We start from the raw sequence: 113,037 nt of genomic DNA, 5'->3' as shown, positions 1-113,037 counted from the left end.
TGCTGGCGCAGGGCGTGCAGCAGGTGGGCGACCCCACCCAGTTCCACGCCGTGGCCAATGACGCCCGCGCCCCGATGGAGGATGGCGGCCTGGCCATGCGGCTGGATTGCGTGCCGTTCAGCCTGGTGGTGAACCGCGATGTGAAGCGCTTCTACGATGAGGGCGAGGATGTCTGGCCGAAGCGCTACGCCATCTGGGGCCGCCTGATAGCCCAGCAGCCCGACCAGATCGCGCTGGCCGTCACCGACAGCAAGGCGGTGATGAACTTTCTGCCCAGCGTCTATCCGCCCTACAAGGCCGACAGCATCGCGGAGATTGCCGCCCAGGCCGGCTTCGATGCCGGCAAGCTGGAAAAGGTGGTCGCCGATTTCAACGCCGCCGTCCGCCCCGGCACCTTCCAGCCCATGGTGCCGGATGATTGCCGGACGGAGGGCCTCGTCCCACCCAAAAGCCACTGGGCGCGGCGCATCGACACGCCGCCCTACTACGCCTACCCGCTGCGACCCGGCATCACCTTCACCTTCCTCGGCGTGAAGGTGAACGACAAGGCGCGGGTGCTGATGGCGGATGGCAAGCCCTCCGCCAACATGTTCGCCAGCGGCGAGATCATGTCCGGCAATATCCTGGGCCAGGGCTACCTGGCCGGCTTCGGTATGACCCTCGGCACCGTCTTCGGGCGGCTGGCCGGTGAGGAGGCGGCGCGCCATGTCCGCAACTGAAATGAGCAAGCTCGACCTGCTGTTGCAGGAAGCGACCGAGATCGAATCGGACGCCTACCAGGATGCCCGCCGCCAGATGGCAGTGTGCAATGCCTGCCGCTACTGCGAGGGCTATTGCGCCGTCTTCCCGGCCATGGCCGCGCGGCGGGAATTCGAGAAGGCGGACCTGACCCACCTCGCCAACCTTTGCCACAACTGCAAGGGCTGCTTCCACGCCTGCCAGTACGCGCCGCCGCATGCCTTCGGCATCAACATCCCGGCGACCTTCGCGACGGTGCGGCAGGAAAGCTACGCCGAATTCGCCTGGCCCACCGGCATGGGCAAGCTGTTCGACCGCAACGGCACGCTGCTGGTGGCGGCGACGACCATTTTCGTGACGTTGGCGCTGGTGCTGACGGTGGCGCTGCGCGATCCGGCGGTACTGTTCTCCGCCCAGACTGGCACCGGCGCCTTCTTCCGCATCATCCCGCTCTGGCTGATCAACCTGCTGGCCGGCGCCAGCTTCGGCTTCGCGGTGGTCGCAATGGCCATGGGCGCCTATCGCTACTGGCGCGGCACCGGCGGCATGGGCGGCAGCTTCCAGCCACAGCCGGCGGTGGATGCGGCGGTGGATGTGCTGACGCTGCGGAACCTCGGCGGCGGCGGGCATGGCTGCAATGATTTCGACGACAGCTTCGCCCAGCATCGGCGCTGGCTGCACCAGGCGATGTTCTTCGGCTTCATGCTGTGCTTCGCCGCCACCAGCACGGGTGCGGTGTACCACCACGTATTCGGCTGGCATTCGCCGCATGCCTTCCTGTCCCTGCCCGTCCAGCTCGGCACCTGGGGCGGCGTGCTGCTGTGCATCGGCACGGCAGGGCTGCTCTGGGTGAAGACCGTGACGGACCCGGCGCCGGTGGCGCGGAAGCTGATGGGGGGCGAGTATGCGCTGCTCGGCCTGCTGTTCCTGATCGGCTCCACCGGGCTGCTGCTGCTGGCCATCCGCCACACCGGCGCCATGGGCATCATGCTGGCGCTGCATTTCGGCCTGGTGCTCGCGCTGTTCGTGGTGCTGCCCTATTCGAAGATGGTGCACGGCATCTATCGCGGCATCGCCCTGCTGCGGAATGCGCGGGAGAAGCGGCCCGCCTGAGGGGACTGGTCCATGCGGCATTTCTACGGCTGGGCGACGCCCAATTCCCAGCGCGTCTCCATCATGCTGGAGGAATGCGGCCTGGAATACGGCGTGACCGGCGTGAACATCCGCGCCCGCCAGCAATTCGCGCCCGAGATCCTGGCGCTGAACCCCTACGGAAAAATCCCCATCCTGGTGGAGGATGGGCGCCCGATCTTCGAAAGCGGCTCCATCCTGCTGCATCTGGCGGAGCGCCACGGCCTGCTGCTGGGGGAGGATCGGGCCACCACCCTGTCCTGGCTGATGGTGGCGCTGACCTCGCTCGGCCCCTTTACCGGCCAGGCGCATCACTGGACTGAACTGGCGCCTGAGAAGCCGGAAGCCGCCCGCGCCCATACCACCGCTTTGGTGGACCGGGTCTATCGACTGCTGGATGCGCGGCTGGCGCAGGCGCCGTATCTGGCCGGCGCCACCTGCTCCATCGCCGATATCGCGGCCTATCCCTGGGTGGCGAAGCATGGCTGGGCGGGGCGGACGCTGGATGGGACGCCGAATCTGGCCGCCTGGTTCAGCCGGATGGGTGAGCGGCCAGCGGTGCAACGGGGGATGGCGGTGCCGGCGGGGGCGCGGCTGGAATAGGGGAAAGATTTCCCCGCGTGCCCCGTTCATCATTTCCCGCTATGCTGCGCCGCCAAAGTGGCGATCCAAGGATGCACCGGATGAACGCGCAGACCCCGCCCCCCGGGCGCGAGCTGATGGCCAGGGGTACTGAGGCCCTGACCCGCTTCGTGGAACAGGCCCATGCGATGGGTGAGGTTGCCCGCAAGCAGATGGCCGCCATGGCCCCGGCGCTGGCCCCACCCCAGGTGATGGATGGCGCCGGCCCCACCGGCTCCGCCTTCTTCGGCCGCTCGCCCTTCGCGCTGATGGCCGATGCCATGGCCTATGCAGTGGATGCCTCGCAGCGTTCCGTCCTGTTCTGGGACACGATGCGCCAGGCCGGCAACGACTTCACCGCGCATGAGAAGGCCGGCTGCCCGCCGGTGTTGATCTTCGAATGGGACATGGTGGTGGATGGCCGGCACCTGCCGCGCCGCTGCAACTACGCCCTGGTCCGCATCAAGCCGCCGGAGGGGGTGCGGGAGGCCGATCCGGCCATGCGCCCCTTCGTCATCATCGACCCGCGCGCTGGCCATGGCGCGGGCATCGGCGGCTTCAAATCGGACAGCCAGGTGGGCGTCGCGCTCCGCCGCGGCCATCCCGTCTATTTCGTGATCTTCTTCCGGGACCCGGAGCCGGGCCAGACCATCCTCGACATCACCGAGGCCGAGGCGATCTTCCTCCGCAAGATCCATGAGCTGCACCCGGAGGCGCAGCGCCCGGTGGTCATCGGCAATTGCCAGGGCGGCTGGGCGGTGATGATGCTCGGCGCGTCCGAACCTGAGCTGACCGGCCCGCTGGTGCTGAACGGCGCGCCGCTGTCCTACTGGGCCGGCGAGAAGGGCCGCAACCCGATGCGCTATACTGGCGGCCTCGCCGGCGGGTCCTGGCCCGCGGCGCTGCTGGCCGATCTCGGCAATGGCACCTTCGACGGCGCGAACCTGGTCTCCAACTTCGAGAGCCTGTCCCCCGGCAACACCAAGTTCCGAAAATACTACAACCTGTACGAGAAGGTGGACTCCGAGGCCGAGCGCTTCCTGGAGTTCGAGCGCTGGTGGGGCGGCTACTTCCTGATGACCCGCGACGAGATCCGCTGGATCGTCGAGAACCTGTTCATCGGCGACAAATTCGCCCGCGGCGAGATCTCCGCCGGCAAGGGCGCATCCTTCAACATGCGCTCGGTGAAATCGCCGATCGTGATCTTCGCCTCGGCCGGCGACAACATCACCCCGCCCGGCCAGGCGCTGCGCTGGATCGCGGACGTCTATCGCGACGAGCAGGAGATCAAGACCCTCGGCCAGACCATCATCTACCTGGTGCATGACGAGATCGGCCATCTCGGCATCTTCGTCTCCGGCAAGGTGGCGAACAAGGAACACACGGAAATCGCCAATACGCTCGACCTGATCGAGAGCGTGGCGCCCGGCCTTTACGAACTCCGCATCACCGGCACCGCCGGCAGCGGGCTGAACACCGGCTATCAGGTGGAGCTGGTGGAAAAGACCGTGGCCGATATCCGCGTGTTCTCCGCCGATGCGGAGAATGAGGCGTTTCCGGCCGTGGCGCGCATCTCCGCGCTGAACCAGATGATCTACGATCTGTTCGCCAGCCCCATCGTGCGCCAATTCGCCACCGAGGAATCGGCCGAGCTGCGCCGCCAGATGAACCCGATGCGGGCGCGCCGCTACCTGGTGAGCGACGCCAACCCGATGATGAAGCCGCTCGGCGCCATGGCCGACCTGGTGCGCGCGAACCGCCAGCCGGTGGCACCCGACAACCCCTTCGTCGCCATGGAACGCGCCTGGGCCGACAGCGTCGAGCGCAGCATCGATTCCTGGCGCGACTGGCGCGATTCCATGCAGGAAACCGCCTTCCACGCGGTCTACGGCACCCTGTCCGCGCTCAACGTCGCCTCCGAGCTACCCACCATCGATGTGCCGCCGGAACTGGCGGGCGAAACGCCGGATGTGCGCGCGGCGCTGGATCGGGTGGCGGAAGGTGGCTATGCGGAAGCGGTGGTGCGGATGATGATCCTGCTCGCCAAGGCCCGCGGCGGCGTGCGGCGCAACCGGCTGGCACGCTCCAACGCCCTGCTGACGACGGAGGAGCCCTTCGCGCAGCTCACCGCCTCCGCCCGCCAGGCGCTGATCCGGGAACAGACCGTGGTGGTGGAAATGGCGCCGGGCGAGGCCTTCGACACGCTGGTGAAGCTGCTGGCCACCGCCGAGGACCGCCGCCGCGCCCTGGCGACGGTGGCGGATGTGGCTGGGCCGGAGGAGGAGTTGGGCGAGCCGGCCCTGGCCATGCTGTCCCGGCTCCGGGGGCTGCTGCTACCGGCCTGATCGCGGCGATTCATTGCCCGGTGGATTCATCACTGGGCAATGGCAAGGTGGGATCATGTCCTCGCATCCGGTGCCCCCCCGCGCCGGATTCCAATGCCGCAAAAATTGCGGCGCCGAGGCAAGAGGGCCAACCCAATGCTGCTGAACCCCACCGGCCCAGGCCGGACTGCCCGCGCGCCCGATTTCGTGGCCGCATCCCTGCTCACCTCCGCCGAAGGTGCGGAAATCCACCTGGTCGCCCGCGATGGCCGCCTGTTGCGGCTGCCGACGGATGAGGCCAATGCCCGCCAGCTCATCATCGGCCTGTGGCAGGCCCTGGACCGGGAGCGGTAGGCGCGAGACGGCGCACGGAACAGCATTGCGCGGCGCCGCACGGCTTCTATCGTGCCCCCTTCGGGGAGCTAGCACATGGCGGAAACGCGCAAGGTTGCGATCGTGGGGGCGGGGCTGATCGGCCGCGCCTGGGCCATGATCTTCGCCCGGGCCGGCTGGCGCGCCGCGCTGCACGACCCCTCCCCCACCGCGTTGGAAGCCGCGCCGGGCCTGTGCCTGGCAGGTCTTCAGGAACTGGCCCGGCATGGGCTGTGCGATGACCCGGAGGCCGCCGCCGGCCGCATCAGCGTCGCCCACAGCCTGACGGAGGCGCTGGCCGGCGCCGAATTCGTACAGGAAAACGGGCCGGAGGATGCCGCGACCAAGCGCGCCATCTTCGCGGAACTGGATTTCCTGGCCGCGCCGGATTGCATCCTGGCGTCCTCCACCAGCGCCATTCCGGCCTCCGTCTTCACCGAGGGCCTGGCCGGCCGCGCCCGCTGCCTGGTGGCCCACCCGGTCAACCCGCCGCATCTGGTGCCGGTGGTGGAACTTTCGGGCGCGCCCTGGACCGCGCCGGAAACCATCGCGCGTGCGCGAAAAATCTTCACCGGCATCGGCCAGGCGCCGATCACGGTGAAGCGGGAGATCGAGGGTTTCGTGCTGAACCGCCTGCAGGGCGCCCTGCTGGCCGAGGCTTTTCGACTCGTGCAGGAAGGCTATGTCTCGCCGCAGGACCTGGACACGACGGTGGCGGAGGGACTCGGCCTGCGCTGGTCCTTCCTCGGCCCCTTCGCGACCATCGAGCTGAACGCCCCGGGCGGCATCCCCGATTACTGCGCGCGCTACGGCCCCTTCTATGGCCGAATCGCCGCGGCACCGCCGGGCTCGGAGGTCTTCGGTGCGGCCGGGATCGCAGGCATCATGGAGCAATGGGGCGAAACGCCCGACCGAGCGGAGATCGCCACCCGCAGCGCAAGGCGCGACGCACGGCTGGCCGCCCTGGCCGCCCACAAGAAGGAGGTTGGAGAGGCATGAGCCGGAAAGTCATCATCACCTGCGCCGTCACCGGCGCGATCCACACGCCGAGCATGTCGCCGCATCTGCCGATCACCGCGGAACAGATCGCCGATGCCGCGATCGGCGCGGCGGAGGCCGGCGCCGCCATCGTCCATCTGCACGCCCGCGATCCGGTGGATGGCCGCCCGGACCAGTCGCCGGAGGCCTTTGCGCCCTTCCTGCGCGTCATCAAGCAGCGCAGCGACTGCGTGATCAACATCACCACCGGCGGCGCGCCGACCATGACGATCGAGCAGCGGGTGAAGCCGGCGGCGAGCTTCGCGCCGGAGGTCGCGTCGCTGAACATGGGCTCGATGAATTTCGGCCTGTTCGGCATGCTGAACCGCTTCAAGGATTTCCAGCATGATTGGGAACAGCCCTACCTGGCCAACAAGGACATCCTGTTCCGCAATACATTTGGCGACATCGAGTACATCCTGAAGACATGCTCGGAGAACAACACGCGCTTCGAGTTCGAGTGCTACGACACCTCCCACCTCTACAATCTGAAATATTTTCTCGATCAGGGGCTGGTGAAGGCGCCGCTGTTCATCCAGACGGTGTTCGGCCTGCAGGGCGGCATCGGCGCGCATCCTGAGGACGTCATGCACATGAAGCGCACGGCGGACCGGCTGTTCGGTGACAGCTACCGCTGGTCCGTCCTCGGCGCCGGCCGCAACCAGTTGCCTATTGCCGCCATGGCCGCAGCGATGGGCGGCAACATTCGCGTGGGCCTGGAAGACAGCCTGTGGGGCGGCCCCGGCCGCCTGGCGCGCAGCAATGCCGAACAGGTCCGCAGCGCGCGGCAGATCATCGAGGGGCTGGGCCTGTCCGTCGCCACACCGGAGGAGGCGCGGGAGATGCTGTCGCTGAAGGGCGGCGACCGGGTGAATTTCTGAGGGATCAGCCGTGGATGTTCCCGTTGCGCGATGACCAGCGATAGGTGATCTCGCCATATTGCCGGCCGACGATCCGCAAGGGCAGCGTCGGCGCGTAGATCTCCATCGCATAGGCGGGGCGGTAGTCGCAGACCAGCTTCCCGGTGGCATCCGTGATGTACACCCAGGTCGCCGGCCCGACCCGCCAAGTGACGCCGCCATGGTTGGCGATGGTCATCGCCACGATGCCGCGCCCGGACATGCCGTAGTTGCGGACGGAGCGGATGAAGGGCCGGTAGCGCGCCGGCTCATTCGCCACGGCGGTCGCGATGATGCCGTCCTCATGATCCTCGACCAGCGCCTTCACTACGCCCGTCACCATGGTGGCGCCGGAGCCGATGGCGCCGCCGGCGAGCGAGACGATGGTCCCCAGCCCCCACAATTCCACATCGCCCGGCTGCGGCGCCCGCCCGGACAGGACCCAAACCGCCGGCTGCACCAGGGCGCCCGCCAGCCCGCCCGCCGCGCCTCGCAGGCCGAGCCGCCCCGCCTCCCCGGCGCCACGCTCGATGACGCGACTCAGCGTTTCGGAGGCGATGGTCTGCGCCACCTCCCGCCCGGTGTTCGATGAGTTGTTGATCAGGTCGGTGATGCCGTTCGATTCCGCCGGCGGGGTGAAATCCCCGGCGGCGGGCTGGGTGCTTCCGCTCATCGGCTGTCATTCCTGGCTGCCATGTGCGGCGCAGATTAACCGGGCGCGGCCCGCCGCCGCGTTTCGCTCTGCTTCACGCGGTTACGCGTGATGGCAGGCGACCAGCGCACCATCCTCCCGCGGCGTCAGCAGCGGGCGTTCGGCGCGGCAGATATCGGTGGCCTTCGGGCAGCGCGGGTGGAAGGCGCAGCCGGAGGGCGGCGACAGGGGGGATGGCAGCTCGCCGGCAATCGGCTTGAAATCCGCCGCCTCATCGCCCTGCAACCGCAGCTTCGGCACGCTGTCCAGCAGCCCCTGGGTGTAGGGGTGCCGCGGCGCGGCGTAGATGCGCGCGGCGACGCCACTTTCGACGATGCGGCCGAGATACATGATGGCGACGCGATCGCTCACATGCCGCACCACCGACAGATCATGCGAGATGAACACGCAGGTCAGGCCGAGGTCGCGCCGCAGGTCCAGGAACAGGTTCAGGATCTGCGCCTGGATCGACACATCCAGCGAGGCCACCGGCTCATCGCAGACCAGCATCTCGGGCTGCATCGCCAACGCGCGCGCTATAGCCACGCGCTGCCGCTGGCCGCCGGAGAACTGGTGCGGAAAGCGCGTGGCGAAGGCCGGGTCGAGGCCGACGCGCGCCAGCCATTCCGCCACCATCCGCGGCGCATCGGCGCGCGTGGTCAGCCCGTGGGTGATGGGGCCTTCGGCAATGGTCTCGCCGATTCGCATGCGCGGGTTCAGCGAGGCGAAGGGGTCCTGGAACACGGTCTGGATGCGCGTGGTGGCCTTGTGCCGCCCGACCATGGGCGCCACGCCGGAGACCAGCACGCGGCCGGTCGTCGGCGCCATGATACCGGCCAGCATGCGGCCGAGCGTCGATTTGCCACAGCCACTTTCGCCGACCAGGCCGAGCGTTTCACCGGCGGTGACGGAAAGCGACACGTCCGACACTGCCTGCACCGCACGCCGTTCCACCTGCGCGCCGAGCGCGCCGGCAATGCGGTCGCCCAGCGACAGGCGCGGATCGAAGCGCTTCGTCACGCCCTCGGCCACCAGAATCTGGTTCATGCCGCCATCCCCAGCGGATGATGGCAGCGCACCAGCCGGTCGCCGGTCATCACATCCGGCGGGTCCGTCGCACAGACCGCATCGGCACGCGGGCAGCGCGGCGCAAAGGGGCAGCCGGGCGGCAGGGCCAGCAGCGAAGGCGTGGTACCAGGAATCTGGTTCAGCTTCTCGCCCGGCTGCGCCGTGGCCGGCAGGCTATCCAGCAGCCCGCGCGTGTAGGGGTGGCGTGGCGTGCGCAGCACCTCCCCCACCTTGCCGGATTCCACGATGCGGCCGGCATACATCACCAGAATCCGGTCCGCGAGGGAGGACACGGTGGCGAGGTCGTGGCTGATCCAGACCAGCGCGGTGCCGGTCTCCTTCGCCAGCTTCTGCATCTCCGCCAGGATCTGCGCCTGGATCGAGACATCGAGCGCCGTGGTCGGTTCATCCGCGATGATGAGGTCCGGCCCGTGCAGCAGCGCGGTCGCGATCGCCACGCGCTGGCGCATGCCGCCGGAGAATTCATGCGGATAGGCATCCAGCCGCGCCGCCGCATCCGGGATGCCGACGCGTGTCAGCGTGCGGGTCGCCAGGTCCCGTGCCGCCGCCTCGCTCGCCCCGCCATGGGCACGCACGGCGAGCGCCATCTGCTGGCCGATGGTCAGCACGGGGTTCAGCGTGGCGGCCGGGTCCTGGAACACCATGGCGATGCGCTTGCCACGCAGTTTCCGCATTTCCGGCTGCTTGATCCCCACAAGCTCCTGCCCATCGAAGCGGATGGAGCCGGAAACGATGCGGCCGGGCGGATCGACCAGGCCGATCAGCGAAAACCCAGTGACGGATTTGCCCGAACCGCTCTCGCCAACCAGCCCCAGAATCTCGCCGCGTTGCAGGGTGAAGGACACGCCTTCCACTGCCTTCACCACGCCAGCGCGGGTGAAGAAATGCGTGCGGAGATCTCGCACTTCGAGGAGGCTCATTTCCGAAGCCTCGGGTTGAACTGGTCGCGGATCTGGTCGCCGACGATGTTGATGGCGACGATCAGCAGAATCAGCGCAATGCCCGGATAGACCGAGATCCAGCTCCGCCCGTTCATCATGTAGGGAAACCCATTGGCAATCAGCATGCCAAGCGAAGGCTCGGTCGGCGGCAGGCCGAGGCCGAGGAAGGATAGCGTGGCTTCCAGCGCAATCGCATTCGCCACCTGCACGGTGCCGACCACGATCAGCGGCGGTAGGCAGTTCGGCAGGATGTGGCGCAGCACCACGCGCCAGCTCGGCAGCGGCGTGGCGGAGGCCGCCTCGACATAATCCTTCTGCCGCTCGGCCGTCGCCGCGCCATAGGCCGTGCGCGCGAAATACGCATATTGCGCCGCCACCAGCGCGATGATGAGCTGCGTCTTCCCCTGCCCCAGCACCGCCACCAGCACCAGCGCCAGCAGGATCGCAGGGAAGGACAGTTGCAGGTCCACCACCCGCATCACCAGCGCCTCAACCCATCCACCCAGATGCGCCGAGACGATGCCAAGAGTAGCGCCGAGCGTCATTGCGACCGCGCCCGCCACCAGCCCCATCTGCAGGGAAATGCGAAGCCCGTAGAGAATGGCGGATAGCAGGTCCCGCCCCTGCGCATCCGTGCCGAGCCAATGCACATATTCGCCGGAGCCGACGAAGCCCGGGGGCCGCCGCGCATCCATGAGATCCAGGATCGCCAGGTCATAGGGGTTCTGCGGCGCAAAGATCGGCGCCGTCAGCGCCGCCAGCACCACCAGCACGACAACCGCCAGCGCGACGACGGCGACCCAGTTTTCCCGATACTCCCGCCAGAAGCTTTTCACAGGCGCATCCGATTCAGCTCTCCGGTGCTCGCCGGCCTTGCCGGCTGCGCCCTGCGACCATCGGATGCGATCACGCGCCGCGCCCCCCGCGCCGCAGCCGCGGATCAAGCAGCGCGTAGGACAAATCCACCACCAGGTTGATCACCACGAAGAAGAAGGCGACCAGCACGAGATAGGCCACCATCACCGGCCGATCGAGCGAGGTGATGGAATCGATGATCAGCTTGCCCACGCCAGGCCAGGAGAAGATCGTCTCCGTCACCACGGCAAACGCCATGGTCGAGGCAAATTCCAGCCCGAACACCGTTACCAGCGGAATCGAGATCAGCCGCAGTACGTGCTTCCGCAGGATGGTGAATTCCGAAAGCCCCGCGGCGCGGGCGAATTTCACCGTATCCGTCAGCATCGTCTCCCGCGTCCCGGCGCGCGCCAGGCGGATCATCATGGCCAGCTTGAACAGCGACAGGTTCAGCGCCGGCAGGATCAGGTAGCTCAGCCCCTCGGCGCTCAGGAAGGACCAGCCGATGCCGAACACCTCGACCAGCGGCCCGCGATCCCCCGCCGGCAGCCAGCCGAGATTGACCGCGAAGGTCAGAATCAGCAGCAGCCCGACCCAGAAGGTCGGCACCGAGAACCCCAGCACCGAAATCGCCATGATGGCCCGCGACGACACCGCATCCGGCCGGTACCCCGCATAGATGCCGAGCGGAATGCCGATGAAGGCGCCAATCAGCACCGAGGCCAAGGCGAGCTCCAGCGTCGCCGGAAGCCGTGCCAGCACCAGTCCGATGACTGGGATGTCGAACACGAAGGACCGCCCGAAATCCCCCGAGAGTAGCCGCCCGAGGAAGGCGAAATATTGTTGCCACAACGGCAGGTCCAGCCCGTAGCGGCGGATCGTATCCTCCCGGATATCCTGCGTCGCATCCGGGGAGATCAGCACGTCGATCGGGTTGCCGATGGCGTATACGCCAACGAAGACGAGCGCCGACATGGCCAGCATGACGCCGACCGATTGCAGGATTCGCTGGATGATGAAGCCGAGCATTGCAATGCAGTATCGGGGCATGGACAGCGGACGCAAGCCGTTCCTACCATCAGCCAGACAGGATGCTTCCCCGGGGGATATAAAAATGACCCAGACCTTCCGCCGCCTCGCCCTGGCGGCCACCACCAGCCTGCTGATGACGGGTGTCGCCGGCGCGCAGACCCTCAACCTCGGCGTCCGCGCCGGGCCGGAGGGGGTGGACCCGCATTTCACTGCCACCGGCACCCATGCCGAAGCGCTGAAGCATGTCTTCGACACGCTGGTGACCAGCGGCGACAATCTTCAGCTTGAACCCGGCATCGCCGAAAGCTGGCGGCCGATCGACAACACGACCTGGGAATTCAAGCTGCGCCGGGGCGTCACCTTCCATGACGGCAGCCCGATGACGGCGGAGGATGTGGTCGCCTCCATCCGCCGCATGCAGGTGCTGTCCGGCCCGAACCCGACTCGCATCTATGTCCGCAGCGTGAAGGACCTGCGGATCGTCGATCCGCACACGCTGCATGTCATCACGGACGGACCCGCGCCCACCCTGCCGAACGATTTCATCCGCGTCTTCATCACCTCCGCCCGCGCCACCGCCGGGCTGACGCCGGAGACCAGCAACGAGGCCTTCAACACCGGCCGCGCCGCGATCGGCACCGGCCCCTACCGCTTCGTCTCCTGGACCCCGCGTGAGCAATTCGTGGTGGAGCGCAACGATGCCTATTGGGGCGGCGCGCAGCCCTGGGCGCGGCATGTCCGCCGCGAAATCCCGAACGACGCCGCCCGCGTGGCGCAGCTTCGCACCGGCCAGGTGGACATGATCGTCCGCGTGCCGGCGGCCGATGTCTCGACGCTGGAGCGGGACCGCGCGCTGCGCGTGGTGAAGGCGGAGACCATCTATGTCTTCAACCTCCAGCTCGACTACCGCGAGACCACGCCGCAGGTCACCGCGCGCGATGGCTCCCGCCTCGCCGCCAACCCCTATCGCGACATCCGGGTGCGGGAAGCGATGGATTTGGCCATCGACCGCCGCGCGCTCGCCGAGATCGCCATGGAGGGGCTGGGCAGCCCGCAGGGCCAGATGGTCACGCCGGGCATCTTCGGCTTCAACCCAGCCATCGCGATCCCGACGCCGAACCTGGCCCGCGCCCGCACGCTGCTGGCCGAGGCCGGCTATCCCAACGGTTTTCGGATGGTGCTGAATTTCACCAACAACCGACTGCCGGGTGACAACGGCGTCGGCACAGCGCTGGCACAGATGTTTGCCCGCATCGGCATTGAAGTTCAGGCGGCCGGCCAGCCGGCGGCGGTGATCTTCCCCGCCCGTGCCCGCGGCGAGCTTTCGAACATCATGGCCGGCTGGGGCACGCTGACCGGCGAGGCGAACTACTACTATGCGTCCAACGCCCACACCAACAATCCGGCGCTGCGCCTCGGCGCCTTCAACTGGCATGGCTACTCCAACCCGGAGATGGACCGCCTGATCCAGGCCGCCTCGGTGGAGCTGGATGCGCAGAAGCGGGAGGCGCTGCTGCACCAGATCGGCGTGCTGTTCACGCAGGAACGGGTCGGCATGCCGCTGGCTGCCGTCGGCTCCGCCTGGGCGATGCGGCGGGACCGGGTGAACCTGCTCCGCGCGCGGTCGGATGAGGACACGCTGGCGATGGACATCGTGCCGACACGCTGATGTTCGTCCCCGAGCACAACTGGATGGATGTCGAGGCGCGGCTGCGCCTCGATGACCGCTGCGTGCTGCCGCTGGGCAGCACGGAACAGCACGCGCAGCTTTCACTGGCCACCGATGCCATATTGGCAGAACGTGTGTCTCGCGAAGCCGCCGCGCCGCTGGGCGTGCCGGTCTTTCCCGTGATGCCCTTCGGCCTCGCCCCCTATTTCGCCGCATTTCCCGGGAGCGTGTCGCTCCGCGTCGCCACGCTGCTGGCGGTGATGCGGGACCTGGTGGACAGCGCGCGGCGCGTCGGCTTCCGTCGCGTGCTGGTGGTCAACGGCCATGGCGGCAATGCCCCCGTCGCCGCGCTGCTGCAGGAGATGATGGCGGAGACCCCCGGCCTCAGCCTGAAATTCCACAACTGGTACAACACGCCACGGGTCTGGGCCGCGGCGCTGGCGGCCGATGCCTCCGCCAGCCACGGCAATTGGTTCGAGAACTACCCCTGGACCCGCCTGGCCCATGCGCCCGCCCCGGAGGGCCGCAAGCCAACCCCGGACCTCGCGCGGATGAAGGCCGGCGGACCGGCGCAGACGCGGGAAATCCTCGGCGATGGCGCCTTCGGTGGGCCGTGGCAGATCGACGACGCGACGATGCAGAACATTTGGGACATCGGCGTGGCCGAAACCCGTGAGGCGCTGGAGGGACCATGGCAGACCCGATAATCATCTGGGGCGCCGGCGCCATCGGCGGCACGCTCGGCGCCTTCTGGGCGCGCGCGGGCCATGACGTGCTGCTGGTGGATACGGTGGCGGAGCATGTCGCGGCCTGTCGCACCACGGGCCTGCACATCAGCGGCCCGGTTGCCGATTTTCGCCAAGTGATTCCGGCGGTGACGCCATCCGAACTCACCGGTACCTATTCCCGCATCGTCCTTGCGGTGAAGGCACAGGCCACGGCGGCCGCCATCCCGATGCTGGCGCCGCATCTTGCGCAAGGTGGCTTCGTCTTCTCCGCCCAGAACGGCCTGAACGAGATTGCCCTGTCGCGCGCCTTCGGCGCCGAGCGCGTGATGGGCTGCTTCGTCAATTTCGGCGCGGATTGGCACGGCCCGGGCGAGATCCTGTTCGGCAATCGCAGCGCGCTGGTGATCGGCGAACTCGACGGCGTAACCCGCCCGCGAACGGAGGCGATGTTCGCGCTGTGCCGGGACTTCGAGCCGGACGCGATCCTCACGCCCGACATCTGGTCCTACCTCTGGGGCAAGATGGCCTATGGCGCCATGCTGTTCGCCACCGCGCTGAACAATGACAGCATGAGCGTGAATTTCGGCGACCCCGCCCGCCTGCCCGCCTGGCTTGCCTTGGGCCGCGAAGTGGTCGCCACCGCCCTGGCGCATGGCGTCACGCCGCGCGGCTTCGGCGATTTTCGGCCCATGGCCTTCGCCCCGGATGCGTCGGATGCGGAAGCGCGGGTGGTGGTGGACTGGCTGCGGGATTTCACCAGCGTCGGCGCGAAAACCCATTCCGGCATCTGGCGGGACCTGGCCGTGCGCCGCCGCAAGACCGAAGCCGATGCGCAGATCGGCCTGGTGCCCGGCCTCGCCGCGGAAAAGGGCATCGCCGTGCCGGTGATGCAAAAACTCTGCGCCCTGATCGCGGATATCGAGACCGGCCAACGCGCCCAATCGCCCGAGACCTTCGCCGCCCTGCTGGCATGAGCGATCCGGTCCTCGACCATCTGCTGGCCGACAGCGCCGGTTTTGTCGCCCGCCTCGCCACCCTGGTCGCCTGCCCCTCCGTCTCCACCGATCCTGCCTATGCGCCGGGCATGGCGGAGGCGCGGGATTGGTGGCGCGCGCGGCTGGCTGCGCTCGGCTTCCAGGATGTGCGGGAGGTTGCGGCCGGTGGCCACGCCGCCGTCACCGCGCGCTGGCATGGCGCCAGGCCAGGTGCGCCGACGCTGCTGGTCTATGGCCATTACGACGTGCAGCCGCCGGACCCGCTGGCGGCCTGGACCTCGCCCCCCTTCCAACTCACTCCGCGCAATGGCCGGCTGTATGCGCGTGGCGTTTCCGACGACAAGGGGCCGTCTTTGCTGGCGATCGAGACGCTCGGCGCCTTCCTCGCGGTGGAGGGCCGCCTGCCCTGCAACGTCACCATCCTGCTGGAAGGCGAGGAGGAAGTCGGCTCCGCCACACTGACGAAAATCCTGGAACAGAATCGCGCGCTGTTCGCCGCCGATGCCGTGCTGTCCGCCGATGGCGCGCGCTGGCGGGCGGACCTGTCGACCATCACGGTGGCAACCCGCGGCGTGGCTGCGCTGGAGCTTTCGGTTCGCAGCGCGGGGAAGGACCTGCATTCCGGCCGGTATGGCGGCGTGGTGGCGAATGCGGCGCAGGCCATGGCGCAGCTTCTGGCCTCGCTGCGCGATGCGCGCGGGGAGATTGCGGTGGCGGGCTTCGCCGATGGCGCCACGCCACCCGATGCGGCGACGCGGGCGGAACTGGCCGAGATTCCCTTCGACGTGAAGGCGCATGACGCCTCGATCGGTGCACCGCCGAGCGGGCTGACCACGGCGCAATTCCTCGAACGCCTTTGGCTGCGCCCGACGCTGGAGGTGAACGGGATGTGGGGCGGCTATACCGGGCCGGGCGGCAAGACCGTGATCCCGAACCAGGCCTTCGCCAAGCTCTCAATGCGCCTGGTGCCGGGGCAGGACCCGGCCCGCGTGCTGGCGGCGGTTTCCACGCATCTGCGCGCCCATTGCCCGCGCGGCGTGGCGCTGGAGATCAACACGCATCGCGATGGCAGCCAGGCCACCGCCGTGCCGCCGGCGCATCCGCTGCTGCTGGCGGCGGAGGCGGCGCTGGAAGCCACCACCGGGACGAAGCCGCTGCGCGTGCGGATGGGCGCCACCCTGCCGCTGACGGATATCGTGCGGCGCGTGCTGGGCCTGCACACCGTCATGTTCTCCTTCGCCACGGCGGATGAGGATTTCCACGCGCCCGACGAGAACTGGCGCGAAAGCGCGATCCCGGAGGGGTTCGCGGCCTGGGTCGCGCTGCTGCGCCGCGTGGGTGCGCTGAAGCAGGCGGATTTCGCCGGCTGATCAGGCGGCGGCGGCGCCGAGCTTCCGCATCTTGGCCAGCCAGGCCTGCCGCCCCGCCGCGTCGCGCCCCGCCGCATTGCCGAGCAGCGTCCAGCGCACCGGCTTCAGCCCGACGAAGCGCAGCATGTTGCGCTCCAGCGCGTGCAAGGCGTGGGCGCGGAAGAAGACGCGGTAGAGAATCGCCGGCATGCCCATCGTCACCACCAGCCGCACCGACCGGCCGCGCAGCAGCCCGGCATTCAGCCCGCGCGCGCCGCGCGGAAAGGCGAAGCCCGGCCGCATCACCTGCTCGAAGAACGCCTTGAGCAAGGCGGGAATGTCGCCCAACCAGAGCGGCGTCAGGATGACGATATGCTCCGCCGCGGCGATGGCGGCCTGGGCGGCGGCGATATCGGGCGGTGCCTCCGCCTCCCACTCCGCCGCGGTCCGCAGCGGCGCGAAGCCAAGCCGCGCCACATCCAGCCGCGTTACCGCATGGCCGGCGGCCGCGGCCCCTGTGGCATAGGCATCGGCCAGGGCATGGATCAGCCGGGCCGGGTCGGGGTCCGGGTGCCCATCCAGGATCAGGATGCGGCGGCCGGACCCGCGGCTCATGGGCGGAGCGCCGTGATGGCGGCCTCGGCCAGGGCATCGGGCGTCGCCGCCACATTCAGCAGCACGGCGCCTTCATCCGGCGTCGGGGGTTCCAGCGTGGCGAATTGGCTGGCGATCAGGCTGGCCGGCATGAAATGCCCCTGCCGCGCCGCCTGCCGCGCCGCGACCAGTGCGAGGTCGCCTTGTAGGAACACCAGGCGCAGCCCGGGCGCTGCCGCCCGCAGCCGGTCGCGATAGGCGCGTTTCAGGGCGGAACAGGTGACCACGCAGCCAATCCCCTCATGCGCCGCCAGATGCGCGCCGATGGCATCCAGCCAGGGCGCGCGATCCGTGTCGTCCAGCGGCGCGCCACGGCTCATCTTGTCGACATTTGCGGGCGGATGAAAGGAATCCGCATCGTCGAAGCGCACCCCGAGCCGTTGCGCGATCAGCGGCCCGACCGTGGATTTGCCCGCGCCCGAGACCCCCATCACCAGGACCAGCAAGGTCATTTCGGCTCCAGATGCCCACCGAAGGCATTCCGCATGGCCGAGAGCGACCGATCCGCGAACGGCGCCTCCTGCCGCGACCGGAAGCGCGAATAGAGCGCGGCCGAGAGCACCGGCGCCGGCACCGCGCTTTCAATCGCGGCCTGCACCGCCCAGCGCCCCTCACCGCTGTCGCCGACCCGGCCGGAGTAGCTGGAAAGCTCCCCATCCGCCGCCAGCGCCTGCGCCGTTAGGTCCAGCAGCCAGGAGGCGACGACGGAGCCGCGGCGCCAGGCCTCGGTGATGTCGGGCACGTCGAGGTCGAGGCGCATTTCGGGCGCCACCGCCTCGCTGCCCTGCTGGCGCAGCAGTTCCAGCCCCTCCGCCATCGCCTGCATCATTCCGTATTCGACGGCGTTGTGGACCATCTTGGTGAAATGCCCGGCGCCGCTCGCGCCGCAATGGACGTAGCCCTGGGGCGGGCGCGGGTCGGCCTCCGTGCTGCGGCCCGGCGTGGGGGATGCCGCTTCCTCCCCCGGGGCGAGCGCCTTGAACACAGGGTCCAGCCGCGCGACGGGGGCCTCCGGCCCGCCGATCATCAGGCAATAGCCGCGGGCCAGGCCCCAGACGCCGCCGGAAGTGCCGATATCCAGCATGTCGATGCCCCGTTCGCGCAGCAGCGCGGCGCGGCGGATGGCGTCCTTCCACATGCCGTTGCCGCCATCGATGGCCACATCGCCAGGCGAAAGCAGCTCGCCGAGTTGCGCCACCGCGTCCTCCGTCGCCGCGCCGGCCGGCAGCATCACCCAGACGGCGCGCGGCGCGGCCAGGCGGCGCACCAAATCGGGCAGGTCCGTCGCGGCCTCTGCGCCTTCCGCGGCCAGCGCCGCCACCACGGCGGGGTCCCGGTCCCAGACCACGCAGCCGATGCCGGCCCGCATCAGCCGCCGCACCAGATTGCCGCCCATGCGGCCCAGCCCCACCATGCCAAGTTGCATCCGAACCCCTCCCCCCAGAATCCGGCGTAGAATGCGGGGCGCGGCAGTCCGGGACAAGCGATCAGCCGCGCGCCCGCAACGCCATCAAGACGCGTTCCGGCGTCGCGGGCAGGTCCAGCGCCTCCACCCCGATCGCGTCCTTCAGCGCATTTGCCACGCTGATCGCCAGCAGCAGCGGCGGCTCCCCCACCGCCTTGGAGCGGAAGATGGTCTCGGACCGCGCCGGCGCGCCCTCCAGCAGCCGCACATTGAAGATGGGCGGCACGTCGCGGGAGCCGGGGATCTTGTAGGTGGAAGGGCCCACCGTCCGCAGCCGGCCTTGCGAATCCCACCACAACTCCTCGCAGGTCAGCCAGCCCTGGCCCTGCACGAAGGCGCCCTCGATCTGGCCGCGATCCACCGCCGGGTTCAGGCTGCGGCCGCAATCCTGCACGATGTCGGTCCGCAGGCAGCGATGCTCGCCGGTCAGCGTGTCCACGATCACCTCGGAGACCGCAGCGCCGTAGGAGAAGTAGAAGAACGGATTGCCGCGCATGGTGGCGCGGTCCCAGTGGATGTCCGGCGTGCGGTAGAAGCCGGTGGAGGACAGCGAAACCCGCTCCAGGAAGCAGAGTTTTGCCAGTTCGCCGAAATCGAGAAACAGGTTGGCGCCGATGCTGCCGGCCCAAACCTTGTTGTCGGCGAAGACCACCTGTTCGGCCGTAATGCCGAAGCGCACAGCCGCAACTTCCGCCATACGGCCGCGAATGGTCTCCGCCGCGTTGTGCGCCGCCCAGCCATTCAGGTCGCTGCCGGTGCTGGCGGCGGTGGGGGCGGTGTTCGGCACCTCCGCCGTGCTGGTCGCGGTGATGGCGATGCGGTCGAGATCGACGCCGAACACATCGCAGACCACCTGCGCCACCTTCACGAAAAGCCCCTGCCCCATCTCCGTCCCGCCATGGTTCAGCCGGATTGAGCCATCCGCATAGACATGCACCAGCGCGCCGGCCTGGTTCATGTGCATCACGCCGAAGGAAATGCCGAAGGCCAGCACCATCGAACCCAGGCCACGCCGTAGCGTCGGATGGGTGGCGTTGAAGGCGGCAATCTCCCCGCGCCGCCGGTCCCATTCGCTGTCGCGTCGAGCCTCCGCCCAGACGCGGGCAATCAGGTCGCCCTCCACCTTCTGGCCATAGGGCGTCTCATCGCCCTTGCCCGGTGCGCCGAGGAAATTGCGGGCGCGCACCTCCTCCGGCGGCAGGCCGCAGGCGGCGGCGATGCGGTGCACCACATCCTCCATCAGCAGCGCGCCCTGCGGCCCGCCGAAGCCGCGGAAGGCGGTGTGGGAGACGGTATTCGTCTTCACCGCACAGCCGGTGATCGCCACATCCGCCACGTCGCAGCAATTCAGCGCATGGGTGATGGCGCGGAACACCACGCCGCCGGACATGTCCATGGACCATCCACCATCCGCCGCCAGCAGCGCCTGCAGCCCCAGCACGCGCCCCTGGTCATCGAACCCCGCGGTCCAGCGATACAGGAAGGGGTGGCGCTTGCCGGTGGCGATCATATCCGCCCGCCGCGACAGCCGCAGTTTCACGGGCCGCCCGGTGTGGCGCGCGGCCAGAGCGGCGGCGGCGGCCACCCAGCTCGCATTGCTCTCCTTGCCACCAAAGCCGCCGCCCATGCGCCGGCAGGTGACGGTCACGCCATTGCTGGCGCCGCCGAGCACACGGGCCACCACATGCTGCGCCTCGGACGGATGCTGTGTGGAGCACAACACGGCGATCTCGCCATCCTCGCCTGGCGTGGCAATGGCGATCTGGCCTTCGAGGTAGAAATGCTCCTGCCCGCCGGCACGAAACTCCGCCTCCATCCGGCGCGGCGCGGCGGCGATGGCGCGGGCCGCGTCGCCACGCGCCATGGTCTGCGGCGGCACCACATGCTGGTCCAGTTCCAGCGCGCGCTCGATGCTCAGCACCGGCTCCAGCTTCGTGATCTCGGCCAGCACCGCGGCGGCGGCGCGCAGGGCCTCGTCGCGCGTGGTGGCGACGACGAGGGCCAGCGGCTGGCCGGCAAATTCCACCAGGGCATCGGCGAACAACGGCTCCCCCGAACCGACCGCGGCGATGTCGTTGGCGCCCGGAATGTCGCGCGGGCCGAGCACCGCCACCACGCCCGGCATCGCGCGCGCGGCATCGGTGTGCAGCGCGACCAGCGTGCCATGCGCGACCTCCGACAGCACCAGCGCGGCATGCAGCGTGCCCGCGGCCTCCGCCGCATCATCGGCGAAGCGGGCCTCGCCGGTGGTGTGCTTCAGCGCGCTGTCGTGCCGCAGCGCGGCGCCCATGCCCTTCATGCTGTGTAGCTCGCCACATCGAGCGCGGCGCCGGGCTGCGACACCCGGTAATGCAGCCGCCGCAGCAACCCCTGCGCCACCATCAGCCGGTAGGCCGCCGTACCGCGCCAGTCGGATAGTGGTGCGATATCTTCCGCCAGCGCCTCGGCCGCCGCCGCCAGCGCGCCCGCATCCAGCAGCCGTCCGTGCAGCGCCGCTTCCGCGCGTGGCGCGCGGGCCGCCATCGGGCCGACGCCGCCGAAGGCGAGCCAGGCTTCCGCTACCACCGCCCCCTGCATCCGCAGCCGGAAGGCGGCGCCCACCGTTGCGATATCCTGGTCGTGCCGCTTGCTGACTTTCTCACAGACGAAAATGTCGGACGGCGCCGGGCGCGGCAGGGTGACGGAGATCACCACCTCATCCGCCGCCAGGTCGTTCCGCCGGTAGCCCTTCAGGAACGCCGCCACCGGCAGCACCCGCTGGCCGCGCAGCGAGGCCAGCGTCACCGTCGCACCCAATGCCAGCAGCGGCGGCAGCGCATCGCCTATCGGGGATGCCGTCCCGAGATTGCCCCCGAGCGTGCCGAGGCCCCGGATCTGGCGCGAGCCCAGCCGTGCGAGCAACCCGGCGAAGGGCGCAAATCCCGGCTCCTGCCGAAACAGCGCCAGCAGCCGAGTGTAGGACACGGCCGCACCGGCCTCGATGGCATCGGGCGTCGCCCGCAAGCTGTGCAATTCCGGCACGCCGAGCAGGCAGATGACCTCCGCTGGCCGCTCCCGATGGTCTGACACGCGCAGGCCGAGATCGGTGCCGCCAGCCAGCAGCCAGGCCGCCGGGTGTGCCGCGCGCAGCGCCAGCAGCGCCTCCCGCGTCACCGGCCGATGGAACACCTGGCCCGGCGCCTCGAAGCACGCAGCCTCCGGCGCCGGCAAGGCCGGGGCGGCGGCCGCATCGTCGGCAAGTGCCGAAAAGACATCGAGGATCGGGCGGTAGCCGGTGCAGCGGCACAAATTGCCGGCCAGCGCCTCATGCACCTCCCCACCCTCCCGCGCATGCGCCCAGGCGGTCATGACGATCCCCGGCGTGCAGAAGCCGCATTGTGTGCCGTCGCTTTCCGCCGTGGCGCGCTGGATCGGGTGCGGCCCGCCATCCGGCCCGCGCAGCCCCTCCACCGTGCGGATTGCCTGGCCATGCAGCTGGCCAAGCAGGGTCAGGCAGGCATTGACCGGCGTGCGCGCGCCATCTGCCCCTTCGAGCACCACGGTGCAGGCGCCGCAGTCGCCCTCCGCGCAGCCTTCCTTGGTGCCGGGCAGCGCCGCCGGCCCGCGCAGCCAGTCCAGCAGCGTTGTGGTGGGGGAGGTGCCGGGCGGCAGGCTCACCTGCCGCCCGTTCAGTTGGAAACCCATGGCCGTGGCGATCATGGCACGATCCTAGGCAAGAACCGGGCCCCTCTTCTACCCGCCGTCGGGCGGTGCCTCCCCCAGCAGCCGGGCGGCGACGGTCACCAGCCCACGCAGCGGCACGGGCAGCCAGTCCGGGCGATTGGCCAATTCGTAGCTCACCTCGTAGGCAGCCTTCTCCACCAGGAACAGATCGAGCGCCGCGGCAGCGCCCGGCGGCACCCGCCCCGCCTCCGCCGCCCACGCCGCGTTGTAGGCGGCGAGGAAGGCTGCCTCCGCCGCCACACGCCAGCGCGCAATCAGCATGGTGCGGCGCGGCGTCGGCGCTGCGGTGGCGGTGGCGGAGTCCTCCGTCGCGGCGGCCACCGCGGCGGCGTAGTCCATGCTGTGGAGCAGACCCGCCACATCGCGCAGCGGGCTGAACTTGGCCCGCTTGGCCTCAAGCGTCCGCGCCCGCTTTCCTTCGAAATCCAGGATCACCGCATCGCCGGGCGCAACCAGCACCTGGCCGAGGTGGAAATCGCCATGGATGCGCGTGGCGGCCAGATGTGCCGGGTCCGGCTTGTTGGCACGCAGCGCGGCCAGCAGCGCATCCCGTCGCCGTAGCAGCCATTCCGCCAGCGCCGCCGATTCCCCAGCCAGCCCCGGCTGAGCGATGTTCTCGAAGGCGCGGACCAGCATGGTCTCGGTCTGCCCGACCCATTCATCGATCATCGCGGCGTCGGCGGGCTCTGCGGCGAAATCCGGGTCCGGCGATGGCTGGGCGAGAACCAGATGCAGTTGCGCCAGGCGCCTGCCAATCGCCTCCGCCAGGGGCAGGTAGCCGGCCAGCGGATCCTCCGGCTCGGCCTCGGTCAGCGCGGCGTCGTCCACGCTGCGGGCCAGCCAATCCAGCGTCCAGCCCCAGGCATCGCCCTGGTTGTCGCTGAAGGCCTTGAGCCCCATCAGCGTGTGCGGCACGCCGTCCGCATCCACGCGCACCACCTCCCCCAGCAGCGCCGGTGTTCCCGGGTAGCCGGCAGTGGTGAGGTGGCGGGCCATCTCGCCATCCGGATGGCGGCCGGACAGCACGCGGCGGAACAGCTTGAGGACCACCGCTTCCCCGATGATGACCGTGGTGTTGGCTTGCGCGACGCCCAGGCGCCGCACATCCGGCGCATCGGGCAGCGCCATGTCGCGCAGCGCGGCGGTTGCCGTGAAGTGCAGCCTTCCCTGCGGCGTATCCAGGGTGGCGCCCTTGCGGCAGGCCGCCAGCACGGCGCGGACGAACCCATCCACCGCCATGCCATCCGTCAGTAGCCCTACGCGCGCCCCCTGGCGCAGCCGCGCCATGGCGAGCTGGCCGGCCGCCAGGCCTTCCTCCTCCACCGGCACGCGGGCCAGCGGCAGCGACCAGCGCGTGCCGTCCGGCGTCTCGATCTCGGCCAGGATCATCAGCGGGTCGGTGTGGAGCGGAACGGCATAGGCGAAGCGCGGATGCGCGGCGGAATCGTGGTCTTCCAGATCGAACCAGCGGCGGCGGCGCAGCCATTCGGGCAGCACCTCCCGCTCCAGCACACGACGTGCCTCATCCAGCAGCGCTTGCGCGCTACCGGCCCGCATGTCGGCCGGTGCCACCAGGGTGCGAAGCTCCGGCAGCGGCTTCGGCGCCGGGCTGTGCCAGGGCGGAAGCTGCGCGCCCTCGGCCAGCAGGAACCACATGAAGGCATAGGGCGGCAGGGTCATCGGATAGGCGCCGGACCCAACCGGCGGGAAGGGTGTGCCGCCCAGCATTTCCACCGGCACACGCCCCTGCAGGCCGGACAGATCCAGCTCCACCGCCTGCGCGGCGCGGGACAGGTTGAACACGCACAGCACCACATCGCCTTCATGCTCGCGCAGATAGGCCAGCACCTTGCGATTGCCCGGAAACAGCAGCCGCATCGTGCCGCGCCCGAAGGCCCGGCTGCGACGGCGCGCCGCCAGCATGCGGCGCGTCCAGTTCAGCAGGCTGTGGGCGTCTCGCGCCTGAGCTTCCACGTTGAGGCTCTGGTAGCCATAAATCGGGTCCTGGATGACCGGCAGCACCAACGCCGCGGGATCGGCGCGGGAGAAGCCGCCATTTCGGTCCGGCGACCACTGCATGGGCGTGCGCACGCCGTCCCGGTCGTGCAGGGCGACGTTGTCCCCCATGCCGATCTCGTCGCCGTAGTAGATCACGGGCGAACCGGGCATCGAAAGCAGCAGCCCGTTCATCAGCTCGATCCGCCGACGGTCATTCTCCATCAGCGGCGACAGGCGCCGGCGGATGCCGAGGTTGATGCGGGTGCGGCGATCCGCGGCATAGACCGACCACAGCGCGTCGCGCTCCGAATCCGTCACCATGGCGAGCGTCAGCTCATCATGGTTCCGCAGGAACACGGCCCATTGGCAGCCCTCCGGAATCTTCGGCGTCTGGCGCAGTATGTCGGTGATCGGGAAGCGGTCTTCCTGGGCAACCGACATGTACATCCGCGGCATCAGCGGGAAGTGGAAGCACATGTGGCATTCGTCGCCGTCGCCGAAATATTCCTGCACATCCTCAGGCCACTGGTTGGCCTCCGCCAGCAGCATGCGGTCCGCATAGCGTTCGTCCAGCGCGGCGCGCATGCGCTTCAGGATGGCGTGGGTCTCGGGCAGGCCCTCGTTGCTGGTCCCGTCGCGTTCCACCAGGTAGGGCACGGCGTCCAGCCGCAGGCCATCCACCCCCATGTCCAGCCAAAAGCGCATGACGCGCAGCACGGCCTCAAGCACGCGGGGGTTGTCGAAGTTCAGATCCGGCTGGTGGCTGTAGAAGCGGTGCCAGTAGTGGGATTTGGCCACCGGGTCCCAGGTCCAGTTCGACTTCTCGGTATCCAAGAAGATGATGGGGGTCCCGTCGTAACGGTTCGGGTCATCCGACCAGACGTAGAAGTCGCGTTGCCAGGACCCGGGCGGGGCGTGGCGGGCGCGCTGGAACCAGGGATGTGCGTCGCTGGTGTGGTTGACCACCAGCTCCGTGATCACCTTCAGCCCGCGATTGTGGGCTTCCCGCACCAGGCGCCGGAAATCCGCCAGCTTGCCGTAATCGGCATGCACATCGGTGTATTCCGCGATGTCGTAGCCATCGTCGCGGCGCGGGGATGGGTAGAAGGGCAACAGCCAGACCGCATCCGCGCCGAGGCCGGCCACATGGTCCAGCCGCGCGATCAGTCCGGCAAAATCGCCGATGCCGTCCTCATTGCCATCCATGAAGGATTTCGGATGGAGCTGGTAGATGACGGAATCCCGCCACCACTGGGCACCCCGCTTCGCCGGCTGCCGTACCGCCGGCTCCATCGGCAGGCCAGTGACATGACCACCTTCGGCGTGATCCCCCGTGGCCTGAGCTTTCGCGCCGCTGCGTCCGTCTGCCATGCTGGCCCCTTGGTCCTGCGAGGGAAACGCAAGGCAAGCCGCGCTGTTCCGCCCCTGGCGTCGATCCGGCCCGGCGCCCCCGCTGAACATCCGTCGGGCCGCATTTGGCCGCCATACCCCCCTGCGCTTGGGCAGGTCCGCCTGCTGTGTGCGCCGATGCGTGCGCTACGGGCAAGCCGGGAGCGCCGAAATCCGACGACAGGATGCACCAGGGATGTCAGCCGGCCGGATGTTTTGTCGCGCCTTGTCGCCGGAAATAGACAAGCGAACAGCGCATGCCGGCCCGGCCGCTTTTCTCCCATACGTCTCAGGAATGAGGAAAGCCGATGAAGACGTAGCCAACCTGTCGGATCGTGATGATGCAGCGCTCGCCCATGTCGGGGGCCAGTTTCTGGCGCAGATGCAGCACCGCATTGTCCACCGCCCGGTCGCCCGGCCGCCAGGCGCGGCGGAACACCTGCTGGGTCAGCGCCTCCCGCGTCTGCACCTCGCCGGGCATGGCGGCCAGGGCGGCGAGCAGGTCGAACTCCGCCCCCGTCAGCTCCAGCAGGCTGCCATCCGGCCGCATCAGCCGGCGCTCCACCGCCTGCAGCCGCCAGCGATCCCGCCGCGGCGGCGTCGCGGCAGCCAGCTTGCCGGGGCGGCGGATGCGGGCGCGCAGCCGGGCCACCAATTCGCGGCCAGAAACAGGCTTCACCAGGAAATCATCGGCGCCGAGTTCCAGTCCCAGCACGCGGTCCGTCTCCTCCCGGTTGCCGGTGACGATCAGGATGGGCGCATCGGTCCGTGCCCGCAGTTCCGGCAGATGCGGCAGGGTGTCCACCGGTCCCAGGCGCTGGTCCAGGATGATGGCGTCCAGCCGCTGCGTCTCGACGATGGCGAGCGCGGCGGCGAAGGAATTGGCCACCACGGTCCGCAGGCCGTAGCGCGCGAGATAGGCCGCCATCTCATCGGTCAGCTCACGCTCATCATCCGCCAGCAGCACCAGCGGCAACGGCGCCTGGCCCGGCAGGCTGGCCTCCTCGTCCCGCGCATCCCGCTCAGGCGCAGCCCCCGGGCGGGCGGCAATCGTCGGCGACGTCATGCTTTGTCTCCCGGATCGGGGCCTGTCTTCGCAAATGGAGACGTTCCCCGACACCCCGGTGTAGCTGAGGACGCGCGGCGACGTCGAGCGTCCGTCTCAGCAATAGAGAGATTTCTTACCACTAAACGCGACAACACGGCGACGCGTTAACCTTCCATTCATTCCTCCGCCTTCACGGGGCGGTCCGGTCCACCGGCCTCCGTCCCACCTGCAAGACGGAGCCGCGACCCATGAACATGCCGATCGGCCTTGGCAGCGCCCACACCCACCCGGCCAAGGGGCACCGCCTCGACCGCCGCCACCAGAGCTTCGCCGACCCGGCCAGCCGCTTCGGCGTGCTGGTGGTGGATGACGAGACCGCGGTGCTGGAGGAACTGGCCGCCATGCTCGGCAGGCGCGGCCTGAACGTGCTGGCCGCGGGTTCCGCCGAGGCGGCGCTCAACGTCCTGCGCGGCCGGCGGGACATCGCCACCCTGGTCAGCGACATCCGCATGCCGGTGATGGACGGCCTGGCGCTCGCCGAGGCGGCGCTGCGCGGCAGGGCGGAGGCGGAGGCGCTGGAGGTCGTGCTGATCACCGGCTACGCCTCCGCCGCCCAGGGCATCGCCGCGTCCCGGCTCGGCGCCTTCGGGGTGCTGCAGAAGCCGATGCGTGGCGCCGATCTCGCGCAGATGGTGCAGGATGCGCTGGCCCGCGCCACGCTGCGCCGCGGCGCTGCGGTGGCTTCGGGCGCCGCTTCCGGCGTGGCTTCGGTCGCAACCGCCGGCGCGGCGCCGGCTGCGTCCTGGCCCCCCGTCCGCCCGACCGGCGCGCTGTTCACCCCGGTCGCCTGGCGCCCCACCGCGCTGGGTGGCCTGCCGCAGATCGCCGCGACCGGGGCCGCAGCCACCGGCCATGCGCGCAGCCCCGCCCGGACACCGCCCGCGGAGCCACCGCTGGATCCCGCCCGCGCGGCGGAGCCGCCGCTGAATCCAACCCGGGCGGCGGAGGCCCTGCTGCAAACCCTGGCGCAGCGCCTGGATGCGGCCGGCAATGGCCTGGAGACCATCGCCCGGGATCTGCGCGGCCCGCTCGGGGACCTGCTGCGCGCCGCGCCGCGGATCGAAGCCGTGGCCGGGGAGCCGCGCCGGCTGCTCGCCCTGCTGGATGATCTGATGGACATCGCGGCGCTGGAGGCCGGCACCGCCACGCCGCAGCCGGCACCGATCTCCGCCCATGGGTTGCTCGGCGCCGTGGCGGTCCGGCTGTCGGCCCTCGGGCTGCGTTGCGGCCGGCGCATCATCCTCCAGCCGGATGCCGACCCCGCCTTCCAGCTCGATACCACCCGCCTGGTGCGCGCAATGGCGCTCCTTGCCTGGACGATCGTCGGCGCGCGGCCAAGCGCCGGGGCGGCGGATCTGTCGATCGATGCCGGTGCGGGCCAGGCCCGGCTCGACCTGGTGATCCGCCCGGCCGATCCCGGGCAGCCCGCCACCGATGCCGGCCGGATGCCGATACCGCAATCACCGGCGGAGTGCCGCCTGCCGGTCGCCATCGCCCGGCGCCTCGTGGCGCTGCAGGGCGGGCGGCTGGATGTCTGGACCCTGCCCGAGGGCGGGCTGCGTGCCCGGCTGCTGATCCGCAGCAGCTGAGCCCCGCCCGCCCGTCACGCCACCTCGCCTCATGCACGCCACCCGGCCTGGTTCCGCACGGAACCCGGACCGGCCAGCCGCAGCCTTGACTGGAGACCAACCGATGCTCGCCGAATCGCAGATGCTGCAGGACGCCGCCGAAACCCATGACGCGCGGCTGAAGCTGACGCCGCTGGCCCGCCGCACCCTGCTGGCCGCCGCCACCGCCGCGCTGGTGCTGACCCCCGCCTGCGGCGAATCCTGGGCGCCCAACCCGGTGATCACCACGCGGGACGACCCGGCCGCCCAGTGGCGCGCCTTCCGCGATCGCTTCATGACACCGGAAGGCCGCGTGGTGGACAACGGCAATGGCGGCATCTCCCACAGCGAGGGCCAGGGCTACGCCATGCTGTTCGCCGAGGCCTTCGAGGACCGGCCAGCCTTCGAGCGCGCTTATCACTGGGCCCGCACCCATCTGCGCCGTGCCGACGGCCTGTATGCCTGGCGCTACCGGCCGCAGGCGCCGAACCCGGTGGAGGATGCCAACAACGCCACCGATGGCGACCTCTACATCGCCTGGGCGCTGCTGCGCGCCGCCGATCGCTGGCTTGAGCCGGCCTGGCGCCGGGATGGGCAGCGCATGGCGCAGACCATCCTGCAGAAGCTGGTGCTGGAGGTGGACGGCCGCACCGTGCTGCTGCCCGGCGCCTTCGGCTTCGTGCACGCCGACCGCGTGGTGGTGAACCCGTCCTACTACGCCTTCCCGGCCCTGGCCGCGCTGGGCCGCGCGGTGCCGGACCGGGCCTGGGGCCGGCTGATGGATGACGGGCTGCAGATGATGCGCGGCATGCGCTACGGCCGGTGGAGCCTGCCGGCGGATTGGGTGGAGCTGGGCCGCGGCCGCGCCGCCGGTGCCATGCAGCCGGCGCAGGGTTGGCCGGCGCGCTTTTCCTTCGACGCGGTGCGGGTGCCCCTGCATCTGGCCTGGGCCGGGCTGACAACGGAGCCATGTCTGCGCGCCGCGACCCAGTTCTGGAACGACCCGTGGATGGCCAACCGCCCGGCCTGGGCGGACCTCCGCAACGGCCAGCTCGCCCCCTATGCCGCGCCGTCGGGGATCGAGGCGGTGGCCGATGTCACCACCGCGAGCGGCCTGAACCGCGCCATCACCCGGCCGCTGCCCGGCGTGGACAGCGCGCGGGACTACTACTCCGCCGCGCTGTCCCTGCTGTCCCGCCTGGCATTGCGGGAGAATCCGCGGATGGTGCTCACGGCCCACGCCAACGGCGCGGCGTGAAGGCGCGGCGTGAGGATCAGTAGATGTCCGGCTCCGGCGTCGCGGCCCCCGCCTCCAGGAAGCGCAGGTCGCAGCCCTCATCCGCCTGGGTCACCTGGTCCAGGTACATGGAGGTCCAGCCGCGCGCGTAGCGGCGGGTGGGCGCCACCCAGGCGGCCTGGCGGCGCGCCATCTCGGCTTCGTCCACCAGCAGGTCCAGCCTGCGGTTCGGCACGTCGAGGCGGATCAGATCCCCATCCTGCACCAGGGCGAGCGGCCCGCCGACATGGCTTTCGGGCGCCACATGCAGCACGCAGGTGCCGTAGCTGGTGCCGGACATGCGGGCATCGGACAGCCGCACCATGTCCCGCACCCCCTGCTTCAGCAGTTTCTGGGGGATCGGCATCATGCCCCATTCCGGCATGCCGGGGCCGCCCTGCGGGCCACCCGACTTCATCACCAGCACGCTGTCCGCCGTGACATCGAGGTCCGGGTCGTCCAGCCGCTTCTTCAAATCGGCATAGTTCTCGAAGACCACCGCCGGGCCGGTATGGCTCAGCAGCCGCGGATCGGCCGCGCTGGTCTTGATGACCGCGCCGCGCGGCGCGAGCGAGCCCTTCAGCACCGCCAGGCCACCTTCGGCCTGCAAGGGGCGATCCAGCGGGCGGATGATGTCCTCGTTGAACACATCGGCATCGGCGATGTCCTCCCCCAGCGTGGCGCCGGAGACGGTCTTGGCCGAAAGGTCCAGATGCGGGCTGAGGCGGTTCAGGAAGGCGCGCGACCCGCCGGCAAAGAAGAAATCCGCCATGAGGTACGTGTCGCCATTCGGCCGCAGATTGGCGATCAGCGGCACGCGGCGGCTGATCGCGTCGAAGCGCTCGAGGTCCAGCTCCAGCCCGGCGCGGCGGGCCATGGCGATGATGTGGATGATGGCGTTGGTGGACCCGCCGAAGGCCATGGTGGCGGCCACCGCATTGTCGATGCTGCCCTGGCTGAGCAGTTTGGCCGGCGTCTCGTCGCCCCAGACCATGTCGACGATCCGCTTGCCGGATTCGGTCGCCATGCGCGGATGCGCGCTATCGGCGGCGGGGATCGAACTGGCGCCCGGCAGGGTCAGGCCCATCGCCTCCACCGCCAGCATCATCGTCGCCGCGGTGCCGGCGGTCATGCAGGTGCCGAAGGACCGGGCCATGCCGCCCTCCATGTCCTTCCACTGCGCGGGCGTGATGTTCCCGGCGCGCAGTTCCGCGTGGTATTTCCAGGCATCGGAGCCGGAACCCAGCGTCTTGCCGCGCCAGCCGCCACTGTTCATCGGCCCGGCGGGGACGAAGATGAAGGGCAGCCCGGCGGAGAGCGCACCCATCACCAGACCGGGCGGCGTCTTGTCGCAGCCGCCCAGCAGCACCAACCCATCGCAGGGCTGGCTGCGGGCCAGCTCCTCCGTCTCCATCGCCAACATGTTCCGGTATAGCATGCTGCTGGGCTTCATGTACTGCTCGGTCACCGGATGCGCCGGCAACTCCACCGGGAAGCCGCCCGCCTGCCAGACGCCGCGCTTCACTTCCTCGGCCCGGGTGCGGAAGTGGAAGTGGCAGGGGCTGAGTTCGGACCAGGTGTTGATGATGCCGATCACCGGCTTGCCGCGGAAATCGGCTTCCGAAAAACCCATCTGCAACATGCGGGATCGGTGGCCAAAGGCGCGCAGATCATCCACGCCAAACCAGCGATGGCTCCGCAGATCCTCCGGCCGCTTGCGCGCCCCACCCTTTTCCCCAGCGGCCATGGCCGTTTCTTCCCCTGCGATCGCGATGGGCGGCAATTTGACACCCGCGCCGCGGCCCGAACAGCCCGGCGCCCAGTGAACGGGGTTCCAAACCGCAAGCGTACCGGCTTGACCTGGGCAGCCCCACCCCACAGTTTCGCGGCCCCGGCCTGCTGGAGAGATGATGGCCCTGTTGCTGCCGCGCCGCCCCTTGAAGGCGTTGTTCATCCACCAGAACTTCCCCGGCCAATATGCCCACCTCGCCCCTGCTCTGGCGCAGCGGCAGGGGGTGAAGGTCTGGGCGGTGGGGGAAAAGCCGGGCTACAGCGCGCCGGGCGTGCAATACGTGGCCTATGGCACGCCGAAGGGCGCCGGCCAGCAGACGCATCGCTATCTGCGCTCGCTCGAGGCCGCCACGCGCCGCGGGCAGCATCTGGCGAACAAGCTGGTGCAACTGCGTGAGCAGGGCCTGAGGCCGGATATCATCGTCTGCCACCCCGGCTGGGGGGAGGGCCTGTTCCTGAAGGACGTCTTCCCGCAGGCGCGCACGCTGTACTACTGGGAATTCTACTACAATTCGGTCGGCCAGGACCTTGGCTTCGACCCGGCGCAGCCGGTGGGCCTGGATGACGCCGCGCGCATCCGGGTGCTGAACGCGACGCAGCTCATCTCCCTGCAATCCGCCGACTGGGGCATCAGCCCGACCCGCTGGCAGTGGTCCCGCTACCCGGACTGGGCACGGCGGCGCATTTCCTGCCTGCATGAGGGGGTGGATACCGAACGCTGCGCGCCCAACCCGGCCGCAGTGTTCCGCACGCCCGAAGGCCGCGAATTCCGCCGCGGGGATGAGGTGATCTCCTACGTCGCACGCAACCTGGAACCCTATCGCGGCTTCCCCAGCTTCCTGCGCGCCCTGCCCCGGCTGCAACGCGAACGGCCCGGGCTGCAGACCGTGATCGTCGGCGGCAACGAAATCTCCTACGGCCGCAAGCCCGAAGGCGCGGAGAACTGGAAGGCGAAGCTGCTGGCCGAACTGGGCGAGCAGCTTGATCTCAGCCGCATCCACTTCACCGGCCGCGTCGCCCATGATGCGCTGCACGACCTGTTCCGCGTGACGCGGGCGCATGTCTACCTGACCTACCCCTTCGTCCTGTCCTGGTCGATGCTCGAGGCCATGGCCTGCGGCGCGCTGATCGTCGGCTCCGACACCCCGCCGGTGACGGAGGTGGTGCAGCATGGCCGCAACGGGCTGCTGGTGCCCTTCTTTGAGCCGGAGCGGCTGGCGCAGACGGTGCTGAAGGTACTGGCGGAGCCGGAGCACCATGCCGGCCTGGCCGCACAGGGCCGCGCCGACATCATCGCCCGCTACGATCTACGGACCCATTGCCTGCCGCGGCAGCTCGACATGGTGGAGAAGCTTGCAGCAGGCGGGGAGCCGGAGCAGGAGGCTGGTTGAGGGAAGTTTTCACCTCACCTCACGCGCGACCTTCCCGGCCGGGCGCGCTTGTATTAGGAGTAGGCTGTCTCTCGTTAAATGAATTACCGATGCAGACGTTCCATCTTTCTCGTTTTTGGAACAAACCTGTGATGGTGTTTCGAACCTGGGACAACCCCTGATACGCGCTGGCGCGAGGAGCTGGAGTGGAATGCCGGACGGAGCCGGACCGCACACTGCTGAAATCCGCCGATCGGGAAATGTCGAGGCGCGCAGCCTGGGCCTCGAGGGTCCGCTGCTGCTCTCCGTCCGCCGCTTCGCCGATTCCCGTGGCGCCTTCATCGAAACCTATTCCCGCCGCGACTTCGCCGCCATCGGCATCCCCGATGAGTTCGTGCAGGACAATCAATCCCTGTCCGTGGCCGTCGGCACGGTGCGCGGCCTCCATTTCCAGCTTCGCCCGCGCGCGCAGGGCAAGCTGGTGCGGGTGCTGCGCGGGCAGGTGCTGGATGTGGCAGTCGATCTGCGCGCCGCCTCGCCCAGCTTCGGCCGGCATGTGACGGTGGACCTCTCTGCCGAGAACCGGCTGATGCTCTGGGTGCCGCCCGGCTTCGCGCATGGCTTCGTGACTCGGGCGCCGGAGACGGAGATCGCCTACAAGGTCACCGCCCTCTATGCGCCGGATTGCGACCGTTCGCTGGCCTGGAACGACCCGGCCCTCGGCATCGACTGGGGCGTGGCGGCGGCGGATGCCACCCTGTCCGACAAGGACCATCGCGCCCCCCTGCTGGCCGATCTGGGGCCTGCCTTCTGATGCGCGTGCTGGTCGCGGGCCGGGAGGGCCAAGTGGCGCGCGCCCTGGTGGCACGCCTCGCGGGGCATGAGGTGGTGGCGCTGGAGCCGCCGGAGCTGGATCTGACGGATGATGCCTCGGTCGCCGCCGCCATGGCGGGGGCCCGGCCCGATCTGGTGGTCAATGCCGCCGCCTACACCGCCGTCGACCGCGCCGAGGACCAGGCGGCGCTGGCGTTTGCCGTGAATTGCGAAGGCGCCGCGCGGCTGGCCGCGGCCGCCGCGGCCGCCGGCGCGCCCTTCGTGCATTTCTCAACCGACTACGTCTTCGATGGGCTGAAGGGCGCGCCCTATCTCGAAACCGATGCGCCCTCGCCGCTCGGCGTCTATGGCCGCAGCAAGGAAGCCGGCGAACGGGCGGTGCTGGCCGCCAATCCGCGCTGCGTGGTGCTGCGAACCGCCTGGGTGTGCAGCCCGGATGGCGCCAATTTCGTGAAGACCATGCTGCGCCTGGCGGCGGAGCGGGACGAGTTGCGCGTGGTCGCCGACCAGCATGGCGCGCCGACCTTCGCTGCTGACCTGGCCGATGCGGTGGCCGTGATGGCGCCGCGCCTGCTGAACGCCAGGGCAGGCGAGGACGTCTACGGCCTGTTCCACCTGACGGGCGCGCCGCACACCACCTGGCATGGCTTCACCGCCGAGATCCTGGCGCAGGCGGCCCAACGCGGCCACCGGCAGCCGCGGCTGGCGGGCATCACCACGGCGGACTATCCCACCCGCGCGGCACGGCCGCCGGATGGGCGATTGGATTGCAGCAAGATCGGGCAGGTGCACGGCATCGCGCCCGCGGATTGGCGCCAGTCCCTGTCGCGGTGCCTGGATACGCTGGTCGGAAACACGCTGGCGAGACCGCCAAGGGAGAATTCGGTATGAAGGGCATCGTTCTGGCCGGCGGATCGGGCACCCGCCTGCATCCGGCCACCCTCGCCGTCTCGAAGCAGCTCTTGCCGGTCTTCGACAAGCCGATGGTCTACTACCCGCTCTCAGTGCTGATGCTGGCCGGCATCCGGGACATCATGATCATCTCCACCCCGCACGACCTGCCGCTGTTCAGGCGCCTGCTGGGCGATGGCGCGCGCTGGGGCCTGAAGTTGGAATACGCCGAGCAGGACAAGCCGCGCGGCATCGCACATGCCTTCGTCCTGGCGGAGGAATTCCTGGCCGGCGAACCCTGCGCCCTGGTGCTGGGCGACAATCTGTTCCACGGCCACGACCTGGAAGCGCGGCTGAACCAGGCGAAGGAGAATGCGGCGGCACAGGGCGCCACCGTCTTCGCCTATCGCGTCGCCGACCCGCAGCGCTACGGCGTGGTGGAGTTCGACGGCGAAAGCCACGCCGTGACCATCGAGGAAAAGCCCACCCTGCCGCGCTCCGACTGGGCGGTGACCGGGCTGTATTTCTACGATGGCCGCGCCGCCGCGCTGGCAGGCGCGCTGGCGCCCTCGCCACGCGGCGAGCTGGAGATCACCGATCTCAACCGCATCTATCTGGAGGAAGGCTCGCTGCGCGTGGTGCGCCTTGGCCGCGGCTATGCGTGGCTGGATACCGGCACGCATGACAGCCTGCTGGAGGCCGGCGAATTCGTCCGCGCCATTGAAAAGCGCACCGGGCAGAAGGTGGCAGCGCCGGAGGAAATCGCCTGGCGCATGGGCTTCATCGATGGCGACCAGCTGCGCGCCCTCGCCGCCCCGCTGCGCAACAGCGGCTATGGCACCTATCTCGAAACCCTGCTGACGCGCGACGAAGCGTGATGGCGGGAGACCGGTCGCCGGAGGATCGGCAGGCGGTCGCCGATAGCGGCGTCTTCGACGCTGTCTGGTATGTCGCGCACAATGCCGATGTGGCGCATGGCGGGGACGATCCGCTGGGCCATTTCCTCGACCGCGGCTGGCCGCAGGGCCGCGCGCCCTGCTTCTACCTCGAACCCATCTGGTACCTGGCGAACCATGCGGATGTGCGGGAGGCGGGCATCGACCCGGTGCTGCACTTCATCCGCCATGGCGATGCCGAGGGCCGCGCCCCCGGCCCGCATTTCGACACCGCCTGGTATCGCGCGCGCCACGGCCTGGCGCCGGACGTTGGCGCGCTGGCCCATTTCCTGCGGCACCGGGACCATGGCGCCTGCCCGATCCCGGAATTCGATGCGGAGTTCTACCTCTCGACCTATCGCGACGTGGCTCGCGCCGGCGCCGATCCCTACCAGCACTACACCATGATGGGCTGGCAGGAAGACCGCGAGCCCGGGCCCGATTTCGACACGCGCTACTATGTGCAGCGCCACATGGGCGGGCGAATTACCGAGCCACCGCTGCTGCACTGGCTGCGCCACCGGCATGAGCCCGGCGTGCACCCCCGCATGCCGCAGGAAACCCCCACCATCCCGCGCGAGGTGCGCCGCAACACCCGCCCCGCGGAGGAGTTCGAGGAGGTCCAGCCGCTGCCCGATGGGGCCCGCCCGCGCGCCAAGGTGCTGGCCTACTACCTGCCGCAGTTCCACGCGATTGCCGAGAACGACAAATGGTGGGGCCGCGGCTTTACCGAATGGACCAACCTGCCGCGCGCCCTGCCGCGTTTCGCCGGCCACTACCAGCCCCGCGTGCCACGTGACCTCGGCCCCTATGCGCTGACGGACATGGAGGTGATGCGCCGGCAGATCGAGATGGCCAGGCGCGGCGGCGTGCATGGCTGGATCTTCTACTGGTACAGCTTCAACGGGCATCGCCTGCTGGAAAAGCCGGTGGACGCCTTCCTCGCCGATCGCAGCCTCGACATGCCGTTTGCCCTGATGTGGGCGAATGAGAACTGGACCCGCCGCTGGGACGGTGCCGAGCACGACATCCTGATGGGTCAGGACTACCGCGCCGAGGATGAGCCGGAACTGGTCGCCACCCTCGCGCGCCACTTCGCCGACCCGCGCTACATCCGCGTCCAGGGCCGCCCGGTGCTGATGGTCTATCGCGCCGGCCTGATCCCGGAGCCGGAGGAAACCATCGCCGGCTGGCGCAAGCGATTCCGGGACTCGCATGGGGAGGACCCGGTCTTCGTCATGACCCAGTCCTTCGACGACATCGACCCGACCGAATTCGGCTTCGACGGCGCCATCGAATTCCCGCCGCACAAGCTGGCCCGGCACTGCACGCCGATCAGCGCGCATCTGGACTACCTGGACCCCGATTTCACCGGCACCGTCTTCGCCTATGAGGATGTGGTCCAGGCCTCGCTGGATGAGAAGACGCCCGACTACCCGCTGATCAAATGCGCCGTGCCAGGCTGGGACAACGACCCGCGCAAGCAGGGCCAGAACACCGTCATCATCCACGGATCGAAGCCCGCCACCTATCAGGCCTGGCTGTCGGAGCTGGTGGAACGCGCCACGCACACGCCCTTCTTCGGCGAGCCGCTGGTCTGCGTGAATGCCTGGAACGAATGGTGCGAGGGCGCCTATATCGAACCCGATCTGCATTATGGCGGCGCCTTCCTGAATGCCACGGCCCGCGCGGTGGTCGGCACGCCGGCGGCCGACGCCCCCGGCCTGCTGGTGGTGGCCGCCGATGCCGAGGAGAATGAGGCGGCGCGCCGGCTGATCGACTCCGCCGCCGCGCTGCGCCGCGCCACGGGCCTGCGGCTGGAGGTGCTGCTGCTGGCCGGCGGCGCGCTGGAGGAAGACTATCGCCGACTCGGCCCGCTGATCGTTGCCATCGGCACAGAACAGGCGGAGGCGGCGCTGACCGCCGCCGTCACCGAGGGGCTGCGCCACGCGCTGATGACCAGCGCCGCCGCCGCGCGCCTCGCGGAACGGGCGGAGGCGCGTGGCGTCGCCACCACCATCCTGATCCAGGAAATGCCGGGCGAACTGCGTGCGCGCGACCTGCTCACGGGCCTGCGCGGCGCGCTGCGCCATGCCCGGGCCGCGCTGCTGCCGGCGGCAGCGGTGCGCGATTCCCTGCTGGCCGAACTGCCCGCCCTGGCTGAGCTGCGGCTGCACGTGCTGGAGCCTGGCCTGCCCTTCCCCGCCAGCCTGGACCTCGCCGCCTGCCGGGCCGCACGGGCGGAAATGGGGTTGGGGGCCACGGACCGGTTGCTGGTCGGCGCCGGGCCGGGCGATTTGCGGCATGGCTTCGACCTGTTCCTGCAGTTGTTTCGTCGGCTGCGGGCGCAGATTCCGGGGCTGAACGCGATCTGGGTCGGTCCGCTGGACCCTTCCCTGCGCATCTGGCTCGGCCCCGAACTGGCCGCGGCGCGGCAGGATGGGCTGCGCGTGGTGGAGCACATGGCGGAGCCCGGTACGCTACTGGATGCGGCGGATCTGGTGGCGCTGACGGCACGCGAAGCGTCCTTCCCGCTGCTGGCGCAGCAGGCGCTGGTGGCGGGGCTGCCGGTGCTGGCTTTTGCGGATGCCGGCGGTGCGGCCGATCTCGCCGCGGATTTCGGCGGCGCCGCGGTGCCGCTGGGCGATGTGGAGGCGATGGCGGCCGCGGCGGCGAGGCTGCTCGCCGCGCCACTGGCCGATGCGGCCCGCGCGCTGCGTAGCGCCACGGCGCGCGGGCGCTTCGATTTCGGCCGCTATGCCACGGCGCTCCGTAGCGCCCTGCTGCCCGATCTGCCGGACCTCGCCGTGGTGGTGCCTGGGCAGGGCCGCGGCTTCATGCTGGCGAGCCGGCTGGACGCCGTATTCCGCCAGGACCTGCCGGTGCGGGAGGTGCTGCTGCTGGACCAGCCCGCCGACCCACGCGTGGCCGAAGGCGCAGCGCTGGCTGCGGCCCGCTGGCACCGGGACATACGCAGCGCGCCCGCCCCTGCGCAGGGGTGGGGTGCGATCGCCACCGCCGCGCTGGCGGCGACCCAGGCGGAATTCCTGTGGCTCTGCGACCCGGATCTGGCGCCCAGCGGCAGCTTTTTGCGCCGCACCGTCGCGGCCTTGCAGGCAGCACCTGAGGCGCCCTTCGCACGGGCCGCGGGCCGCATGGCCCCGGGCGCAACGGTATGGCGCCGCACCGCCCTGGAATCCGCCCGGCTGCGGTATCAGGGCGACCCGGTGGCGGCGCTGGCGAATCCGGCTGGGCTGGAGGTACCGGGCATCGCACTGCAGGACCTCGCGCCCGCCCCACGCCCGGCCGACAGCGCGAATCCCCGCCGCCGGAAGCTGGCCCGGAGCACCTTGGACGCCTCCTAGCCAGGGTCGTCCCTAATTACGGAAAACCTTACAATAAGCGGGACAACACCCCACCAAGCGGCCCGCTGTCTCATCACCAGTTCCTTGGCGCCCAGCGGTTGAACAGCGCGCAAGGCGGGATGGGTCTGCCGCGGGTGACGGTCAGCGCATGAGGCAGTTGCAAGACGATTGAGACTGTCTTAGTTTTTAGCAACTTGATACCGGTATGCCGAGTTTTCGTATATTCAGTTTGTATTCAGGTACTTAACCACCATCCGACGGAATCGATCCCGGAATGCTGCGCTGCCAAATCAGTTGACTCAAGGTCGGTCTCGTTCGTAATACGATGCAGAGAAATTAGGGTGCCGCCTCCGGTTCCCATCCCTCTGCGGAGGTTCCCATGTCTGGTTTTGCTTCGATCTCTGGCAGCGATGCCGATGACGTACTGAACGCGCCGGCCGGCAATATCGACCAGCTCGTTGCAGGCCTCGGTGGCAACGACACCATCGATGGACGTGCTGGTGAAGACACACTCCGTGGCGGTGACGGCGACGACATGATTTTCGGTGGACTCGGAGCCGATGTGTTGCTCGGCGGTGCGGGCAATGACCAGCTGTTCGGCGAGAACGGCGCCGACCTGCTCGTGGGCGGTGCCGGCAATGACACGATGGACGGCGGCGCCGGAACCGACACCTTCGATTTCGATGACGGCTTCGGCCACGACCTGATCCTCGGCTTCCAGATCGGGCCGGACACGTTGCAGATCGCCAGCAACATCAATGGCACCGGCATCACCGACCCGAGCGACCTGCTGCCTCTGGTCTCGGCCGACGGGACTGGCAATGCCGTGATCACGCTGGGCACGGATACCATCACGCTGGACGGCATCACGGTGGCCGATCTGACGGCCAATATCGGCAGCATCGTCCAGATCGTCTGAAGGGCGGCCGCCCTTCCAAGGGTGGCCGTAACCCAGCATGCAGGCGGAACGGCGCGAGATGGGGCCAGCCCAAACTTCCGGCCAGCCGGTAAATCCGCCCGTGTGGACCCGCCTCGGTACGGATATCGCTGCGGTCATTCTGCCCGCAGGCCCGGTGGATGCGCGTGGCATCTCACTGCAGGTCGGCGCGGGGCAACCTTCCCCGCCTCTTTCCCAACTTCCGCTCGACGACGAAGGCACGCTGCTTCTTGCGCGGGCGGCGCCGGGGCAGACGCTGTCGCTCCAGATTGCGGCCGGGCCGTGGCTGCCGCTGGGCGCGCCCGGCCCCTTGGCGCTTCTGGGTGCAGCCGCCGCCAGGCCGCGCTTCCTGGCGCTGCTCGCCAGCAAGGCCGCGGGTCCGCTACGGGCAGGCGCCGATGCCGCCCTGGCACGGGATCTGGCGGCCCTGGCGCAGGGCGACACCAAGCCGGCGCCCGAGGGGCTGCGCCCGATGGTCGGGCTGGGCCTTGGCCGGCTGTTGTGGAAGCTCGATTCGGGTGGCTGGCTGGTGACGGCGCAAGGCCTGGCGCGGGTGGCGGAGCCGGATGGCGGCCTCGCCCCCCTGCCCCCCGCCGCTGCCGGCGCGCTGCTGCTGCGCGCGGATGGGCCGCCGCTGCGCCTGCCCACCGCTTTCCCAGCACCGCCCAGCCTGGTGGAACTGGCTCGCCAGACCGGCCCGGCCCCCCGCGCCCTGTTGCGCCAGGCGCTGCTGGCGCTGCGCCGCCACACGACTGAACCCTGGTGCGGCGACCTGCTGCGGGATGCGCAGGTGCTGGCGATGGCGCCCACCCGATCCGCCGCCGAGCCGTCCAACGCCGTGGCCGCGGCGATCGACCGCGCCATCTCGGACCATGAGGGTGGCGTCTTCCTGGTGGGTTGGTTGCACGACCCGCTGCGGCTGACCCGCGGCATGACGCTCCGCGGCCCATTCGGCGGCACGCCGATCCCGCCCGAATCGCTGTTCCGGGTCAGCCGGCCGGATGTGGTGAAGCGCTTCGAACAGGCCGCCTTCGGTACCACCGATCCACGTCCCGGCTTTGTCACCCATGTCCCGCATGCCGGCCCCGGCCCCGTCGCCCAATGGCGGCTGGAATTGGCGCTGGGCTCCGGTGAGGCGATCGAGCTCGTCGCCGGCCCGGCGCTGATCCCCGCCGCCCAGGCGCGGGAGGCGGTGCTGCGTGGCGTCAATCCGCTGGATGTCGGCCCTGCCCTGCTGGATCGCTGCCTGGCCCCGGCGGCGGAGCGCCTGCACCGCGCCGCGGCGGCCGAACCGCTGGGGGTGGAGGTGGTCCGTATCGGCCGGCCCGTGGCGAAACCCAGTGTCAGCCTGGTGATCCCGCTCTACCGCAACCTCCGTTTCGTCCGGCACCAAATCGGCGCCTTCGCGCGCGACCCGATGCTGCGGGAGGCCGAGATCATCTATGTGCTGGACAGCCCGGAACAGCGCGCGGAGGCCGACCATCTGCTGCGCGGCATCTGCGGGCTGACCGGCCTGCCGGTGACCCTGGTGCAGCATGGCCGCAACGCCGGCTATGCCACCGCCTGCAACAGCGGCGCGGCGGAGGCCACGGCACCCGTGCTGCTGATGCTGAACTCCGACGTGGTGCCGGACCGGCCCGGCTGGCTGGCGCCGATGCTGGCGCGGCTGGCCGCCGACAAGCGCCTGGGCTGTGTCGGGCCGAAGCTGATGTTCGACGATGGCTCGCTGCAGCATGCCGGGCTGTATTTCGCCCGCGGCCCTGGCGATGACTGGTTCAATTGCCACTACTTCAAAGGCTTCCCACGCCACTACCCGCTGGCCGCGCGGGCGCGGGAGGTGCCGGGCGTGACCGGGGCTGCCATGCTGATGCCCCGCGCCGCCTGGAACGAGGTAGGCGGCTTCTCGGCCGACTACATCGTCGGCGATTACGAGGATAGCGACCTCTGCCTGCGGCTGCGCCAGGCCGGCTTCGCCATCCTGTATGAGCCGGCGGCGGAGCTGTTCCACTTCGAGCGTCAATCCATCGCCCAGCATGGCGGCTACACCGGCACCGTCGCCGCCGCCTACAACCGCCGCCTGCACCACCGTCGCTGGGCCTCCACCATCGCCACGCTGATGGAGGATTTCCCCCGCATGGGCGAAACCCACGCGGCGGCCTGAAAGATCGCGAAGTCCTTGAAACGCCGGGAATCGGTGATGTCACCGCAACCCGCTTTACTTTAGTTTTGTGGAGCCATGCGCCTCCTCGTCTTCTGCCACAACCATCCTGACCTGCAGCCGGGCGGCACCGAGGTGGTGGCGCGTGGCCTTTTCCGTGCGCTGCGCGACCGGCATGGCGTGGAGGGGCTGTTCCTCGGCGCCGTGACCGCCCAGCACCGGGAACGCCGCCCCGGTACGCTGTTCCAGTCCATTGGCCACCATCCGGATGAGATGCTGGTCTGGCTCAGCCATTTCGACCGGTTCCATCTGTCTCAGGTGGATAGCTGGGGGCTGGCGGAACTCGGCGCCTTCGTCACGGACTACCAGCCGGACGTCATCCACTTCCACCATCTGCTGTATTTCGGCATCGAGACGCTGGATTTGGTGCGGCGCGTCGCGCCCAAGGCGAAGATCGTCGTCACGCTGCATGATTTCTTCGCGCTGTGCCCGCAGGAAGGTCAGTTGCTGACCACCGATGGCAGACTCTGCCCCGGTCCCTCGGGGGATGGCTGCAGGCGTTGTTTTCCCGGCCGCGGCAGCACGGATCTGGTGCTGCGGGAGATTGCGGTGCGCGGCGCCATGGCGGGGGTGGATCTGTTGCTGTCCCCTTCGGAGTTCCTGCGCGACCGCTTCATCGCCGCCGGCTGGGATGCGGGGCGGATCGAGTTGATGCGGAACGGCATCGGCGCCGGACCTGTCGCGGCGCCGCGCGCCGGCAACGGCCAGCGCCGCCGCTTCGGCTTCTTCGGCCATATCAATCGCTTCAAGGGCAGCCTGGTGGCGCTTGATGCCTCCGCCCGGCTGACCCGGCAGGGCATCGCGCATGATCTGGCGCTGCATGGCGGCACGGCGCATCAGGCGGATGAGTTCCTGGCCGCGTTCAAGGCGGCGCTGGAGGCTGCGCCCGACGCGCGCCACCACGGGCTGTATGGCGCCGCCGACATGCCGGCGCGGATGGCGGGCGTCGATTGGGTGGTGATGCCTTCCATCTGGTGGGAGAACGCGCCGCTGGTGGTGCAGGAAGCCTTCCGGCACGGCCGCCCCGTCATCTGCGGCGATGTCGGCGGCATGGCGGAATCAGTCCGCGACGGAGTGGATGGCCTGCACTTCCCGGTGGGCGATGCGGTCGGGCTGGCACGGGTGATGCGCCGCGCGGCGGAGGAGCCGGGGTTGTGGGACCGCCTTGCCGCCAACATCACCCGGCCACATGGAATGGAGGAGGCGGCCGCAGAACATCTGGCGCTGTATCGCCGCCTGCTCGGCGCAGCGACGCCGCTGAAGCGGGCCATGCGGGCCGGGGGGCGTGCGCGTGTCGGCTGAACCCTTGCCCACCCCGGATATTCGCGGCTTCGTCGATTCGGTCACCGGCAACCAGATTGATGGCTGGGCCTTCGAACCCACCCAGCCCACCGAACGGGTGGTGGTGGAACTGCGCCTGGATGGCGCCGCGGTCGCCACCAGCGTCGCGGATCGGCACCGGGCGGACCTGATCCGCGCCGGCATCGGCGATGCCTTCCACGGCTTCCGCTTCCTGCTGCGCCCGGCCTGGGCGGAACGCCGCGCCGACCTGCTGGTGGTGGCGCGCGGCGCGGCGGGTGGCGAGGTCGCGCTGCCGCTGTTCCGCCGCGGTGCGCCCGCCGCCGCCGCCGGCGAGGCGCGCCCGGCACCGCCTAACCCGCAGATCGTCAAGGCGATCGAGCAGCTCATCGCCGGGCAGCACGCGCTGGAGGCGCGGATGCAGGAACTGGCGCTGCGCCCGGCGCCGGACCAGCCCATGGCCACGCCGCTGACCGCCGAGCCGGCCGAGGTCGAGCAGCGCATGGCGGTGCTGGAGGCCTGGGTGGCGCGGCTGGATGAACGCCTCGCCAGCCTCCGGGCCGCCGCCCCGGCGCCGCGGGCCAATGGCCCCGCCGGCCTCGATACCTGGCAGGTGGTGCTGATGGCCCTGCTCGGGGTGACCAGCCTCGGCGCGCTGACGGTCTTCGCGCTGGTCCTGGCGCTCTAGCCGCATGGCAGAGCCCCGCCGCCTGCCCAACCCCACCGCCCCCGCGAAACCGGATCGGCGGGACGTGATCGAGGTGGTGCGGGCGGAGGTTTCCTCCGCCACGCGGCTGACCCTGGCGCTCGGTCTGGCGCTGAGCCTCGCCACCTTCGGCGTGGTCGCGGCCAAGCTGATGATCTGGCAGATGGTGCTGCCCACCGGCAATCCCTGGACCCTGGCGGGGCTGGCCATCGTCTTCTGCCTGGCGGTCGGCCTCCTGCTCGGGCTGGACCAGTTGCGCGAATTGGGGCTGCTGGCCGTCTCGAACCGCCTGGCGCGGCGGCTGGCGGCGCCGCTGGTGCTGGCGGCGGCCCAGCAGCCGGGGCGGTCCGACCTCGCCGCCGGCCAGGCGCTGCGGGATGTGGAGGAGCTGCGCCGCAACCTGACCGGCCCGGTGCTGACCGGGCTGGTGGATGCGGTGCTGGTGCCGACAATGATCCTGCTGCTGCTGTTCTTCCACTGGGCCTTCACCCTCTGGGCGCTGGCCTGCTGCCTCGCCGCCGCGGGGCTTTCCCTGCTGGGGGACCGGCTGACCCGCCGCGCCGTCGCCGCCTCCAACGAGGCGCAGGCGCGTACTGCGGGGCTGGTCGCGGATGCGATGCGCTGCGCCGAGGCGGTGGAGGCGATGGGCCTGCGCGCGCCGCTGGCCGAACGCTGGGAGGCACGGATGCAGGAAGGCGCCACGGCGCTGCGTGACGCCCAGGCCGGGGCGCGCTGGATCGGCGCGGGGTTGGCCACCATCCATGGCGTCGGCTCGGGCGGGGCGCTGGTGGTGGGCACGCTGCTCGCGGCGAACGGGGTGAATGTCGGCTTCGGCATGCTGTTGGCCATGCTGATCACCGGCCAGGTGATCACGCCCTTCGCCCGCATTGGCGGCGCCACGCATGAATGGGGCGCGGCGATCGCCGCCTGGCGCCGGCTTGCTGTGATGATGCGGCCCGACCGCACGGCGGATACCGCAATCGCCTTCCCCTGCCGGGAGGCGCGGCTGCGGCTGGAGCGCGTCAGCTTCGCCCATCGCGGCGCGCCGCGCGCACTGCTGCGCGACATCTCGCTGGAAGTCGCACCGGGCCAGATCGTGGCGCTGGCCGGCACCGCCGGCGCGGGCAAGACCACGCTGCTGCGGATCGCCGTCGGCATGATCCGCCCCTCCGCCGGCGGCTGCTTCCTGGATGGCCAGGCCACCTGGCAATGGGCGCGGGAGGATTTCGCGCGGCATGTCGGCTACCTGCCGCAGGACCCACTGCTGACCGATGGCACGGTGGCGGAGGCGATCGCGCGCCTCGCCCAGCCGGATATGCCAGCAGTGATGGAGGCCGCGCGGCTGGCGGACGCGCATGGGCTGATCGCCGCCCTGCCCGCCGGCTATGCCACGCCAACCCGCGCGGAGGGGCCGCTTTCCGCCGGCCAGCGGCAGCGCGTGGCGCTGGCCCGCGCGCTGTATGGCAATCCGCGCCTGCTGGTGCTGGATGAACCCACCGCCTTCCTCGATGCGGCCGGGGAGGAACGGCTGGTGCGGCTGCTGCGGAGCCTGGCGGCGCGCGGCACCGGCATCCTGCTCACCTCGCACCGGCCGGCGCTGCTGGCGGCGGCGCATCGGGTGGTGACCTTGCGTGGCGGGCAGGTGGTGCCCACCCCCGGCGCGCCGTTGCTGGCCGCGCCTGTGAGGGCGGCATGAGCGCGCAGATCGGCGCGGCCTGGGCGGCGCTCCGGCAGGCGCCGGCCTTCCGGCGGCTGCTGGCGCTGGCACTCGCCATGTCCTTCGCCCGGCAGGCGGCGCTGCTCGGCATGCCGCTGCTGACCATGCACATCTTCGATGGCATGACGGAGGGCCACAACCTCGACACGCTGCTGGTGCTGTCCATCGCGTTCGTGGTCGCGCTCAGCATGGCTGGCGCGATGCGGGCCTTGCGGGCGGCGCTGCTCTCCGCCCTGTCCGACGACATGGCCCGCCGGATGAGCCTGGAGGCGTTGCAGGCCGCCGTGCGCAGCGCGCTGCTGGGCAGCCGGCAGCCCGGGCTGGCGGCGTTGCAGGACCAGTCGGAGTTGCGCCGCTTCCTCGGCGGCAACACCATCGCCGACCTGTTCGACATGACGGCGGTGCCGGTCGCGCTGCTGGTGCTGTTCCTGCTGCATCCGGTCTATGCGCTGGTGGTCGGCGCCGCCTGCGTGATGATGGGCCTGCTCGGGCTGGTGCTGGACCGCACGACGCGCGGCCTGGTGCGCGGTGCCTCCGAACGGCAGTTGAAGAATGCCGGGGAGTTGCAGGGGCGGTTGCGGCAATCGGACATGCTGGAGGGTCTCGGCATGCTCGGCGCCGTGGTGCGGCGCTGGGAACCGGCGCAGGCGGCGGCGCTGGCGGAGGGCGATCGCGCCCAGGCGCGGGCGCGCGCGGTGCGCGGGGTGACGGAATACGCCTCCTACATGGCGCAGGGCGGCGTGGTGGTGGTGGGGGTGGTGCTGGCACTGGGCAACCAGGCCTCGCCGGGTTCGATCATCGCCGCGATGATGCTGGCCGGCACCGCGACGCAGCCGATCGCCCGCCTGGTGCTGGCCTGGCGCGAATGGGCGTTTGCGAGCCTCGCCTGGCAGCGGTTGCAGGAATTGTTCCGGGACCACGCAGCACCCGCGGTGCAGACGGCCGACCCGGCCGGGCCGCCCGGGCTGTGGCTGCGGGAGCTGCACTGGACGCCACCGGGCGGGCTGCATCCGGTGCTGGCCGATGTCACGCTGTATTGCCCGCCCGGGACAGTGACGCTGGTGGTGGGGCCGAATGGGGTGGGCAAATCCTCCCTGCTACGGCTGGCGCTCGGGCTGCTGCCGGCAGAAGGCGGGCAGGCGCTGCTCGGCGGCCAGCCGACCCGCTTCGCGGATCGCACCCGGCTTGGCCCGCGCATCGGCTACCTGCCGCAGGATGTGCAGCTTCTGGATGGCAGCATCCTGGCCAATATCGGCCGCTTCGGACCGGAGGATGCGGCCGGCGTGGTGGATGCCGCGCGGCTGGCCGGCGCGCATGAGATGATCGGCCGCCTGCCGCAGGGCTACGCCACGGAAGCCGGCCCCACCGGCGGCCTGTCCATGGGCCAGCGCCGCATGATCGGCCTGGCGCGCGCCCTGTACGGCGCGCCCGAGTTCCTGGCGCTGGACGAGCCGGAGGCCGGGCTGGATCAGGCGGGGCGGGAAGCGGTCCGGGATGCGGTGATGGCGGCGCGGGCGGAGGGTGCCGCCTGCCTGCTGATCAGCCATGAGGCGGCACTCTGGGCCGGCCATGTGGACCAGGTGCTGCGCCTCGCGCCGGGCGGCCACTGGCGTGCCGAAACACCGGGGGAGATCGCCGCATGACCGCGAGACTGGCCGGGCCCCGCCCGATGGCGCTGAACTTCGCCGAGGCCGAGGCCGCCGCCGCCACCCCCGATGTGCGGCGGGTGATGCGGGCCTCGCTGCTGCTGCTGGTGGTGGGCTTCGGCGGCCTGCTGTTCTGGGCCGCCATCACGCCGATCGAACGCGCGGTGGTGGCGCGCGGGTCGCTGGTGGCGGAGGGCCGGCGCAAATCCATGATCCTGTCCGAACCGGGCATCCTGCAGGAATTGCTGGTCCGCGAGGGCCAGCGCGTGGAGGCCGGCCAGGTGCTGCTGCGGCTCGATCCGACCACGGCCGAATCCAACGCCGTGCAGCTGCGCGCCCAGTCCCGGCTGCTGACCGCGCGCGTCGCCCGGCTGCGCGCCGAACAGCAGGACCAGCGGCAGTTCTCGGTGCCGGATGAGATCATGGCGGCCGCCCGCGCCGATGCCGCCCTCGCCGCCCTGCTGAATGCGGAAGTCCGGCTGTTCACCGCGCGGTGGGAGGCATTCGACAGCAACCTCCGCGTCTTTGAGCGCCGCGTCGCCGTGCCGCGCGAGCAGTTGCTGGCCGCCGGCGCCCAGCGCGCCGCCGCCGCCGCCCGCGCCGCCTCCGTCCGCGCCGATCTGCAAGGACTGCGGCCGCTGGCCCAGCAGGGCTTCGCCCGGATGCGGGAGGTGCGGGAGCTGGAGCGGCTGGAGGCACAGGCGCGCGGCGACATGGGCCTGTATGCGGCGCAGGAGGCGCAGTTCCGCCAAGCCATCGCGCAGGCGGAGGCCGAGCTCGCCACGCTGCGCCTGACCCGCGCGCAGGACATCGCCCGCGAATTGCAGGACGCCCAGCAGCAGATGGTGGAGGCGGAGCAACGGCTGGTCTCGGCCGAGAACATCCGCGCGCGGCGCGACATGGTGGCGTCCGAGCCCGGCATCGTCACCGATATCCGCTTCGTCACGCCCGGCAGCAGCATCACGGATGGCCAGCCGGTGCTGGATCTGGTGCCGCTGGATGACCGGCTGGTGGTGGAGGCGCGCGTGGCGCCCACCGATGTGGAACAGCTTCGCGTCGGCCAGGCGGTGAATGTGCGGCTGACCGCCCTGCGCCAACGCACCACGCCGCTGCTAGCCGGCGAGCTGACCTATGTCTCGGCCGACCAGCAGACCGACCCGCAGGGCGTCAGCTTCTTCCTGGCCCGCGCCGAGATCGCGGCGACCGAGATGGAGCGCCTGCCCGGCCTGCGGCTGACTGCCGGCATGCCGACCGAGATCTTCGTGCTCGGCGAGGTCCGCAGCGCGCTGAGCTACCTGGTTTCGCCGATCCGGGACTCGCTGCGGCGCGCCTTGCGGGATTAGATGCGCCCCGATCCAGGGGGCTGACCGATTCCATGACCGACGAAGACCGCCGCATCGCCATCATCGGCGCCGGCCCGGTGGGGCTGGTGCTGGCGCTGAAGCTGGCGACCCTCGGCCTGCCGAGTGTCGTGCTGGAAGCGGGCGCGGATATCAGCGAGGAGCTGCGCGCCTCCACCTTCCACCCGCCCTCGCTCGACATGCTGGACAGCCTCGGCGTGGCGCAGCCGTTGATCGAACAGGGACTGGTCACGCCCACCTGGCAGATCCGCCGGCATGAGGATGGCGCGCGGGCGGTGTTCGACCTGTCGGTGCTGAAGGACGACACGGCGCATCCCTACCGCCTGCAGGCCGAACAGTGGAAACTCTCGCGCCTCATCCTGGCGAAGCTGGCGGCGGAGCATGCCGGCACGGTGGAGCTCCGCTTCAACGCGAAGGTGGACACCGTGGTGCATGGCGCCGACCATGTGGCGCTGTCCGGCGAGGGCTTCGAACCCTTCGAGGCGCCCTATGCCGTGGGCTGCGATGGCGCCCGCAGCGTCATCCGCCGCGCCATGGGGCTGGATTTCGCCGGCGACACCTACCCCGAGACCACCATCCTCGCGACCACCCCCTTCCCCTTCCATGAGGTGTTCGAGGGGCTGTCCAATGTGAACTATATTTGGACCCAGCATCCGGCGTTTTCCGGCACCTTCTCCCTGCTCCGCGTGCCCGGCCTGTGGCGCGCCTCCCTGCACACGGCGCCGGGCGAATCGGTGGAACAGGCGCTTGAGCCGGCGGCGATCGAGCGCAAGCTCCAGGCCATCCACCCAAGGCCCACGCCCTATGAGGTACCGGACCTCCGCCCCTACCGCATCCATCAGCGGATCGTGGAGAATTACCGGATGGGGCGCCTGATGCTGGCCGGCGACTCCGCGCATCTGAACTCGCCCTCCGGCGGCATGGGCATGAATGGCGGCATCCAGGATGCGATGGAGCTGGCCGAGACCCTTGCCCCGGTCTGGCGCGGGGACGCCGAGGACAGCCAGCTCGACCGCTACACCCGCCGCCGCCAGCCGGTCGCGGCGCGCGAAATCATCGCCCAGGCCGACCGCAACCGCGCCCGGATGCGGGAGACGGACCCGGCCCGGCGCGCCGAATTGCTGGCCGATCTGCAAGCCACCGCCGCCGATCCGGTGAAGGCACGGGAACATCTGTTGCGCTCCTCCATGATCACGGGACTGCGCGCGGCAAGCCGGATCATGTGAGAAGTCGTCCCCTTCACCGAACTGCCATAAAAATGTAAAATCCTCGAAACGCAGGCCGTCTAGAGCCCGCCGTCACTTAACGGGGAGAAATTTGCCCATGTTCCGCCGCACCCTCATGGCGGGCGCCGTCGCGCTCGCCGGCCTGATCGGCCCTGCCAACGCGCAGCAGCCGGCGCCGTCCGCGGCGCAAGCGCCGACCGAGATCCAGTTCTGGCACGGCCTGTCGCAGCCGCTCGGTGGCCTGCTGGAGCGCCTGGTCGCCGATTTCAACGGCACCCAGACCCAGTACCGCATCGTCCCGACGTTCCGCGGCAGCTATCCGGAGACGATGGTCGCCGCCATCGCCGCCTTCCGCGCTGGCCAGGCGCCGCACCTGGTGCAGATGTTCGAAGTCGGCACCGGCACCATGATCAACGCCGGCCGCGCCGTGATCCCGACGCATGAGCTGCTGTCGCAGACCGGCGTGAACATCAACTTCGACGACTTCCTGCCCGGCGTGCGCGGCTACTACGCCGCCGCCGATGGCCGCCAGATGGCGATGCCGTTCAACAGCAGCACGGCCGTGGTGTACTACAACAAGGACGCCTTCCGCCGCGCCAACCTGAACCCCGACCAGTTCCCGACCACCTGGGAAGGTGTCGGCCGCGCGCTCGCCGCGCTCAAGGCCTCCGGCCATGCCTGCCCGATGTCCACCGCCTGGCCGACCTGGCTGCATCTCGAGCAGTTCAGCGCCATCCACAACATCCCCCTCGCCACCCAGGGCAACGGCTTCGGCGGCGCCAATGCCGAGCTGCAGGTGAACAACCCGCTGGTGCTGCGCCACCTGACCAATCTGGTGAACTGGCAGAAGGAAGGCCTGTTCCGCTGGGGCGGTCGCGACAATGCCGGTGAGGCGCTGTTCCCGGGCGGCGAATGCGCCATCATGCTGACCTCGTCGGGCTTCCGCGCCCGCGTGCAGCGCGAGGCGCGCTTCGACTGGGGCGTGTCCATGCTCCCGGTCTATGAGGGCACGCAGCCGTCCAATGCCATCATCGGCGGCGCCAGCCTGTGGGTGATGAACCGCGGCCCGAACACGCAGCGCAGCGCGGCCGAACTGCGCGGCATCGCCGAGTTCTTCGCCTGGACCGCCCGTCCGGAAGTGGCCGGCAAGTGGCACATGGACACTGGCTACCTGCCGATCACGCGCAGCGGCTTCGAATCCGCCCGCGCCAGCGGCTTCTACACCCAGCCGGCCAATGTCGGCGCCGATATCCCGATCGAGCAGATGCTGCGCGGCGCGAGCTCGGAGAACACCCGCGGCATTCGCCTCGGTGGCTTCGTCGAGATCCGCGTGATCATGCAGGAAGAGATGGAGAAGGCACTGCAGGGCCAGCAGACCCCGGAGCAGGCGCTGGCAGCGATGACCACGCGCGGCAATGCGGTGCTGCGTAATTTCGAGCGTGCAAACCGCGGCGGCTGATGCCACAGCGTTGATCCGGCCAGGGGGGTGGGCGCAATGCCCACCCCCTTGCCATTTGAAGAGGGACGAAGGGGTTGCGGAAGAAGGTCATCTTCAAGGGCATCGCCCTGCCCTGGCTGCTGCTGTTGCCGCAGCTTCTGATCACCGGCGTGTTCTTCTTCTGGCCGGCGGGCCAGGCCATCTACGGGTCCTTCCTGCGGGAAGATGCCTTCGGCCTGTCGCGCCAATTCGTCGGCCTGGAAAACTTCACCGAGGTGCTGGCGGACCCGAACTACTTGGCCGCGGGCTGGACCACGGTGGTGTTCTCCACCTCCGTGGCTTTCCTGGCGCTGGGTGCGGCGCTGTATCTCGCGGTGCAGGCGGACAAGGCAATTCGCGGCGCCAATGGCTTCAAGACCATGCTGATCTGGCCCTATGCGGTGGCGCCAGCGATTGCCGCCGTGTTGTGGCTGTTCATGTTCCACCCGCAGATCGGCCTGTTCGGGCGCATGCTGAATGGCCTCGGCGTGCCGTGGGACTACAAGCTGAACGGCGACCAGGCGCTGCTGCTGGTGATCCTGGCCGCGGCCTGGAAGCAGGTCTCCTACAACTTCATCTTCTTCATGGCCGGGTTGCAATCCATTCCGAAATCGGTGCTGGAGGCGGCGGCGATCGATGGCGCGCGCCCGATGCGGCGTTTCTGGACCATCATTTTTCCTCTCCTGGCCCCGACGTCTTTCTTCCTGCTGGTGGTCAACATCGTCTACGCCTTCTTCGACACCTTCGGCGTCATCCACGCGCTGACCGGCGGCGGCCCGGGCCAGGCGACGACGACGCTGATCTACAAGGTCTATGTGGATGGCGTGCAGAACCTGAACTTCGGCTCCTCCGCCGCGCAGAGCGTGATCCTGATGTTCATCGTCATCCTGCTGACCGCGGTGCAGTTCCGCTTCATCGAGCGGAAGGTGCACTATTAATATGCCCTCAAACGCCGGGCGCGGCCTCCGACCGCTTGGCTTCGCGCAGGCCGCAGCCAGCACCAGCTGCAAGAATGGTCCGTGCGCGGCGCGCCTTCGCGCGCTCGGCCTGCCTGAAGGGCGGCAGGCCGCCAGCACCCGTTCTTCCTGCCTTTGGGGCAATCGCTGATGTCGGCCACGATGGACCTTGAGGCCGACCGCCTCGCCCGCGCCACGCTGCGCCGCAACGCGCGCAACCGCTGGATCGCCTATGTCACGCTGAGCCTCGGCGTGCTGATCTTCGCCTTTCCGATCTGGCTGACACTGGTCGGCTCCACCCATGATGCCTCCACCATCGGCCGCGGCGACGTGCCGCTGTGGTTCGGGCCGCACGCCATCTCCAACTACGTCTCCGCCTGGCTGACCGGCGGCGAGGCAACCCGCACCACACGCTCCGTTCCCGCCTGGGTCATGCTGTGGAACAGCCTGAACATGGCCGTGCTGATCGCGGTCGGGAAGATCGCGATCTCCCTGCTCTCGGCCTTTGCCGTGGTGTTCTTCAGCTTCCCCGGTCGCATGATCGCCTTCTGGCTGATCTTCATCACGTTGATGCTGCCGGTCGAGGTCCGCATCATCCCGACCTTCGAGGTCATGGTGAATCTCGGCCTGATCAACACCATGACCGGGCTTGTGGTGCCGCTGATCGCCAGCGCCACCGCCACGCTGCTGTTCCGCCAGTTCTTCCTGACCATCCCGGATGAGTACGTGGAAGCCGCCAAGATCGATGGCGCCGGGCCGCTGCGCTTCTTCAAGGATGTCGTGCTGCCGCTGTCGGTGACGAACATCGCGGCGCTGTTCGTCATCCTGTTCATCTATGGCTGGAACCAGTACCTCTGGCCGCTGCTCATCGTCTCCGACCGGGATCTCGAGACCGTCGTCGTCGGCATGACCAAGATGATCGGCAATGGCGACGCGCAGAATGAGTGGAACATCATCATGGCCACCGCCGTGCTCGCCATGCTGCCGCCCGTGGCGGTGGTGGTGTTCATGCAGCGCTGGTTCGTGAAGGGCCTGACGGAGACTGAGAAGTAATGGCCACGCTTTCCCTGAACGCCGTCAAGAAGCAGTTCGCCGCCACCCAGGTCCTGCACGGCATCGACCTGGAGGTGGCCGATGGCGAGATGATCGTCGTGGTCGGCGCCTCCGGCTGCGGCAAATCCACGCTGCTGCGGATCGTGGCCGGGCTGGAGACCGCAACGTCCGGCCAGGTCCGCATCGATGGCCGCGACGTCACGGCGCTGGAGCCAGCGGATCGCGACATCGCCATGGTGTTCCAGAACTACGCGCTCTACCCGCACATGTCGGTCTTCGAGAACATGGCCTATGGCCTGAAGATCCGCGGCATGAAGCCGGCCGAGATCAAGCGCCGGGTGGATGAGGCCGCGGCGATGCTGGAGATCGGCGCGCTGCTGGAACGCAAGCCGCGCCAGCTTTCGGGCGGCCAGCGCCAGCGCGTCGCCATGGGCCGCGCGGTCGTCCGCGAACCCAAGCTGTTCCTGTTCGACGAGCCGCTGTCCAACCTCGATGCCAAGCTGCGCGTGCAGATGCGCGCCGAGATCCGCCGCCTGCAGAAGCGCCTTGGCGTCACCTCCCTGTTCGTCACGCATGACCAGGTGGAGGCGATGACGCTGGGCGACCGGCTGGTGGTGATGCACCAGGGCCGTGCCGCGCAGGTCGCCTCCCCCATGGAGGTCTGGGGCCGGCCCGCCGATACCTACGTCGCCAGCTTCATCGGCTCCCCCGCCATGAACTTCCTGGCCGCGACGCTGGAGCCGGGCGGGGGGGCGGCGGCACTCAAGGCCGGGCTGACCATCGGCTTCACCGATGGGCCGCGCGCCGGGGAAGCCGGCATGAAGCTGACCATGGGCATCCGGCCCGAACACATCCAGCTCGGCCAGGGGGGGCTGGACCTGGCGGTGGATCTGGTGGAACCCCTGGGGTCGGAGACCGTGATCCATGGCACCATCGCGGGCGGCGAGGCGCTGACCGTGCGCCTGCCGATTCCGGCCAGTGGCATCGGCGCCGTCCTGCCGGTGATCCTGCCCTGGGACGCCTTCCATGTCTTCGACGGCACCAGCGGCCGCCGCATCGAACCCGCCTGAGGAAGACCCGCCCCGCATGGATGTGGAGCCCGAGCCCGAAGCCCCCCCCACCCCCGAGGCCATCCGCGCCCGCGCCGATGCGCTGCGCGATGCGCGGAGCTGGCCGGCGGCGGAGGCGGCGTATCGCGAATACCTGGCCGAACGGCCGCGCCATTGGCAGATCCACGTCCAGCTCGGCCACACCCGCAAGGAACAGGGCGACCTGGAAGGGTCGCTGCCGCATTACCAGCGCGCCGCCATGCTGGCGCCCGACGACCCGGACCCGATGCTGCAGGCCGGCCATGTGCTGCGGAACCTCGGCCGGGGGGGCGAGGCCTCCGTCGCGCTGGCCCGCGCCCTGGCGCTGGCCCCCGAAAGCCCGGCGCTGCGCCATTTGGTGGCCCTGCTGCGCCACCGCACGCTGCCGCCACCGGAGGGCCCCATGCGAATGCCGGCGCCGCGCCCCTCCGGCCCGCCGACGCAACTCGCCTTCGATGTCACGGACCTGCTGGATTATCTGCGCGCCGCCCGCACACCCACCGGGATCCAGCGCGTGCAGATGGGCATCCTGGGCGCCCTGCTGGCCAGCCCGCAACGCCCGGCCAATGTGATCCTGGTAGGGTTCGAAGGCTCCACCTGGCGCTGGTGGCATGTCGATGAGGCCGCCTTCCGCCGCGTGCTGGCCCTGGCCCGCATCGGCGGGCGGGACGACGACCCGGCCTGGCGCGCCGCCACCGCCGCCCTGGTCGCACCCGATGCGCGGCCGGATGCGCCGATCATCGCCGGCTGCACCCTGGTCTCGCTCGGCAATGCCTGGGGCGTGCAGGAGTATTTCCGCGGCCTGCGCCGGCTGCGCGCCGCGACGCCGCTGCGCTACGTGGCCTTCGTGCATGATTGCGTGCCGCTCGCCATGCCGGAGCATTGCCTGGATCTGACGGTGCGGCTCTATGCCCGCTGGTTCGCGGCGCTGTCGCTGCATGCGGATGGCATCCTGGCCAACTCCCGCGCCACCATCGCCGACCACGCCCGCTTCGCCGCGCCGCTCGGCCCCGTCGCACCCGCCCGGTTGATCCGCCTGGCGGCGGAGGGCGGTGCCTCCCCCATTGCCGCGGCCCAGGCGGCGGAGGCGTTGCGCGCGCCGCGCCCCGGCGAGGCGTTCGTGCTGTTCGTGGCGACGCTGGAATCCCGCAAGAACCACCTGATGGTGTTCCAGGCTTGGCTCGACCTGATCCGCCGGCTGGGCGCGGACCGCGTGCCGCGCCTGGTCTGCGTCGGCCGACCCGGCTGGCGCGCGGATGCGGCGCTGGCGCTGCTGAATGGCTCGCCGGAGTTGCGGCGCAAGGTCATGGTGCAGTCCGGCGTCTCGGACCTCGCCTTGGCCGGGCTGTATGGGCGCTGCCTGTTCACCGTCTACAACTCCTTCCATGAGGGCTGGGGCCTGCCGGTCAGTGAGAGCCTGGCCGCCGGCAAGCTCGCCGTAGTGCCGGCGCATTCCGGCCTGCTGGAATCCGGCGCACCCGGCGCCGTGTTCTTCGCCCCGCAGGATCAGCCGGACATGGTCGCCAAGCTGGAGATGCTGCTGACCGATCCAGCCCAGCGCACTACCCTCGAATCCCGCATCGACCGCGCAAGCGCCCGCCGCGACTGGCCGGATGCGGCGCGGGAGGTGCTGGAGGCGCTGGCCAACCCGCCCGACCAGCCCGATTCCCCCCGCTTCCTGCCGCTCGGCCGGCATCTGCCGATGGGCTGGCGCGGCGAGGGCCTGCCCTCCCCCGACATGGCCTGGGCCGAAAGGGTGCGCGAAGGGCTGGCCTGGTGGTGGCAGGAGGAGTGGGGCGTCTGGATGCGCGACGGCATCGCCACCCTGGCGCTGCCGTCCGATCAGCCGGAAGGCACGCCAATGCGGGTGGTGCTGGAACTGCGCGGCCCGCCGCGCCCGCTCAACCTGCGGCTGCGCGCCCGCGGCGCTCGAACGGAAACTTGGCGCGGTGTGGCGCTGGCGCCCGGGGAGGTTCAGCGCTGCGTGCTGCAGGCCGCATCCGGGGCGGGCGGGCTGGCGGTGGATTTCGACTGTGGCGATGGCGTTTCACTTGAAGATCACTTTAAACGGGTGGTCGGCGCCGGCTTGATATGTGTAATGTTCTGCCGAGAGGACGATGTGGCGGCACGACTGTCTGCCCTGGAGCGAACCGAGGGCTGAAGGCCGTTCCAGGTGCGGATGCAGCCGTGCCGCCCATGGCCTATCCTGACTCGCGAATCGGCCGGAGGCCGACACCCAACGCGCGGCGCGTTTCTTCCTCCGCCTCCTGCCCCTGGCGAAAGGGTACCGTTCCATTATCCGCGTCCCGCAGCACCGCGCCACACGCCCCGGAGCCACCCGGCCCGGCCGTGCTGCGCTGCTGGGCGGGGTGCTGGTCTCGGGCCTCGCCTGGGGCGCAGCAGCCTGGTTCGCGCAGCATCGCAACCAGGAAGCCGCCACCGCCGCACTGGCCATCGCGGAGCGCGCGGCAGAAGCCGGGCGGCGGCTGGCCGGGCGCCCCATCGCGGCGGCGATCGCGGCGCTGGCGGAAAATGGGCCGCGACCGAACACGGTTCCGGCGCAGGCGGATGGGCTGCAATTCGACGCCATCACCGATGCCGCCGGCCGCATTCTGTGGTCCAGCCACGCGCCGCTGATCGGAAAATCCCTGGCCGAGCGCGAAGCCTTCATCCGCCACCGCGCCGGGCGTGCGGAGCCGCTGCTGAGCCCCGCCCTGCTGGATCTGCCAGGCGGGCCGCGCAGCCTGCTGGCCAGCCAGGCGCTGACCGATCCACGTGGCAATTTCGCCGGTATCGCCGTGGTGGCGATCGACCCGCGGCGCCTGGACCGGGCGCTGGAGGATGCGGCGCTGCTGCCCGGGCTGCGGCTGGCGCTGCTGCGGCCGGATGGCACGCCGCTGGCTGCCGGCGGAGCGGCGCATTGGGGCACGGCTTGGCCGGCGCCACCCGACGCCCCGCTGCTGCGGCCCGCCACCGCGGATCTGCCACCGCTGGCACTCGCCGCCGCGCCGCTGGCGGCGGATCTGGTGCTGCTCGCCGCCTATGACCGCCGGGGGCTGGCCGCCGCGGCGGCGGAGGCCGGCTGGCTCGGCTTCCTCGCCGCCTTCCTGGCCAGCCTGGTTGCAATCGGCACACCGCTGCTCCGCAACCGCCCCAGCCCGCCCACCGCCCGCACGCTGGAGGAGGCGCTGCCCGCGGTCGGTTATCGCGGCATCATCGAGGCCGGCGGCACGTTGCGGCTGACCGAGATCGGCCCGGCAATCGAACGGCTGACCGGCTGGACCACGGAGGCCGCGCTACGCCCGGGCTGGCGGGTTCGCAGCATGGATGCCGCCAGCCTGCCGCTGGGCGCGGATATCGAGGACCGGCTGCGGCGGGAGCCTTCCGCCACCGCGGAATTCCGCTTCCGCCGCGCCGATGGCGGCTGGATGTGGCTGCGGGAGACGCTGCGCGCCACCGCCCGCACGCCGGAGGGGATCGAGGTGGCGGGCGCGCTGGAGGATATCTCGGCCGAACGCGAACTCGCCCTGCAGGCCGCCACAGCCGCGAAATTTGCGACCCTGGGGGAAATGGCCGCCGGTCTGGCGCATGAACTTAACCAGCCCATCGCCATCATGTCCCTCGCCGCAGAAAACGCGGCGGAGGCGCTGGAGGATGGCGAGCATGGGGTGGAGGAGGCGCTGGTGCGCCTGCGCCGCATCATGGCGCAGGCCGATCGCGCCAAGGCGATCGTCACCCAGCTTCGCGCGTTCTCCCGCGTTGATGTCTCAGCGCTGGAGCCGGTGGACCTCGGCGCTGCCGTGCAGGGGATGATGGTGCTGGCCGGCCAGGCGCTGCGCGATGCCGGCATCCAGGTGCAGCTTCGCCTGCCGGATGTGCTGCCGCCGGTGGTCGGCCAGATCATCCTGGTGGAGCAGGTGCTGCTGAACCTGGTGCTGAATGCGCGCGACGCCTTGCAGGAACGCCAGCCAGAACGCCGCCGCCTGCGGATCGAGGCCGAGGTCGACCCACGCGGGGATGCGGAGGCGGTGCTGCTGCGGGTGATCGATACCGGACCGGGCCTGAGCGCGGAGGTGCTGGAGAAGCTGTTCGAGCCCTTCTACACGACCAAGCCGCCGGGCCTCGGCACCGGGCTGGGCCTGTCCATCTCCCGCACCATCATGCGCGGGCTGGGTGGGCGGATCGTGGCCAACAACGCGCCGGAAGGCTCGGAGATGGGCGCGGAGTTCACCCTGGTGTTCCGCCGCGCCCAGATGCCTGCCGGCCCACCCATGGCCGAACCGGAGGTTCGCGCCGCGGCGCCCGCCCCGCGCTGGCCGGCCGCGATCTGAAATCCGCGCCGTTCAGGCCGCCCGTCAGGCAGCGCAGAGACGGCCCAGCATCGCGATCAGCTCGCCCGGATCATAGGGCTTGGCCAGCACCATGGCGTGCTGGTGCCCCGGCGGCAGGCCGGAGGCGCCATAGCCCGTAGCGATGACATAGGGAATCCCCCGCGCCGCCAGCAGATCGGCCACGGGCGTCGACGTCTCCCCGGCCAGGTTGAGGTCGAGCACCACGGCATCCGGGCGTTCGCCTTCGAGGAAGCGCAGCGCCTCCTCTACCGTCGCGGCGGGGCCGAGAACGTGGAAACCGGCATCGAGCAACGCGTCCTCGACCAGCATGGCAACCAGGGCCTCGTCCTCAATGACCAAGACCCTCCTGACGACTCCCGACATTGCCCCCTCCGTTCGCCGTGTGGTCCTGTACGGTTCGAACGCCAGCGTCATGCCAGCGTTCCACCCTCCGCGCGTTTAGCCACAATTGATCAACGTCTACGAAATCGCACCGGTTCCGTACCGGATGAACGATCAACAATGCGCCAGCAAGGGGTAGATGATCCAGGCCATTGCAGCGGCAGGTCCGCGTCCCGCCTGCCGGTGGACGCACCGGCCGCAGCCGGTAGGCGGCACCCTCATAGGCCATCAGCCGGCGCAGCGGGCCGCCACATAGCCGTATGATTACGCCCTGAACCTGCCCGCCCCGGGCGCGCCGAAGGGTCGGGAAGGGCTCGCGCCGCAGCATCACCCGGCGCCAGCCCATCAGCAGGGCCGGGCGCCGCGCCCGGCGCAGAAAGCGGCGCCCGCACCGCGCCGCCAGCACCGCCGGGTCGAGCAAGGTGCCTTAGAGGAAGACCTCCACGGCGGCCGCCTCAGTGGCCGGCATTCTCCCCGGAGAAGTCCGGCACCGGCAGGCCGGAGGCCTGGAGCTGGCGGGCGATGTCGGCCTTCAGCCGGTCCAGCCCGGCTTCCGAGGACGCTTCGGCGCGGGCCACCAGCACCGCCTGGGTGTTCGACGCCCGCAGCAGCCACCAGCCATCCTCGGTCAGCACCCGCACGCCATCCACGTCCTGCACCTTCGCACCCTCATCGGCCAGGCGCTGCTTCACCTCGGTGATGACGCCGAATTTGCGGGTGTCGGCGCAGTCGAAGCGCAGTTCCGGCGTGTTGATCACCTGTGGCAGCCCAGCGCGCATCTGGCCCAGCGTCTCCGGGCTGCGGGCGAGGATGCCGAGCAGGCGGAGGGCAGAGTACGGCGCGTCATCGAAGCCGTACCACTTGTCCGCGAAGAAAATGTGTCCGGACATTTCACCGGCCAGCGGGCTGCCGGTTTCCGCCATCTTGGACTTGATGAGCGAGTGGCCCGTCTTCCACATCAGTGGCGTGCCGCCCGCCTTGGCGATCTCGTCGAACAGCACCTGGCTGGCCTTGACGTCGGCGATGATGACGCCGCCGGGCTTCGACTTCAGCACGTCCCGCGCCAGCACCACCAGCAACTGGTCGCCGAACAGGATGTTGCCATCGCCATCCACCACGCCGATCCGGTCCGCATCGCCATCGAAGGCAATGCCCAGATCGGCCCCCTGCTTGGCCACCTCGGCGATGATCTGCTCTAGGTTCTTGGCCACCGTCGGGTCCGGGTGGTGTGCCGGGAAGGTGCCGTCGATGCTGCCATTGATGATGTAGTGGGTGCCGGGAAGCTCTGCCGTCAGCAGCTTGACGATCTCGGCCCCCGAGCCGTTGCCCGGGTCCCAGACCACTTTCAGTGCCCGATCACCGCCATCCCAGTCCTGCATCATCCGCGCGACATAGCGTTCGGACACATCGACCTGTTCATCCGTGCCGACGGCATTGGGCACCACGTCGCCCTCCACCGCCATGCGGCCGATTTCCTGGATCTGCGTGCCGTAGAAGGGCTTGCCGGCCAGCATCATCTTGAAGCCGTTGTAGTCCGGCGGGTTGTGGCTGCCGGTGACCATGATCGCGCCATCCGCCTTCAGCGCGTAGGAGGCGAAGTACAACATCGGCGTCGGCCCGCAGCCGATGCGCGCCACCTTCAGGCCGCAGGCGCGCAGGCCGGCGACCAGCTGTGCCTCCATCTCCGGCGAGGACAGGCGCCCATCATAGCCCACCGCCACCTTGGTCCCGCCGGCGCGGGAGACCATGGAGCCGAAGCAGCGGCCAATGGCGAAGGCATCCTCCGGGTGCAGGGTCTGCCCGACAATACCGCGGATGTCGTATTCCCGCAGCGAGGTCGGGTCGAAGCGGTGGTTGAAGGCGGTCATCGGCGGCGTGTCTCCGTCGGTCTCTATTGTGCGTATTTCTTCAGGATGGCCTGCATCGTGGGCGCCATGTCCGGGCGCGCCAATGCGAAAGCCACCTGCGCCTCCAGATAGCCGGCCTTGTTGCCGCAGTCGAAGCGGCGGCCCTCATACAACACGCCGTGGAATGGCTGTGTTCCAATCAGCTTCGCCATGCTGTCGGTGAGCTGAATCTCGTTGCCCGCCCCCTTTTCCTGCGTCGCCAGGTGCGCCATCACCTCCGGCATCAGCACATAGCGGCCGATCACGGTCAGGTTTGACGGCGCCTTCTCGACCGGCGGCTTTTCCACCAGGCCCTTCACCTCGACGAGGTTGCCCGTGGTCGCGCCGGGGTCGATCACGCCATAGGAGGAAACGCGGTCCTTCGGCACCTCCTCGATCGCCACGACATTGCCGCCGGTCTCGTTGTAGGCGTCCACCAGCTGCTTGGTGCAGGACACGTCGCACAGCATCAGGTCGTCCGGCAGCAGGATGGCGAAGGGCTCATCGCCGACGAAGGCCCGCGCGCACCAGATGGCATGGCCGAGGCCGAGCGGCACCTGCTGGCGGGTGGAGACCACCGAACCGGGCGGCAGCGCCTGCTCGTGCAGCATCGCCAGTTCCTTGGTCTTGTTGCGCTCCACCAGGGTGCGCTCCAGCTCATAGGCAACGTCGAACTGGTCGACCAGCATGGTCTTGCCGCGGCCGGTGACGAAGCAGAACTGCTCGATCCCCGCGGCGCGGGCTTCCTCCACCGCGTATTGAATCAGCGGCTTGTCGACAACGGGCAGCATTTCCTTCGCCATCTGCTTGGTGGCGGGCAGGAAACGCGTGCCGAGACCGGCGACGGGCAGGACGGCCTTGCGGAGCGGCTTTCGCACGGGTGGATTTTCCCTGTCGGATTGGTGGCGCAGGAGTGCCACGGTCGCCGGGCGCCGTCCACCGGAGTGCCGCCGGGGCCGCTTCAGCCCAGCAGAATATCCCGCGCCTCATTCAGCCGGGAGGCGAGCCAGTCTGACCCGCCCTGGTCCGGATGCGCGCGCCGCATCAGCCGCCGATGCGCCGAGCGGATTTCCTCGGCGGTGGCGCCTTCCGTCAGGCCCAGCACCTCCAGCGCCTCCGCCCGCCCCATCGGGCCGGCGGGGAAGTCGGGCGGCGTGGCCAATTCACGCCATTCGGGGTGGCTGCGGTCCAGCCAGGCTTCCAGCAGCGGCATGCCATCCGGGTCCAGCGCCGCCAGCTCCGCCATCAGCGCCAGCAGCGCCGGCAGGTCGAGGTCGCCGAGATTCGCACCACCGAAGCGGCCGCCCTTCACCCTGCCGGCCATCCGGCCGGTGTCATGGTCCAGGGTCATCGACAGCAGGACGGTTTCCACATCGGAGGCCAGGCCCGGGCTGGCCGCGCCGCCGCGGGCGAAGGTGCCGGCGGCGCGCCGCGCCTGCACCCAGCGCCAGACCAGCGGCCCGAACAGCGCCAGCGCCCAGAAGGCCTGCCCGCCCCGCCCCGTGGCCAGCAGCGCCACCAGGAACACCAGGCCGAACGCCCCGGCGAACAGCGCCAGCGCCCCCTTCACTTGCGTCGGCTTCGCATCCGCGAACAGCTTCAGCAGGGCAAACAGCCCGACGAGCAGCAGAAACCCGAGGGCCAGCCAGGCCATGCTCAGGCGCCCCGCGGCGCCGGCAACTGCCCGGCAATGCCTCGCGCCGCGGCGCTGCCCAGCCGCTGCAGGGCCGGCCGCCCCCCCGCGGCGAAGACGGCCACGGCCCGCAGCAGGTCGCGCAGCGCCCCGGCGCTGGCCGCATCGAAGGGCGCCCAGGCGCCGCCGGACAGCTTCGCCACCTGGCGCAGCGCATTCTTCGCCACCGGGTCCTGCCCCTCCTGGAAGCAGAACACCGGCGTGCCGCGCAGGCCGAGCTGGCCGGCGACATGGCAGGCGGCGTCCACATCCTCCTCGAAGGCATCGCCGATGAAGACCAGCGCGTTGACCTTGCGGCGCTGCGTCTCCTCCAGCACGTGTTTCAGCACACGGGTGATCTGGGTCTGCCCACCGAGGCAGGTCACCCCCGTCATCCGCCGTGCCAGTTCCGCCGGGTTGGTCAGGAAGGGGGTGGCGGCGAATTCCTGGAAGCCGCGGTAATAGGCCAGCCGCACGGCCAGCCCGCCAATCTCGCGCACCGCGCCGAACATCTCCGCCTGCAAGTGGCAGGCGCGGTCCCAGCTGGGCTGGCGGCTGGCGGTGGCATCCAGCGCGAAGACCAGGCGGCCGGGCGCGCCGGCCGTCGGCGCCACCGCCGGCATGGCGGCCACCTTCTGCAGGAACGCCGCGACCGCGGTGTCGCGGGGTTTGTCGGGCAGATTTGTCATGGATGTAATGTGGCCCCGCCCTGGGCGAACCGCCAGGGTGGACACAGCCGCGCCGCGCGTGTGTCCTGACCCGGCAACGGCCAGCCCCACGGGATGTCCAACTCCACGCAGCGAAAAGGCCGGGCATGACGAGGTGGGTCCGGGTCAGCCCGGCGGAGGCGGAAGCGCACCCCCTGCACGGCATGGGCGGCTGGCTGCGACTGCCCTCGTTGCTGATGGTGGTGGCGGTGCTGGGCTGCCCCTTCCTGCTGGTGCAGGAATGGCGGCCATCCGGCGTGCCCGGGGCACTGCTGCTGAACCTGGATCTGCTGGTCTCGATCGGGCTGACGTTGGCCGCGGCCGTGCTGTGGTTCCGCCGTTGGCGGCATTTCCGCCTGGCCTATGCCTGGGTGTTCCTGGTGCTGGACTCTGCGTTGCAACTGGCCGCCATGGCCCTGGCCGGGCTGCGCAGCGCCGCGGACCCGGCGGAGGCGATGGCGCAATTCCTGGCCGGCCTGGCCTTCATGCTGCCACTCGCCATCGCCATGCAGCGCAGCCGCCGCTTCCGCGCCACCTTCGAGCATCGGCTGCGGGCTGAGGAGGTCACACCACGGTCAGCATCCCGTTCGCCTGGGCCGCCGCCAGCGCCGTCATGTTGACGATGCCGCGCGCGGTCACGCTCGGCACCAGCACATGGATGGGCTTGGCCATGCCCAGCAGCATCGGCCCCACCTGAAGCCCCTCGCCCGCCGCTTTCAGCAAATTGAAGCTGATATTGGCGGCGTCCAAGGTCGGCATCACCAGCAGGTTCGCGGCATCCGTCAGCGGGCTGTCGCCCACCGCGCGGTCCCGGATGGCTTGCACCAGCGCCGCATCGGCGTGCATTTCGCCATCTACCTCGAATTCCGGCGAACGCTCCCGCAGCAGGCGCAGCGCGTCGCGCATCTTGCGGGCGGATGGCGCGCCCGAGGCTCCGAAGCTGGAATGCGACAGCAGCGCGGCCTTGGGCGTCAGGCCGAAGGCGCGGATCTGCTCGGCGGCCAGCAGGGTCATGTCCACGATCTGCGCGGGCGTGGGGTCCACCGTCAGATGCGTATCAACGAAGAACAGATGGCCATTGGGAATGATCAGCGCCGAGAGCGCATAGACCCGCCCGACCTCCGGCCGCTTGCCGATCACGTCATAGGCGTGGTGCCAATGGCGGAACCAGTCGCCGCTGCCGCCGCAGAGGCAGGCATCGGCAAGCCCGGCTTCCAGCAACAGCGCGGCGGCGACGGTGGGGCGGTTGCCGATGCGGCGCCGCGCGGCATCGGGCGGAATGCCCTTGCGGCCCACCTTCGCCTGGTACAGCGCCGTCAGCGGCCCGAACACCGCCTCATCGGCCGAGGGGTCCACCACGCGCACGGACTGCGAAAAATCCATCCGCAGCCCCATGGCGGCGGATTTGGCGGCGATCACATCGCGTCGGCCCACCAGGATCGGCTCGGCCAGGCCATCATCCAGCACGGTCTGCACGGCGCGCAGCACGCGTTCATCCTCGCCATCGGCATAGACCACGCGGGACAGACGCTTGCGCGCCGCCTCGAAGACCGGCCGCATCAGGTTGCCGGAGCGGAAGACGAAGCGCTCCAGCTCCTGCCGGTACTTCGGCATGTCGGTGATGGGGCGGCGGGCGACGCCGGTTTCCATCGCGGCCTTCGCCACGGCAGGGGCGATCTCCAGGATCAGCCGCGGGTCGAACGGCTTCGGGATGATGTAGTCGGCGCCGAAAGTGGGGGCATTGCCGCCATAGGCGGCGGCAACCACCTCAGACGCCTCCATCCGAGCCAGTGCCGCGATGGCATCCGCTGCCGCGACCTTCATCGCCTCATTGATCGTAGTCGCACCCACATCCAGCGCGCCGCGGAAGATGAAGGGGAAGCAGAGGACGTTGTTGACCTGGTTTGGGTAATCCGTCCGACCCGTCGCCACGATGGCATCCGGTCGCACCGCGCGCACCGCTTCCGGCAGGATCTCCGGCTCCGGATTCGCCAGCGCCAGCACCAGCGGGCGGGGCGCCAGCATCGGCAGCCATTCCGCCTTCAGGATGCGCGGCGCGGACAGGCCGAGGAACACATCGGCGCCGGGCAGCACCTGTTCCAGCGTCCGCGCCTCCGTCTCCTGCGCATAGGCCGCCTTGAACGGGTCCGTGTTCGGGCGGCCCTTCCAGACCACGCCGTCGATATCGCAGATGGTGACATTGGCGCGGTTCAGCCCCATGGCCACCAGCAGGTCGAGGCAGGCAATCGCCGCCGCGCCGCCGCCGGTGTTCACCACCTTCACATCGGCCAGCTTCTTGCCTTGCAGCAGCAGCCCGTTGCGCACGGCGGCGGCGACGATGATGGCGGTGCCGTGCTGGTCGTCATGGAAGACCGGGATCTTCATGCGCGCGCGCAGTGCCCGCTCGATCTCGAAGCATTCCGGGGCCTTGATGTCCTCAAGGTTGATGGCGCCGAAGCTCGGCTCCAGCGCGGCCACGGCCTCGATGAATTTCTGCGGGTCGCGCTGCTCGATCTCCAGGTCGATGGAATCGATGCCGGCGAATTTCTTGAAGAGGACCGCCTTGCCCTCCATCACCGGCTTGGACGCCAGCGCGCCGATCGCACCCAGGCCGAGCACCGCGGTGCCATTGGTGATGACGGCCACCATATTGCCGCGCGCGGTGTAGTCCCAGGCGGCGTCGGGGTTCTTGGCGATTTCCTCGCAGGCCGCGGCGACGCCGGGGGAATAGGCCAGGCCGAGGTCGCGCTGCGTGGCCATGCGCTTGGTCGGCTCCACGCTGAGCTTCCCCGGGCGCGGCAGCCGGTGATAATCTAGCGCTGCCTTGCGAAAATCCTCGTCCATTGCCACCTCCGTCCGAAGCTATAGGCGATATCCTGCCGCGCCGCGACCCGCGCCAAGTCCGCGTTCGGTTGCGCTGGCAGCGCCGTGTGCCGGGGTGCTACGCTGCCTTTGGGCAAGGGTCTCAGGGTGATGATGAAGTCCGGCAAGGACGTGCTGTGGAGCCTGGATCTGTTTGGCAGTACGGCGTCCCCGCGCGGGCCGGCCACCAAGGGCCTCGGCGTCGCCGAGGTCGCGGCTATGCTGCCGCCGACGGCCGAGCAGGAAGGCGCCTATCTGCGTTATGGCCGCCCGGTGCTGCAGATTCTGGCCGCGGCCGAGGACCATGCCGCGCGGCTCGGCCATATCCGGGACGTGCTGGCCGCGCGCGACCCAGATTTCGATTTCGATGTGCTGCGCACCGCGCTGAGTGAATTGGAACGCCGCCAGGCGCTGCGCGTGGCCGAGCGTGATGCGCGCAGCGGCGAGCATCTGTACGGCCTGACCCGGGCCGGCCTGCTGCTGGCCGGCTGACGGCACGGGGGGCCAGGATGACCGAGGCCCCGCCGAACGAACCAATCCCTGGCCAGCGCCCTGGGCTTGGCTGGTGGGTGCTTCTCGCCCTGCTGGTCGTGCTGCTGGCCCTGCCCTGGAGCCAGGCGCGCCTGGCAGAGCGCGGCTGGCTGCCCGACGAGACGTGGCTGTGGCGCTACCTGGGCGTTGCCGCCATCGGCGCCGTGGTGGGCTTTGCCGAGCTGGTCTCCCGCTACCGCGACGAACCCTGGATCGTCGCCACCAGCCTGCCGGGGCGGACCTTCATCGGCGCCAATGCGGCCGCGGCGCTCGCCGCACTGGGCGTGCTGGAATACTACCACGAGGTCTTCACGCCGCCTGCGGATGGGCTGACCCGCACGCTGCTGGCCGGCTTCGGTGCCATGCTGGTGCTGCGCTCCAAGCTGCTGACGTTGCGCCAGCCCGGCGGCGCGGATGTGGAGGTGGGACCGGCCTTCGTGGTCGATTCCCTGCTGACGGCGGTGAACCGGGACGTGGACCGAAGGCGGGCGGAGCGTCGCATCGGCCTGGTCACCCGCATGGCACGGCGCTTCTCCGCCCATCCCTTCGAGAAATCGGCGCCGCATCTGAAGGGCGCGCTGCTCGCCTTCCAGACCATGGATGCGGAGGAACGGACGCGGCTGTCCAATACCATCCGCACCATGCTGTCCGACCCCGAAGTGGTCGCGCTGTCGAACGAGGTGAAATACGCGATGATCGGCTACGACTACCTCACCGCCTTCGGCGAGCAGACCTTCATCTGTGCCTTCGATGAGCTGGAGCGTTCGATCCTGGCCGCGCCGGTCATCCCGCCGGCGGCAGGTGGATAGGAAGAAATATTTTTTGTCGTAGGACCGGCAAAGCCGAATGCCTGCGTCGCCAAGTGAATTGGGCCGATTTCCTGAACCGCGCGCGATCGCCGGGAAATATCACAACCGTCACATGACAGCTGCAGTCCGGCTGATTTGCCTTTCGACATGGCAGCACGATCTACTGTCCACGACAGAGGCGTTGGCGCCGGGTTGATCCTGGTGCCCCCTCTGCGGAAACAAACGCAGCAGGATCACATGTCTTCCCGATGGGCCCGGCAGGCCCTCCACTACCGCCCGATTGCCAAGACCAGCCTGGAGCTGGTCCAGACCATGGATCTGGATGTTGACCAGATCGAAGACTACCTCGGGCCACTTCCGGACATTCTCTCAACCGTCCGCCGCGGCGCCTGGCATGCCATGATCGGCATCGAGGCCGAGGGCCGCATGATCGGCTTCTATGTCGTCCACCCCGACCCGCGCGATGCCACCTGCTGGTGGCTGGGCTGGTTCATCCTGGCCCGCTCGCATCAGGGGCGCGGCCTGGGCCGGACCATCCTGGCGCGGGTCATGGCGAGCCTCGCCACCGTGCCGGCCTGCCGGCGCGTGCGGCTGATCGTGGTGCCGGAGAATGACGGTGCCCGGGCGCTGTATGAGAAGGTCGGCTTCCAGATCGTGGACAGGATGCCCGCGACCGGCGACCTGGTGATGGAATGCGCGCTACGGCCCGCGAGCCCCGTCCTGGCCCGCGCCTTCCGCGCGGTGACCTGCCCGATCGCCAGCCGGTGCGGCCGGCGGCGGATGCGGCTGCGGCCGCGCACGGGGCCGCATGCAGCGCGGGTTATCGGTGTGGAGCGCGGCCCGCCTGGCGTTCTTGCCATGGCGGCCTGAGAGGCGCTGTCGGTTCGTCGGGTGGGGATGGTGCGGTCGAGAAGATTCGAACTTCCACGGGGTTGCCCCCACCAGCACCTCAAGCTGGCGCGTCTACCATTCCGCCACGACCGCATATCAGGTAGAGCGCGCCTATAGCCGATGACAACGCACCCGACAACGCCCCTCCTTGGGCCCCTCTCCGCCTCTCCCGAATGGTCCATCGCACCGTGCCGCCTGCCCTACGCGCCGGCGCTCGAAGCCATGGCCACCCGCGTTGCCGCCATCCGCAACGGCACCGCGCCGGAGGCCGTCTGGCTGGTGGAGCATGAGCCCACCTACACCGCCGGCACCTCCGCTCGCCCCGAAGACCTGCTGGAAACCCGCTTTCCGGCCGTGGCCGCCGGGCGTGGCGGGCAATGGACCTATCACGGCCCGGGCCAGCGCACCGGCTATGTCATGCTCGACCTGACGCGGGACCACGGCACGGTACGCGCGCGCGACGTGCGGGAGTATGTGCGCGGTCTGGAGGACTGGCTGATCCGCGCGCTGGACCGCTTCAACATCCGCGGTGAACGCCGGGACGGCCGCATCGGCATCTGGGTGGCGGACAAGGCGCGCGGCACGGAGGAGAAAATCGGCGCCATCGGCGTGCGCGTCACCCGCTGGGTGTCCTGGCACGGCGTGGCGCTGAATGTGGACCCGGACCTGACCCACTTCGCCGGCATCGTCCCCTGCGGCATCGCCGAGCATGGCGTCACCAGCCTGCACAAGCTCGGCGTGCTGGCGACGATGGAGGAGGCCGATTCGGCGCTGATGGCAGCCTGGGGTGAGGTGTTCGGGTAGCTTCAGGCCCGCGCCGGCCGCCGCTTTGGCACCGAGATCATCCGGTACACCGCCAGCCCCGCAGCCCAGGCGAGCCAGGCCAGCACCGGCCAGGCCAGCGCCATCCAGCCGGCGCGCGCCCGTTCGGAAGCAATCTCATCGGTCGTGGCCAGGAAGGCGGGGTTGGGCACCGCGGTCAGGCCATGCAGCGCCAGCGCCGCCTGCGCCGCCTCCGGCCGCGGCGTGGCGCGGAAAGCCTCCGTCAGGCGCGGTGGGAAGGCGGTGGCGCAGGGGGTCGCCTCGCGCGGCTGGGCGCAGACCAGGAAGGCAGGCACCGGCTGGGTGCGGTCCCAACCCGGCGGCACCACCGGCACGGCGAAGGCGGAAAGCTCCACCGGCGGACCGGCACTGCGGGCGATGCGGCTGCGCGCCTCACCTGCCAGGTCGCTGCGCGCGATGGCCTCAGGGAAGGCCAGGCGGCTGGACTCGGGGAAGGAGGGGGCGGCCGCTACACTTTCCAACCGCGCATCCACCGCGCCGCCGAGCCGGAACCACAGCGCCGCCTCCGCCGCCACGCCGATGAAGCCAAACAGCCCGACCAGCCCGAGCGCGACGAAGGCCCCCGACCGCAAGCGCATCGCCAGCACCACGCCGACCATGAAGGCACCAAGCCCGCCGAGGGCGACCGCAGCCGGAAACGGCAGGGCCAGCACCAGCAACGGCGCGGTGAGGCCGATGGCCGCGAGGGTGAGCAGGCCAAGTCCCAGCAGGCGCGGCAGCGGAAGCGGTGCCGGATCCCCGGTCACCACACGCCCCTGGCCTGATGCGGATGGCGCTACCATGCGATGTTCCTTGCTATTCCCGGCCCGGCGGATACTGGCATGGCGACGCCGCAGGGCAAGGCCGGCGGATGGAAAACGGGCAGCTAAGGCCCGTCCTCCTCCACCTCCCACCCCTGCGCCAGGAATCGCGCCAGGGTGGGTTCGTGCTGGTCATCCGGGTAGGATTCCAGCACCTCGTCTTCCTCATCCAGCACCTCGGTGCCGGTTTCGGTGGTGACGATGACCCGCGTGGCCATTTCACCTTTCATCAGCACCGTTTCGCGCAAGGCGGAAAGCCTCAGCGCGTGCGGATGAAGGCCGGGGCGGCGCCGCCATCGCGGAAATCACCCTCGCGCCAGTTGCGGTCCTTCTGGCCCGCCGCGGCCACTGCCGGGCGACGCGCCGGCTGGTCGCCGGTGCGCGGCGCCTGGCCGGCATTGCCGCGCGGCGCACCCTGACCGCTGCGGCCACCGCCGCCGCCGCCGCCACCGCCGTTACGCCCGCGGGACGGGCTGTTGCGCCCGCGATTGCCGCCGGCCGGCTTCACCGCATCCGGACGCCCGCCGGTGCGGTACATCGGCACGGAGACGTCCTGGCGTTCGTCGGAAGCGGGAATCGAGATGCGGATCAGCTTCTCCACCGCCCACAGCTTCTCCCGCTCATCCGGCGCGCACATCGCAATCGCGATGCCCGATGCGCCGGCACGCGCGGTGCGGCCGATGCGGTGGACGTAGGCTTCGGGGGTGTCCGGCATGTCGTGCTGGATCACATGCGTCACGCCATCCACATCGATGCCGCGGGCGGCGATGTCGGTGGCGACCAGCACCGGGGCACGGTTCGACTTGAAGTCGGACAGCGCGCGTTCCCGCTGGCCCTGGGACTTGTTGCCATGGATCGCATTGGCCGCGATGCCATCGGCTTCCAGGTTCTTCACCACGCGGTCGGCGCCGTGCTTGGTGCGGGTGAAGATCAGCGCGCGGCCAACCCCCTCGCCCTTCAGCAGCTCGGCCAGCTTGCCGCGCTTACGGCCCTGCTCGATGACCACCAGCTTCTGCGTCACACGTTCCGCGGTGGTGGCGACGGGCGCCACCTCGATGCGAATCGGGTCCTTCAGGATCTCGGCGGACAGCTTGGCCACTTCCGCCGGCATGGTGGCGGAGAAGAACATGGTGTGCCGCTTGGCCGGCAGCTTCGGCAGGATGCGGCGGATCGCGGGCCAGAAGCCCTTGTCGAGCATCTGGTCAGCTTCGTCCAAGACCAGCGCATTCACCATGTCGAGGCGCGCGGAGCCCTCATCCATGTGGTCCTGCAACCGGCCCGGCGTCGCCACCAGAATGTCGATGCCGTTCGCCAGCGCACGGCGCTGCGGGCCATGCGGCACGCCGCCGAAGATGACGAAGACGGACAGGCCGAGGTGGCGACCGTAATTCTTCAGGCTGTCGGCGATCTGGCTGGCCAGTTCGCGGGTCGGCGACAGGATCAGCGCGCGGCAGCCGCCACGCGGCGGGCGGCCCTTCGATTCGGCGAGAAGGTGCAGCAGCGGCAGGCCAAAGGCGGCGGTCTTGCCGGTGCCGGTCTGCGCGATGCCCAGGATGTCACGCCCGGTCAGCGCATGCGGAATCGCATCGCGCTGGATCGGCGTCGGGATGGTGTAGCCCTCTTCGGTCAGCGCCTGGAGGATGCGCGGGGAGAGGCCGAGTTCACTGAAGCTCATGAAATACAAAAATCCGGTCAGGCCGCCCGGCGATAGCGCGGGCGGTTGGGTGGCGGTGGGCCAACCCGCGTGCCGGGGCCGGTCCGATGTTGTCCGCAGAGCCACGCCTTTCGGGCGACGGCAGCGCCCCGGTCCGGGCCTCCAGGCGCCAGGTCCCCCATGCTGGGGTGACGGCACCGGGCCCGCTCACGCGGCCGGGGCGCGGCGGGCAAACACCCGCCGACGAGGGGAGAGATAGGGCAGAATCACTCACCCGACAAGGAAATTTCGGCAGTGCAGCATCGCACGCCTCGGAGCGTGATGAGTTGGGGCGGACTCACCAGAAAGCCAGCAGCATGCGGCCAGGTGAGCCTAGCCATCGGCGCGGCGGCTGAATCCCGGCTGGTCCGGCGATTCGGCCGACGTCTCCGTCACCGCGGTGACGCGGGCAAGCAGCGGGCCGCGCTGGCAGGCGGCGATCATGGCCTGCACGGCCTCCGCATCGCCGGCCACCAGGGCCTGCACGCTGCGGTCCGGCCGGTTCCGCACCCAACCTTGCAGGCCGCGCCGCAGCGCCTCCCGCACCAGCCAGTCCCGGTAGCCAACCCCCTGCACGCGGCCGCTGATGGCCAGCAGCCGGGAAATCATCCGGCCAGCCGCACCAGCCGCGCGGCCAGCGCCACATCGGCCGCGGCGGCATCGCGGCGGGCCTGCTTGTCGGGGTCCACGCCCCAGAATTCCTCCTGGAACTGTTCCTCAAGCGCCGCCAGGCGATGCGCCTCGGCAGGGTCGAGATGCAGGCCGACCACAGCGAGGCCGAGCACCAGGCTGCCCAGCGCCGGCACCGCCACGCCCAGCGCCGCCAGGCCGAACACGGATTGCCGCTGCACCGCGCGGTGCAGCGCCGCCAATGCCTCCGGCGGCTGCGAGACCGGCATGATGCCGGTGGTCACGCGCAGCGGTGCATCCAGGTTGCGCGCGGCCCAGGTCAGCCAGGGGTCCCAGGCCTCCGCCTGCCGCACCGCGAGCCGGCTGATATCCGTGCGGTAGCAGAGCAACTCGGATTCGCCATAGCGGGCGATGGCAGCGACGGTGCCCTCCGGCGCCTGCCCGATCCGTTCTTCCGCGGTGCCGACCAGGCGGGTCAGCGGCACGTCTTCCGGCCGCATCTCACCGCCCTTGGCCCCACCGGCGGCCTGCCATTCGGCGGCGACAGCCTCGGCCAGCGGTGCTGCCTGCACGCGCAGCGGCGCACCGCCCGGCAGGCGAACCGGGCGGCCATCCAGCAGGATGGCAAAGCCTTCCTCGGCCGGCGCCGCGCAGGCCTGGTCCCAGAACCGTTTCACGCGTACCGCTTCACGCTGTTCAGCGGTTGCGGGTGACCGCGGCGGAGCGGTTGCTGGCGGCCGGGCGGCGGCGGGTCGGCGTGGTGGCGGCCGGTGTGGTGACGCGGTCCGCGCAGCTTGCGGCGTCGTACGGGTTCAGCACGTTCCGCTCCATGGACATCTCGGCGAGCGAGCTGGCACTGGTCTGCGCCAGGGCCACCTGGAACAGCGGCGTGATGTTCTGGCAGAAGCGCGAGCCCTGGCGGACCCCATCCTGCGACTGCTCATTCGCCAGCGTCGTGATGTAGCCATCGAGCGCGCGCTGACCCTGGGCGCCGGCGGTGCGGCGGAAATGGGTGCGGATGGTGTTGTAGGCACCGCCGAGGTCGCCCTGGAACTTGCGGACGAAGGCGTTGTAGTCGCCGTCTCGCTGGCAGGTGATGGCGGCGACCATCAGCTGGCTCTGCAAGGCGCGCAGCTCGAAGGCCGTGCGCTCATTGGCCTGAACGCAGGACTGGGCGATGGCGGGGCCGCCGATGGCCATGGCGGCGCCGGCGATCAGCAGACGAATGGAAAACTTGCGGCGCATGGCGTTGGGAAACTCCCCTTGGGACCCCCTGCCTGCCGCATCGGCCGAGCCGGCGCAACCAATGTTGCGCTAGCCGATCGCGCGGTGGGGCCCCCCGGCCCCCTGGCGTCCCGTCACAGGCCGTCTCTACAGCATCCCGCCGCGGAAAACAGCCGCGATCTTGTCGCCGATCTTCACAAGATTCCAATCAGGTAGAGCACGATGATGATCGGGATCGGCAAGCCGACCAGCCACAGCAGAATACCCTTCATGACCCACTCCGTAAGGTTACGGTGGGTTCAACGCGGGCCTAGGCCTTTCGTTTCATGCGTTGGAACCGCGCCAGACCGGCCAGCCGGCGATCCAGGAAGGCCTTGGTCGCCGCGTGATCCTCCGAATCATCCTGCAGCCAGAAGGCCAGCGTCGCGCCATAGATGGCCGCCAGCGTCGCCCGCCGTGTGTACCAGGAAAAGTCCGCCGAGGTGTCGCCCGCCGCGGCCCACATCGAATCGGCCGTGCGCGCCAAGGTGCGGGCCGCCGAGGCCAGGTTCCAGGGCAGCGCCTGCAGCGCCAGCGCCCGGCGCACCGCTTCCCGATCCGGCACTGCCTGTTCCAGCCGGATCAGCACGACGCGGCGGATGCGGCGGGGGATCTTCAGGCCAAGCAGGTCTTCCGCGACGGCCTGCGCCGCCATCTCCCGGTCCGCCAGGTCGCACCAAGCCTCGATCGCTTCCACCGGGCCGCGCGGGAACAGCCATTCCTGTTCCAGCGGATCCCGTCCGAGGTCGGTGAGGCCGGCGGCCAGCGCGGCGCGGCTCCAGCCGAGCGCCGGCACATGCGGCAGGGCCGCCTTGATGGCCTGGTCGCGTTCCTCGCTGCGTTCGATCACGATGCATCCTCCTCGGCGGCGCGACTGGCCTGCTGGGCCGCGCGATGCAGATCCTCGTTGAAGCCGAAGCGGGACAGATCCGGCATCCGCATCGGATACAGGATGCCGTCCAGATGGTCCGTCTCATGCTGGATAACCCGGGCGGGCAGGCCCGCGGCCTCCCCATCGACCGGGCGGCCTTCCACATCAACGCCGCGGAAGCGGATTCGTGCGGCGCGCGGCACGGCGCCGCGCAGGCCGGGAATGGATAGGCAGCCTTCCCAGCCTTCTTCCGTCTCCTCCCCCACCGGCTCGATCTCCGGGTTGATCAGGGCGAGGATGTTGCCGGCGCCGCCGCGCCAGACGAAAAGCCGCAGCGGCACATGGACCTGCGGCGCCGCCAGGCCGAGGCCGGAGGCATCCTCCATCGTCTCCGCCATATCCGCGACCAGACGGCGGATTTCCGGCGAAGTGGGGTCTGCCACGGGATCGGCCCGGCGGACCAGGACGGGGTGGCCCATGCGGGCGATCTTCAGAAGGGCCATGGTGGCGGAACGGTCCGATGCGTGCAGGTCCCTACTTAATGCGTATGGCGGGCAGCGGGAGGGGCTTTCGCGTTCCCCGAATCCTATGCTAAGGCATCCGCCCTCGCGCTTGCCGGTCCGGGCCAACTTCCGGATCGGCTGGCGCGCATCCGCTTTTCCGATTCTCATTCATTCGAACCAGGAGGTTCCATCGCGTGCAGGTCGTCGTCCGCGACAATAACATCGACCAGGCCCTGAAGGCGCTGAAGAAGAAGCTTCAGCGTGAGGGTGTGTTCCGTGAAATGAAGCTCCGCCGCCATTACGAGAAGCCGTCCGAGCGTCGCGCCCGTGAGGCCGCGGAGGCTGTTCGCCGCGCCCGCAAGGTGGAGCGCAAGCGGCTGGAGCGGGAAGGCTTCTGATCCCTCCCCGGCGCAGCGGTTCATCCCGCCGCCGGGAACTGGACCAGCCTCCCCTGACGCCCGTCCTCCCCGGCGGGCCGTGACCCTGACAAGCCGAAGCAGCGCGGTGCGGAAACCCTTCCGCCAGCCGCCGCTTTGCGCTGTCCGAGGGCTTTTCGCACCGCATCGACGCGCGTCTACTCCCCGTCTGTGGCAGGGGCAAGCGCGATGGATGGGGTTGTTGATCTGGAACAGGCGCTGGTGGCGCGTGCGAAGCGCGTGCTGCCGGCTGGCGGATTCGGCAATTTCTCGCCCGAGGTGATCCTGCGCGAAGGCCGAGGCGGCCGGGTCTGGGATGCCGCCGGGCGCGAATATGTGGATTTCCTGCTCGGCTCCGGACCGATGTTCGTCGGCCATTGCCACCCGGAAGTCACCGAGGCGGTGCAGCAGCAGCTCGCCCGCGGTACCACCTTCTTCGCCAACAATGAACACGGCATCGCCCTGGCCGAGGCCATCGTCGAGGCGGTGCCCTGCGCGGAGCAGCTTCGCTTCGTCGGCTCCGGCACGGAGGCGGATCTCTACGCCATGCGCCTGGCCCGAGCCTTTCGCGGCCGCGACAAGATCCTGAAATTCGAGGGCGGCTACCACGGGATGAGCGACCATGGCCTGATGAGCCTGGCGCCGAAGCACCTGGCCAACTTCCCCCGCCCCGTGCCGGATTCCGCCGGCATTCCGAAATCCGTCGCCGATGACGTGCTGGTCGCCCCCTTCAACGATCTGGAGGCGGTGACCCGGCTGGTGGAACAGCAGAGCGAGGAGATCGCCGGCATCATCGTGGAGCCATTGCAGCGCCTGATTCCGCCCGTCCCCGGCTTCCTGCAGGGGCTGCGCGACCTCTGCACCAAGCACGGCCTGGTGTTGATCTTTGACGAGGTCGTGACGGGCTTCCGCTTCGCCTATGGCGGCGCGCAGGCATTCTACGCGTGACGCCGGACCTCTGCACCCTGGGCAAGACGATCGGCGGCGGCTTCCCGCTCGCGGCAGTGGCCGGACGCGCCGACATCATGGCGCATTTCGACCGCGCACTCGTCGGCGACGCCGGCTTCCTGATGCAGGTGGGCACGCTGTCCGGCAACCCGGTGGCCGCCGTGGCCGGGCTGAAGACGCTGGAGATCCTGCGCCGCCCCGGCGCCTATGAGGGCGTCTTCGCCACCGGCCGGGCGCTGATGGATGGCATGGCCGCGCAGCTTGCCGAGGCCGGATTGCGGGCGCAGGTGGTGGGCGAGCCGCCGCTGTTCGACGTGGTGTTCACGGATGGCGAGGTGCGGGACTATCGCGCCACGCTGCGTGCGGACCGTGCGGCGCAGGCGCATGTGAACCGCGTGCTGCGGGAAGGCGGCATCCTGAAGGGCGACAGCAAATACTATGTCTCGACCGCGCATGAGCCGCGGGACGTGGACCAGACACTGACGGCCTTCGCGCGGGCCATGGCGACCCTGCCGGCAGCGACAGGCTGAACCACCTGCCAGGGCTGACCTGTCAGGTCAGCCCGAAATGCAAAGCAAGCGCGTGCATGTCATGCGCCGGAATCACGCCGCTGCGGCTGATATCCGACTCCTTCAGGTTCGGCACATAGAGTTGCCAGGCCTCCAGCACGCCGAGGTCCGGCGGTAGCTGGGCGCCATTGCTCACCTGGATTTCCTTCGCCCGCGCAGCAGCGCGGCCGGATGCTGTGGCCGGCGTGGCACTGAGCTTCTTCTGCGGCGCGAACAGGCCCCAGAAGGCCCGGCACTCATCCTTCAGCTTGACCTGCACAAAGTTGCCGAGGTCGTTCCAGTCGATGCAGACGGCGGACATGAAGCGGACCATCGCGCTCATGTCGATGCCATTGAGCTTCGCCTGCTGATAGCGGCCGAGGGCGCCCTCATAGTCTTCCTTGAAGGGCTTCACCGGCGACCACCAGGGGCTGATCCCCCACTGGGTCGCCTGCGCCTTGCCGGCGGTCAGCTTGAACAGCATGAAGTTCTTGGGCAGCGTTTCCACGCGGACGGAGGGCACCAGGAACGCGCTTTGGTGGGAGGCCGGCAGGTTGCCGAAATCAACCATGCTGAGCGATTCATTTATCATCCGACACGCGCCCTCTTCCCCAATGCAAGCTTCCGCATCTTGAAACCCTGCAGGGCTGTCGAACAGATAAAATTACGCTTCGATCAACCCCCCAGCGAGGCCGCCAGGCTGCGCAGCGACAGCAGCATGATGACCACGCCCACCAGCAGCATCAGCTGGCGCGCCGGCACATGCCGCGCCACCAGGGCGGCGAAGGGCGCCGCCAGCACGCCGCCCACCACCAGCCCGAGGATCGCCTGCCACAACTCCAGCCCGATCGCGGTGAAGAAGGCGGCGGTGATGGCGAGCGTGACGAAGAACTCGGCGGCGTTGGTGGAGCCGATGGCAATGCGGGGCACATTGCCGCGCCCGATCAGGGTGGAGGTGACGATCGGCCCCCAGCCGCCGCCGCCCGCCGCATCCAGGAAGCCGCCGCCCAGTCCGAGCAACATGACCGGTCGCCCGGGCCTGGGTTGCGGCGGGCGCCAGGCGCGCCACAGGATCAACCCACCCATACCGAGCAGATAGGCGCTGACCACGGGCCGGATGATCTGCATCGGCAGGGCGGAGACCAGCAGCGCCCCCGCGACGCCCCCGGCGATGCCCGGCAGCGCCAGCCGCGCCACCAGCCGCGCATCGACATTCTTGAGCCGCCAATGGGCGAAGCCGGAGGCACCGGTGGTGAAGACCTCCGCCGCATGGACGCTGGCGCTGGCCACGGCGGGGTGGGTACCGAGCGAGACCAGCACGCTAGTGGCTGTCAGCCCATAGGCCATGCCGATGGCGCCATCGATCATCTGGGCCACGAAGCCGACGGCGACGAAAAGCAGGAACTCGTCCATGCGGACCCTCACCCAGCTTGCGGTCTGGTGCGGGCGCTTCCCTGAAAACCGGCCGCCGCCAGGGCGGCCGGTTCAGTCTTGGCCTACTTCTGCAGGCTCTGCACGATCTGCTGCGTGACCTTCTTGGCGTCGCCGAACAGCATCATGGTGTTGGGGCGGAAGAACAGCTCGTTGTCCACGCCGGCGTAGCCGCTGGCCATGCCGCGCTTGACGAAGAACACGGTCTTCGCGCGCTCCACATCCAGAATCGGCATGCCGTAGATGGCGCTGGTCTTGTCGGTCTTCGCCGCCGGGTTCGTCACGTCGTTGGCGCCGATCACATAGGCCACATCGGCATCCGCGAATTCGGCGTTGATCTCCTCCAGCTCATGCACCTCGTCATAGGGCACATTCGCCTCGGCCAGCAGCACGTTCATGTGGCCGGGCATGCGGCCCGCGACGGGGTGGATGGCGTAGGAGATCTCGGCGCCTTCCTTCTTCAGCAGGTCGGCCATTTCGCGGACCACCTGCTGCGCCTGCGCCACCGCCATGCCGTAACCCGGCACGATGATGATCTTCTGGGCGTTTTTCATGATGTAGGCGGCGTCTTCCGGGCTGCCCGCCTTCACCGGGGCGCGGTCCGCGGTGCCGGCACCAGGACCCGCGGCCCCACCCGAGTCACTACCAAAGCCGCCCAGCAGCACGTTGATGATGCTGCGGTTCATGCCCTTACACATGATGTAGGACAGGATGGCGCCCGAGGCACCGACCAGCGCGCCGGTGACGATCAGCAGCAGGTTGCCGATGGTGAAGCCGATGCCCGCCGCCGCCCAGCCGGAATAGCTGTTCAGCATGGACACCACCACCGGCATGTCCGCGCCGCCGATCGGGATGATCAGCAGGAAGCCCAGCGCGAAGGACAGCAGCGCGATCAGCCAGAACAGGATGGGCGATCCGGTCGCAACGAAGGCGATCACCAGCACCAGCAGCAGCGCACCGAGCGCCGCATTCAGCATGTGCTGGCCCTTGAAGAGGATCGGCGCGCCAGACATGCGCCCGTCCAGCTTCGCAAAGGCGATGACGGAGCCGGAGAAGGTGATGGCGCCGATGGCGAGCCCCAGCGACATCTCGACCAGCGACGCGGCCTTGATGTTGCCGGCAAAGCCGATGCCGAAGCTCTCCGGCGAATAGAAGGCCGCCGCCGCCACGAACACTGCGGCCATGCCGACCAGGGAGTGGAAGGCGGCGACCAACTGCGGCAGCGATGTCATCTGGATGCGTTGCGCCAGCACCGTGCCGATGGTGCCACCGATGGCAAGGCCGGCGAGGACCAGCACGATGCCGCCCGCGCCCATGCCCGGCCGCAGCAGGGTCGCGATGATCGCGATGCCCATGCCGATCATGCCGTACAGGTTGCCCTGGCGGCTGGTCTCGGGGTTGGAGAGGCCGCGCAGCGCCATGATGAACAGAACGGAGGCGACGAGGTAGGCCAGGGTCGAAAGGGTCTGTCCCATGGCTCAGCCGCCCTTCTTCTTGAACATGGACAGCATCCGGCGAGTCACGAGGAAGCCACCGAAGATGTTCACCGAGGCGAGCGTCACGCCGATGAAACCGAAGATCTGCGCGGCCACGCTCTCGGCCAGGCCGGTCGCCAGGATGGCGCCCACCACGATGACGGAGGAGATGGCATTGGTGACGCCCATCAGCGGCGAGTGCAGCGCCGGGGTCACGTTCCACACCACGTAGTAGCCAACGAAGCAGGCCATCAGGAAAATGGTCAGCATCAGCAGGAAAGGCTCGGCAGCCGCGGCGACGGGCGCCGCCGCCTCGGCCAATTGCCGCGCATGCTCGGCGAGCAGCGCGGCGCGGTCAGAGATCGAGGCGGCCTCGATGGCGATCTGTTGCGGGTTCATGGCGCGATCTCCTCAGGCGGCCGGGGACGCGGGGGGCAGCGAGGCATGGACCACGGCACCGCCGCGGGTCAGCTGCACGCCCTTCACGATGTCATCGTCTTCCTTCAGCACCGGCTTCTTCGCGTCCTTGTCCCAGAAGGTGGTCAGGAAGGTCAGCAGGTTGCGCGCATACAGCGCGGAGGAAGCGCCGGAAATCCGGCCCGGCCAGTTGCGGTAGCCCAGCACCTTCACGCCATTGGCCGTGACGATCATCTCGCCCGGAACGGTGGCGGCGCAGTTGCCGCCGGCGTCCGCCGCAATATCCACGATGATGCTGCCCGGCTTCATCGAGGCGACCATCGCCTCATTCACCAGGATCGGCGCCTTGCGGCCCTGCACCAGGGCGGTGGTGACGACGATGTCCTGCTTGGCGATATGGGCGGCCACCACCTCGGCCTGCTTGGCGTAGAATTCCGCGGAAAGCTGCTTGGCGTAGCCGCCTGCGGTCTGCGCTGCCTTGCTCTCCTCATCCTCGTAGCCGACGAAGGTGGCGCCGAGGGACTTGATCTCCTCCTTCGCCGCCGGCCGCACATCGGTGGCGGAAACCCGGCCGCCGAGGCGGCGTGCGGTGGCGATGGCCTGCAACCCGGCAACGCCCGCGCCCATGATGAAGACATGGGCGGCCGGGATGGTGCCGGCGGCGGTCATCAGCATGGGGAAGCCACGGTCGAAGGTGCTCGCCGCCTCCACCACCGCGCGGTAGCCGGCGAGGTTCGCCTGGGAGGACAGCACATCCATGGACTGCGCGCGGGTGATGCGCGGCAGCAGTTCCATGCTGCACGCCTCGATGCCGAGCTGCGCGTAAGTATCCGCCATGGCGCGGTCGGCGCCGAGCGTGCCGATCAGGATGGCGCCGCGCGGGATCAGGGAGAGTTCATCGACCTCACCCTCTCCGGTGCCGAGCGGGGCGCGCACCTTCAGCACCAGGCAGGCATTGGCCAGGGTGGTGCCGACATCGGGCGTCACCTCCGCGCCGGCCTCGGCGTACTGGCTGTCCGGAAACCCCGAAGCGAGGCCGGCGCCGGTCTCCACCGCGACGGTGCAACCCAGGGCGATGAGCTTCTTCGCCGTCTCCGGCGTGGCGGCCACCCGCGTTTCCGCCCCTCGCCGTTCGCGCAATACCGCAACGCGCATCTATGAGAACCCCCCGACTGCCTCGATTCCGAAGTCGGCGCCATATGAAGGCGTGTTGCAAGTCTTGCAAGGATGCCACGTCCCGCCGGGGTGCGGATCGCACCCGGAATGGGGTGGAATAAGGATTGCCGGCGCCACGGGCCGGCGCCCATCCTGCCGCCATGCTCCTGCGCGAACTTCCCGACGGCTCCACCCTGGCGATCAGCCAGCCCATGCATGCGCTGGTTTCCGGCCAGCTCGCCCGCGCCTGGGGCGCACCCGGATTCGCCGCCCTCGACCCGTTCGAGGATGTCGCCACCGCCTGCGCCCAGCATGATGTCGCCTGGATGGGGTGGGAGGTGGCGCCGACGCTGGACCCGGCGACCGGCCTGCCACACAGCTTCCGCGCCGTCGGCGCCCGCTTCCACGCGCCGATGTGGGCCACCGGCGTGGCACAGGCGCTGGCCTGCTGGGGGCCCTGGGTGGCGCTGCTGGTCAGCCGCCATGGCAGCCTGATCTACGGCAGCTACACGGACCGCCACCAGCTTGAGCCCGCGGATGCCGAGGCTGTGGCGCATTACCTGGCGGAACAGGCGGTGTTGCAGCGCGACCTGGCGGCGCAGCTTGGCGCCACCGCGGCGCAGGTGGAAACGGCCGGCGCACTGGTCGCCGTGACGGATGCGCTGAGCCTCGCCGTCTGCGGCGGGGTGGAGACCATTGGCGGGGTCGGCACCGCGCCAATGGCGAATGGCAGCCAGGCGAAGCTGGCGCTCCAGGAAGGCGCCGGCGTGATCTCCATCGCCCCCTGGCCGTTCCGGCTGGCCGAGGTGACGCTGCAATGGCGCGCCCGGCGCCTGCCGGAAGCTGCGCGCTGGACGGATGAGGCGACCATGCGCGCGGACCTCGCCGTGGCGCCGGTACAGGCGCTGTCCGCGCGGCTGGTGCCAGGCTAAGGGCGCCCCGCGTGCGGTTTTGCGGCGGACCGGTTATGCTGGGCGCTGACCACCCGATTGAGGACCCCCCCCTTTCATGACCCTCCCCGGCCTTTCCCGCCGCGCGCTCCTCGGCGCCGCGGCCGCCCTGCCACTCGCCAGCCCCGCTCTGGCCCAGGGCGCCTGGCCGCAGCGGCCGATCCGCATCGTCGTCCCCTTCGCGCCCGGCGGCGCGGTGGACATCACCGCGCGCCTTCTGGCGGAACGGCTGCAGCCGATTCTCGGCCAGACCATCACGGTGGATAATCGCGGCGGCGCGGGCGGCAATATCGGCGGCGATGTCGTGGCCAAGGCGCCGAAGGATGGCTACACGGTGCTGCTTGGCACGGCCACCATCCTGGCCGCCAACAAGTTCCTGTTCCGCCGCTCCATGCCCTTCGACCCGATCCGCGACCTCACCCCGGTGACGCGCGTGACCACGGGCACCGTGCTGCTGGTGGTGAATGCCAGCCGGCCCTGGCGCAACTTTGCGGAACTGGTGGCGGCAGCGAAGCGTGAGCGCGGCGCCATCACCATGGGCTCCTCCGGCTCCGGCACGGTCAGCCACCTGACACTGGCCCGGATCAATGCGGCAGCGGGCATGGAGATCACCCATGTGCCCTATCGCGGTGGCGCCCCCGCCATTGCCGATCTGCTGGCCGGCAACATCGACATGATGTTCGACGTCATCCCTGCGCTGATGCCGCATGTGCGGGAAGGCCGATTCCGGGCACTCGCCGTCGGCTCCGCCGAGCGGGTCGCCTATGTGCCGGAGCTGCGCGAGGTGCCCAGCATGAAGGAAGTGCTGCCGAACCAGGGCATCGACATGCAGAGCTGGTACGCCGTCAACGCGCCGGCCGGCACGCCGGAGGCAGCCGTCACCCGGCTGCACCAGGCGCTGGTGCAGGTCGCACGCTCCGACGATTTCAAGGCACGCATGGAGCCGCTGGGCTTCACCCCGGTCTGGGACGAAAGCCCCGCCGCCTATGGCCGCTACCTGCAGGAGCAGGAGGCCTTCTGGAAGGGCCTGGTCGAGGCCTCCGGCGCCACGCTGGATTGATCCCTTCGGCCGGGGCCGCAAGCGGGAACGCTTCGGTCCCGGTCGAAGCACGGCACGGAGGGAAGCGGGCAGCCTGTCGTTATGGAACAACTCGCCACCCCCGCCTTCATCGGCCTGGTCTTCCTGCTCGCCGGCGCGGTGAAGGGGCTGATCGGGCTGGGCCTGCCGACCATTGCCATCGGGCTGCTGGCGCTGGCGATGCCGCCGGCCGAGGCCGCGGGCCTGCTGGTGTTGCCCTCCCTCGTCACCAACATCCTGCAGGCCAGCGGCCCGGCGTGGCGCGCGCTGCTGCGGCGGCTTTGGCCGATGCTGCTGATGCTGGTGCCGGGCACGCTGGCGGGAATCGGGCTGCTGACCGGCGGTGGCGCGCTGGCGATGGGCCTGCTCGGGCTGGCGCTGGCCGTCTATGGCGGCTGGGGGCTGCTGGCGCCGCCATTCCGGCTGGCGGATCGGGCCGAACGGCTCAGCGCCGCGCCGGTCGGGCTGCTGGGTGGGCTGGTTACGGGGGCCACGGGCGTTTTCGTCATGCCGGTGGTGCCCTGGCTCGGCGCACTGGGCCTGGCGCGGGATGCGCTGGTGCAGGCGCTCGGCATCGCCTTCCTGGTGGCGACCCTGGCCCTGGCCCTGGCGCTGGCGGTGCAGGGCAGCTTCACGCCGCTGGCCGCCGGCCAGTCCCTGCTTGCATTGCCGCCGGCGCTCGCCGGGTTGGCGCTGGGCAATTGGCTGCGCGGCCGCATCCCGCCCGCGCTGTTCCGGCGCATCTTCTTCGCCAGCCTGCTGGCCCTCGGCGCGCATCTCGCCTGGCGCGGGCTTGCCTGAGGCGGCGGCTGGCGCCACAGATCACGCCATGCCCGAGCCCGATTGCCGCCTCTACCTCATCACCCCCCCTGCCCTGCCGGACCTGCCCGGCTTCGCCGAGGCGCTGGCCCGCGCGCTGGATGCCGGCGATGTCGCGGCGTTGCAGCTTCGCCTGAAGGATGTGCCGGACGAGGCCGTGCTGCGCGCCGCGGCGGCGCTGATTCCGGTGGCGCAGGCACGCGGCGTGGCGGTGCTGATGAATGACCGCATGGATCTGGCGAAGCAGGCCGGCTGCGACGGCGTGCATCTCGGCCAAAGCGATGGCGACCCAGTGGCGGCCCGCAAGCTGCTGGGGCCGGAGGCGATGATAGGCGTGACCTGCCATTGCTCCCGCCATCTGGCGATGGAGGCCGGGGAGGCTGGCGCGGATTACGTCGCCTTCGGCGCCTTCTTCCCGACCGGCACCAAGGAAACGCAGCACCAGGCGGATCCCGAGCTGCTGGAATGGTGGTCCGAGATGTTCGAGATCCCCTGCGTCGCCATCGGCGGCATCACCGCGGCCAATTGCCCGCCGCTGGTCCGCGCCGGGGCGGATTTCCTGGCCGTGGTCGGCGCCGTCTGGAACCATCCGGAGGGGCCGGCCGCCGGCGTGCGGGCGATGAACGCCGCCATCGCCTCCGCCTGAAGCCGGAAGCGACCGCAACGGGCCGAGGCGCCCGCAACCCGAGCATCATCCTCCGCCGCCCGCAATCCGGCCAGTACGACATCTGGATCGGCCATTACGATCGCGGGTCCCGCGTGCCGGCGCAGCTGCGCATTTCGGAAGTGCCACCGAACTGAGTCCCGCTTCGCCACATTCCACCCCACATGCCCAGCTCCCCAATAGCGGAGGCCCGGCGCCCATGGACGAATTGACCTTCCACACCCGGCTGCACCGCCCGGGCAGCATCCTGGATGTGGGCGCGCATGACGGGCTGCTGACCCTGCCACTGTCGCGCCTGCCCGGCGCGCGGGTGCTGGCCTTCGAACCGCTGCCAAGCGCCTTCGCCCGGCTCGAATCCGCCATCCGCGCCGGCTACGGCGCCATCCCGCCGCATGTCGAACTGCACCCGGTGGCGCTCGGCGCCGAGGCCGGCAGCCTGACCCTGTCCGTGCCGGTGCTGGACGGGGTGCCGCAGGAGCAATGGGCCTCCACCGCCAAGACCTATGACAGCTTCGGCTCCGTCACCGTGCTGCGGCATGAGGTGGCGGTGACCACCATCGATGCGCTGGACCTGCCCGACCTGCAGCATGTGAAGCTGGACGCCGAGGGCTTCGAGGAGGAGGTGCTCGCCGGCGCCCGCGCCACCCTCACCCGCTGCCGCCCGGTGCTGAGCCTGGAGGTGGAGGAACGTCACCGCCCCGGCAGCACGCGGGACGTGCCGGCGCTGCTCGCGGGCCTCGGCTACGAGACCTGGTTCGCCCTGGACGGCGCCTGGCATCCGCACGCGGAGTTCGACGCCGCAACCATGCAGGTGGCCTCCCCCGACCCGGCGATCTTCGCGGCCAGCGAGCCCTACATTTTCACCTTCTTCGCCTGGCCGGCAGAACGCAGCGCTGAAATCCAGGCGGCGCTGTCAGCCGGCTGAAGCGGGCGCCGCGAGCAGTTTCTGCGGCGGCGCCAGGGCCGCCTGCGGGGCGCGGGGGATGGCAGGCAGCCAGAGCACATCCTCGATCTCGGTGGCCCCGCTGGCCAGCATCGCCAGCCGGTCGAAGCCCAGCGCGATGCCGGAGGCGGGCGGCATCCCGGCCCCCAGCGCCGCCAGGAAATCCTCATCCACATCCCAGCCGGCCTCGCCGGTCTCGGCGCGCCGCTGCGCCACGTCGCGTTCGAAGCGGGCGCGCTGTTCCACCGGGTCGGTCAGTTCCTCGAAGGCATTGGCCAGTTCCAGCCCCGCCGCGAACAGCTCGAACCGCAAGGCGACGCGGCCATCCCGCGGGTCGCGGCGGGCCAACGCCGCCTGCGGGGCGGGCCAATGGGTAAGGAAGGTGGCGCGGCCGCGGCCGATGGCGGGTTCGATGTAGCGCATCACCAGGCGGAAGAACCCATCCTCCCAGCTGTCGCTGTCCGGCACATGCAGCCGCGCCTTGGCGGCATTGGCGCGCAGCTTCGCGGCATCACCCTCCCCGGTCGCGGCATCGATGGTGCCGAGGATGTCCAGGCCGCGGCAATGGCGGCTGAAGGCCTCCGCCATGGTCAGGCGTTCGAAGGGCAGCGCGAAATCGGCGGTGACCTCGCCTTGCCCGACCAGGCCGGGGCAGACGGAGCGCAGCAGCAGCTCCGTCTCCTCCATCATCCCGGCCAGGGTCATGTCCGGCGCGTACCATTCGAGCATGGTGAATTCGGGGGCGTGATGCGGGCTGGCCTCCCCATTTCGCCAGACGCGGGCGAGCTCGAAAACCTTGCCTGCCCCGCCCACCAGCAGCCGCTTCAGCGCCAGCTCCGGCGAGGTCCGCAGCCACAGCGTGCTGTCCCGGCCGATGCCGAGATGCGGGCGGTATTCGGTGGCGAAGCCGCGCAGATGCACCTCCATTCCCGGGGCGGGGACCAGGCAGGGGGTCTCGACCTCCATATAGCCGCGGGATTCGAAGAAATGGCGGGTGGCCGCGGTCAGCGCCGCGCGCCGGCGCAGGAAGGGCAGCCGCGCGGCCAGTCTTTCGCGGGTCCAGGCGCGTCGCGGGGTTGCGGGTGCGATCGGAGCCTCGGGCATGGGCGCGGTCCCCCTTGTTGTGGCTTGGAGGTTGGGGTTTAGCAGGCCGAACCATGCCCCATTCCGCCGCCGCCCGAAACCATTCCCGCACCTTGCGCGATACCGCCGCCCTGTCCGAGGCCGGGCTGCTGCCGCCCGAGGCCGATCTGGCGGGGCTGGAGGCCGTGCAGGCGCGGTATGCCATCGCGGTGACGCCGGCGATGGCTGCGCTGATCGACCCCGCCGACCCGCGCGACCCGATCGCCGCGCAATACATCCCCGACCCGGCGGAATTGCGGACCGCACCGCATGAGATCGAGGACCCGACGGCGGATGCGCCCTTCACCCCGGTGCCCGGCGTAGTGCATCGCTACCCTGACCGCGCGCTGCTGAAACCACTGCTCGCCTGCCCGGTCTATTGCCGCTTCTGCTTCAGGCGGGAGGTGGTGGGGCCGGACGGCGGGCTTCTGACGACCGAGCAACTCGAAGCCGCCCTCGCCTGGTTCGAACGCACGCCGCAGGTGCGGGAGGTGATTCTGACGGGTGGCGACCCGCTGATGCTGAGCCCGCGCCGCCTGGCCTGGCTGCTGGAACGGCTTTCCGCGATTCCGCATATCGAGATTCTGCGGATCCACTCGCGGGTGCCGGTGGCCGATCCGGGGCGGGTGACCGCGGCGCTGGCGGCGGCGCTCACACTGGAAAAGCCTCTGTATCTGTGCGTCCACGCCAACCATGCGCGGGAATTCACGACGGACGCGATGGCGGCGCTGCGGCTTCTGACCGGGGCGGGGGTGGTGCTGCTGGGGCAATCCGTGCTGCTGCGGGGGGTGAATGACTCGGCCGCCGCATTGGAAGACCTATTCCGGGCAATGCTGCGCGGGCGGGTGAAGCCGTATTACCTGCACCAGTTGGACCCGGCCCCCGGAACCGCGCGCTTCGAGGTGCCGCCGGAGGAAGGGCGGGCGCTTCTGGCCGCGCTGCGCTTCCGGGTGACGGGGCTGGCCTGGCCGACCTATGTGCAGGAAAGGCCGAATGGTGGGGGGAAGGCGCCAATCGGGCCGAGCTTCGCGTAATTCAGCCCCGCGCCCCACTCGTCTGCGCGCAAAAGCTTTGATTAAGCGAGGGTATCGGCGTAAATTCCGGAGACGCGGGGAAACACAACGACCGAGCTGCTCAGACTTGCTGACGTCTTCAAGTCAGTTGGCCAACCAACCGTCACCTATGTCAAACGGGATAGCGGAAATTTCGAGCGAAAATTGAGACTCGCCCTCGGGCAATCTGGCCAGTTGTGCCTCCTGACTGGACCATCCAAAACTGGCAAGACCACGCTGTATCGAGAGGTACTTGCCTCACGAGGCGAGATCCCTCTGATCGTTCAATGCGATCGGCAGACTAAACTGGAAGACGTTTGGCTACACGCCCTAGAAGGTATCGATTTTGAACGAGCAGAGTCAAGGCAGACCGCTTCTTCTGCAAAAGGTTCGGTCGAGGCCGAACTCTCGCTGAAATTAGGATGGGCATGGCTAGCAGAAAAGGCAGCCCGAATTAAAGGCACCATTACAGGAGAAAAAAGCGAGTCTGAGTTAAAACGAAAAATTCTCGCGAGCCCGGGGCCGGATTTACTTATTCCGGCACTCAAGCATACAAATTATGTCTTGGTTATTGAAGATTTTCATTATCTTGCAGAAGACGTAAAAGTAATTCTTTTCCAACAATGGAAAAGATTTGTCGACAATGAGGTCTCCGTCTTGGTGCTTGGCACCACACACCGAGCAGTCGACATAGCAAACAGCAATCGCGACTTGGTAGGTCGGATCGCTCAGTTTGATGTAGGAAGCTGGGCAGTTGAAGACTTAGAGAAAATCATATCGCAAGGCTTTGACTATTTGAACATAAAAATCACGCCCGACCTCAAGAATTTTATCGCGATGGAGTCGGTTGGCCTTCCTCTCGTTACGCAACAAATTTGTCTTGAAATGCTTACGTCTCTTCCCGCCGAATACATTGACGAGGTTAGCGGACAAAAGATCGCGCTGGACCGTACAACCGTTGGCGGCAGCATGCATACCGTAGCCAAAAATCGATTTACTCAGTTTGAATCGTATTACTCCACTCTGATCAAGGGTCCGCGTGAAGGGGCAAGAAAATACAAGACATACGAACTAGTTCTTGCTTGCTTCACACTTGACCCAATCAAGTTTTCACTGAGCCGAATGGAGATCGACCAGCGACTTGGCAAGCTCAAGCTCGCGAGCTCTGACATTCCCCCTCAGGCATCTCTTAATTCCACTCTGGGCGCGCTTAAGAAATTTCAGGAACGTCGAGGGTTTGAATTTCTCGAATGGCGTCCGGCAGAAGACATTCTCTACATTATTGAACCGTCTTTCCTGTTCTATGTCCGCTGGCGAACAATGAAGGGCACTGCTCAGAAACAGATGGATCTTTTCGAGCAGCTTCTATCGAGCACGTCGGGGTGGTTTACTGTAGATATTGGAAAAACAATTCTGGAAACTGAAATTTGGTCAAGAGAAGTCGATGTCAAGGCCCTACTTCGACGTCGACCGAAACCCGCAGAATAGCACCTTGATGGCACGCCTTTCGACGTGCGTACGCACTCGACAATGCGGCTTGAGCGGCGGTTGTCCCGCTGCAGGTGCAGACCGCCTGCGATCGCCTGATCCGTGCCTATGCCCAGGCCGGGCACCTGGCCACCATCGCCTGCTGAAGGTTGCCCGAAAGGTTGCCCCTGGCCGCCCGCCGTTGTATCCGCGCCCCCACATTTCCACCGCTTATTCAGGACTACGCAAGCCATGGCGAAGATGCAGGCCAACCAGATGCGTGCCGGCATGGTCATCGAGTTCGAGGGCCAGCGCTACACCATCATCCGCCAGAACATCATGATCCCGGGCAAGGGCAACGCGATCATCCAGGTGGACATGCGGAACATCAAGACCGGCTCGAAGAAGGATCAGCGCTGGCGCACGGCGGATACGGTCGAGCGGCTGATGACCGAGGACAAGGAGTTCACCTTCTCCTACGCCGAGGGCGAGATGATCGTCCTGATGGACCCCGAGACCTACGAGCAGACGCAGGTTCCGAAGGAAATCCTCGGCGACCGCCTGCCCTTCCTGGTCGAGAACATGACCGTCGGCGTGCGCCTGATCGAGGGTGAGCCGGTCGCCATGACCCTGCCGGAGCAGGTGACGCTGGAGGTGGTGGAGGCCGATCCGGTGGTGAAGGGCCAGACCGCCACCAGCAGCTACAAGCCGGCGATGCTGTCCAACGGCGTGAAGACCATGGTGCCGCCCTTCATCACCGTGGGCGAGCGGATCGTGGTGAAGACCGAAGACGGCAGCTACTACGAGCGCGCCAAGAGCTGACGCGAAAGCGTCAGCTCTTGGCTGTATTTGTTGCCCTCAAGCGCCGGGCGCGCGCTCCGCGCGCTTGGCTCGCCGCATAGGCGGCGGCGCCCATTCGGGCGCTCGGCCGGCATTGCCGGCCGCCCAGGTTGTGCCTGCCGCTCTTTCATTTCGGAATCCTTCCCATGGCCGTCTCCCCCCGCCTGTCCCCCGCCATGTCGGTCCTCCAGACCGCCATGCAGAAGGCCGCCCGCCGCCTGCTGCGGGATTTCGCGGATGTCGAATCCCTCCAGGTCACCGCCAAGGGCGCCGGCGATTTCGTCAGCCAGGCGGACCTCCGCGCCGAACAGACGCTGCGTGAGGAACTGTCGCGCGGCCGCCCCGGCTGGGGCTTCCTGATGGAGGAATCCGGCACCTCCGGCGCCGAGGATTGGGAATGGCGCTGGGTGGTGGACCCGCTGGATGGCACCACGAACTTCCTGCATGGCATCCCGCACTGGGCGATCTCCGTCGGCGTGGAAAAGCGCACCGGGGAGAACACCTCGGAACTCATGGCCGGCTGCATCTACAACCCCGCGGGGAACGAGATGTTCTGGGCCGAGAAGGGCATGGGCGCCTATCTCAACGACAAGCGCCTGCGCGTCTCCGCACGGCGCGACATGGGGTCCGCCCTGTTCGCCACCGGCATCCCCTTCGCCAAGGTGCAGCGCAAGGCGGAATTCAGCGCCACATTGGCGCGGTTGATGCCGCATGTGGCGGGCGTGCGGCGCTTCGGCTCGGCGGCGCTCGACCTCGCCTGGGTCGCGGCGGGGCGGTATGACGGGTTCTGGGAACTCGGCCTGAACAAGTGGGACATCGCGGCCGGGCTGGTCATCGTGAAGGAGGCCGGCGGCTTCCTCTCGGACCCCGCCGGCGGCGAGACCCATTACGAAACCGGTGACGTGGTCTGCGGCAACCAGGCGCTGCACCCGAAGCTGCGGGAAGTGGTGGCCGATGGCATTGCCGCCGCCCAGGCCCACCGGACCGCCGTCACGGGCTGAGTGACCGTTTGAAAACACCGGCGGGTCGGTCCCACGGTGCTTCAATCGGTCACTGAGGTCCGGCCTGCCGCAAGAAGATATTGAAACCAGGGGCGAATCGTCCAAGCCCATGATTTGCAGCGCCGGGGGATTGCTTTAGCCTCCGGCGCAGAATGATCCGTCGCGCCCTCATCCCCACGCTCATTGTCCTGCTCGCCCTGCCGGCGGCAGCGGAACAGGGACTTTCCGCGCGGGCGGAGGGCGGCTGGCGGCTTGCCTTCGAAGCCGGCCAGTCCAGCTTGCCCGCGGCCACCCGCGACGCCATCGCGGGCCTCGCCCCAGGCCTCGCCGCCCTGCCCCAGGGTCGCATCACCGTGGAGGCGCAGGCCAGCTCCCCGGCCGATGATGCCTCCCTCGCCCGCCGCCTGTCGCTCGCCCGCGCCGGCGCGGTGCGGGATGTGCTGGTGGCGGCAGGGCTGCCGGCGACGCGCATCGATATCCGCGCGCTCGGCCGCCGCGACCCGCCCGCCGATATCGCGGAGATCCTTCCCCCCGGCGTGAAGCGGGCCGATGCCGGCCCCGCCCCGAGCAGCACGAGGTAGCGGCATGACCAGCCCGACCGTCTTCCTCTGGCGCATGCTCGCCTTCCTCGCCGCGGTGACGGTGCTGGTCGGGCTGCTGGCGGGCGAACTGGCCACGGCCTTCGCGGCGAACCCCATGCTGAACGGCGTCATCGCCCTGGTGCTGCTGCTGGGTATCGCCTGGAACATCCGCCAGGTGCTGCTGCTGACGCATGAGGTCGAGTGGCTGGAGGCCTTCCGCAACCCGACCCCGGGCGCCCCCTCCCGCCGGCCGCCGCGGCTGCTGGCGGCGATGGCGAGCATGCTGGCGGGCCGGCGTTCCGAACGCCTGTCGCTGTCCGCCATGGCGATGCGGAGCGTGCTGGATGGCATCTCCTCCCGCCTCGATGAAAGCCGCGAACTTTCCCGGTATGCCACCGGATTGCTGATCTTCCTTGGCCTGCTCGGCACCTTCTGGGGCCTGCTGATGACCATCGGCGCAGTCTCCGACGTGATCGGCAGCATGTCGGTCGGCTCGGGCGACATCAATGCGCTGTTCAACCAGTTGAAGACCGGGCTGGCGCAGCCGCTGCGCGGCATGTCGATCGCCTTCTCCTCCTCCATGCTGGGCCTCGCCGGCGCGCTGGTGCTGGGCTTTCTGGATCTCACCGCGGGGCAGGCGCAGAACCGCTTCTATTCGGAATTGGAAGACTGGCTGGCCGGCGCCACCCGCCTGTCCTCCGGCGCGCTCGGCAATGAGGGCGAGGGCTCCATGCCCGCCTATGTCCAGGCGCTGCTGGAACAGAGTGCCGAGAATATGGAGGAACTGCAGCGCGCCATCAGCCGCGGCGAGGATGGCCGCGCGCAATCCAACCAGGCGCTGATGACGCTGACGGAGCGGCTTTCCATCCTGGCCGACCAGATGCGCGCCAGCCAGGTGCTGATGACCCGCATGGCCGAAAGCCAGGCGCAGCTCGCACCCACCTTGCAGCGCATGGCGGATGCCAATGCCCAGGGCGCGCTGGACGATGCCTCCCGCGGGCATATCCGCAACCAGGAACTCTACCTCGCCCGCATCCTGGAGGAGATGACCCAGGGGCGGATGCAGGCCACCACGGAAATCCGCAACGAGATCAAGATCCTCGCCCGCACCATCGCGGCGCTCGCCGAAGAGCCGCCGCGTTGAGGGTGATGTAGCGCCATGGCACTCGGCGGCCGGCGGCGACGGGGTGGCGGCGGGCTGGATGCCTGGCCGGGCTATGTGGATGCGCTGTCCACGCTGCTCATGGTCATCATCTTCGTGCTGCTGGTCTTCGTGCTCGGCCAGGGCTTTCTATCCGTCGCGCTCTCCTCCCGCGACCGGGCGCTGGACCGGCTGAACCGGCAGGTCGGCGAACTGTCCGAATTGCTGTCGCTGGAACGTGGGCAGGCGGAGGAGTTGCGCACCGCCCTCGGCCTGATGACGGATGACCTCCGCGCCGCCATCACCGCCCGCGATTCGGCGCTGGAGGGGCTTTCCGCCCTGCGCGAGGAACGCGACCGGCTGGCTGGCGAACGTGACGCGGCGCGCGGCGAACGCGCCCGGCTTTCGGCCCGGCTGGCCGATCTCGAGGTTTCGGCGCGCGACGGCACCGCCCGAATCGCGGAGCTGGAAGGCCGCCTCGCCGAAGCGCAGGCCCGCGTCGAGGCCGCCGGCGGCGACACCGCTCGCACCGTCCGCACCCTGACCGACGCGCAACGCCTGCTGGCCGCCGAACGCGCGGCGCTGGAGGCGGTGCGGCGCGATCTGGCGGCCTCCCGCACCGAGGTGCAGGGCCTCGGCCGCGAATTGGCCGCGGACCGCGCCACGCTGGCCGCGACGGAGCGCAGCCTGGCGGAAACCCGCGCGGCCCGGGACGCGACGGCGCAGGAATTGGCAACGCGGCGGCAGGAGGCGGAAGCTCTGGCGCGGGACCTCGCTGCAACCCGCGGCACGCTGGACCAGGCCCGCGCCCAGGCCCAGGCGCTGACCCGCGACCTGGCCGGCGAACGCGCCGCCCGTGGCGCGACCGAACGCGAATTGGCCGAGGCGCGCGCGCTGTCCGCGGAACAGCTCGAAGCGCGGCGGCGGGAGGCGGAGGCGCTGGCGCAGGAATTGGCCGGCGCCCGCCAGACCCTGCAGGCCGCGCAGGCCCAGGCGGCGGCGCTCACCCGCGATCTCGCGGATGAACGCAGCGCGCGCAGCACCACGGCGGAGGAATTGGCGGCGCGGCAGCGGGAAGCGGCGGCGCTGGCCGCCGAATTGGCGCAGGCGCGTGCCAGCCTGGAAGCCGCCCGCCGCGACGTGGCCGCCCTGCGCGCGGAAGCGACGCGGCTGGACCAGACGGTGACGGCGGATCGCGCCACCATCCAGGCGCGGCTGTCCGACATCGCCCGCCTCAGCAGCCAGATCAGCGGGCTTGAGGCGCTGCGCGACCAGCTCGAACGTCAGGCCGAACAGGCGCTGGCCCGCGCCGAGGATGAAGCGCGCCAGCGCACCAGCGCCGAGGCCGCGCGGCAGGAGGCGATGGACCTGCTCGGCCAGGCCAGCGCCCGCGCCACCCAGGCAGAACAGGGCCGCACCGCCGCCGCGCAGCTTGCCGCTGAAGCGGGACGGCGCGCGGCGGAGGAGGAGCGACGCCGGGCCGCGGCGGAAGCGCAGGCCGGCGAATTCGGCCGCCTGTCCGAAAGCGCCCGCGTGCGGGTCGCCATGCTGACCCGGCAATTGGAAGCGCTGCGTGGTGAGCTCTCCCGCGTCGCGGCCGCGCTGGATGCGGCAGAGGATGCGGCGCGGGACAAGGACGCGCAGATCGTGGCCCTCGGCCAGCGGCTGAATGTGGCGTTGGCGGCGCGGGTGGAGGAATTGCAGCGCTACCGATCCGACTTCTTCGGCCGGCTGCGCCAGGTGCTGGGCGATCGGCCCGAGGTTCGCATCGTCGGCGACCGCTTCGTCTTCCAGTCCGAAGTCCTGTTCCCGGTCGGCTCCGCCGAACTCTCGGCGCCCGGGCAACAGCAGATTCGGGATATCGGGCTGGTGCTGCTGGACCTCGCGCGGCAATTCCCGAGCGATCTCGGCTGGATCCTGCGCGTCGATGGCCATGCCGATCGCAGCCCGATCCGCGCCGGCGGCCGCTTTGCCAGCAACTGGGAATTGTCCGCGGCGCGCGCCATCGCCGTGGCGCGGCTGCTGATCGATGCCGGCCTGCCCTCCAACCGGGTGGCGGCGGTGGCCTTCGGCGATACGCAGCCGCTGGATGACAGCGACGGCGCCGATGCCCTGGCGCGCAACCGACGGATCGAGTTGCGGCTGGAACCGGCCCCCACCGGCACCGCCCCCGCGCGCCCGGCCGGCGAGCTGCGACGCATCCTGGGCGAGGTGACGGAGGCACAGGCCTGCGCCCGCCTGGCTGTGGTGGAGGGTGGCGCCACGCCGCGCATCACCGGCCTCGCCCGGCGTGGCACGGAAGCCAGCCTGCGCGCGGCGCTGCAGGCCCGTGGCGCGCCGCCGGCGACGATGGAGGTCCGCGGCTTCAGCGGCCCCTATTGCGAGGTGATCGAGGCGCTGCGCCAGGTGCCGCCGGCCAGCGGACCCGCCGCGCTGCGGCTCGATCTGGTCGGGCGCGGGCCGCTGGCGCAGGGTACGCTGCTGCGGCTGGATCTCGGCGCGCCGGATTGGGGTGGGCAGGTGCAGCTCTACTATCTCTCGAACAGCGGTAACGCTTATCGCCTGCAGCAGCTTCCCGCGCAGTTCCCGGGCGCCCGGGTGCGGCTGGGCGAGCCACGGCAGGGCTTTCCGGGCTGGGAGGTGGCAGAGCCCTTCGGCACGGATGTGGTGGTGGCCATCGCCAGCGACGGGCCGCTGTTCGCCATGCCGCGGCCGGAATGGGAATCGCTGGGCGATTTCGCCGCGGCGCTCGGCGGCGCGGTGGAGGCGGCGCGGCGCGAGGGGCGTCGGGTGGCGGTGCAGATGCTGGCAGTGGAGACGGTGGCGCGATGAGCCTGGTCGGCAAGGTTCTGGGCCTCGCCCGGTTTCCGGTGAAATCCATGGCCGGCGAGGCGCTGCCGGAGGTGGAACTGCGCTGGACGGGGTTGGCGGGGGACCGGCAATACGCCTTCGTGCAGCAGGGCCAACACGGCCGCTTCCCCTGGCTGACCGGCCGCGACCTGTCGGACCTCGTGCGCTACCGGCCGCGTTTCTCGACCCCGGAGGATACGCGCCTATCCCCGGTGGAGGTGACGGCACCCGATGGCGCGGCATTCGATCTGCGCGATGCGGCGCTGGCCGCGCGGCTTTCGGCGGGATCGGGCAAGACTTCCGCACTGATCCAGATGGGCCGCGGCGTCTTCGACCAGATGCCCGTCTCCATCATCACCACGGCCAGCCTGGGGCAGCTCGATGCGCTGCATGGCACGGCGCTGGATGCGCGGCGCTTCCGCATCAACATCCTGATCGAGAGCGACGCGCCGGAAACCGAATGGGCCGGCCAGATGCTGGAATTCGGTGACGGCACCCGGCTGCTGGTGAATGGGCCCGCGCCGCGCTGCGCCATGGTCACCATCTGCCCGGAGACCGCGGCGCGCGATGCCGGGGTGCTGCGGACGGTGGCGCAGCATCTCGGCGGCAATTTCGGCATGTATGCCGCGGCCGCGCGGTTGGGCATGATCCGGCTCGGCGATCCGGTTCGTCTGGTCGCCTGAATACCCCAGCTTCGGATACGCGCATAATGACCACGCTGCATGTCGTCGACCACGCGTTGCTCGCCCATCGGCTGGCGGAGCTGCGCGACGCCGCCACCCCCTCCCCCCGCTTCCGCAAGCTGCTGGCCGAGATCGGTGCGATTCTGACGCTGGAGGCAACGCGCGCCTTGCCCAGCCGCACCGCCCGCATCACCACGCCGCTGGTCGAGATGGACCACCAGGTGCTGGCGACGGCGGAGCCGGTGCTGGTGGCGGTGCTGCGCGCCGGGCTCGGGCTGATGGAGGGCGGCATGCAGGTGCTGCCGGAGGCGCCGGTCGGCCATGTCGGCCTGGTGCGGAACGAGCACACGCTGAAGCCGAGCCAATACATGCTGCGGATGCCGCCGGAGGTCCGCACCCGCGGCGCCATCCTGTTCGACCCGATGCTGGCCACCGGCGGCAGCGCGGTGGCCGCCGTGCAGCGGGTGAAGGAAGCCGGCGCGCCCAGCATCCGCTTCGTCTGCGTCGTGGCGGCGCCGGAGGGTGTGGCGAAGCTCTCCGCCGCGCATCCGGACGTGCCGATCTACACGGCGTCCCTCGATGAAAAGCTGGACCATCGCGGGTTCATCGTGCCGGGGCTGGGTGATGCCGGGGACCGCTGCTTCGGCACGGTGGAATAGCGCCTTGGTGGCCATTTGAGAATGCCGGCGGCTGAGGACCCGCAGGTGTTTTCAAACGGTCACTTAAATCAGCCGGGCCTCGAAGGGCGGCTTGAGGTCCGGCGCGTCGAATTCCACCACCCACAGATCAGGGTCGCGCTTCACCTGGCGTTCGACATAGGCATCGGCCGTCGGCGAATCCACCGGCGCCACGCCGGTGCCGCGCATCCAGGCCTGCCGCCCTTCGGCATCGCGCACCTGGGACAGCACCACCATCGCATCGCGCGCCCGCAGCACGCACAGGATGCCGCCGCTATCCGGGTCCCCCTTGCGGAGCACGGCGCCGGAGCGTCCTGAGATGTCTGACAGGCGCAGCGCCATGGACACCCAGATGCCTGCTTTGACCTTAGGATCCATGCCCCAATTCTCCGCCCATGCGCCGGGCCGCGCAACCCCGTGCGGGCGCATCTTGCGAAGTGGCCGAAGCCGCGCCATTCACCGCATGGACGGAGACAGGTCGCCATGGCGAAGACTGAGGTGAAGGCTGAGGTACTGACCGAGGCGCAGCGCGCCTATGAGGCCCGCCGCGCCGCGAAGGCCGGCATGAGCCTGGACAAATGGCTGGCCGAGAAGGCCCGGCTGCGCCGCGCCGAGGAAAGCGCGGCGAAGCTGGCCGAGGCCGCCAAGGTGCAGGAGCCAGAAAAGAAGGGCTGGTTCGGCCGCCTGATGGACCGCGCGCACAAGCCCATCAAGTAGCGGTCACAGCATCCGCAGCAGTGTGCCGTCGCGCCGGATGGCATGGTGGTAGATGGCGCCGCCGATATGCGCGGCCAGCAGGAAGGGGAAGGCCCAGCCGATCAGGCTGTGCCCCCAATGCAGGATATTCGCCAGGCCCGGCGCTGCCTCCATGAATTTTGGCAGGTCGATGAAGCCGAGGAAGGCCGTCTGGCCCTGCATCGGGAAGCCATAGGCATTGGTGGTGAAAAAGCCGAGCAGCGGCTGAATGATCAGCGCCGCATACAGCCCATGATGCACCCCGGCAGCCACGCGCCGCATCGATTGCGGCAGATGTTCCGGCAGCGCCGGCGGGCGGGACATGCCGCGCCAGGCCAGCCGCGCCACCGCGAGGGCAAGGATCAGCAGGCCGAGGCTTTCATGCAGCGCGTAGAAGGGCATCTTCGCGTCATCCTTCATGAAACGGATGACCGGGCCGGTGGCCAGGGCGCCGAACAGCAGCGGCACCGTCAGCCAATGAAACCACTTGGCAAGGCGCGAATACTGGCCGTCGGGATGCAGCGCATCCTGGCCACGGACGGGCGGCTGCATTGGCGATTCGGTGGCGAGTTCCATGTGCGCGAAGCTCCCGATCCTGCCGGCCCCAATCTTATCGCCAAGGTATGGCATGGCGGGGCGAACGCAATGGACGCAATCACGGCATGATCGCCGCCCATGCGGATTGGAGCATGGCGCCGGGCAAACGCTGGATGGCGCAGGCGGAACGCCTCGGCGGCCGGTGGCACGCCCTGGCGCCGCGCCTGGTGGGCGACACCGCGCGGTTGCTGCCCGGGCTGCTGGCCGATGGCAGGCCGGTGGCGCTCGGGCTGGATCTGCCGCTCGGCGTGCCACGGGACTGGGCGGCCGGGCGGGCGGAGGCGGATTTCCCGGCCTTCCTGGCCGGGCTGGTCGCGCGGCCGGAGTTCTTCCGCGTGGCCGCGACGTTGGCCGAAGTCTCGGCCGCGCAGCCCTTCTACCCGGCGCGCGGCATCAAGGGCATGACGCGCGCGAGCCATGCGGCGGCGCTGGGCCTGGCGGGGCCAGCCGGGCTGTCGCGGCTGTGCGACCGGGCGACGGCGCTGCGGCCGGCCGGCGCGCCGGTGTTCTGGACGCTGGGCGCCAACCAGTCCGGCAAGGCCGCCATCGCTGCCTGGCGCGACTGGATCGCGCCGGCCTTGGCCGCGGGTGCGCCCGTTTCACTCTGGCCCTTCGCCGGCCCGCTGCACGGCCTGCTGGCGCCGGGCCGCGTGGCGCTGGCCGAGGTGTATCCGGCGGAGGCGCTGCGCCAGCTCGGCCTGAAGCTGGCCGGCAGCAAGCGCATGCAGGCGCCGCGCCGCGCCCTGGCCGACGCCTTGCGCGCGGCGATGGACAGGCTGCGCGTGGTGTCCTCCCCGGCGCTCGCCGACCAGGTGGAGGATGGCTTCGGCTCGGCCGGGGAGGATCGGCTGGATTGCGTGCTCGGTCTGCTGGCGCTGATCGCGGTGCTGGACGGCACCCGGCCCGACCACATCCCCGATGATCCCTGGATCCGGCGGTGGGAGGGCTGGGTGCTCGGCCAGACGGATATGCCCTACGCGATTTCCGGATAGAGCTTCGCCGCTCGCGCCACCTGCTTGACCAGCGCCACCAGCAGGTCGAGCTGCGGGGTCGGCGTGCCGGTCAGCCGCGCCAGTTGCAGCGGCGCCTCGAACAGGCAGTCGATCTCCATCGGGCGGCCGAGCTCGAGGTCCTGCAGGATGGAGGGCTTGTGCGCCATGTTGGAGGCCGCGACGCGCGCCACATGGTGGTCCGTCAGCGCCACGCCGAGCGCGGCGGCAATTGCCCGGCCCTCCTCCGCGCTGCGTCGCCCGGCCTCCCGCAGCAGCGGGTCGGCGAAGGTGTCCCGGACGCCGCGGCGTGACAGCACACAGAGCGGACCGTTGCCGAGATTGCCGAGCAGCTTCGCCCAGACCTCCAGCCTTATGTCCGGCGTGACCGGGGATGGCATGCCGCCCGCTTCCAGCACGGCGGAGATGGCGCGGGCACGGTCGCTGATGCGGCCATCGGGTTCGCCGAGGATGACGCGGATATTGCCGTGCTCGGAATGCACCACGCCGGGCGAGACCACCTCGGCCGCCGAATACACCACGCCACCGATGGTGCGTCCCAGGCCCACCGCGGATTCCAGCGCCGCGCCGGGATCGACGGCGGGCAGCCGCATGTCGCGATGCGGCGCGTCCTGCCCCCTGGGCTGGCCGAGAAAATACCACCAGGGAATGCCGTTCATCACGAAGGCGACGGCGGTCTCCGGCCCCAGCAGCGGTGCGATGCCGGCGGCGACATCCGGCAGCGCCGGCGCCTTCACGGTGATGATCACCGCATCCTGCGGCCCCAACTCGCGCGGGTCGTTACTGGCCCGTGGCCGGCTGTGATGCGTGCCGTCATGCGCGTGCACCGTCAGGCCATTGGCCTGGATCGCCGCCAGATGCGCGCCGCGGGCCACCAGGGCAACCTCCGCCCCGCCGCGCGCCAGCCTTCCGGCGATGTGCCCGCCAATGGCGCCGGCGCCATAGACGCAGATCTTCATGCCAGCAGTTCCAACGTCGCCCGCGTCAGCGCCTGCACGCCGTTGCCGATGCAGTCTTCGTCCGGTTGATAAAATGCATTGTGCAGCCGGTCGTCACGCCCCGGCGCACCGCTGCCAATGCGCAGATGGAAGGATGGCGCGCGGGCGGCGAATTCGGAGAAGTCCTCGGAGCCCATGGAGGCCTCGCCCTCATCGATCACATCGCCGAATTGCGCCCGCACGGCGGCCAGTACGGGCGCCATGACGCGGTCCTCATTCACCAGCGGTGGGACCATCTGCTGATAGTCCAGCGTGCATTCCACGCGCATCGCCGTCTGGAGGCCTTCGGCCAGCCGGCGGATCGCCGCCTGCGCCGTGTCCCGCGCCGCCTGGTGCAGCGTGCGGACGGTGCCCTTCAGATGCACGCGCTCGGGGATGATGTTGTAGGTGGTGCCGCCGTTGAAGGCGCCGATGGTGACAACGGCCGGATGCAGCGGCTTCACCTCCCGGCTCACCACCGTCTGTACCTGGGCGACGAAGGCGCTGGCGGCGACGATGGGATCGATCGCGGCATAGGGGTGCGCGGCGTGGCCGGATTTGCCGCGGATGCTGAGATCGAACCGGTCCGAGGCGGCGAGGCAGGCGCCGCGGGCGAAGCCGAACCGACCGACCGGCAGGTCGGGCTGGTTGTGGAAGCCGAGCGCGAGGTCGATCCCCTCCGCCGCGCCATCGGCGATCATGGCCGCGGCACCCTGCAGCACTTCCTCCGCCGGCTGGAACACCAGCTTCACGCGGCCGGCGAACATCGGCGCCAGATCCTTCAGCAGCGCCGCGACGCCGAGCAGCGTGGCGGTGTGGATGTCATGGCCGCAGGCATGCATCTTCCCGGCATGGCGGCTGGCGAAATCCAGGCCGGTTTCCTCATGGATCGGCAGCGCGTCCATATCTGCGCGGATCGCCAGCGTCGGACCGGGGCGGCCACCTTCGATAGTGCCGATCACGCCGGTGCCGCCGATTCCGGTGACGTGTGGAATGCCAAGCCGCGCGAGCTCGGCGGCAACGATGCCGGCCGTGCGTGTCTCCTCGAAGGCCAGTTCGGGATGGGCGTGGATGTCGCGGCGGATGGCCACGAGGGCGGGCGCGATGCCGTATGCGTCCTCCCGAATTCGCCTTTCCAGATCATTGATTCGCATCGCCGCGCGCTCCACACAATGGCTCGGCGGCACCTTAGGTGAAGACTTGGTCACCATGAAGGGCGCCGCCTGAATGGCTCGGACGCGCGGTGCGCGGCCGCGCCACTACTTTAGGGAGAAGAAACATGTCTGCACACCTGACGCGCCGCGCGCTTGCCGCCGGCGCTGCCCTTCTGGCGACGCCGCGACTGGCCCGCGCGCAGGCCTGGCCATCCGGCCCGATCCGCCTGGTGGTACCCTTCGCCCCGGGCGGCAGCACGGACCTGACCGCGCGGTTGGTCGGCGAAGGCCTGGGGCAGCGACTCGGCGTGCCGGTGATCGTTGAGAACCGCCCCGGCGCCGGCGCGACCACGGGTAGCCAGATGGTTGCGGATGCGCCGCCGGATGGCCAGACGCTGGTGATGAGCAACATCGCGAGCCACGCCATCAGCCCGGCGCTCTACCCCAACCTGCGCTACGATCCGGTGACCTCCTTCACCCACATCGCCATGGTCATCACCAACCCATCCGCCTGGGTGGTGAATCGCGACAGCGGCATCAACAACCTGGCGGATCTGGTGCGGGCGGCGAAGGCGCGGCCGGGCGGGCTGGACATGGCATCCTCCGGTGCCGGATCGTCGAATCACCTGATGCTCGTGCGCTTCTGCGAACTCGCGGGCATCGAGCACACCCACATCCCGTTCCGCGGCGCGGGTCCGGCGATGGTGGCAGTGATTGCGGGCCAGGTCCCGATGATGTCGGACAGCCTGCCCTCGGCGGCGTCGCATATCCGACAGGGCACCGTGCGCGCCATCGCGATGAGCAGCGCGGAACGCCACCCGGGCTTCCCGGACGTGCCGACCTTCCGCGAACAGGGCTTCGACATGTCGAGCACGAGCTGGTTCTCGCTGTCCGGCCCGGCCGGCATGGCCGCCCCGGTGGTGGAGCGGCTGCACCGGGAGGTCATGGCCGTGATCGCAACGCCGGCGAACCAGCAGCGCTTCGCCGAGATGGGCGGCACGCCGGGCGACATGACGCCCGCCGAATTCAGCGCCTTCGTGGCGTCCGAAGTGGCGCGCTGGGCGCCGGTGGTGCGCGCGTCGGGCGCCACCGTCGGTTAGTTAAAATTAAGTAATAATCTTGGCGGGTATTCGCGTATGTCTTGGCTGGGCGAGCGCCTTCCAAATGACTAGTGTTGCGGCGATCGGGCCGTCGGCGGAAGCCGGCGGCCCTTCGCGTGGGGAGTGACGGCGAGGGTAGCCGCGCCGTTTGTGTTGTGAAAATTGCCGCCCCCCAAGAAGGGGCTGGCACGAACGAGGTGCGGATGAAGATCAACGCGAAAGACCTGGCGGCGGGGCTTGTACTTCTTGCCTTTGCCGTTGCGGGCCTGTGGTTGAACCTGGACCATACGCTGGGCAATGCCCGCCGCATGGGCCCCGGCTACATGCCGATGCTGGCATTTGGCATTCTGTTCTTCATCAGCGCGGCAATCGTCATCATGGCGATGTTCAGCGGACCGGACAAACTGGAGCGTTGGGCCTGGCGCGAGCTGTTCCTGATCCTCGGGTCGATCTGTGTTTTTGGCCTGATCCTGGAGAAGGCCGGCATGATCCTTACGCTGGCCATCACCATCGGAATTTCAACACTCGCCGACCGGACGCATCGACCCCTTGGCGTCCTGGCGCTAACCGCCTTCCTCGTCGTGCTGTGCTGGCTGGTCTTCATCTACTGGCTCGACATCCGCATTCCGGTCTGGCCCACCTACTTCGGCTATTGAGGGAGCACGATCCATGGAAACGCTTCTCGCGAACCTCGCCCTCGGGTTCAGCGTCGCCTTCAGCCTCGAGAACCTGACCTTCGCGTTGCTGGGCGCCTTCATCGGCACGGCCATCGGCGTGTTGCCGGGCATCGGGCCGGTGGCGACGATCTCCCTGCTGCTGCCGATCACCTTCGGCATGTCGCCGACCACCGCGATCATCATGCTCGCCGGCATCTATTACGGCGCGCAGTATGGTGGCTCGACCACCGCCATCCTGCTGAACCTGCCCGGTGAGGTCAGTTCGGTCGTCACGGTGATCGAGGGCTATAAGATGGCCCGCAACGGGCGTGCGGGGGCGGCGCTGGCCACCGCGGCGCTCGGCAGCTTCTTCGCCGGCTCCGTCGCCACCGTGGTCGTCGCGGCCTCCGGCCCGCTGCTGACCTCCGTCGCGCTGTCCTTCGGGCCGGCCGACTACTTCTCCCTCATGTTCCTGGGCCTGATCATCTCCGCCGTTCTGGCGCAGGGCTCCGTGGTCAAAGGCATCGGGATGGTGGTGCTTGGCGTCGGCCTGGGTCTGGTTGGCACCGATGTGCAGACCGGCCAGCAGCGCTTCACCTTCGGCGTGCCGGAACTGTCGGACGGCGTCGGCTTTGTCGCCATCGCCATGGGCATGTTCGGCATCGCCGAGATCATCCTGAACCTGGAACGCCCCGAATCGCGCAATGTGCTGACCAACAAGGTCGGCAGCCTGTACCTGACGCGGGAAGAATTCCGCCGTGCGGTCCCAGCCGTGTTGCGCGGTACGGCACTTGGCACGGTGCTCGGCATCCTGCCGGGCGGCGGCGCTTCGCTCTCCTCCTTCGGGTCCTACATGGTCGAGCGGAAGGTCTCGAAGTACCGGCATCTGTTCGGCACCGGCGCGATCGAGGGTGTCGCCGGACCCGAGGCCGCCAACAACGCCGCCGCGCAGTCCAGCTTCATCCCGCTGCTGACGTTGGGCATCCCGGCCAATGCCGTGATGGCGCTGATGGTGGGCGCGCTGATCATCCAGGGCATTCAGCCCGGCCCGCGCATGGTGGAAGCGCAGCCTGACCTGTTCTGGGGCCTGATCTGCTCCATGTGGGTCGGCAACCTGATGCTGCTCGTCATCAACCTGCCGATGATCGGCATGTGGGTGAAACTGCTGGAGGTGCCGTATCGCCATCTGTACCCGGCGATCATGATCTTCTGCGCCATCGGCATCTACTCCATCAACAACAACGTCTTCGACGTGTACCTGATGGTTCTGTTCGGCATCTTCGGCTACCTCTGCTCCAAGCTGAAGCTGGAAGGCGCGCCGCTGCTGATCGGCTTCGTTCTCGGGCCGATGATGGAGGAACACCTCCGCCGTGCGATGCTGCTGTCCCGCGGCGACGTGATGGTGTTCGTGGAGCGGCCGATCTCCGCCGCCATGTTGGGCATTGCCGCCATTGCGTTGCTGGCGATGCTGCTGCCCGCCCTGCGGTCCGGCAAGGAAAAAGCGATGGCTGAGGGCGGCTGACGCCTTCACCACGAACCGACAAGCAAGGGGCCGCTCCGCAAGGGGCGGCCCCTTTCGTTTGCGCGGGCGCCGACGCACCCTGCGGCGAACACGCAAGGAATCGTCCCACATGGATCTGCAACTGACTGGCAAGGTCGCCCTGGTCACCGGCGCCTCCGCCGGCCTCGGCCGCAGCATCGCCCGCCTGCTGGCGGAGGAAGGCTGCAAGCTGGCGCTGCTCGCCCGCCGCATGGGCCGGCTGGAGGATTTCGCCGCCACCCTGCCCGCCTCCGCCCAGCCGCTGCTGCTGGCCGAGGACGTGACGGACCCCACCGCCGCGATTCGCACGCGGAATGCCGTGCTGGCCCGATTCGGCCGCTGCGACATCCTGGTGAACAATGCGGGCGGCAGCCGCCCGCAGCAGGATCTCGGCCCGGATGAGGTCTGGCAGGAATCGATGGAAATCAATTTCCACGCCGGCCGCCGCATGGCCCACGCCATCATCCCGGCCATGCAGGCCCAGAAATTCGGCCGCATCGTCAACATCACCGGCAGCGACGAGCCGCATATCATCAACGCCGCCAATGCCCCGAACGGCGCGGTCCACATCTGGGCCAAGGCGCTGTCCCGCCAGTTGGGCCGGGATGGCATTACGGTGAATTCGGTGCCACCTGGCCGCCTGCGGTCGGAGCAGATCGATGCGCGCATCCTGCCGGATGAGGCCGCGCGCCAGGCCTGGGCGGAAAAGGAGGTGCCGGTCGGCTTCATTGGCGAACCGGACGACCTTGGCGTGCTGGTGTGCTTCCTGTGCTCCCCGCGCGCCCGCTACATCACCGGGCAGGTGGTGCATGTGGATGGCGGCACGCACCGCTTCAGCCACTGATACCAAATCCCGCGGATCGTGACCGGTTGGGGCTATAGCTCCAACGCCCTCAGGCGCCAGCGCTTCGCTTGGCTCGCCGCACTCGCGGCGGCGGCCATTCGGCCGTTCGACCGGCGTCGCCGGCCGCAGGTTCCGGTCGGGATCTGATATGAGGGCCAGCGGCCTTGGGCGCGACTGGAGAGGGAAATGCCCCGTACGGGATTCGAACCCGTGTTACAGCCTTGAAAGGGCCGTGTCCTAGGCCTCTAGACGAACGGGACAGGCTGGGATGGCGGGCCGTATGGCGTCCGATCGCGTTCCGGTCAACCCCCTTTCCGGATCAGGCGAGGCCCATCCGGGTCTGCCGGGCGGCCCAGCCGGCCAGGCCGGGCAGCCCCGCCACGGCCAGAACCAGCGCCGCCGGGGCGCGCGCCATCAGCCCATCCGCCACCGCCGCCAGCCGCATGCCCGGCCGCACCGCCCGCGCCCAGGCGGCATGGTGCGCTGCCGCCGTCCCGCCCTGCGCGATCGCCAGCCCGGCGCGCTGGCCAGAGGCGAGCGCCATGGCGATGCCATCGCCACACAGGGACGGCACGACCGAGGCCTGGTCCCCCACCCGGAACAGCCCCGCCGGGCCGGCCGCGCCGTGGATGAAGCCGTAGGGCACGCCTCCCACCGCCAGCGGCCGCGCCCAGGCGGGCCGCGCGTGGCGAAGCAGTGCGGCGGCCAAAGCCGAGCCCTGCCGCACCATCCCCAGCAGTGCGGCCGGATCACGCGCCGCCCGCGCGAGGCCCGGCGTGCCGGGGGCCAGCGCCAGGCAGAGATTGGCACCGCCACCAGCGCGCGGCTGCAACCCGGCATAGCCGCCGCGGAAGGCCAGCAGGGCGATGGCGTCGCCGAGATCCACCCCGTCCAGCGCCAGCTTCAGGCCCAGCGCGCCGGGCCCCACCGGGCGGGCCAGGCCGCGCATCTCATGCTTGCCGGTGGCCAGCACCAGCCGCGCGCCATCCAGGCAGGCGCCATCCGCCAGGCGCAGCCGCCAGCCGGCCGGCGTGGGCTCCGCGGCCACGGCCGCCGCCCCGCAGCGCAGCACCGCCCCCTCCACCACGGCGCGGTGCAGCAGCGCGGCATCCAGCGTGGCGCGCGGCAGCGACCAGGCCGGAAAGGGCAGCGCGAAATCGCAGCGATGCCGGCCCGCGCCGATCCAGGCCTGGCGGATCGGCACGGCGCCAAGCGCCTCCAGGTCCAGCCCCAGCCCGGCCAGCAGCGCCGCCGCATCGGCGCCCAGAAATTCGCCGCAGACCTTCTCGGCCGGCTGCGCCGCGCGCTCGACCAGCACCGGCGCGCCGCCGGCGCGGGCCAGGGTGATCGCGGCCGCGGCACCTGCCGGGCCGCCGCCGAGGATCAGCGTTCTCACGCGCCCGGCCCTTCCACCGCCCAGCGAAACGGCAGCACCCAGCGCGGCGTCGCCTCCACCCTGGCCACGCCGATCAGCCGCGTCCAGTCGGCCCGGCTGAAGCCGCGGGCGACGGAAATCGGGCCGTCATGGCAGACCATCGGGTGCATCCGCAGCAACCGCGTGCCGGCCCATACGGCGGCCCAGGGGATGGGGTGGCGGTGCAGATCCAGGATCAGCCAGCGCCGTGCCGCATGGGCCGGCAGCCAGCGCAGGAAGCGCACCAGCGTGGCGTCGTCCAAATGGTGCGCGAACAGCCCGCAGACCACCACGTCGAAGCGGCGCCCCGCCGGCAGGTCGAACAGATCGGCGGTGATCCAACGCGCCGGCGTCGCCTGCCGCATGGCATGGGCTTCCGCCCAGGGGCTGCGGTCCAGCCCCCAGAGGTCCAACGCCACGCCACGGCGCACGCCCCAGGCGGCCATGGCGCGCAGCGCATCGCCGCCGCCGGCGCCGACATCCAGCACGGAGAGCGGTTCGCCCGGTCGCTCCGCCGCCACGCGGTCCAGGAAGCGCAGCAGCGGCGTGGTGGCGAAGGTCATGCGGTTGATCCGCGCGAGGTCCGCCAGGGCCGCGTCGAAATCCGCCTCGGTCTGGCCGGCATCGTCCATGATCTCGGCGGCGGTGCTGCGCGGCATGGTCAGGCGACCCGGAAGCGCATGGCTTCGGCCGAAAGGCCCGGGCCGAAGGCCAGGGCGCAGCCGGGGCCGGGCCGGGCCGCGGCCAGCATCCGCGCCAACACGAACAGCACGGTGGCGGAGGACATGTTGCCATGCGAATCCAGCACCGCCCGGCTGGTCTCCAGCGCAGTCTCCGGCAGGTCCAGCCCATGCGCCACCGCGTCCAGGATGGACCGCCCGCCAGGATGCACCGCCCAATGCGCCACCTCCCCTACCGCACGCCCACCCAGCATGACGGGCGCCAGATCCGGCAGGGCATGCGCCAGGGTGAAAGGCACCATGCCGGACAGCGTCATGTCGAAGCCGGCATCGCCGATCCGCCAGGTGATCTGGTCCGCCGCTTCGGGGATGACGACGCTGCTGAAGCCTTCCATCTCCAGCCCCTCCGGCTCCGCCGAGACCACCGCCGCGGCGCAGCCATCGGCGAACAGCAGGAAGCACAGAAGCTGTTCCAGCGCCGTGGTGTCCTGCAGATGCAGGGTACATAGCTCCAGGCACACCACCAGCACCCGCGCCTTGGGTTCCGACCGCACCATGTGCCAGGCCAGCTTCAGCGCATTGATCGCCGCCTGGCAGCCCATGAAGCCCACCGTGGTGCGCTCCACATTCAGGGGCAGGCCGAAGCGGGCGATGATCTGGCGATCCAGCCCCGGCGCGACGAAGCCGGTGCAGGTGGCGACGATCAGATGGGTGATGCCGGGGCCGTCCCGCTCCATGCCGAGGTCCAGCAGCGCCCGTTCGGCCAAGGGCGAGGCCTCCGCCTCCCACCGCGCCATGCGGGCGCGGGTGGTCGGGAAGGCGCCGCCCTGGCGATAGAAGCCGCAGGCGGTGCCGGAGCCTTCGGGCTGGGACGGCTCCAGCACCGAATGGCGGGTGGTGATGGCAGCGCGTTCCGCCATGCGGCCGAAGGCCCGCGCATCCCGCCCCAGCGCCTGATGGGCGGCGAAGGCGCGGAAAGCGCCGTGCACCTGGTGCCGCGGCAGGGCCGTCGCGATGCGGTTGATAAAGACTTCGGTCATCAGTTCCAGCCTGGGTTGCGGCGCATCACATTATCAACAGAACCGTATCATTGCGTCATCCGCCCGAAGGATTGGTGGCGTGTTTCGATCAGGCGGGGATGAGCCATGCAGAAAAGCCGGGACAAAGTCGTGGTTTCTTCCGATAAGGGGTGTCTGCGCGGGTCCAGATGCCCATATGGCCCACTCGCCGTCATGGCGGCGCGCCCCCCTTTCGTCGGCCTCTCCGCCTGCCGGTCACCCGGTGGGGGCGGGGATGTGTCATCGGCCTGGGGGGCTGGGGTGGTTGAATGGTGAAGAAGTGGCCTTCGGCCGCCTCGGCGGAACGAAGAGGAGCGGATCGACAGATGGACGGCATGTTCGCACGCAAGGCAACGGATCGCGACGAAATGGCTGGCGCTGGGCCCCTGCCCTACGACCATGCCGGCGCCCCCGACATGCCCGGTATGGCGGAGCACGAATCCTTCGACGTCGAGATGGTGGCGGACCCGCTGCCGATGGACGAGATCGAGGATGCGGCGAACTCCCTGCTCGAGGAATTCGGCCTCGGCAACACCGGCAATGATGACCGCGTCGCCCATGGCGATGACGAGGAATCCGGCCCGACCCTTGCAGCCGATGAGCCGCAGGAGGCCGGCGACGGCCAGCCCGCCGGGCGCAACATCTCCGCCGCCGCAGCTGCCGCGGCCAGCCGGTCCGACGACCCGGTCGCGCTGTTCCTGCGTGAAATGGGCGTTGCCGAGCCGCTGACGCGCGAAGCCGAAATCGCCATCGCCCAGCGCATCGAGGCCGGTCGCGATGCGATGCTGGCCGCCTTGTGCGAGAGCCCCACCACCTCCGCCGCGCTGATCCAGTGGCGCGATGCGATCGCGGCCGGCCGCATGCCGCTGCGCGACGTGATCGAGCTGGAGGCGACCGCCGCCGCCAATCTGCCCGAGGAAACGCTGCTGGAGCCCGCGCCGGAAGGCGAGGATGCCGCGGTCGAGACGCCGCACGCGACCATCGATGCCCGCCTGAAGCCGGAGGCGCTGGCCGCCATCGACGCCGCGCTGGAAGGTCTGACCGCGCTGCGTGCCGCCGGCACCAAGGCGGCGAAGGCCCGGACGGAGGCGGTGTCCCTGGTCACCGGACTGCGCCTGCGCCCGGCCCGGATCGAGGAGCTGATCGAGCGGCTGCGCGATGCCAACCGCGCGCTGATGATGCTGGATGGCCGTGCCCTGCGCCTGGCCGAGGCCGCGCGCATCAGCCGTGGCGACTTCCTGAAGCTGTGGAATGGTGGCGCCGCGGGTGCCTCCGCGCGTCTTGAGGGTGCCGCCAAGCCCGCCGGCCTGCGCGACCTGAAGGCCGGCCTGGTCGATGTGCGCGCCGAGCTCGCGCGCATCGAGGAAGCCTGTGGCCTGACCGCGCCGCAGCTCCGCCGCCTGCATGTCGAAGCCGCCAGCGCCGAGCGCGACATGCGCCGGGCGCGGGAAGAACTCACCCGCGCCAATCTTCGCCTGGTGGTCTACATCGCCCGCAAGTATCGCAACCGCGGCCTGATGCTGGGCGATTTGATCCAGGAAGGCAGCCTGGGCCTGATGCGGGCGGTCGAGAAGTTCGACTGGCGCCGTGGGTTCAAGTTCGCGACCTATGCCACCTGGTGGATCCGCCAGTCCGTCACGCGCGCCATCGCCGACCAGTCCCGCACCATCCGCGTTCCCGTCCACATGACGGAAACGGTGGGCAAGGTGGTCCGCACCGGTCGTCGCCTGGCGCAGCAGACCGGCCGCGAACCGACGCCGGAAGAACTGGCGAACCGCCTCGGCATGCCGCTGGAGAAGGTCCGCACCGTACAGGGCCTGGCGAAGGAGCCGGTGAGCCTCGAAGCCCCGATCGGCGAGGAAGGCGATGCCCGCCTCGGCGACCTGATCGAGGACAAGGACGCGATCCTGCCCTTCGACGCCGCCGCCCGCGCCGGGCTGCGGGATGCCGCCGGCAAGGTGTTGGGCGACCTGACGCCGCGTGAGGAACGCATCCTGCGGATGCGATTCGGCATCGGCATGAACAGCGAGCACACGCTGGAGGAAGTCGGCCGCACCTTCGGCGTGACGCGGGAGCGCATTCGCCAGATCGAGGCGAAGGCCCTCGGCAAGCTGCGCCAGTCCAACCAGGGCCGCGCCCTCCGCAGCTTCCTCGAAGCCTGACCTAAAAGCCCTCTCCCCCCGCTCGGGGGGAGAGGATTGGGTGAGGGGGGCGCGCCGCGCCCATTCGTAAGGAGCCACCCCCATGGCCCCCACCATCCCCTTCGACAATTCCTATGCCCGCCTGCCGGAGCACTTCCATGCCCGGCAGCCAGCGACGCCCGTTGCGGCGCCGCGACTGATCCGGCTGAACACCGCACTGGCCGAGCAACTCGGCATCGACCCTGCCGCGCTGTCGGTGGATGTCCTGGCCGGCAACACCGTGCCGGAGGGCGCGGAACCCCTCGCCCAGGCCTATGCCGGCCACCAGTTCGGGCATTTCACCCCCCGCCTCGGCGATGGCCGCGCCATTCTGCTGGGCGAGGTGGTGGGTCGGGACGGCCAGCGGCGCGACATCCAGCTCAAGGGCTCCGGCCCCACCCCCTTCTCCCGCCGCGCCGATGGCCGTGCCGCGCTCGGGCCGGTGCTGCGCGAATACATCGTCAGTGAGGCGATGGCCGCCTTCGGCGTGCCCACCACCCGCGCCTTGGCCGCGGTCGCGACCGGGGAGGAGGTCTTCCGCGAAACCCCCCTGCCCGGCGCCGTGCTGACGCGCGTCGCCGCCAGCCATATCCGCGTCGGCACGTTTCAATACTTTGCCGCCCGCGGCGACGGCGCGGCGGTGCAGGTACTTCTGGATCATGCCATTGCCCGGCACGACCCTGCGGCGGCGCAGGCCGAGCAGCCTGCGCTCGCCTTCTTCCAGGGCGTGGTGGCTCGGCAGGCGGCGCTGATCGCACGTTGGCTCGGTCTCGGCTTCATCCATGGCGTGATGAACACCGACAACATGACCATCAGCGGCGAGACCATCGACTACGGCCCCTGCGCCTTCATGGAGGCCTACGACCCCGGCGCGGTGTTCAGCTCCATCGACCATGCCGGCCGCTACGCCTACGCCAACCAGCCGCGCATCGCGCAATGGAACCTGGCCCGGCTGGCCGAGACGCTGCTGCCGCTGTTCGCGGCCGATGAGGACGCGCAGATCCAGGTGGCGCAGGAAGCGCTTTCGGGCTTCGCACCGATCTTCCAGGCGGCCTGGCTCGGGACCTTCCGCGCGAAGCTCGGCCTGGCCGGCGTGGAGGAAGACGACGCCACGCTGATCCAGGGCCTGCTGTCCCGCATGGCGGCGAACCAGGCGGATTTCACCCTCACCTTCCGCGCTTTGGCGACGGAGCCGGCATCGGCGCGCGCACTGTTCGCGGACCCCGCCGCCTTCGATGGCTGGGCGGAAGCCTGGCACGCGCGTCGGGCGCTCGGCGCCTTGCCGGATGCCGCGATGCGCGCGGCGAACCCGGCCTTCATCCCGCGCAACCATCTGGTCGAGGAAGCCATCGCCGCCGCCACCAGCCGCGACGATTTCGGCCCCTTTGAAACACTGGTGCACGTGCTGTCCCGCCCCTTCGAGGACCAGCCGGACCATGCACGCCATGCCCTGCCGGCGCAGCCGGAGGAACGCGTGCTGGCGACCTTCTGCGGCACCTGAAACCCAACGCGGTGGGTGGGGGGGGGGGGGGGGGGGGGGGAACACCCCCCCCCCCCCCCCCCCTCCTGGGGGGGGAG

At 69.7% G+C, this 113,037-nt stretch carries 102 protein-coding genes, 2 tRNA genes and 1 pseudogene (1 of these 105 only partly in view); 62 read left to right on the top strand and 43 right to left on the bottom strand.

Annotated elements, in window-relative coordinates; translation table 11 throughout:
• The 7 genes from tcuA to ACFHNC_RS06025 all read left to right on the top strand — a co-directional run.
• Positions 1-719, top strand: the 3' portion of a protein-coding gene (gene tcuA, locus ACFHNC_RS06055; RefSeq protein WP_437168322.1) for an FAD-dependent tricarballylate dehydrogenase TcuA. Its footprint begins 679 nt before the window's first position; 719 of the gene's 1,398 nt are visible here — the last part of the coding sequence; the start codon falls outside the window, past its left edge; it ends in the stop codon at positions 717-719.
• Complete coding sequence (gene tcuB, locus ACFHNC_RS06050) at positions 706-1,851, top strand: tricarballylate utilization 4Fe-4S protein TcuB (RefSeq protein WP_437168321.1); 1,146 nt, start codon at positions 706-708, stop codon at positions 1,849-1,851. The genes tcuA and tcuB overlap by 14 nt, the downstream gene beginning before the upstream one ends.
• A gap of 12 nt (positions 1,852-1,863) precedes the next feature.
• On the top strand, positions 1,864-2,472 hold the full coding sequence (locus ACFHNC_RS06045) for a glutathione S-transferase family protein (protein WP_437168320.1): 609 nt from the start codon (positions 1,864-1,866) through the stop codon (positions 2,470-2,472).
• Between the two features lie 80 nt (positions 2,473-2,552).
• Positions 2,553-4,835 carry a DUF3141 domain-containing protein gene (locus tag ACFHNC_RS06040; RefSeq protein WP_437168319.1) on the top strand — a complete coding sequence of 761 codons (2,283 nt, stop codon included), beginning with the start codon at positions 2,553-2,555 and terminating at the stop codon, positions 4,833-4,835.
• Between the two features lie 135 nt (positions 4,836-4,970).
• The gene (locus tag ACFHNC_RS06035) at positions 4,971-5,168 is read left to right on the top strand and encodes a hypothetical protein (protein WP_437168318.1); all 198 of its coding nucleotides are present in this window, start codon (positions 4,971-4,973) and stop codon (positions 5,166-5,168) included.
• 75 nt (positions 5,169-5,243) lie between these two features.
• Positions 5,244-6,185: a 3-hydroxyacyl-CoA dehydrogenase gene (locus ACFHNC_RS06030; RefSeq protein ID WP_437168317.1), complete on the top strand. Its 942-nt coding sequence runs from the start codon at positions 5,244-5,246 to the stop codon at positions 6,183-6,185.
• The gene (locus tag ACFHNC_RS06025; RefSeq protein WP_305668799.1) at positions 6,182-7,105 is read left to right on the top strand and encodes a 3-keto-5-aminohexanoate cleavage protein; all 924 of its coding nucleotides are present in this window, start codon (positions 6,182-6,184) and stop codon (positions 7,103-7,105) included. The genes ACFHNC_RS06030 and ACFHNC_RS06025 overlap by 4 nt, the downstream gene beginning before the upstream one ends.
• Positions 7,106-7,109: 4 nt before the next feature.
• Here the strand turns inward: ACFHNC_RS06025 and ACFHNC_RS06020 are convergent, their stop codons facing one another.
• The 5 genes from ACFHNC_RS06020 to ACFHNC_RS06000 all read right to left on the bottom strand — a co-directional run bounded on the left by ACFHNC_RS06020 (position 7,110) and on the right by ACFHNC_RS06000 (position 11,728).
• A complete protein-coding gene (locus tag ACFHNC_RS06020) occupies positions 7,110-7,796 on the bottom strand; it encodes a hypothetical protein (RefSeq protein ID WP_437168316.1) in 687 nt (228 codons plus the stop codon).
• An 81-nt stretch (positions 7,797-7,877) separates the two neighbouring features.
• On the bottom strand, positions 7,878-8,861 hold the full coding sequence (locus ACFHNC_RS06015) for an ABC transporter ATP-binding protein (RefSeq protein ID WP_437168315.1): 984 nt from the start codon (positions 8,859-8,861) through the stop codon (positions 7,878-7,880).
• On the bottom strand, positions 8,858-9,823 hold the full coding sequence (locus ACFHNC_RS06010) for an ABC transporter ATP-binding protein (RefSeq protein WP_437168314.1): 966 nt from the start codon (positions 9,821-9,823) through the stop codon (positions 8,858-8,860). Before ACFHNC_RS06010 ends, ACFHNC_RS06015 begins: the two co-directional genes overlap by 4 nt.
• Positions 9,820-10,680: an ABC transporter permease gene (locus ACFHNC_RS06005; protein ID WP_437168313.1), complete on the bottom strand. Its 861-nt coding sequence runs from the start codon at positions 10,678-10,680 to the stop codon at positions 9,820-9,822. Before ACFHNC_RS06005 ends, ACFHNC_RS06010 begins: the two co-directional genes overlap by 4 nt.
• Before the next feature lie 70 nt (positions 10,681-10,750).
• The gene (locus tag ACFHNC_RS06000; RefSeq protein WP_437168312.1) at positions 10,751-11,728 is read right to left on the bottom strand and encodes an ABC transporter permease; all 978 of its coding nucleotides are present in this window, start codon (positions 11,726-11,728) and stop codon (positions 10,751-10,753) included.
• An 85-nt stretch (positions 11,729-11,813) separates the two neighbouring features.
• On the opposite strand from ACFHNC_RS06000, the gene ACFHNC_RS05995 reads away from it, so the two are divergent.
• The 4 genes and pseudogenes from ACFHNC_RS05995 to ACFHNC_RS05980 all read left to right on the top strand — a co-directional run bounded on the left by ACFHNC_RS05995 (position 11,814) and on the right by ACFHNC_RS05980 (position 16,493).
• Positions 11,814-13,400, top strand: a complete 1,587-nt coding sequence (locus tag ACFHNC_RS05995; RefSeq protein ID WP_437168311.1) for an ABC transporter substrate-binding protein — start codon at positions 11,814-11,816, stop codon at positions 13,398-13,400.
• Entirely contained in the window at positions 13,400-14,107 is a 708-nt protein-coding gene (locus ACFHNC_RS05990; protein WP_437168310.1) for a creatininase family protein, read from the top strand. The genes ACFHNC_RS05995 and ACFHNC_RS05990 overlap by 1 nt, the downstream gene beginning before the upstream one ends.
• Positions 14,092-14,988 (top strand): annotated as a pseudogene (locus ACFHNC_RS05985) (ketopantoate reductase family protein); the annotation flags it as partial. The gene ACFHNC_RS05990 and the pseudogene ACFHNC_RS05985, both read left to right, overlap by 16 nt.
• 110 nt (positions 14,989-15,098) lie before the next feature.
• Entirely contained in the window at positions 15,099-16,493 is a 1,395-nt protein-coding gene (locus ACFHNC_RS05980; protein ID WP_437168309.1) for a M20/M25/M40 family metallo-hydrolase, read from the top strand.
• Here the strand turns inward: ACFHNC_RS05980 and ACFHNC_RS05975 are convergent, their stop codons facing one another.
• The 7 genes from ACFHNC_RS05975 to ACFHNC_RS05945 all read right to left on the bottom strand — a co-directional run bounded on the left by ACFHNC_RS05975 (position 16,494) and on the right by ACFHNC_RS05945 (position 26,767).
• Positions 16,494-17,087: an NAD(P)H-dependent oxidoreductase gene (locus tag ACFHNC_RS05975; protein ID WP_437168308.1), complete on the bottom strand. Its 594-nt coding sequence runs from the start codon at positions 17,085-17,087 to the stop codon at positions 16,494-16,496.
• Entirely contained in the window at positions 17,084-17,578 is a 495-nt protein-coding gene (locus ACFHNC_RS05970) for a gluconokinase (RefSeq protein WP_437168307.1), read from the bottom strand. Before ACFHNC_RS05970 ends, ACFHNC_RS05975 begins: the two co-directional genes overlap by 4 nt.
• Positions 17,575-18,552 carry a phosphogluconate dehydrogenase (NAD(+)-dependent, decarboxylating) gene (gnd, locus tag ACFHNC_RS05965; protein ID WP_437168306.1) on the bottom strand — a complete coding sequence of 326 codons (978 nt, stop codon included), beginning with the start codon at positions 18,550-18,552 and terminating at the stop codon, positions 17,575-17,577. Before gnd ends, ACFHNC_RS05970 begins: the two co-directional genes overlap by 4 nt.
• Positions 18,553-18,613: 61 nt before the next feature.
• Positions 18,614-20,890: a xanthine dehydrogenase molybdopterin binding subunit gene (gene xdhB, locus ACFHNC_RS05960; protein ID WP_437168305.1), complete on the bottom strand. Its 2,277-nt coding sequence runs from the start codon at positions 20,888-20,890 to the stop codon at positions 18,614-18,616.
• Positions 20,887-22,290 carry an FAD binding domain-containing protein gene (locus ACFHNC_RS05955; protein ID WP_437168304.1) on the bottom strand — a complete coding sequence of 468 codons (1,404 nt, stop codon included), beginning with the start codon at positions 22,288-22,290 and terminating at the stop codon, positions 20,887-20,889. Before ACFHNC_RS05955 ends, xdhB begins: the two co-directional genes overlap by 4 nt.
• Before the next feature lie 33 nt (positions 22,291-22,323).
• Entirely contained in the window at positions 22,324-25,605 is a 3,282-nt protein-coding gene (gene treS, locus ACFHNC_RS05950) for a maltose alpha-D-glucosyltransferase (protein WP_437168468.1), read from the bottom strand.
• A 385-nt stretch (positions 25,606-25,990) separates the two neighbouring features.
• Positions 25,991-26,767 (bottom strand): response regulator transcription factor, encoded by a 777-nt coding sequence (locus ACFHNC_RS05945; RefSeq protein WP_437168303.1) that lies wholly within the window; start codon positions 26,765-26,767, stop codon positions 25,991-25,993.
• A gap of 230 nt (positions 26,768-26,997) precedes the next feature.
• Here ACFHNC_RS05945 and ACFHNC_RS05940 point away from each other — a divergent pair, with 230 nt between their 5' ends.
• Together ACFHNC_RS05940 and ACFHNC_RS05935 are read left to right on the top strand one after the other, a co-directional pair.
• A complete protein-coding gene (locus tag ACFHNC_RS05940) occupies positions 26,998-28,398 on the top strand; it encodes a response regulator (RefSeq protein ID WP_437168302.1) in 1,401 nt (466 codons plus the stop codon).
• A gap of 103 nt (positions 28,399-28,501) precedes the next feature.
• Positions 28,502-29,674 carry a glycosyl hydrolase family 8 gene (locus ACFHNC_RS05935; protein ID WP_437168301.1) on the top strand — a complete coding sequence of 391 codons (1,173 nt, stop codon included), beginning with the start codon at positions 28,502-28,504 and terminating at the stop codon, positions 29,672-29,674.
• Positions 29,675-29,690: 16 nt separating this feature from the next.
• Here the strand turns inward: ACFHNC_RS05935 and araD are convergent, their stop codons facing one another.
• Positions 29,691-31,439, bottom strand: coding sequence for an L-arabinonate dehydratase (gene araD, locus ACFHNC_RS05930; protein WP_437168300.1), 1,749 nt, complete (start codon positions 31,437-31,439; stop codon positions 29,691-29,693).
• A gap of 160 nt (positions 31,440-31,599) precedes the next feature.
• Here araD and ACFHNC_RS05925 point away from each other — a divergent pair, with 160 nt between their 5' ends.
• The 19 genes from ACFHNC_RS05925 to ACFHNC_RS05835 all read left to right on the top strand — a co-directional run bounded on the left by ACFHNC_RS05925 (position 31,600) and on the right by ACFHNC_RS05835 (position 58,893).
• Positions 31,600-32,874 carry a glycosyltransferase family 4 protein gene (locus ACFHNC_RS05925; RefSeq protein ID WP_437168299.1) on the top strand — a complete coding sequence of 425 codons (1,275 nt, stop codon included), beginning with the start codon at positions 31,600-31,602 and terminating at the stop codon, positions 32,872-32,874.
• Positions 32,875-33,064: 190 nt separating this feature from the next.
• On the top strand, positions 33,065-33,667 hold the full coding sequence (gene rfbC / locus ACFHNC_RS05920) for a dTDP-4-dehydrorhamnose 3,5-epimerase (protein WP_437168298.1): 603 nt from the start codon (positions 33,065-33,067) through the stop codon (positions 33,665-33,667).
• On the top strand, positions 33,667-34,578 hold the full coding sequence (gene rfbD, locus ACFHNC_RS05915) for a dTDP-4-dehydrorhamnose reductase (RefSeq protein ID WP_437168297.1): 912 nt from the start codon (positions 33,667-33,669) through the stop codon (positions 34,576-34,578). The genes rfbC and rfbD overlap by 1 nt, the downstream gene beginning before the upstream one ends.
• Positions 34,575-35,456, top strand: coding sequence for a glucose-1-phosphate thymidylyltransferase RfbA (gene rfbA, locus ACFHNC_RS05910; protein WP_437168296.1), 882 nt, complete (start codon positions 34,575-34,577; stop codon positions 35,454-35,456). The genes rfbD and rfbA overlap by 4 nt, the downstream gene beginning before the upstream one ends.
• Complete coding sequence (locus ACFHNC_RS05905) at positions 35,456-38,878, top strand: glycoside hydrolase family 99-like domain-containing protein (RefSeq protein WP_437168295.1); 3,423 nt, start codon at positions 35,456-35,458, stop codon at positions 38,876-38,878. Before rfbA ends, ACFHNC_RS05905 begins: the two co-directional genes overlap by 1 nt.
• A 379-nt stretch (positions 38,879-39,257) precedes the next feature.
• Complete coding sequence (locus tag ACFHNC_RS05900; protein ID WP_437168294.1) at positions 39,258-39,797, top strand: calcium-binding protein; 540 nt, start codon at positions 39,258-39,260, stop codon at positions 39,795-39,797.
• A 100-nt stretch (positions 39,798-39,897) separates the two neighbouring features.
• Positions 39,898-41,976, top strand: coding sequence for a glycosyltransferase (locus tag ACFHNC_RS05895; RefSeq protein ID WP_437168293.1), 2,079 nt, complete (start codon positions 39,898-39,900; stop codon positions 41,974-41,976).
• A 75-nt stretch (positions 41,977-42,051) separates the two neighbouring features.
• On the top strand, positions 42,052-43,335 hold the full coding sequence (locus ACFHNC_RS05890) for a glycosyltransferase family 4 protein (RefSeq protein WP_437168292.1): 1,284 nt from the start codon (positions 42,052-42,054) through the stop codon (positions 43,333-43,335).
• Entirely contained in the window at positions 43,325-44,020 is a 696-nt protein-coding gene (locus ACFHNC_RS05885; RefSeq protein WP_437168291.1) for a hypothetical protein, read from the top strand. The genes ACFHNC_RS05890 and ACFHNC_RS05885 overlap by 11 nt, the downstream gene beginning before the upstream one ends.
• A gap of 4 nt (positions 44,021-44,024) precedes the next feature.
• Positions 44,025-45,734 carry an ATP-binding cassette domain-containing protein gene (locus tag ACFHNC_RS05880; protein WP_437168290.1) on the top strand — a complete coding sequence of 570 codons (1,710 nt, stop codon included), beginning with the start codon at positions 44,025-44,027 and terminating at the stop codon, positions 45,732-45,734.
• A complete protein-coding gene (locus ACFHNC_RS05875) occupies positions 45,731-47,398 on the top strand; it encodes an ATP-binding cassette domain-containing protein (protein ID WP_437168289.1) in 1,668 nt (555 codons plus the stop codon). The genes ACFHNC_RS05880 and ACFHNC_RS05875 overlap by 4 nt, the downstream gene beginning before the upstream one ends.
• Positions 47,395-48,744, top strand: a complete 1,350-nt coding sequence (locus ACFHNC_RS05870) for an HlyD family type I secretion periplasmic adaptor subunit (protein ID WP_437168288.1) — start codon at positions 47,395-47,397, stop codon at positions 48,742-48,744. The genes ACFHNC_RS05875 and ACFHNC_RS05870 overlap by 4 nt, the downstream gene beginning before the upstream one ends.
• 32 nt (positions 48,745-48,776) lie before the next feature.
• Positions 48,777-49,988: an FAD-dependent oxidoreductase gene (locus ACFHNC_RS05865; RefSeq protein WP_437168287.1), complete on the top strand. Its 1,212-nt coding sequence runs from the start codon at positions 48,777-48,779 to the stop codon at positions 49,986-49,988.
• Positions 49,989-50,085: 97 nt separating this feature from the next.
• Positions 50,086-51,447 (top strand): sn-glycerol-3-phosphate ABC transporter substrate-binding protein UgpB, encoded by a 1,362-nt coding sequence (gene ugpB, locus ACFHNC_RS05860; protein ID WP_437168286.1) that lies wholly within the window; start codon positions 50,086-50,088, stop codon positions 51,445-51,447.
• Between the two features lie 74 nt (positions 51,448-51,521).
• Positions 51,522-52,403 carry a sn-glycerol-3-phosphate ABC transporter permease UgpA gene (gene ugpA, locus ACFHNC_RS05855; RefSeq protein ID WP_437168285.1) on the top strand — a complete coding sequence of 294 codons (882 nt, stop codon included), beginning with the start codon at positions 51,522-51,524 and terminating at the stop codon, positions 52,401-52,403.
• Between the two features lie 168 nt (positions 52,404-52,571).
• The gene (ugpE, locus tag ACFHNC_RS05850; RefSeq protein ID WP_437168284.1) at positions 52,572-53,474 is read left to right on the top strand and encodes a sn-glycerol-3-phosphate ABC transporter permease UgpE; all 903 of its coding nucleotides are present in this window, start codon (positions 52,572-52,574) and stop codon (positions 53,472-53,474) included.
• Positions 53,474-54,544: a sn-glycerol-3-phosphate ABC transporter ATP-binding protein UgpC gene (ugpC, locus tag ACFHNC_RS05845; RefSeq protein WP_437168283.1), complete on the top strand. Its 1,071-nt coding sequence runs from the start codon at positions 53,474-53,476 to the stop codon at positions 54,542-54,544. Before ugpE ends, ugpC begins: the two co-directional genes overlap by 1 nt.
• A 16-nt stretch (positions 54,545-54,560) precedes the next feature.
• Positions 54,561-56,723: a glycosyltransferase gene (locus tag ACFHNC_RS05840; RefSeq protein ID WP_437168282.1), complete on the top strand. Its 2,163-nt coding sequence runs from the start codon at positions 54,561-54,563 to the stop codon at positions 56,721-56,723.
• A gap of 208 nt (positions 56,724-56,931) precedes the next feature.
• Positions 56,932-58,893, top strand: coding sequence for an ATP-binding protein (locus ACFHNC_RS05835; protein ID WP_437168281.1), 1,962 nt, complete (start codon positions 56,932-56,934; stop codon positions 58,891-58,893).
• 24 nt (positions 58,894-58,917) lie between these two features.
• On the opposite strand, the gene ACFHNC_RS05830 is transcribed toward ACFHNC_RS05835, so the two are convergent.
• From ACFHNC_RS05830 to ACFHNC_RS05805, 6 genes are all read right to left on the bottom strand, one after another.
• A complete protein-coding gene (locus ACFHNC_RS05830; RefSeq protein ID WP_437168280.1) occupies positions 58,918-59,253 on the bottom strand; it encodes a response regulator in 336 nt (111 codons plus the stop codon).
• Complete coding sequence (locus tag ACFHNC_RS05825; RefSeq protein WP_437168279.1) at positions 59,243-59,716, bottom strand: gamma-glutamylcyclotransferase family protein; 474 nt, start codon at positions 59,714-59,716, stop codon at positions 59,243-59,245. The genes ACFHNC_RS05830 and ACFHNC_RS05825 overlap by 11 nt, the downstream gene beginning before the upstream one ends.
• Positions 59,717-59,750: 34 nt before the next feature.
• Positions 59,751-61,163, bottom strand: coding sequence for a phosphoglucomutase/phosphomannomutase PgmG (pgmG, locus tag ACFHNC_RS05820; protein WP_437168278.1), 1,413 nt, complete (start codon positions 61,161-61,163; stop codon positions 59,751-59,753).
• A 23-nt stretch (positions 61,164-61,186) separates the two neighbouring features.
• Positions 61,187-62,059 carry a UTP--glucose-1-phosphate uridylyltransferase GalU gene (galU, locus tag ACFHNC_RS05815; RefSeq protein ID WP_437168277.1) on the bottom strand — a complete coding sequence of 291 codons (873 nt, stop codon included), beginning with the start codon at positions 62,057-62,059 and terminating at the stop codon, positions 61,187-61,189.
• 83 nt (positions 62,060-62,142) lie between these two features.
• Positions 62,143-62,835, bottom strand: coding sequence for a DnaJ domain-containing protein (locus ACFHNC_RS05810; RefSeq protein WP_437168276.1), 693 nt, complete (start codon positions 62,833-62,835; stop codon positions 62,143-62,145).
• A gap of 2 nt (positions 62,836-62,837) precedes the next feature.
• Entirely contained in the window at positions 62,838-63,542 is a 705-nt protein-coding gene (locus ACFHNC_RS05805; RefSeq protein ID WP_437168275.1) for a VWA domain-containing protein, read from the bottom strand.
• Positions 63,543-63,667: 125 nt separating this feature from the next.
• Here ACFHNC_RS05805 and ACFHNC_RS05800 point away from each other — a divergent pair, with 125 nt between their 5' ends.
• Complete coding sequence (locus ACFHNC_RS05800; RefSeq protein WP_437168274.1) at positions 63,668-64,180, top strand: hypothetical protein; 513 nt, start codon at positions 63,668-63,670, stop codon at positions 64,178-64,180.
• Here ACFHNC_RS05800 and ACFHNC_RS05795 read toward each other — a convergent pair.
• Positions 64,125-66,404 (bottom strand): NADP-dependent malic enzyme, encoded by a 2,280-nt coding sequence (locus tag ACFHNC_RS05795; protein ID WP_437168273.1) that lies wholly within the window; start codon positions 66,402-66,404, stop codon positions 64,125-64,127. The genes ACFHNC_RS05800 and ACFHNC_RS05795 overlap by 56 nt on opposite strands.
• Before the next feature lie 129 nt (positions 66,405-66,533).
• Between ACFHNC_RS05795 and ACFHNC_RS05790 the strand changes: the two genes are divergently transcribed.
• From ACFHNC_RS05790 to ACFHNC_RS05780, 3 genes are all read left to right on the top strand, one after another.
• On the top strand, positions 66,534-66,914 hold the full coding sequence (locus ACFHNC_RS05790; RefSeq protein WP_437168272.1) for a hypothetical protein: 381 nt from the start codon (positions 66,534-66,536) through the stop codon (positions 66,912-66,914).
• Positions 66,915-66,931: 17 nt separating this feature from the next.
• The gene (locus tag ACFHNC_RS05785) at positions 66,932-67,762 is read left to right on the top strand and encodes a hypothetical protein (protein ID WP_437168271.1); all 831 of its coding nucleotides are present in this window, start codon (positions 66,932-66,934) and stop codon (positions 67,760-67,762) included.
• Positions 67,763-67,999: 237 nt separating this feature from the next.
• Positions 68,000-68,632, top strand: coding sequence for a GNAT family N-acetyltransferase (locus ACFHNC_RS05780; protein WP_437168270.1), 633 nt, complete (start codon positions 68,000-68,002; stop codon positions 68,630-68,632).
• A gap of 28 nt (positions 68,633-68,660) precedes the next feature.
• Here ACFHNC_RS05780 and ACFHNC_RS05775 read toward each other — a convergent pair.
• Positions 68,661-68,746, bottom strand: a tRNA-Leu gene (locus ACFHNC_RS05775).
• 27 nt (positions 68,747-68,773) lie between these two features.
• Between ACFHNC_RS05775 and lipB the strand changes: the two genes are divergently transcribed.
• Positions 68,774-69,457 carry a lipoyl(octanoyl) transferase LipB gene (gene lipB, locus ACFHNC_RS05770; protein ID WP_437168269.1) on the top strand — a complete coding sequence of 228 codons (684 nt, stop codon included), beginning with the start codon at positions 68,774-68,776 and terminating at the stop codon, positions 69,455-69,457.
• 2 nt (positions 69,458-69,459) lie between these two features.
• Here the strand turns inward: lipB and ACFHNC_RS05765 are convergent, their stop codons facing one another.
• The 8 genes from ACFHNC_RS05765 to def form a co-directional block, all read right to left on the bottom strand.
• Entirely contained in the window at positions 69,460-70,242 is a 783-nt protein-coding gene (locus ACFHNC_RS05765; protein WP_437168268.1) for a hypothetical protein, read from the bottom strand.
• A gap of 119 nt (positions 70,243-70,361) precedes the next feature.
• Positions 70,362-70,514, bottom strand: a complete 153-nt coding sequence (locus ACFHNC_RS05760) for a hypothetical protein (protein WP_437168267.1) — start codon at positions 70,512-70,514, stop codon at positions 70,362-70,364.
• 41 nt (positions 70,515-70,555) lie between these two features.
• On the bottom strand, positions 70,556-71,971 hold the full coding sequence (locus tag ACFHNC_RS05755) for a DEAD/DEAH box helicase (RefSeq protein WP_437168266.1): 1,416 nt from the start codon (positions 71,969-71,971) through the stop codon (positions 70,556-70,558).
• A 351-nt stretch (positions 71,972-72,322) separates the two neighbouring features.
• Positions 72,323-72,598, bottom strand: a complete 276-nt coding sequence (locus ACFHNC_RS05750) for an acylphosphatase (RefSeq protein WP_437168265.1) — start codon at positions 72,596-72,598, stop codon at positions 72,323-72,325.
• A complete protein-coding gene (locus ACFHNC_RS05745; protein ID WP_437168264.1) occupies positions 72,595-73,296 on the bottom strand; it encodes an ATP12 family chaperone protein in 702 nt (233 codons plus the stop codon). Before ACFHNC_RS05745 ends, ACFHNC_RS05750 begins: the two co-directional genes overlap by 4 nt.
• Before the next feature lie 19 nt (positions 73,297-73,315).
• Positions 73,316-73,864, bottom strand: coding sequence for a hypothetical protein (locus ACFHNC_RS05740; protein WP_437168263.1), 549 nt, complete (start codon positions 73,862-73,864; stop codon positions 73,316-73,318).
• 289 nt (positions 73,865-74,153) lie between these two features.
• The gene (locus ACFHNC_RS05735; RefSeq protein WP_437168262.1) at positions 74,154-74,732 is read right to left on the bottom strand and encodes a COQ9 family protein; all 579 of its coding nucleotides are present in this window, start codon (positions 74,730-74,732) and stop codon (positions 74,154-74,156) included.
• Positions 74,729-75,256: a peptide deformylase gene (def, locus tag ACFHNC_RS05730; protein ID WP_437168261.1), complete on the bottom strand. Its 528-nt coding sequence runs from the start codon at positions 75,254-75,256 to the stop codon at positions 74,729-74,731. The genes ACFHNC_RS05735 and def overlap by 4 nt, the downstream gene beginning before the upstream one ends.
• Positions 75,257-75,450: 194 nt before the next feature.
• Here def and rpsU point away from each other — a divergent pair, with 194 nt between their 5' ends.
• The 3 genes from rpsU to ACFHNC_RS05715 all read left to right on the top strand — a co-directional run bounded on the left by rpsU (position 75,451) and on the right by ACFHNC_RS05715 (position 77,150).
• A complete protein-coding gene (gene rpsU / locus ACFHNC_RS05725) occupies positions 75,451-75,654 on the top strand; it encodes a 30S ribosomal protein S21 (RefSeq protein WP_007006360.1) in 204 nt (67 codons plus the stop codon).
• 207 nt (positions 75,655-75,861) lie between these two features.
• Positions 75,862-76,620 (top strand): aspartate aminotransferase family protein, encoded by a 759-nt coding sequence (locus tag ACFHNC_RS05720; RefSeq protein ID WP_437168260.1) that lies wholly within the window; start codon positions 75,862-75,864, stop codon positions 76,618-76,620.
• Positions 76,617-77,150, top strand: coding sequence for an aminotransferase class III-fold pyridoxal phosphate-dependent enzyme (locus ACFHNC_RS05715; RefSeq protein WP_437168259.1), 534 nt, complete (start codon positions 76,617-76,619; stop codon positions 77,148-77,150). The genes ACFHNC_RS05720 and ACFHNC_RS05715 overlap by 4 nt, the downstream gene beginning before the upstream one ends.
• A 22-nt stretch (positions 77,151-77,172) precedes the next feature.
• Here the strand turns inward: ACFHNC_RS05715 and ACFHNC_RS05710 are convergent, their stop codons facing one another.
• The 5 genes from ACFHNC_RS05710 to ACFHNC_RS05690 form a co-directional block, all read right to left on the bottom strand.
• Complete coding sequence (locus ACFHNC_RS05710; protein WP_437168258.1) at positions 77,173-77,739, bottom strand: hypothetical protein; 567 nt, start codon at positions 77,737-77,739, stop codon at positions 77,173-77,175.
• Positions 77,740-77,843: 104 nt separating this feature from the next.
• On the bottom strand, positions 77,844-78,581 hold the full coding sequence (locus ACFHNC_RS05705) for a sulfite exporter TauE/SafE family protein (RefSeq protein WP_437168257.1): 738 nt from the start codon (positions 78,579-78,581) through the stop codon (positions 77,844-77,846).
• Between the two features lie 83 nt (positions 78,582-78,664).
• On the bottom strand, positions 78,665-80,074 hold the full coding sequence (locus ACFHNC_RS05700) for an NAD(P)(+) transhydrogenase (Re/Si-specific) subunit beta (RefSeq protein WP_437168256.1): 1,410 nt from the start codon (positions 80,072-80,074) through the stop codon (positions 78,665-78,667).
• A 3-nt stretch (positions 80,075-80,077) separates the two neighbouring features.
• Positions 80,078-80,473, bottom strand: coding sequence for an NAD(P) transhydrogenase subunit alpha (locus tag ACFHNC_RS05695; protein WP_437168255.1), 396 nt, complete (start codon positions 80,471-80,473; stop codon positions 80,078-80,080).
• A 12-nt stretch (positions 80,474-80,485) separates the two neighbouring features.
• Entirely contained in the window at positions 80,486-81,646 is a 1,161-nt protein-coding gene (locus ACFHNC_RS05690) for a Re/Si-specific NAD(P)(+) transhydrogenase subunit alpha (RefSeq protein WP_437168254.1), read from the bottom strand.
• Positions 81,647-81,807: 161 nt separating this feature from the next.
• On the opposite strand from ACFHNC_RS05690, the gene ACFHNC_RS05685 reads away from it, so the two are divergent.
• From ACFHNC_RS05685 to ACFHNC_RS05665, 5 genes are all read left to right on the top strand, one after another.
• A complete protein-coding gene (locus ACFHNC_RS05685; RefSeq protein WP_437168253.1) occupies positions 81,808-82,578 on the top strand; it encodes a DUF3891 family protein in 771 nt (256 codons plus the stop codon).
• Positions 82,579-82,654: 76 nt separating this feature from the next.
• Positions 82,655-83,656: a Bug family tripartite tricarboxylate transporter substrate binding protein gene (locus ACFHNC_RS05680; protein WP_437168252.1), complete on the top strand. Its 1,002-nt coding sequence runs from the start codon at positions 82,655-82,657 to the stop codon at positions 83,654-83,656.
• Positions 83,657-83,737: 81 nt separating this feature from the next.
• Positions 83,738-84,475, top strand: coding sequence for a sulfite exporter TauE/SafE family protein (locus ACFHNC_RS05675; protein ID WP_437168251.1), 738 nt, complete (start codon positions 83,738-83,740; stop codon positions 84,473-84,475).
• 28 nt (positions 84,476-84,503) lie between these two features.
• Positions 84,504-85,139 carry a thiamine phosphate synthase gene (gene thiE, locus ACFHNC_RS05670; RefSeq protein WP_437168250.1) on the top strand — a complete coding sequence of 212 codons (636 nt, stop codon included), beginning with the start codon at positions 84,504-84,506 and terminating at the stop codon, positions 85,137-85,139.
• Positions 85,140-85,356: 217 nt separating this feature from the next.
• Positions 85,357-86,082, top strand: a complete 726-nt coding sequence (locus ACFHNC_RS05665; RefSeq protein WP_437168249.1) for an FkbM family methyltransferase — start codon at positions 85,357-85,359, stop codon at positions 86,080-86,082.
• Here the strand turns inward: ACFHNC_RS05665 and epmA are convergent.
• Positions 86,071-87,204: an EF-P lysine aminoacylase EpmA gene (epmA, locus tag ACFHNC_RS05660; RefSeq protein WP_437168248.1), complete on the bottom strand. Its 1,134-nt coding sequence runs from the start codon at positions 87,202-87,204 to the stop codon at positions 86,071-86,073. The two genes, ACFHNC_RS05665 and epmA, sit on opposite strands and share 12 nt — an antisense overlap.
• Positions 87,205-87,257: 53 nt before the next feature.
• Between epmA and ACFHNC_RS05655 the strand changes: the two genes are divergently transcribed.
• From ACFHNC_RS05655 to upp, 9 genes are all read left to right on the top strand, one after another.
• Positions 87,258-88,256, top strand: a complete 999-nt coding sequence (locus ACFHNC_RS05655; RefSeq protein ID WP_437168247.1) for a lysine-2,3-aminomutase-like protein — start codon at positions 87,258-87,260, stop codon at positions 88,254-88,256.
• Between the two features lie 183 nt (positions 88,257-88,439).
• A complete protein-coding gene (locus ACFHNC_RS05650; RefSeq protein WP_437168246.1) occupies positions 88,440-89,762 on the top strand; it encodes a hypothetical protein in 1,323 nt (440 codons plus the stop codon).
• A gap of 231 nt (positions 89,763-89,993) precedes the next feature.
• Complete coding sequence (efp, locus tag ACFHNC_RS05645; protein ID WP_305670775.1) at positions 89,994-90,563, top strand: elongation factor P; 570 nt, start codon at positions 89,994-89,996, stop codon at positions 90,561-90,563.
• Between the two features lie 164 nt (positions 90,564-90,727).
• Positions 90,728-91,582: an inositol monophosphatase family protein gene (locus ACFHNC_RS05640; protein WP_437168245.1), complete on the top strand. Its 855-nt coding sequence runs from the start codon at positions 90,728-90,730 to the stop codon at positions 91,580-91,582.
• A 152-nt stretch (positions 91,583-91,734) separates the two neighbouring features.
• Complete coding sequence (locus ACFHNC_RS05635; protein WP_437168244.1) at positions 91,735-92,163, top strand: OmpA family protein; 429 nt, start codon at positions 91,735-91,737, stop codon at positions 92,161-92,163.
• Positions 92,164-92,167: 4 nt separating this feature from the next.
• Positions 92,168-93,307, top strand: coding sequence for a flagellar motor protein MotA (locus ACFHNC_RS05630; protein WP_437168243.1), 1,140 nt, complete (start codon positions 92,168-92,170; stop codon positions 93,305-93,307).
• A 15-nt stretch (positions 93,308-93,322) separates the two neighbouring features.
• Entirely contained in the window at positions 93,323-96,136 is a 2,814-nt protein-coding gene (locus ACFHNC_RS05625; RefSeq protein ID WP_437168242.1) for a peptidoglycan -binding protein, read from the top strand.
• Entirely contained in the window at positions 96,133-96,837 is a 705-nt protein-coding gene (locus ACFHNC_RS05620) for an MOSC domain-containing protein (RefSeq protein ID WP_437168241.1), read from the top strand. Before ACFHNC_RS05625 ends, ACFHNC_RS05620 begins: the two co-directional genes overlap by 4 nt.
• A gap of 26 nt (positions 96,838-96,863) precedes the next feature.
• On the top strand, positions 96,864-97,496 hold the full coding sequence (gene upp, locus ACFHNC_RS05615; RefSeq protein WP_437168240.1) for a uracil phosphoribosyltransferase: 633 nt from the start codon (positions 96,864-96,866) through the stop codon (positions 97,494-97,496).
• 63 nt (positions 97,497-97,559) lie between these two features.
• On the opposite strand, the gene ACFHNC_RS05610 is transcribed toward upp, so the two are convergent.
• Positions 97,560-97,892 (bottom strand): DUF1491 family protein, encoded by a 333-nt coding sequence (locus ACFHNC_RS05610; protein WP_437168239.1) that lies wholly within the window; start codon positions 97,890-97,892, stop codon positions 97,560-97,562.
• Between the two features lie 105 nt (positions 97,893-97,997).
• Here ACFHNC_RS05610 and ACFHNC_RS05605 point away from each other — a divergent pair, with 105 nt between their 5' ends.
• Positions 97,998-98,231, top strand: a complete 234-nt coding sequence (locus ACFHNC_RS05605; protein WP_437168238.1) for a hypothetical protein — start codon at positions 97,998-98,000, stop codon at positions 98,229-98,231.
• A 3-nt stretch (positions 98,232-98,234) separates the two neighbouring features.
• On the opposite strand, the gene ACFHNC_RS05600 is transcribed toward ACFHNC_RS05605, so the two are convergent.
• Positions 98,235-98,825 (bottom strand): cytochrome b, encoded by a 591-nt coding sequence (locus tag ACFHNC_RS05600; RefSeq protein ID WP_437168237.1) that lies wholly within the window; start codon positions 98,823-98,825, stop codon positions 98,235-98,237.
• A gap of 86 nt (positions 98,826-98,911) precedes the next feature.
• On the opposite strand from ACFHNC_RS05600, the gene ACFHNC_RS05595 reads away from it, so the two are divergent.
• Positions 98,912-99,838: a hypothetical protein gene (locus ACFHNC_RS05595; RefSeq protein WP_437168236.1), complete on the top strand. Its 927-nt coding sequence runs from the start codon at positions 98,912-98,914 to the stop codon at positions 99,836-99,838.
• On the opposite strand, the gene ACFHNC_RS05590 is transcribed toward ACFHNC_RS05595, so the two are convergent.
• Positions 99,820-100,815, bottom strand: a complete 996-nt coding sequence (locus ACFHNC_RS05590) for a ketopantoate reductase family protein (RefSeq protein ID WP_437168235.1) — start codon at positions 100,813-100,815, stop codon at positions 99,820-99,822. The genes ACFHNC_RS05595 and ACFHNC_RS05590 overlap by 19 nt on opposite strands.
• On the bottom strand, positions 100,812-101,987 hold the full coding sequence (locus ACFHNC_RS05585) for a M20 metallopeptidase family protein (RefSeq protein ID WP_437168234.1): 1,176 nt from the start codon (positions 101,985-101,987) through the stop codon (positions 100,812-100,814). Before ACFHNC_RS05585 ends, ACFHNC_RS05590 begins: the two co-directional genes overlap by 4 nt.
• Before the next feature lie 125 nt (positions 101,988-102,112).
• Between ACFHNC_RS05585 and ACFHNC_RS05580 the strand changes: the two genes are divergently transcribed.
• The 4 genes from ACFHNC_RS05580 to ACFHNC_RS05565 all read left to right on the top strand — a co-directional run bounded on the left by ACFHNC_RS05580 (position 102,113) and on the right by ACFHNC_RS05565 (position 106,127).
• Positions 102,113-103,087, top strand: a complete 975-nt coding sequence (locus ACFHNC_RS05580; protein WP_437168233.1) for a Bug family tripartite tricarboxylate transporter substrate binding protein — start codon at positions 102,113-102,115, stop codon at positions 103,085-103,087.
• Positions 103,088-103,290: 203 nt separating this feature from the next.
• Positions 103,291-103,743, top strand: a complete 453-nt coding sequence (locus tag ACFHNC_RS05575; protein WP_437168232.1) for a tripartite tricarboxylate transporter TctB family protein — start codon at positions 103,291-103,293, stop codon at positions 103,741-103,743.
• 13 nt (positions 103,744-103,756) lie between these two features.
• A complete protein-coding gene (locus ACFHNC_RS05570; protein WP_437168231.1) occupies positions 103,757-105,265 on the top strand; it encodes a tripartite tricarboxylate transporter permease in 1,509 nt (502 codons plus the stop codon).
• Between the two features lie 109 nt (positions 105,266-105,374).
• On the top strand, positions 105,375-106,127 hold the full coding sequence (locus tag ACFHNC_RS05565) for an SDR family NAD(P)-dependent oxidoreductase (protein ID WP_437168230.1): 753 nt from the start codon (positions 105,375-105,377) through the stop codon (positions 106,125-106,127).
• A gap of 187 nt (positions 106,128-106,314) precedes the next feature.
• Here the strand turns inward: ACFHNC_RS05565 and ACFHNC_RS05560 are convergent.
• The 4 genes from ACFHNC_RS05560 to ACFHNC_RS05545 all read right to left on the bottom strand — a co-directional run bounded on the left by ACFHNC_RS05560 (position 106,315) and on the right by ACFHNC_RS05545 (position 109,261).
• Positions 106,315-106,387 (bottom strand) — tRNA-Glu (locus tag ACFHNC_RS05560).
• Positions 106,388-106,446: 59 nt separating this feature from the next.
• Complete coding sequence (locus ACFHNC_RS05555; protein WP_437168229.1) at positions 106,447-107,523, bottom strand: NAD(P)/FAD-dependent oxidoreductase; 1,077 nt, start codon at positions 107,521-107,523, stop codon at positions 106,447-106,449.
• A complete protein-coding gene (locus ACFHNC_RS05550; RefSeq protein ID WP_437168228.1) occupies positions 107,520-108,200 on the bottom strand; it encodes a methyltransferase domain-containing protein in 681 nt (226 codons plus the stop codon). The genes ACFHNC_RS05555 and ACFHNC_RS05550 overlap by 4 nt, the downstream gene beginning before the upstream one ends.
• Positions 108,201-108,202: 2 nt before the next feature.
• Entirely contained in the window at positions 108,203-109,261 is a 1,059-nt protein-coding gene (locus tag ACFHNC_RS05545; protein WP_437168227.1) for a type III polyketide synthase, read from the bottom strand.
• Between the two features lie 344 nt (positions 109,262-109,605).
• On the opposite strand from ACFHNC_RS05545, the gene rpoD reads away from it, so the two are divergent.
• Entirely contained in the window at positions 109,606-111,441 is a 1,836-nt protein-coding gene (gene rpoD, locus ACFHNC_RS05540; protein WP_437168226.1) for an RNA polymerase sigma factor RpoD, read from the top strand.
• Between the two features lie 82 nt (positions 111,442-111,523).
• The gene (locus ACFHNC_RS05535) at positions 111,524-112,960 is read left to right on the top strand and encodes a protein adenylyltransferase SelO (protein ID WP_437168225.1); all 1,437 of its coding nucleotides are present in this window, start codon (positions 111,524-111,526) and stop codon (positions 112,958-112,960) included.
• The last annotated feature ends 77 nt before the right edge of the window (positions 112,961-113,037 follow it).

Origin of the sequence: Falsiroseomonas sp. E2-1-a4 (genome assembly GCF_051433165.1) — a bacterium.
Taxonomy (GTDB): domain Bacteria; phylum Pseudomonadota; class Alphaproteobacteria; order Acetobacterales; family Acetobacteraceae; genus Falsiroseomonas.
This window is presented reverse-complemented; position numbering and strand designations above follow the sequence as displayed.

Bases quoted from the DNA above. Each gene is read 5' to 3' on its own strand.
- ACFHNC_RS05890 (WP_437168292.1), top strand. From the start codon at position 42,052: ATGCGCCTCCTCGTCTTCTGCCACAACCATCCTGACCTGCAGCCGGGC.
- ACFHNC_RS05795 (WP_437168273.1), bottom strand. From the start codon at position 66,404: ATGGACGAGGATTTTCGCAAGGCAGCGCTAGATTATCACCGGCTGCCG.
- ACFHNC_RS05780 (WP_437168270.1), top strand. From the start codon at position 68,000: ATGTCTTCCCGATGGGCCCGGCAGGCCCTCCACTACCGCCCGATTGCC.
- ACFHNC_RS05700 (WP_437168256.1), bottom strand. From the start codon at position 80,074: ATGGGACAGACCCTTTCGACCCTGGCCTACCTCGTCGCCTCCGTTCTG.
- ACFHNC_RS05970 (WP_437168307.1), bottom strand. From the start codon at position 17,578: ATGACCTTGCTGGTCCTGGTGATGGGGGTCTCGGGCGCGGGCAAATCC.
- treS (WP_437168468.1), bottom strand. From the start codon at position 25,605: ATGGAGCCGGCGGTACGGCAGCCGGCGAAGCGGGGTGCCCAGTGGTGG.
- upp (WP_437168240.1), top strand. From the start codon at position 96,864: ATGACCACGCTGCATGTCGTCGACCACGCGTTGCTCGCCCATCGGCTG.
- ACFHNC_RS06040 (WP_437168319.1), top strand. From the start codon at position 2,553: ATGAACGCGCAGACCCCGCCCCCCGGGCGCGAGCTGATGGCCAGGGGT.
- rfbD (WP_437168297.1), top strand. From the start codon at position 33,667: ATGCGCGTGCTGGTCGCGGGCCGGGAGGGCCAAGTGGCGCGCGCCCTG.
- ACFHNC_RS05980 (WP_437168309.1), top strand. From the start codon at position 15,099: ATGAGCGATCCGGTCCTCGACCATCTGCTGGCCGACAGCGCCGGTTTT.
- ACFHNC_RS05580 (WP_437168233.1), top strand. From the start codon at position 102,113: ATGTCTGCACACCTGACGCGCCGCGCGCTTGCCGCCGGCGCTGCCCTT.
- ACFHNC_RS05720 (WP_437168260.1), top strand. From the start codon at position 75,862: ATGGATGGGGTTGTTGATCTGGAACAGGCGCTGGTGGCGCGTGCGAAG.
- ACFHNC_RS05570 (WP_437168231.1), top strand. From the start codon at position 103,757: ATGGAAACGCTTCTCGCGAACCTCGCCCTCGGGTTCAGCGTCGCCTTC.
- ACFHNC_RS05940 (WP_437168302.1), top strand. From the start codon at position 26,998: ATGAACATGCCGATCGGCCTTGGCAGCGCCCACACCCACCCGGCCAAG.
- ACFHNC_RS05575 (WP_437168232.1), top strand. From the start codon at position 103,291: ATGAAGATCAACGCGAAAGACCTGGCGGCGGGGCTTGTACTTCTTGCC.
- pgmG (WP_437168278.1), bottom strand. From the start codon at position 61,163: ATGACCGCCTTCAACCACCGCTTCGACCCGACCTCGCTGCGGGAATAC.
- ACFHNC_RS06045 (WP_437168320.1), top strand. From the start codon at position 1,864: ATGCGGCATTTCTACGGCTGGGCGACGCCCAATTCCCAGCGCGTCTCC.
- ACFHNC_RS05740 (WP_437168263.1), bottom strand. From the start codon at position 73,864: ATGCGCCGCAAGTTTTCCATTCGTCTGCTGATCGCCGGCGCCGCCATG.
- def (WP_437168261.1), bottom strand. From the start codon at position 75,256: ATGGCCCTTCTGAAGATCGCCCGCATGGGCCACCCCGTCCTGGTCCGC.
- rfbA (WP_437168296.1), top strand. From the start codon at position 34,575: ATGAAGGGCATCGTTCTGGCCGGCGGATCGGGCACCCGCCTGCATCCG.
- ACFHNC_RS05620 (WP_437168241.1), top strand. From the start codon at position 96,133: ATGAGCCTGGTCGGCAAGGTTCTGGGCCTCGCCCGGTTTCCGGTGAAA.
- ACFHNC_RS05685 (WP_437168253.1), top strand. From the start codon at position 81,808: ATGCTCCTGCGCGAACTTCCCGACGGCTCCACCCTGGCGATCAGCCAG.
- ACFHNC_RS05600 (WP_437168237.1), bottom strand. From the start codon at position 98,825: ATGGAACTCGCCACCGAATCGCCAATGCAGCCGCCCGTCCGTGGCCAG.
- ACFHNC_RS05995 (WP_437168311.1), top strand. From the start codon at position 11,814: ATGACCCAGACCTTCCGCCGCCTCGCCCTGGCGGCCACCACCAGCCTG.
- ACFHNC_RS06010 (WP_437168314.1), bottom strand. From the start codon at position 9,823: ATGAGCCTCCTCGAAGTGCGAGATCTCCGCACGCATTTCTTCACCCGC.
- ACFHNC_RS06025 (WP_305668799.1), top strand. From the start codon at position 6,182: ATGAGCCGGAAAGTCATCATCACCTGCGCCGTCACCGGCGCGATCCAC.
- ACFHNC_RS05790 (WP_437168272.1), top strand. From the start codon at position 66,534: ATGATGAAGTCCGGCAAGGACGTGCTGTGGAGCCTGGATCTGTTTGGC.
- ACFHNC_RS05585 (WP_437168234.1), bottom strand. From the start codon at position 101,987: ATGCGAATCAATGATCTGGAAAGGCGAATTCGGGAGGACGCATACGGC.
- xdhB (WP_437168305.1), bottom strand. From the start codon at position 20,890: ATGAAGGGCATGGGCGCCGCGCTGCGGCACGACAGCGCGCTGAAGCAC.
- ACFHNC_RS05875 (WP_437168289.1), top strand. From the start codon at position 45,731: ATGAGCGCGCAGATCGGCGCGGCCTGGGCGGCGCTCCGGCAGGCGCCG.
- ACFHNC_RS05545 (WP_437168227.1), bottom strand. From the start codon at position 109,261: ATGACCGAAGTCTTTATCAACCGCATCGCGACGGCCCTGCCGCGGCAC.
- ACFHNC_RS05635 (WP_437168244.1), top strand. From the start codon at position 91,735: ATGATCCGTCGCGCCCTCATCCCCACGCTCATTGTCCTGCTCGCCCTG.
- rpoD (WP_437168226.1), top strand. From the start codon at position 109,606: ATGGACGGCATGTTCGCACGCAAGGCAACGGATCGCGACGAAATGGCT.
- araD (WP_437168300.1), bottom strand. From the start codon at position 31,439: ATGGCCGCTGGGGAAAAGGGTGGGGCGCGCAAGCGGCCGGAGGATCTG.
- ACFHNC_RS06035 (WP_437168318.1), top strand. From the start codon at position 4,971: ATGCTGCTGAACCCCACCGGCCCAGGCCGGACTGCCCGCGCGCCCGAT.
- ACFHNC_RS05755 (WP_437168266.1), bottom strand. From the start codon at position 71,971: ATGAGCTTCAGTGAACTCGGCCTCTCCCCGCGCATCCTCCAGGCGCTG.
- ACFHNC_RS05805 (WP_437168275.1), bottom strand. From the start codon at position 63,542: ATGACAAATCTGCCCGACAAACCCCGCGACACCGCGGTCGCGGCGTTC.
- ugpE (WP_437168284.1), top strand. From the start codon at position 52,572: ATGTCGGCCACGATGGACCTTGAGGCCGACCGCCTCGCCCGCGCCACG.
- ACFHNC_RS05680 (WP_437168252.1), top strand. From the start codon at position 82,655: ATGACCCTCCCCGGCCTTTCCCGCCGCGCGCTCCTCGGCGCCGCGGCC.
- ACFHNC_RS05865 (WP_437168287.1), top strand. From the start codon at position 48,777: ATGACCGACGAAGACCGCCGCATCGCCATCATCGGCGCCGGCCCGGTG.
- ACFHNC_RS05665 (WP_437168249.1), top strand. From the start codon at position 85,357: ATGGACGAATTGACCTTCCACACCCGGCTGCACCGCCCGGGCAGCATC.
- ACFHNC_RS05900 (WP_437168294.1), top strand. From the start codon at position 39,258: ATGTCTGGTTTTGCTTCGATCTCTGGCAGCGATGCCGATGACGTACTG.
- thiE (WP_437168250.1), top strand. From the start codon at position 84,504: ATGCCCGAGCCCGATTGCCGCCTCTACCTCATCACCCCCCCTGCCCTG.
- efp (WP_305670775.1), top strand. From the start codon at position 89,994: ATGGCGAAGATGCAGGCCAACCAGATGCGTGCCGGCATGGTCATCGAG.
- ACFHNC_RS06000 (WP_437168312.1), bottom strand. From the start codon at position 11,728: ATGCTCGGCTTCATCATCCAGCGAATCCTGCAATCGGTCGGCGTCATG.
- ACFHNC_RS05705 (WP_437168257.1), bottom strand. From the start codon at position 78,581: ATGGACGAGTTCCTGCTTTTCGTCGCCGTCGGCTTCGTGGCCCAGATG.
- rfbC (WP_437168298.1), top strand. From the start codon at position 33,065: ATGCCGGACGGAGCCGGACCGCACACTGCTGAAATCCGCCGATCGGGA.
- ACFHNC_RS05610 (WP_437168239.1), bottom strand. From the start codon at position 97,892: ATGGATCCTAAGGTCAAAGCAGGCATCTGGGTGTCCATGGCGCTGCGC.
- ACFHNC_RS05675 (WP_437168251.1), top strand. From the start codon at position 83,738: ATGGAACAACTCGCCACCCCCGCCTTCATCGGCCTGGTCTTCCTGCTC.
- ACFHNC_RS05595 (WP_437168236.1), top strand. From the start codon at position 98,912: ATGATCGCCGCCCATGCGGATTGGAGCATGGCGCCGGGCAAACGCTGG.
- ACFHNC_RS05945 (WP_437168303.1), bottom strand. From the start codon at position 26,767: ATGACGTCGCCGACGATTGCCGCCCGCCCGGGGGCTGCGCCTGAGCGG.
- epmA (WP_437168248.1), bottom strand. From the start codon at position 87,204: ATGCCCGAGGCTCCGATCGCACCCGCAACCCCGCGACGCGCCTGGACC.
- ACFHNC_RS05695 (WP_437168255.1), bottom strand. From the start codon at position 80,473: ATGAACCCGCAACAGATCGCCATCGAGGCCGCCTCGATCTCTGACCGC.
- lipB (WP_437168269.1), top strand. From the start codon at position 68,774: ATGACAACGCACCCGACAACGCCCCTCCTTGGGCCCCTCTCCGCCTCT.
- ACFHNC_RS05760 (WP_437168267.1), bottom strand. From the start codon at position 70,514: ATGGCCACGCGGGTCATCGTCACCACCGAAACCGGCACCGAGGTGCTG.
- ACFHNC_RS06030 (WP_437168317.1), top strand. From the start codon at position 5,244: ATGGCGGAAACGCGCAAGGTTGCGATCGTGGGGGCGGGGCTGATCGGC.
- ACFHNC_RS05750 (WP_437168265.1), bottom strand. From the start codon at position 72,598: ATGATTTCCCGGCTGCTGGCCATCAGCGGCCGCGTGCAGGGGGTTGGC.
- ugpB (WP_437168286.1), top strand. From the start codon at position 50,086: ATGTTCCGCCGCACCCTCATGGCGGGCGCCGTCGCGCTCGCCGGCCTG.
- ACFHNC_RS05955 (WP_437168304.1), bottom strand. From the start codon at position 22,290: ATGATCGCCACGGCCATGGGTTTCCAACTGAACGGGCGGCAGGTGAGC.
- ACFHNC_RS05630 (WP_437168243.1), top strand. From the start codon at position 92,168: ATGACCAGCCCGACCGTCTTCCTCTGGCGCATGCTCGCCTTCCTCGCC.
- ACFHNC_RS05640 (WP_437168245.1), top strand. From the start codon at position 90,728: ATGGCCGTCTCCCCCCGCCTGTCCCCCGCCATGTCGGTCCTCCAGACC.
- ACFHNC_RS05535 (WP_437168225.1), top strand. From the start codon at position 111,524: ATGGCCCCCACCATCCCCTTCGACAATTCCTATGCCCGCCTGCCGGAG.
- ACFHNC_RS05710 (WP_437168258.1), bottom strand. From the start codon at position 77,739: ATGGTTGATTTCGGCAACCTGCCGGCCTCCCACCAAAGCGCGTTCCTG.
- ACFHNC_RS05935 (WP_437168301.1), top strand. From the start codon at position 28,502: ATGCTCGCCGAATCGCAGATGCTGCAGGACGCCGCCGAAACCCATGAC.
- ACFHNC_RS05625 (WP_437168242.1), top strand. From the start codon at position 93,323: ATGGCACTCGGCGGCCGGCGGCGACGGGGTGGCGGCGGGCTGGATGCC.
- ACFHNC_RS05800 (WP_437168274.1), top strand. From the start codon at position 63,668: ATGACGAGGTGGGTCCGGGTCAGCCCGGCGGAGGCGGAAGCGCACCCC.
- ACFHNC_RS05905 (WP_437168295.1), top strand. From the start codon at position 35,456: ATGGCGGGAGACCGGTCGCCGGAGGATCGGCAGGCGGTCGCCGATAGC.
- ACFHNC_RS05690 (WP_437168254.1), bottom strand. From the start codon at position 81,646: ATGCGCGTTGCGGTATTGCGCGAACGGCGAGGGGCGGAAACGCGGGTG.
- ACFHNC_RS05810 (WP_437168276.1), bottom strand. From the start codon at position 62,835: ATGGCCTGGCTGGCCCTCGGGTTTCTGCTGCTCGTCGGGCTGTTTGCC.
- ACFHNC_RS05565 (WP_437168230.1), top strand. From the start codon at position 105,375: ATGGATCTGCAACTGACTGGCAAGGTCGCCCTGGTCACCGGCGCCTCC.
- ACFHNC_RS05550 (WP_437168228.1), bottom strand. From the start codon at position 108,200: ATGCCGCGCAGCACCGCCGCCGAGATCATGGACGATGCCGGCCAGACC.
- ACFHNC_RS05975 (WP_437168308.1), bottom strand. From the start codon at position 17,087: ATGAGCCGCGGGTCCGGCCGCCGCATCCTGATCCTGGATGGGCACCCG.
- ACFHNC_RS05605 (WP_437168238.1), top strand. From the start codon at position 97,998: ATGGCGAAGACTGAGGTGAAGGCTGAGGTACTGACCGAGGCGCAGCGC.
- gnd (WP_437168306.1), bottom strand. From the start codon at position 18,552: ATGCAACTTGGCATGGTGGGGCTGGGCCGCATGGGCGGCAATCTGGTG.
- ACFHNC_RS06015 (WP_437168315.1), bottom strand. From the start codon at position 8,861: ATGAACCAGATTCTGGTGGCCGAGGGCGTGACGAAGCGCTTCGATCCG.
- tcuB (WP_437168321.1), top strand. From the start codon at position 706: ATGTCCGCAACTGAAATGAGCAAGCTCGACCTGCTGTTGCAGGAAGCG.
- ACFHNC_RS05990 (WP_437168310.1), top strand. From the start codon at position 13,400: ATGTTCGTCCCCGAGCACAACTGGATGGATGTCGAGGCGCGGCTGCGC.
- ugpC (WP_437168283.1), top strand. From the start codon at position 53,474: ATGGCCACGCTTTCCCTGAACGCCGTCAAGAAGCAGTTCGCCGCCACC.
- ACFHNC_RS05655 (WP_437168247.1), top strand. From the start codon at position 87,258: ATGCCCCATTCCGCCGCCGCCCGAAACCATTCCCGCACCTTGCGCGAT.
- ACFHNC_RS05870 (WP_437168288.1), top strand. From the start codon at position 47,395: ATGACCGCGAGACTGGCCGGGCCCCGCCCGATGGCGCTGAACTTCGCC.
- ACFHNC_RS05880 (WP_437168290.1), top strand. From the start codon at position 44,025: ATGGCAGAGCCCCGCCGCCTGCCCAACCCCACCGCCCCCGCGAAACCG.
- ACFHNC_RS05840 (WP_437168282.1), top strand. From the start codon at position 54,561: ATGGATGTGGAGCCCGAGCCCGAAGCCCCCCCCACCCCCGAGGCCATC.
- ACFHNC_RS05925 (WP_437168299.1), top strand. From the start codon at position 31,600: ATGATGGCCCTGTTGCTGCCGCGCCGCCCCTTGAAGGCGTTGTTCATC.
- ACFHNC_RS05785 (WP_437168271.1), top strand. From the start codon at position 66,932: ATGACCGAGGCCCCGCCGAACGAACCAATCCCTGGCCAGCGCCCTGGG.
- ACFHNC_RS06020 (WP_437168316.1), bottom strand. From the start codon at position 7,796: ATGAGCGGAAGCACCCAGCCCGCCGCCGGGGATTTCACCCCGCCGGCG.
- ACFHNC_RS05590 (WP_437168235.1), bottom strand. From the start codon at position 100,815: ATGAAGATCTGCGTCTATGGCGCCGGCGCCATTGGCGGGCACATCGCC.